The following is a 110,496-nucleotide window of genomic DNA, read 5'->3' as shown; positions in this document are numbered from 1 at the left end:
CATAGTCGCAGCTTCGCTGGCCGCCTTTCTTGGTGAAGAAGGGCACGATCCGGCCGGGCTCCGGATTGATCACCCGGGGATTGTCGAGTTCGAGCCGTGGCTCCGGACTGACGGTTTCGAGTTGACCGGCCGGAGCAAGGTCTTCCGCGAAGCCGTGCACCGGGGTGAGCATGGCGACCGCGATACCGGCCGCCATCAGCCAGCGCGCGCCGCGCCTGGCATATGACAGGGGTTTCATGATCGTCTCCATGACGGTTGAGTGGTTTTGCGCGAACGGGGAGAGTGCGAGATTGTTCATCTTCCCCTCCTCAACGTTCGCAGCTGACGGCTGGGGTGCGGAGCGGCAAGGTCATCTTGCAGCAAGGGTAGTAGCCACCCTTGTCCTTGTCGGACTTCCTGTAGAAGCATAGTCCAACATCCACTCTGTCGCCCGGATAGTGGCCGGTGATGCCGATCGTGTAAGGCGTGCCGGGCGCATGCGACATGGGTGAGGTCACCGCGACGCCTGGCGTCCTGGACTGGGCCTTGATCGAATCGCCGCCGAAGCCGGCATGGTCATGGAGATAGAGATCGGCCTCGAGGCCCGAAGGCGTGCAGTAATACTGGACGTCCTCGACATCGAGACAGGGAGGCAGGTTGCCGGGCGGTGGGAAGTCCGGCGGGTAGAAGGGTGGCAGATAGCCGCCCGGGATTTCTTCATAATAGCCGGCGCGGCCCTCGCAGGGGTGCCAGACGGCGACGTCGCCGACATGGCCTTCCACCTCGGGATCTTCGAAATAGCCGTCGAAATCGACGAACCAGGAACCGAAGGGCGGCACGTTGGCCGGCTTGACCAGGTCCTTGGGCGTGATCTGCACGCCATGCACGGCGAGCGGCCCGCCGGCTGAGAGCTGCTCGGCAAGCGTCGGATTGTCGCGCAATTTGTCGCCGGTGTTGACCAGCGTCTGCGTGCACACCGAGGTGTCGAGATTGCCGTCGGCGTCATAGCCATATTGCAGGTCGAGGCCGCCGGCCGACTGCCGGTTGCCTTGCGGGAAGCCGACCGCATATTCCTGCGGCACTTCCACCCAGACCGATTCCGTTGCCGGATCGTCCGGATTCTCGTGCCAGTAGCGGATGACCTCGCCTTTGCCGGAATCGGCGAACTGGCTGTAATCATAGCGGTTTTCGACCGGGCCGCGCTGGGCGAGATACATGAAGCCGCTGTTGTCGAAGGCGATATCGGTGACGGCGTAGTCCTTGTCGGCCTTGACCGTCAGTTCCCAGCGCGGGTCGCCGGCAAAGCCGCCGTCGCGGGCAATGCCCACCGACCAGATTTCCGACTTTTCGCCGACCGAATAGTAGAGCCGGCCGCCATGGTAGGAGACGGCCCAGACGCGGCGCTCGTCCTGGGTGTAGCCCCAGGTCTCGGGGTCTTCCGTGTCGAAGGCGGCACCCTGAATGTCCATCACCGCGGCATCGTCGGCGACGGGAGCCAGGCCATGCGCCGGGCGCCCGGCGACGCCATGATCGAACGTGTCGATCAATCTGCCGGTGGCGTCGATGCGATGGATCAGGCCGGTGTCGAGATCCGAGGCGAAGAACTGGCGGTGGTTGGGATCGAAGGTGAGATTGCCGATGCCGGGACCGCTGTCGGTGTCGATGTCGGCGAATTTGGCGACCTGGCCGGTGATGCCGTCGATCTTCCAGATGGTGCCCGGGCCGCCGCCGTTTTCGGTGCCGAACTGGCCATCCATGAAAGTGGCGCCTGCCGTGCCGCGGCGCTGCCGCTCCGGCCTGCCGTCACTGTCGGCGTCCGGCGTGACGATACGGATGCCGTGCAGCGAGGTTGCGGCGGCGTAAAGATTGGGAACGCCCGACGGAACCCCGTCGCGCACGCCGTCATCATAGGTGAGGCCGAAAACCTGGCCGATCTGGCCGGCCGTCACCTCGAAGGGCGGCGGCGTGAAGACGAGCTGGCCCGAGGCCGGCCCGCCGAGATGCGAAACGTCGAAAACGCGCAAGGTGGCGCGCGTGGTGTCGATGAAGGTTTCGTCGACCGGATCGACGCCGGGCGGCAGGCCTTCGTCGAAGTTCGGAATGACGGTGCCGGAAAATCCGGTGACCGCCATCGAGCCGGGATAGATGATCTGGGTGTCCTGCGCCCGGGCGACGCCGCCAAGCCAAAGGCCGGCGGTCAGGGCAATCGCAAGAAGTCCGCCGGTTGCCTTGATCAGGCGGTGCAAACGGCTGGCGCGAGAAGACACGAACGGGCCGTGATCGCAAGACATGGAACTCCCCCCGAAGTCTGCGGGAGGAGCCTCCGGCTGTGCCGCGCGAACCAGGGCAAGGCGCGGCGGTCCGGCTCGTTCTTCCCTGCTCGAATTGTCTGCTTTCCTCATTGTCACGATACGCCTGCTCTTACGCAGGGTCAACGGAATCAGCAGGAAGCCCAGCGCATCGACCCCGTCCCGAAGGCGGTGGTCGCGCCGAGTTCCTGTCGTTCCCGGAGACCTGGGAGTCTCTGGGTTGCTGGTCATGGGGGCTTCCTTTCCGGGCCGCACCATGCGGCACCTTGACCTCTGTCGCGGACGGAGGTGGAAAGGTTCATGGAAGCCTTGCGCAGAATGCTTGCGCCCGCTGTCGCGTGTTCTTATATACGCGCCAAGCCGTCCGACGCCGGAACTCCGGTGGCCGGACGGGATTTCTTGTGAACAGGGGCTTTCGTCGGAACGCCTTCACGGGTCCTGAAAGCCTGCTTAGCGGAGAGACTAGAAAAATGGCAAAAGTAATCGGTATCGATCTCGGAACCACCAATTCCTGCATCGCCATCATGGATGGCAAGGAGCCCAAGGTTATCGAGAATGCGGAAGGCGCGCGCACGACGCCTTCCATCGTCGCCATCTCGGGCGACGGCGAACGTCTGGTCGGCCAGCCGGCCAAGCGCCAGGCGGTCACCAATCCTGAAAACACCATCTTCGCGGTCAAGCGCCTGATCGGCCGCCGCTATGACGATCCGGTGACGGAAAAGGACAAGAAGCTTGTCCCCTACAAGATCGTCAAGGGCGACAATGGCGATGCCTGGGTCGAAGCCGGCGGCAAGAAGCAGTCGCCCAGCCAGATCTCGGCCATGATCCTGCAGAAGATGAAGGAAACGGCGGAAGCCTATCTCGGCGAGAAGGTCGAGAAGGCGGTCATCACCGTTCCGGCCTATTTCAACGACGCCCAGCGCCAGGCCACCAAGGACGCCGGCAAGATCGCCGGCCTCGAAGTGCTGCGCATCATCAACGAGCCGACGGCCGCCGCGCTCGCCTACGGCCTCGACAAGAAGGATGGCAAGACCATTGCCGTCTATGACCTTGGCGGCGGCACGTTCGACATTTCGGTGCTCGAAATCGGCGACGGCGTGTTCGAGGTGAAGTCGACCAATGGCGACACCTTCCTCGGCGGCGAGGATTTCGACATGCGCCTGGTCGAGTATCTGGCGGCCGAGTTCAAGAAGGAACAGGGCATCGACCTGAAGAACGACAAGCTCGCCTTGCAGCGCCTCAAGGAGGCGGCTGAAAAGGCCAAGATCGAGCTGTCGTCCACCACGCAGACCGAAATCAACCTGCCCTTCATCACCGCCGACGCGACCGGGCCCAAGCACCTGACGCTGAAGCTGACGCGCGCCAAGTTCGAAAGCCTGGTCGAGGATCTCGTCCAGCGCACCATCGACCCGTGCAAGGCAGCACTCAAGGATGCCGGCCTGAAGGCTGGCGAGATCGACGAAGTGGTCCTGGTCGGCGGCATGACCCGCATGCCCAAGATCCAGGAGATCGTGAAGCAGTTCTTCGGCAAGGAGCCGCACAAGGGCGTCAACCCGGATGAGGTCGTTGCTCTCGGCGCCGCCATCCAGGCCGGCGTGCTGCAGGGCGACGTCAAGGACGTGCTGTTGCTCGACGTGACGCCGCTGTCGCTCGGCATCGAGACGCTGGGCGGCGTGTTCACCCGGCTGATCGAGCGCAACACGACGATCCCGACCAAGAAGAGCCAGGTGTTCTCGACCGCTGAAGATTCGCAGTCGGCCGTGACCATCCGCGTCTTCCAGGGCGAGCGTGAAATGGCCGCCGACAACAAGGCGCTCGGCCAGTTCGACCTGGTCGGCATTCCGCCGGCGCCGCGCGGCGTGCCGCAGATCGAGGTCACCTTCGACATCGACGCCAACGGCATCGTCAACGTTTCGGCCAAGGACAAGGGCACCGGCAAGGAGCACCAGATCCGCATCCAGGCCTCGGGTGGCCTTTCGGACGCCGACATCGAGAAGATGGTGAAGGACGCCGAAGCCAATGCCGAGACCGACAAGAAGCGGCGCGCCGTGGTCGAGGCCCGTAACCAGGCCGAGGCGCTGGTGCATTCGTCCGAGAAGTCGCTGAAGGAATATGGCGACAAGGTCTCGGAAGCCGAGCGCACGGCGATTTCCGATGCCATCGCGGCACTGAAGACCGCCGCCGAGGGCGACGACGCGGCCGACATCGAGGCCAAGAGCCAGGCGCTCGCCGAAGCTTCGATGAAGCTCGGCCAGGCCATGTACGAGGCCTCGCAGAAGGAAGCGGCGGAAGCCGACGCCAAGGCGGATAGCGCCAAGGACTCCGACGTGGTCGATGCCGATTTCGAGGAAATCGACGAGGACGACGACAAGAAGAAGTCGGCCTGAGCCGCTTGACGGCAAGATAAAGCGGAAAGCCCGGCGTAAAGCCGGGCTTTTTTGCAACCCTCGCTGAAAAAAGTGCGGGGCCTGCCGAAAAAATCACTGAAAACCACGGACAAGTTCGCGCCGGCCCTAGCATCGGGGCAGCACCGCTCCTAAATCGAGGCGACGTGCCGGCAAACGACGCAACAATGCATCAAGACGTTGAGCATCCGGACAGCGGGAAAAAATGAAAGCTGATTTCTACGAAACGCTGGGCGTACAAAAGGGCGCCGACGAGAAGGAGCTCAAGAGCGCTTTCCGCAAGCTCGCCATGCAGTTCCATCCTGACCGCAACCCCGGCGATCACTCCTGCGAGCACAAGTTCAAGGAAATCAACGAAGCCTACGAGACGCTGAAGGACCCGCAGAAACGCGCGGCCTATGACCGTTTCGGCCACGCCGCCTTCGAACAGGGCGGCATGAATGGCGGGGCGCAAGGCTTTGGCGCCGGCGGTTTCGCCGACATCTTCGAGGATATTTTCGGCGACATGATGGGTGGGCGCCAGCGCCGCTCGTCGGGCGGCCGCGAGCGCGGCGCCGACCTGCGCTACAACATGGAAATCTCGCTGGAAGAGGCTTTCGCGGGAAAGACCGCGCAGATCCGTGTGCCGGCCTCGATCTCGTGCTCGGAATGCTCCGGCAGCGGCGCCAAGCCCGGCACCCAGCCGGTCACCTGCTCGATGTGCCATGGCCATGGCAAGGTGCGGGCGACGCAAGGCTTCTTCTCGATCGAGCGCACCTGCCCGCAATGCCAGGGCCGCGGCCAGACGATCAAGGATCCGTGCCCGAAATGCGCCGGCCAGGGCCGCGTCACCGAGGAGCGTTCGCTGTCGGTCAACATTCCGGCCGGCATCGAGGACGGCACTCGCATCCGCCTTGCCAATGAGGGCGAGGCCGGCCTGCGCGGCGGGCCCTCGGGCGATCTCTATATTTTCCTGGCGGTGAAGCCGCACGAATTCTTCCAGCGCGATGGTGCCGATCTCTATTGCAAGGTGCCGATCTCGATGACGACGGCGGCCCTTGGCGGCTCCTTCGAGGTGACGACGCTGGACGGAACCCAGACCAAGGTGAAAGTGCCCGAAGGCACGCAGAACGGCCGCCAGTTCCGCCTCAAGGGCAAGGGCATGCCGGTGCTGCGCCAGCCCAATGTCGGCGACCTCTATATCCAGACCGCTGTCGAGACGCCGCAGAACCTGTCGCGCCGCCAGCGTGAGTTGCTGGAGGAGTTCGAGCAGCTGTCCTCGCAGGACAATTCGCCCCAATCGAGCGGGTTTTTCGCCCGCATGAAGGATTTCTTCGAATCCTTCAGCGAACGTTGATGGTGCAAGAACGGCGCGGGAATCGATGAAACGCGCCGTGTTTTGAGACGCGACGAAATCTATCTTATCCACGACATGCGTCTCGCAACGCCTTGCCTTGCGTCAACCAGGTGTTAAGTAGCTTTGCGGGGGAGCCTTGAGGAGAGCTTGCATGACACGTGGTCACGGACTGCGGAAGGCGCTTGCCGAGAAGTTCGACGACGAACTCAAATTCTTCAAGGGCTGGATCGACAAGCCGAAGACGGTCGGTTCGATCGTGCCGACCAGTTCGATCACCGCGCGCAAGATGGCCTCGATCGTCAACCCCAGGTCCGGCCTGCCGGTGCTTGAAGTTGGTCCCGGCACCGGTGTCATTACCCGTGCCATCCTCGCCCAGGGCGTGCGGCCCGAAAATCTCTATGCCGTCGAATACAGCACGGATTTCGTGCGCCATCTGCGCCAGCTCTATCCCGGCGTCAACGTCATCGAGGGCGATGCCTTCAACCTCAACGCCACGCTTGGCGAGAGGAGCGGGATGATTTTCGATTCCGTCGTGTCCGGCGTGCCGCTGCTCAATTTTCCGGTCGCCCAGCGCATCGCCTATATAGAGAGCCTGCTCGACCGCATTCCGGCGGGCCGTCCGATCGTGCAGCTGACCTATGGCCCGATGTCGCCGATCCCGGCCGGTCGCGGCGACTATACGGTCAAGCATTTCGATTTCATCTTCCGCAACATCCCGCCGACGCAGCTGTGGATCTACCGCCGCGAAGCGCATTAAGTGAGAGGGGAGTAAGGGAGTAGGAAATGACGATTCAATTTCCGGACTGTTGCATGCTGACCTACTGCCTTACCGCCTTACTCCCTTATTCACCGACCCAGCCGTTGATTTGAGCTGCCTCTGGCTGTACCTGTCCGGGAACAAGGGTGGCCAATGGCAGTGATCCCGAAAATCCTCGTCTTCGCCGGCTCGGTGCGCAGCGGCGCCTATAGCGGCAGGACCGCCGATGTGGCGCAGAAGGAACTTGCGGTGCAAGGCGCCGAGGTGACCCGCATTTCGCTCGCCGATTATCCCTTGCCGATCCTCGACGAGGATCTCGAGAAGGAAAAAGGCGTTCCCGAAAGCGCCGTCAAACTCGGCCGTCTGATATCAGCCCATGACGGACTGCTGATCGCCACGCCCGAATATAACGGCTCGATCCCGCCGCTGCTCAAGAACACGATCGACTGGGTGAGCCGGGTGCGCCGCGATGGCGGCCGATCGGTGAGGCCGCTTGCCGGCAAGGTCGCCGGGCTGTGCTCGTCCTCCAACGGCCGTTTTGCCGGCATACGCTGCATCAACCATCTGCGCGCCGTGCTGGTACGCTGCCAGATGGAGGTGGTGACACCGGAATGCTCGGTGCCGGACGGCGGCGACGCCTTCGACGAAGGCGGCAATTTCCGTGACGAAAGACTGTACAAATCGATGGAGCATTTATGCCGCACGCTGATCGAAACCTCGCGCATGCTGTCGACCCGGATCGAGGCGTGACCGCCACGACCATTCAGGCCAAATCCATCCGGGCCCAGTCCATCCAGGAAAGACTGATCGTCGGCCTGGACGTGCCGACCGTGCGGGAAGCCGAGCAGGCGGTGCGCGAACTCGACGGCGTCGTCTCCTTCTACAAGATCGGCTATCAGCTGGCCTTCGCCGGCGGGCTCGACTTCGCCAGGGAACTGGCGAGCGGCGGAACCAAGATCTTCCTCGACATGAAGCTGCTCGACATCGACCATACGGTGGCCAAGGGCGTCGAGAACATCGTCAAGATGGGTATGACCATGCTGACCATCCATGCCTATCCCAAGGCGATGCATGCAGCGGTGGAAGCGGCCAGGGGCAGCGACCTTTGCCTGCTCGCCGTCAGCGTGCTGACCTCGATGGACGAGCAGGACATGATCGATGTCGGCTACGAATATGACCCGCACACGCTGGTGCTGAGGCGCTCGGAACAGGCGCTGCATGCCGGCATGGGCGGCATCGTCTGCTCGGCGGCGGAGGCAGAAGCGGTGCGCCGCATCGTCGGCCCCGACATGGCGGTGGTGACGCCCGGCATCCGGCCGGCCGGCAGCGACCATGGTGACCAGAAACGCGTGGTGACGCCGGCGCAAGCAGTCCGCAACGGCGCCAGCCATCTTGTGGTGGGCCGCCCGATCGTCGCGGCAAACGACCGCCGCGCGGCAGCGCAGGCGATCCTCGACGAAATGCGCTCTGCGTAGACAAGGGAGAGAACAATGCCGAAGGGATACTGGATCGCCCGCGTCGATGTGCGCGATGCCGAAGGCTACAAGGCCTATATCGCCGCTTCGAAGCTCGCCTTCGACCGTTTTGGCGCAAAATTCCTGGCGCGCGGCGGAGCCCATGAGCTGGCCGAAGGGCCTGGCCGCGCCCGCAACGTGATCATCGAATTCGAATCGCTTGCGATCGCGCATGACTGCTACCACTCGCCGGAATATCAGCGCGCGGTGGCCATTCGCCAGAAGGTCGCCGACGGTGAGATCGTGCTGGTCGAAGGGGCCTGAAGCCTATCGCGGCCCACAGGCTTCAGACGAAGTCCTGGAGGTTCACGTCCCGCAGCTTGGCTCCGCCAAGCAGCGCCCCGACCAGCTGGTGCTTGAGGGCAAGGCACTGCGAGCGGGAAAGTTTCACGATGCCGGGAACGTCGCTCTTTTCGCAGGCCTGCAGCAATTGCCTCTGCTGTTCGATGATCAGCGGCATGAAATCGCGCGACTTGAAGCCGAGATGAAGCGCCCGTTCCGACTGGTCGAGGATCTGGCTGAGCAGCTGTACCAGCCGCAAATTCTCGGAAAGCTCGGCAATCGCCAGGCGGAAGGCACGGTCGGCCGCGAGGAACGCAACGGGGCTGCGCAGCGTCTCCGGCTTCAGCACCTTTCTCGCCGCCAGCCTGATCTCGTCCAGCCCGCGCTCGGTAATGCCGGTGGTGGCAACCCGGAACACTTCCGGCTCGACCAGGCCGCGCACGTCGAAGATCTCGTTGACATCGCGCAGGGTCAGCGTGGTGATGACATAGCCGCGACGCGGCTCGCTCCTGACCAGCCCTTCCTGCATGAGTCGGGCAAGTGCGGAGCGGATCGTCGCCTTCTTGATGCCGTAGCGCGCCTCGATCTGTTTTTCGGTCAAGGCTTCACCGGGCGACAGGACGCAGGCGACGATGTCGCTCTTCAGCTGTTCGTAGGCCTGTTCGCTGCGCAGCACATCGGCCGTCGACAGCGCCGGCGCCCCGTGCGGGGACGCGGCCGATTTCGATGGCGTGGTTTTGGTCGGCCCCATGCTTCTCTCGCTTCGCGTCGGCCTTGACGCGCATTGGCCATCTTAGTTATGCTCGCTGAGCATCTCAGTCAGGAGCTGTGGCATGCCGCTATTGGCCGACTCCCCTCTCTACCCCGCGATCAGGGATATCGTCAACGCGGCGGCTGGCGCCAATCCCTTCGAGGACGTCAAGGCCGTGCTGAGCGACTATACCAACCGCTTCCATGCGCTCGGCGGACTGGCTCACGAGGAGGAGGACGACGAGCTCTTGCTGCATGCCAGCCCGCAGCTGACGATCTACCACATCACGCTCTCGCCCGGGGTGCAGTATCCGCCACATAACCATCTGATGGACGCCCTGATCGGCATCTATTGGGGCGGCGAGACCAATTTCATCTACCCGCTCGCCGGCCAAAAGGTCGACGAGCCTGAGCGGCAGGATTTTTCGGCGCCCGCGCTGGTGCACATGTCTTCCAGCACCATTCACTCGGTCGCCAATACCGGCAGTGCCCGGTCCGGAGCCCTGCATGTCTATCTCGGCAATCTGCCCGGCACCGACCGCCAATTGTGGAGCCTGGCCGACAACCGGCCGGAGCCGTTCGACAACGCCAGGTACATGGCCGGCGCACGGCCGATATAGGCCGAGCCTAGCCGCCGTGGCGCTCGCCGATAAATCGGCTTGCCGCCGTCTCGGCCATGACGTCGGCAAGCTCCAGGCCCCATTGCCGGCGGCAGTAGGCACGGAAATCGAAGCAGGGAAGGCCGGGGCAGACCTCGAATTCGATCAGGTGAACCGTGTCGTCGGCCTCGACGCGCAGGTCGATGGAAAACACGTCGCGCAGGCCGAGCCCGCCGATCAGCCGCCCGGCGATCGCTCTGATCCTGGCGTCGGCGACCGGCTGGACATCGGCGACGGCGACGAGCTCTGGTTCGGCATAAAATCCTGCCGCCTTCGCCGCCTCGCCGGTTTCGCCGTAGAGCGCCATACTGTCCGCCATGGTCTGGAAATCCGCGCCGGAATCGACAAAGGCGACGCCGAGCGCCTCGACACCGGTTTGCGGCGTCAGTGCGAGAAAGCTGGCGCGCACATTGCGGCCGGCGACATAGGGCTGGACGACGACATCGTCGCGATAGGCGGCGAAGACCCGCCGGCTAAGCTCCAGCGCGTGGCCGAGATCAGCCACACGTGAATCCGGCCAGATGCCGATCTTGGCGCCAAGCCGGTTGGGCTTGACGAACCAGCCGGCGGCGGAGGCCGGCGGCTCGACCAGCCATTTGCCATCACGGGCAAGGCCAGCCTGCGGCGCCGGCAGGCCGAGCGCGCCAAGCACGGCACCGGAGCGGAACTTGTCCTGGCAGAGCGCGAACAGCGAATCATCGGCGCCGATCGTCCGCAACCCCTTGAGCCGGGCCAGTGCGGGAGCCGCGCCGCCACGGAAATAGGCGACGCCGTCGGACAATGTCCAGACCAGCGTGCTCTGCGCATCCGCACCCTCCAGCGCCTCGGCGGCATCGTCGAGCGCCACCGGCGCAAAGGCGAGACCCCGCGCCTCGCAGGCGGCGGCGAGTGCGGCGAATTCGGGGGCGATGTCCGTCGACTGCGCGAGGTAGGATGAGATCTCGGTGGCGCGCTGCGATGGGAAGCCGTCGGCGATCAGACGATCGAAACAAGCCTTCTCCGGCTCGTAGACAAGGATCAGCTTCGGCTTATGCTTTGACATGATGGGGCGGATTCCAGCGGTGCGATGGCTTAGAGCGCGTCGCGTCGAAACGACATGCATTACCATCCCACGGCGCCTGCCATCGGCTTTCGCGAAACCGACCGTGCCGGGCGCTTGCGTGACAACGCCCGCGAAAACAATTACCTGCCGCGGGTGTTCAGGCGATCAGCACGCGCGGTTCGAACCGGCCGTTGACGGGGATATCGACGAGGAAGGTCATGCCCGCCTGCGGATCGAGCTTGCGCTGCTTGTCGTCCTTGCCCTTCCAGGCCGAGGTCACCGCCAGCCGGTCGGCCTTGGCGCCGATAAAGGCCGGACAGGACGCCTGCGTCGCCGGCATGGGAATTTCGCGCAACAATGTGCCATCGGGCGAATAGGCCTTCACCGCCTTGCCCCCCCAGACGGCATTCCACAGGACACCATCGCGGTCGACGACAGAGCCGTCGACGTAGCCCTTCGACGAGCGGTGGTCGACGAACACTTTCGGTTCGCCAACCGGCAGGCCAGTCGCCGGATCGCAGCCGACGCGCATCAACAGGCCGGTCGCGGTGTCGGTGTAGTAGGCGATCGTTCCGTCCTCGGAAAAGCAGATCGAGTTCGACACGGTGATGTCCGAAAACAGGCGGCGCAGTTCGCCCCTAGAGAACCAGTAGATCGAGCCCGCGCCCTTGCTCTCGTCCTTGGCCATCGTGCCGACCCAGAAGGCACCGCAGGGATGGACGCGGGAATCGTTGGAGCGGGTGAGCGGGTTATCGGCCTCGATGGGCGTGTGCAGCGTCATCGTGCCGGTCGCGACATCGCGGACAAAAAGCCCGGTCTCGGTGGCGATCAGCTGGCGCTGCTCGTCGATGATGGCAATGGCGCTGGCCATCTGGCCAAGCTCGTGGATCTTCAGGGCGCCCGTGAGCGGCTTTTCCAGAAGCTGGCCGTTGACGATGTCGAACCAGAACAGCGCACCGGTAGCGGGATCGTAGCTCGGGCCTTCGCCGAGCTGGCAGATGTGATCGGAAAAAATCGAAACCGCGCTCATCATGCTTCTCCGAACACCGCATCCCAGGCCGCAACGGCGGCGTGCGCACGGGCGGCGACGTCGTCGACGCTCATGCCCGGTTTGAACAGGCTGGAGCCCAGGCCGAAGACCGAGACGCCCACCGCCTTGTAGCCGGCAAAGTCCTTCTCCGAAACGCCGCCGACGGCGCCGACCAGGGTCTGCGCCGGCAGCACCGCCCGGATGGCGGAAATGCCTGATGCGCCGAGAGCGCTCGCCGGAAAGAATTTCAGGGCCGAAGCGCCCAGCCGGATCGCCTGAAAAGCTTCCGTCGGCGTGAACACGCCGGGCATGGTCACCATGCCGTAATGCATGGCGCGCGCCATCACCTCGGCATCGATGTTGGGGCTGACCAGCAGCCGCCCGCCGGCCTGGTGCAGGCCGTCGACGTCGGCCGCCGTCAGCACCGTGCCGGCACCGACCAGGGCGGTTTTCGGCAGCACTTGGACAATCCTGGCGATCGACGAGAATGGCTGGGGCGAGTTGAGCGGTACTTCGATCGCCTCGATGCCGGCATCGAACAGCGCCTGCCCCATGGCCATCGCCTCCGTGGGTTTCAGGCCGCGCAGGATGGCGACCAGCCCGCGCTTGAGTTTTGGAAAGACTGCGGTCTCGGTCATGCCAAGGCTCCGGTTCTGGCGATCATGCCGTTTTCGCGCGCGGCTTCGATGAGGCCGGCGCGCACCGCTTCATCGGCGTCGACGGTGCGGACGGCAAGCCCCGCAAAGCCGAGTGCGGCCTGGTAGAGCACAGCGAGCGCGCCCGAGGCAATCAGCACGACGGGCGCATCGCCGGCGCCATAGCGGAGCTTCGCCGAGGCGATCTCGCCGCCGATCAGAAGCCCGGACAGACAGGAAGCCGCATCTTCCGACTTCAGGTCCTGCAGGAGCCCGGCGGCGCGGATGGCAAACAGCTTCGAGGTGACGTCACCGCCCTCGCCGAGCGCGCGTTCGCACCACTGCCGGAAGAACGGATTGCCCGCAGCGACGGGAGCCGGATGCTCGCCCAGCGAATGTTTGAGGATGGAATGCGCTGAAAGCACCGAGAACAACTCGCCGGTCGGCCATGTGCCGAAGCCGGCAACCGCGCCGTCCTCGACCAGCACCCATTTCGAATGGGTGCCAGGCATGCAGGCGAGATGCCGCCCCTTCGGCGGCAAACCGGCGCCGGCAAGCTGTGTTTCCTCACCGCGCATGACATCGGGCGCATCGGCCAGGCGCTGGGCAAGGCCCGGCACGATGCGGATGTCGCGTTTCTGATCAGCCACGCGGGCGGCACCGCCGAGGATGGCGCCGATCGGCGCCGGCACGCTCACATAGGGCGCCTCGATCCAGCCCTGACGGGAGCCGGCCATGCCGCAGATGATGACGGGCAGTGTTTCCGGCGCGCCCAGGGCGGCCAGATGGCCTTCCAGAACGTTCGAAAAACCTTTTTCGCGCGCGGTGATCAGGCCGTCATCGCCGCGGCGCTCGGCAAGCACCTTGCCGCTGCCGTCGATCAGCCATGCGCGAAGCCGGGTCGTGCCCCAATCAAGCGCGGCTACCGCCGGCATATCGCCGGCAAATTCCGGGCTCACAGAAAACCTCCGTCGACGATCAGCATCTGCGCGGTCAGCATGCGCGAGGCATCCGAGGCCAGGAACAGCACCGTGCCGACCATGTCGTCCGGGCGCATGACCTCCTTGATGCACTGCTTGGCGACATGGGCTGCAAGCGCCCCTTCGGTCACCCAGCGTTCCTGCTGCCGCTCGGTGATCACCCAGCCGGGCGCGACGGCGTTGACGCGGATACGGTCGGGCCCGAGCTTGCCGGCCAGCCCTTTGGTGAGGCCGAGGATGCCCGCCTTGGCGGCGGTGTAGGCCGGCATGTCGGGATGGTTGATGAGGTAGGATGTCGAGGTGAAGTTGATGATCGAGCCGCCGCCGGCCCGCTTCATGCCCGGCGCCACCGCCTGCGCGGTGAAGAAATGTGGTCTGAGGTTGATCGCCTGGTTGTTGTCCCAGAACTCCACCGTCACGTCCTCGACGGCGTGGCGCTCGTCCCAGGCGGCATTGTTGATCAGCACGGTGACATCGCCATGCGCCTGTGCCGCCTTGGCCGCCGAGGCGCGCAGCGCCTCGATGTCGCGCAGATCGGTCTTGAGATAGAGCGGCCGCCGGCCGAATTCCTTCTCGATGCGGTCGGCAAGCAGCGTGCTCGGACCCTCGGCGATGTCGATGAAGGCGACATTGGCGCCCTGGCGCACGAAACCCTCGGTCAGCGCCGCGCCGATCCCGGAACCGCCGCCGGTGATCAGCACCGAGGCGCCCTTGAGGTCGGCAAAATCCGCCGATGGCATCATCTTTCTTGTCTCCCAGCGCATGACCCCGAAAATCGGATCGATTTTCGGATAGGGATCATGCGCAAATACAAGTTGCAACAGCGTCCTTTGCGCGTCCCAAGGACGCACGGCGCTGTAGGCGTGAACGGCGCGCATCCTAGCCACGCAAGTCGCGCGGGCAAGGGCGAAACGTCGGATTTGCAGGCTCATGTCGGACAAAACGACAATGCGCCGCAGTGGAAGCGCGCCGCGACATCGGCGGAATGCTGACTACGTCGAAATCGCCGGTCAGATCGCCTTGGCGCGCAGGGCGCCGCGGAAGGAATCGCGGAGATAGCCGAGCGTGGCGTCAGCATCGACCGGCTTGCCAAAGAGATAGCCCTGCCCGCCGGCGCAGCCGAACTGGACAAGGCGATCGGCCTGCGCTTCCTCTTCGATGCCTTCGGCGACCACATCCATGCCAAGCCCTTCGCACATGGCGAGAATGGCGCGGATGATGTGTTCGGACGGGCGGTCGTCGAGAATGGAGGAGACGAAGGCGCGGTCGATCTTGAGCTTGTCGAAATGGAATTCGCGCAGGCGGCCGAGCGAGGACTGGCCGGTGCCGAAATCGTCGAGCGAGACGCGGATGCCGACGCGACGCAGATCCTCGACGATCTGCGCGGCCGAGGCCGGGTCGTTCATCAGGCCGGTCTCGGTAATCTCGATCTCGAGGCGGCGCGGATCAAAGCCGGTGCGGTCGAGGATCGCCAATATGTGCAGGCCGGTGTTCTGGTCGACGAGCTGCGAGGGCGACAGGTTGAAGGACAGGAACAGGTCGCTCGGCCAGTTCCTGGCCGCCTCGGTCGCCTTGCGCAGCACGAGCTGCGACAGCGGGCCGATGATGCCGCGCTCTTCGGCGATGGGGATGAAGACGGTCGGCGGCACGGCGCCGAGGTCCCGATCGGTCCAGCGCGCCAGCGTCTCGAAGCCGATGGTGCGGCGCGTGGTGAGGTCGACGATCGGTTGGAAATGCGGCTCCACCTCGCCGGCCGAGACGGCGCGGCGCAGCGCCTGTTCGATGCGGGTGACGCGCTTGGCCGCCTCTTCCATCTCACGGGTGTAGACGACGACCCGACCACGGCCGGAGCGCTTGGCGTGGTAGAGAGCCGTTTCGGCCTTGTTGATGAGGATCTCGGTGGTCTCGTCGCCGGAATAGAACAGCGAGCAGCCGACCGAGGCCGACAGCCTGGCGGTGCGTTCGCCGACATCGTATGGCGCCGACAGGATCTCGATCAGCATGCGGGATTTTTCCGCCGCCGCTTCCTCGGAGAACACCAGCGGATAGAGGAAGGCGAATTCGTCGGCGCCGATGCGGCAGACCGTCGAATGGCCGTCCATCGAGGCGCGCAGCCGCATGGCGACCTGGATCAGGATGTCGTCGCCGGCCTTGTGGCCGAACAGATCGTTGATCGGCTTGAAGCCGTCGAGGTCGAGAATGCCGACGGTGAAAGGCGCGGGATCATCGGCGCGGTCGCTGATCAGGCGATCGACCTTGTCGAAGAAGCGGCGATGGTTGCCAAGCCCGGTCAACGGATCGGTGAAGGCCAGATCCGTGCTCTCCCTGTTTGCCTGACCGGTGCCAAACGGAGTTTGCATCGGTGTCCCTGTTTTTGACGTCGGAATTTATATCGGAGACTGGCAGCAAACCCTTTAGGAAACGTATCTCGAAAATCGATTTTTTGCGGACGGGACACGATCCGGAAAACGCAATCCGGTTTCCCCGGCGATGTTGCCGCGGCAAAGAGCCGGACGCCCAGGGAAAGCCGGCTAAGCTGAGCGTCAAACCCTTGTTTTCGCGGTGATTTTCAGCCGCCAAGCTTGACGCGATAGAGCTCAAGCAGGGGCCTGCCCGTCTCCGCCACTGGCTCCAGCCAGTCCGGCACGTCGCCGCGCGCCAGCCTGGCCAGGAATCCGTCAGGCGCCCTGCCGACGAGCAGGCGGGTTTCCGGGTTGCCACGGCAGAGCGCGACAAGCCCGACATGGTGGCTTTCGACCACCGACCTGGCATCGGCGTCCGATCCGAGGAAGGTATCGAGTGCAAGCAGGTTTCCCGCGACGTTGCGATGATACGGCCCGGCGAAAACGCGATGTCCGGAATAGGCCAGGATGGGCGAGCCGAGATTGGAAATAGCGAGCACGGTGGTGTCCGGCAGCTGGCTGAGTGCCGCGAACGAGGTCTTGCCTTGGCAGTTCCCATTGACACTGGCGCCGTTGACGGCCGCACCGGTTTCGAAGGCGCTTGACGCAGCCACGGCCGCGCACGCCCAGAGTGCGTTGACCGAGACCAGCCAGGCCGCGGCCACCCTGAGCGCGGAGCCGCGCGACGGGCTGGCTTCGGCCCGCTGCCGCCATTTGGCGATCCAGGCGCAAAGCGGGATCACCGCCAGGGCAATGGAAAAGGTCGAGCCGCGCACTTGCCAGGCACTGACCAGGAACGCCACCACCAGCAGCGCGCCAACGAGGCTGTCCTGCCGCCGCGAGCCGCCACGGCCGAGGCCAAGCGCCATCAGCAGGATCGCCACCAGTGGCGTGGCAAAACGCTCTACCACCGCGACCCGATTGTAGATGACAAGCTTGTACAGCGACTGCGCCTCTTCGATGTTATCGAGCCATAATTCCCTGAGGCGCGGATCGAGGTTCGCATAGGGGGCCGCCAGGCATTGCGGGAAAAGCGACACCACGACAGCGGCAAGCACCACGCCAAGCAGGCCGAGCGCCACGAGACGCCGGCCGAGCGTGGCGTTGGCCATATCGAGCGATGCCACGGCGGCGAGGCCGCATCCGGCGAGCGCGGCCACCACGAACTGCACTGCCGAAAAGGCATCGCATTGCGGCTGGCCCCAAGCGGATGGAGCGATGGTGGTGACGAAGACCAGCCCTGAAACGCCGGCAAAGCCAAGGCCGAAATCCCTGGCGATCCGCCCCTCGCCGCCGGGGTCGGCGACAAACAGCAAGGCAATGCACGCGCCGATGGTGGCGACGTAGGGCGCCGTTTCCATGCCGACCGCCAGCATCAGCGCCGCGCACAGGCCCGCGAGCAGCGCGGCCCAGCGCTGCACGGGTGCATCGAGCAGCAGGCTCAGGCAGGCCATGGTCAGCGTCAGCTGGACATTGTGATGATCGAGCGAGCCGGGCGAAAAGATGCCGATGAAATGCAGCGCCGCGGCGCCGATGACGACGGCCGGCAGCACGGCGGCGGCACCGGCGAAACTGCGCGCCGCGCGGGCGGTAAAGAGCAAAGCGAGGGAGAAGAGCAGTGCCGGCCAGAGCACCTCGGCGATTGTCTCGGCCCTTGCCATGCTGCCGGTCAGCGCCGAGGCTACGAGAACGATGGCGGCAAGCGGTGCGTCGACCAACCGCGACCAGTGCATGACGAAGCCGCCTTCGAGACCCATCCGGTACTGATGCAGGTCGAACCAGCCCTGGCCGGCCAGCATGTCGCGAACCTCGACCAGGCGCAGCAGATTGTCATTGTCGCCGCCGGCGTCGGTCAAGTCACGGAATCCGCTGAGAGCGCTGACGGCAACCATCACCAGCGTGGCGACGAGCACGAGCGCGAGGTCGTTATACCGTGACGGACGTGGCGTGGCCTCGGCGGAGATCATGGTCTTGGCAGGAGTCACGGACGGCCTCTGGGCGATCTTTTCGTGCCGAAAGTTATCGCGAACTCACTGCGCAAATCTTAAACCAGCCTTGCGCTTCGTCGCATCGCGCCGGCGGGGCGCCGTCGAATGCCTTCACGCGGCTCTTTGATCGTCGCGAAACACCCAGACCGACGAGAGTACATAGCTCGCGGCGCTTGCGGCGATCGTGATGATGGCTGACATGATCAGCGGCGAGGCGGAAAATATCGACACCGCGACATGGGCGGACAGGCCTGCAAACCCTGCGCAGACCAGCTGGGTGGCGAGATACCGTGGCAGAGCATGGGCGTGGTCGTGCCGTCCCTCGAACGTCCAGCCACGCTGTGCCGAATACGCCACGACAAAGGCCAGCATGTAGGCGATGACGCTTCCGACGAATGGCGGCATCCCGGCCGACACCAACGCCCATGACAGTACGAAGAGCAGCAGCGCCGCGCCAATGCCGACGATGACAAATCGGACAAGCCGTATGGCGGCGAATTTTCGTAGAAGCCGGCTCATTTTTCAGCAGGCGCGGCGGCTTCGCCTGATCCGCCGGGCTGGCCGGCTTTCAGCCGCTTGACCGGAATCTCCAGGACACCGAGCAGGAATGCCGAAAAGAAGGCCTGGAACGAAATGACGATCAGGCTCAGGCCCAGCACGACGATGCGCGGGATTTCGGAATCGGTCAGCGGGCCGAAGCCAAGATGCGCCCAGCGCAGCACCGCATAGCCGAAGAACAGGACACCGCCGGCAAAGCAGATGCCGGCATTGGCGGCAAGACGGTCGGTGCTGATGGTCCTTCTCAGCCAGTCGGACCCGCGGCTGCGCGGCAGGATGCCGGTGATCTCGGCATAGTATCGCGATATGGCGCCGAAGGTGATGAGCTGGATGCCGGTGATGATCATGAAGCAGGCGGCGACGAAGGTGTTGAGGTCGAGCGAAAGATTGTCGATCACCCGCAACGGTCCAAACACCAACAGGGCCGCGAACAGCATGCCCAGGCCGCACAGCGCCGCGCCCGGGATGAAGAACATCCAGCGCGGATTGTAGACGAGCAGGAATTTGAGATGCCGCCAGCCGTCACGCCAGGTCCTGAGATGCGGGGGGCGGCTGCGGCCGTCGGGCTTGAGCGTGGTCGGCACTTCCTCGATGCGCAGCCCGGCAAGCGCGCTGCGCACCACCATTTCGCTGGCGAATTCCATCCCGGTCGTCTGCAGGTCGAGCTTGCGGATGCTCTCGGCGTTGAAGCCGCGCAGGCCGCAGTGGAAGTCCCCGGTCTTGATGCGGAAAAACAGGCGGCCGACGAAGCTCAGCACCGGATTGCCGAGATAACGATGCAGCGGCGGCATGGCGCCGGTTTCGATGCCGCCCTGGAAGCGATTGCCCATGACCAGGTCGGCGCCGTCGCGCAGGCGCGTCATGAAGGCATCCAGCGCGCCGAAATCGTAGCTGTCGTCGGCATCGCCCATGATGATGAAGCGTCCCCTGGCGGCGGCGATGCCGCCCAGCAGCGCCGCGCCATAGCCCTTCTGCGCCACCGGAACGACACGGGCGCCGCCCTGGGCCGCGATCTCCTGCGAGCCATCGGTGCTGCCATTGTCTGATATCAGCACCTCACCCAGGATGCCGGCCTTGTCGAGGAAGGCCCTGGCCTTGCCGACACAAACGGCCAGCGTCTCGGCTTCGTTGAGGCACGGCATCAGGATGGTGAGTTCAAGCTGGTCGGTCGCGGCGGCGCGGATGGCGGTGAGCGCGTTCATGGTCGTTGTTCCATCGAGGACCCCCATCCGGCGCCTGCCGTTGGGGTATTCGAGGCTTATTCTTGTACGGCAAGGCTTAAGAAAACGATGACGCGGCCCCTTGCCTTGTCGCGATCGGGCTGGCGGGGGTTGCGTCCTGCCGTTGCCGTTCTTCAGACGTCGCGATTGGCAGAAGGCGCGGCGACCCTTATATCGCTCTCGTCGACTGCGCTGGGGACCCGCCATGAAGCTGAAAATCGCCGTCCAGATGGACCATATCTCCACCGTGTCGATCGCCGGCGACACTTCGTTCGCGCTGTCGCTGGAAGCGCAGAGGCGGGGCCATCAATTGTTCCACTACACGCCCGACCGGCTGTCGCTGCGCGACGGCAAGGTGTTTGCGCGCATCGAGGAATTGCAGGTGCGCGACGAGAAGGGCAGCCATTACTCGTTGGGCGAGAAGGTGCGCACCGATCTGTCGGAGATGGACGTGGTCCTGCTGCGCCAGGATCCGCCCTTCGACATGAACTACATCACCACCACCCATATCCTCGAGCGCATCCACCCGAAGACGCTGGTGGTCAACGACCCGGCCTGGGTGCGCAACAGCCCGGAAAAGATCTTCGTCACCCAGTTTGCCGACCTGATGCCGGACACGCTGATCACCAAGGACAGCCAAGAAGTCGCCGCCTTCCGCAAGGAGTTCGGCGACATCATCGTCAAGCCGCTCTACGGCAATGGCGGCGCCGGCATCTTCCATCTGCACGAGGCCGACCGCAACCTCGCCTCGCTGCTCGAAATGTTCGGCCAGATGTTCCGCGAGCCCTACATCGTGCAGCGCTATCTCAAGGACGTGCGCAAGGGCGACAAGCGCATCATCCTGATCGACGGCGAGCCGGTCGGCGCCATCAACCGCGTTCCGGCCGAGCACGATTCCCGCTCCAACATGCATGTCGGCGGCCGCGCCGAAAAGACCGAACTGACCGAGCGCGAGCGCGAGATCTGCGCCCGCATCGGGCCGTCGCTCAGGGAACGCGGCTTCATCCTGGTCGGCATCGACGTCATCGGCGACTACATGACCGAGATCAACGTGACCTCGCCGACCGGCGTGCGCGAGGTGCAGCGCTTTGGCGGCGCCGACATCGCCAGCCTGTTCTGGGACGCGGTCGAGGGGAAGCGGCGCAAGTAGGTCGTTTTCAGTCGTATTAACCATGTTCCGCCTTTTCAACCGGGCTCAATCCGGCTGCAACCAGAGCGATTGCCTTGTTCTCGTAATGTTCTTGATTTGACCGGCAATCTGTGATTGTCTTCTGCCGGGGCCACGTTCCAGGCCTATCGCATGGGTTGCGGCCCATATCCGGGGTGGGAAAATGGTGGCGCGGGTTCGCACGGTCGCTTTCCAGGGCATCGAGGCCGTGCCGGTCGACGTGCAGGTGATGATCGCGCCCGGCAAGGTCGGCATGCAGATCGTCGGGCTGCCCGACAAGGCGGTGGCCGAAAGCCGCGAGCGGGTGCAGGCCGCGCTCCATGCGTCCGGCCTGTCGATGCCGTCGAAGAAGGTGACGGTCAATCTGGCGCCGGCCGACCTGCCCAAGGAAGGCAGCCACTACGATTTGCCGATCGCGCTTGGCCTGATGGCCGCGCTTGGCGCCATTCCGGGCGACATGCTGGCCGGTTATGTCGTGCTTGGCGAATTGTCGCTCGACGGCACCATTGCCGCCGTCGCCGGTGCCTTGCCGGCGGCGATCGGCGCCAATGCCGAGGGCAAGGGCCTGATCTGTCCGTTCGCCTGCGGGCCGGAAGCGGCGTGGGCCGGCAAGGATTTCGACATTTTGGCACCGCGCAGCCTGATCGCCATCGCCAATCATTTCCGCGGCACGCAGGTGCTGTCGCGGCCGGAGGCCGGCATCCACGCCGCGGCGCGCGACCTGCCCGACCTTGCCGACATCAAGGGCCAGGAGACCGCCAAGCGGGCGCTGGAAGTGGCGGCGGCCGGCGGCCATAATCTTCTGATGGTCGGGCCGCCCGGATCGGGAAAGTCGATGCTGGCGCAGCGGCTGCCGTCGATCCTGCCGCCCCTGATGCCGAAGGAATTGCTCGAAGTCTCGATGATCGCCTCGGTGGCGGGCGAGCTCGGCGAAGGCAAGCTGACCGACCGGCGGCCGTTCCGCGCCCCGCACCATTCGGCCTCGATGGCGGCGATGGTCGGCGGCGGGTTGCGCGCACGACCTGGCGAAGTGTCGCTTGCCCATCACGGCGTGCTGTTCCTCGACGAGTTCCCCGAATTCACGCCGCAGACGCTGGATGCGCTGCGCCAGCCGCTGGAGACCGGCGACTGCATGATCGCGCGCGCCAACCACCGCGTCACCTATCCGGCGCGCATCCAGCTGGTGGCGGCGATGAACCCGTGCCGCTGCGGCATGGCTGGCGAGCCGGGCTATCGCTGCCTGCGCGGCGAGCGCTGCCGCACCGATTACCAGGCACGCATTTCCGGTCCGCTGCTCGACCGCATCGACCTGCGGATCGAAGTGCCTGCGGTCTCGGCCAGCGACCTGATAAGGCCGGACCGGGCGGAGAAGAGTGCTGATGTGGCGCTGCGCGTGGCACGCGCCCGCACCCTGCAGCGCGAGCGTTTCGAACGGCTCGGTGTGACCAGCGCCACCACCAACGCCCATTGCGCCCCCTCCGTCATCGAGGAGATCGCCATGCCCGACGCGTCAGGCCTGTCGCTGCTCAAGGACGCCAGCGAGAAGCTCGCCTTTTCGGCGCGGGCCTACCACCGCGTGCTGAAAGTGGCGCGCACGCTTGCCGATCTCGACGCCAGCGAAACCGTCGGCCGCATCCATCTGGCCGAGGCGATCTCCTATCGCATGAGTTCGGAGCGCGTGGCGCAGGCGGCGTAGGCGAAGGCATCGGCAGCTACGCCAGGTCCGTTTCTCCGGGCCGATCCATCTTTGCCCGGATCAGTCGGTCGCGGGGATCAACTTCTGAAGCGTCGGCGTCAGGATCATGCCGAAGGTCAAGACATCGCCATAGGCTCGCGCGGAAAGCATTGCGCCATGCACGGTCGCCATGAAGGCCTCGGCCTCAACGCGCGGCGAAGCGGAAATTGCCAGCGTGCCTTTTTCGGCACCGCGCTCGATGACGCCAGTCAGCCATCCCGAGAGAAACTGAAAATACGCCCGGACTTCAACGGCAAGCTCCGGTGGAAGGGCCGGCAGCTCGCTGGCAAGCAGTGCGCAGACGCAGAACGGCATGCTCGCATCCTCGATGCACCGGGCCCAGATGCCGGCATAGGTGCGAAGCAACTCCGGCGGCTCGGGGACATCGCGCTCGAGCCCTGCCATGCCCGTGACGGCATCCTCGAGGTAACGCTTGAGAAGGGTCTGCACGAGGTCGACCTTGCTGGGGAAATGGTGATGGATGCTGGCTTTGCGGATGCCAACCACCTCGGCGATATCGGCGTAGCTGAAGCCATTGTAGCCGCCGGCGACGATGAAGCTTCGCGCGGCGGCCAGGATCTCATCGGCGGTGTTCGAAGGCTTGCTCATGACTTGCTCCGGCGGAGGGCTCCTCTGCACTTAGAGCGGTTCGCCGTTTCATGGAAACCGGCGAACCGCTCTAACTCTTGTTTTGACGCAATTCCCAAGGGAAAGCGCTCACACTTTTCCTGGTATTATCCTAACCTGCGACCCGCGGTGACTTGCGAAGGATGTCGCCGACCGACAGCCATAGAGCGGACACGAGGAAGTAGAAGGCGCCGAACGCGGCATAGGGCGCAACATTGGCGATGCCAATGATCTCCGTGCCGCCGGCCATCTTGACGAAGAAGAGACCCGCCAGCGCCGATTGGGCGCCGCTCAGGATCATCGGCCATTGCGCACCGTTGGTTTTCCAGCGCCGCGCCGCGGTCAGGAGCTGAAACACGCCGGAGACAACGGCCCAGACGCCGTAGACCGAAAGCACCGCGTTCATGCTGTGACCGAGCGCGATGGCGACGGCAATCGTGGCGAGGATGCTGACGGCGAAGTTCAGCAACTGCGACTTGTTGCGGCCGAGCCCGCCGGTACGCTGGGCGTCGATGTAATTCGCGAGCGCGTCCCATGCAGGGTAGGCAACCAGCATGGCGGCGGCGAGCGGCGGGCTGCCTTTCGCGACGGTGAAAGCCACCGCAACCCAGGCCGCCGATACGGCAAACCGCAGATAATAATAGCTTTTGAGCCAGCCGTTCGATGTCGCGGCGCGGCTCTGATCATTCATTTGTCCAGACATGGTGGGGATCTCTCGTTTCACTTCCTACCAACTAGTAGGTAGCCCAGTGACCGTCAAGGCGCCTGGAAACGATTGCCGGTCACCTCGGCATCGCATTTGTGTGATCGGCGCTCGATCTCGTGGCGCCAGTTCGCTGTCCAACCAATTGTAGCGCCGCCCCTCATCCGCCTGCCGGCACCTTCTCCCCGTATAGTGACGGGGAGAAGGGAGCTGCTGCGCCCTCGGCGCTCTTCTTGCGACATTGGTGATTGGCGAATCGGCGATAGAAGCGTCTTTCTCCCCGTCACTACGGTGTCACTACGGGGAGAAATGCCCGGCAGGGCAATTGAGGGGCAGCGCGGACCGACGATACTTGGTCGACCCGTTGCGTCAGGCCGTTTCAACGCAAATCCGCTTGATCCTGCTTCGCCTTCAGCTCCAGCCGCCGCGCGTGCAGCACCGGCTCGGTATAGCCGTTGGGCTGGCTGGTGCCCTTGAACACCAGGTCGCAGGCGGCCTGGAAGGCGATGGAAGTGTCGAAATCCGGCGCCATCGGCCGGTAGAGCGGATCGCCGACATTCTGGCGGTCGACGATGGCCGCCATGCGCTGCAGGGAATCGCGCACCTGGATCTCCGAGCACACTTTGTGGCGCAGCCAGTTGGCGATGTGCTGCGAGGAGATGCGCAGCGTGGCGCGGTCTTCCATCAGCCCGACATCGTTGATGTCGGGCACCTTCGAGCAGCCGACGCCCTGGTCGATCCAGCGCACGACATAGCCGAGAATGCCTTGCGCATTGTTGTCGAGTTCGCGCTGGATTTCGTCCGGCGTCCAGTTCGGCCGCACGGCCACCGGCACGGACAAGATGTCGTCGAGCCTGGCCTTCGGCCGGTTCTTCAGCGCCGCCTGCACGGCGTGCACGTCGACCTTGTGATAGTGCGTGGCATGCAGCGTCGCGGCCGTCGGCGACGGCACCCAGGCGGTATTGGCGCCGGCCTTGGGATGCGCGATCTTCTGTTCCAGCATCGCCGCCATCAAATCCGGCATCGCCCACATGCCCTTGCCGATCTGGGCATGGCCGGCCAGCCCGCATTCGAGCCCGGTGTCGACATTCCACGCCTCGTAGGCGGAGATCCAGGCGGCCTGCTTCATGTCGCCCTTGCGGATCATCGGGCCGGCTTCCATCGAGGTGTGGATCTCGTCGCCGGTGCGGTCGAGGAAGCCGGTGTTGATGAACACCACGCGTTCCCGCGCGGCGCGGATCGCCTCCTTGAGGTTGACGGTGGTGCGCCGCTCCTCGTCCATGATACCCATCTTGATGGTGTTTTTCGCCATGCCGAGCAGCGCCTCGACCCGGTCGAAGATCTCGACGGCGAAGGCGACTTCCTCCGGCCCGTGCATCTTGGGCTTCACGACATACATCGAGCCGGCGCGGGAATTGGCGCGGCGGCCTTTCGGCCCGACATCGTGCAGCGCGATCAGCGCCGTCAGCGCGGCGTCCATGATGCCTTCGGGCACTTCGTTGCCGTCGCGGTCCAGGATCGCCGGATTGGTCATCAGGTGGCCGACATTCCTGACCAGCATCAGCGAGCGGCCGGGCACGGTGAGCTGGCCCCCAGCCGGCGCGGTGTAGGCGCGGTCGGGGTTGAGCTTGCGGACAAACGTCTTGCCGCCCTTGCTGATCTCCTCGGCGAGGTCGCCTTTCATCAGGCCGAGCCAGTTGCGGTAGACGACGACCTTGTCCTGCGCATCCACCGCCGCGACCGAATCCTCGCAGTCCTGGATGGTGGTCAGCGCCGATTCCAGGATGACGTCGGCAATGCCCGCCGGATCGGTGCGGCCGATCTGGTTGGCGCGGTCGATGACGATCTCGACATGCAGCCCGTTCTTCACCAGCAACACGGCATCGGGGTTGGCGGCGTCGCCGCGATAGCCGGCGAATTGCTTGGGATTGGCGAGTGTCGTGACACCGGCACCCTCGCCCAGCCGCAGCATGCCGTTGACAAACGACAGCCCGTTGACGCCGGCCCATTTGCCCGAGGTGAGCGGCGCCGACTGGTCGAGAAAATCCTTGGCCCAGGCGATGACCTTGGCGCCGCGCGCCGGATTGAAGCCCTTGCCCTTTTCGGCGCCGCCGGTCTCGGGAATGGCATCGGTGCCATAGAGCGCATCGTAGAGCGAGCCCCAGCGCGCATTGGCGGCATTGAGCGCATAACGCGCATTCATCACCGGAACGACCAGCTGCGGACCGGCGACGACGGCGATTTCGGGATCGACATTCTCCGTCGAGACGCTGAAGGCCGGCCCCTCGGGAACGAGATAACCGATCTCTTTCAGGAAGCCCCTGTAAGCCTCCATGTCGACGGGCGCGCCATTGTCGCGATACCAGCCGTCGAGCTTTTCCTGCATGGCGTCGCGTTTTTTGAGCAGCGCCCGGTTCTTGGGCGCCAGGTCGTGGACGACGGCCGAAAAACCATTCCAGAACGCATCGGCGGCGATGCCGGTGCCGGGCAGGGCCTCGCCAGCCACAAAATCATGCAGCTCGCGGGCAATCCGCAATCCGGCGATCTCGATGCGAACGGTCATCAGTTTGTCTCCAGACGAAAGGCTCGGGCGCGCCTTTGGCATGTCAGGTCTACAGGGTCAATTCGGCTTAAGGTGAAGGGGACCTTTAGGCAAGGTTGGCGAAGCAGCCGATCTCCCTCCTTGTGGGGGAGATGCCCGGCAGGGCAGAGGGGGGCGTGAAGGATCGCAACCTTTACCCTGTGATCGATTTGAGACCGGGCCAAAAGGCTTGATTGAAAACCACTGATAGGTCGGCGGGACAGCGCCCCCCTCTGGCCTGCCGGCCATCTCCCCCACAAGGGGGGAGATCGCTCTCATCCTCACACGGCGATCCTTGGCCGTCCCGAGGCCACCGCCACCACATGCGCTTCGATGAACATGCGCTGGGCTTCCACCGTGGAAACCTTGAATTCGGTCGCGACGTCGATCTCGGCATTGTCGGTGCCGGCGTCCCGGGCGCGCCCGGCGACGATGGCCCGCACATCGGCCTCGGCGGCCGCGATCGCCGCCGCCTCGTCGAGGAAATCACGCACCGTCTCACCCGAGGCAAGCCGGAACAGCCCTTCCCTTGGCTGGCTGACCCGCGCCTCGGCCGAGACCCTGACCTGGCCGACGACGGCGCCAAGCGCGTTGGCGACATCGGTGTCCTCGGGCACCACGCAGTCATTGCCGACCAGGGGCGCCAGGCCGGCATAGTGCAGCGGCGCCGAGGCGCCGAGGCCGATGACAGGGCGGTCGAGCGCGACGCTCAGCCGGGCGATGCCGGGATGGGCATCGACGGCACGCTGCACAAGCGCGTGTGCCACTGTCGCCGCGCCATCGAGCCCGTCCTCGGCGAAGGCGGTTTCGAGTATGTATTCGGCCGACCAGCGCGTCAGCGTCACCAGCACGCGCTCCGAGATTATCTCCGGCGACCCGGCAATAGGCTGGCCGCGGCCGTCGCGCTTGCGGGCGAACAGCTCGGCGCCGAGGCGCGCGGTTGCGGCATCCCAATTGGCCTGTTTACCCATCACATGCGCCGCGTCCGAGGGGGTGAAGCCTGAGATATGCACCAGGCCGCGCGAGACCAGCCGGTTCAAGGTGGCGTTTTGGGCATTCGACGTCAGCAGCCTGTCGAGGGCCAGCGGGGTCGCGCCGATCGCCTCGTAAAGCCGCGCTTCCGGAGCGGTCAGCCCGGCGGCAAGCCTGTCCGGCACGCCGGTGCGCACCGCGAAGCGGCCGTCCATGCGGCCGGGATTGGGCGAACGCAGCTGGCGTTCGAGCTCCGATTTGACGGCCTCGCCATGCGCCATGCCAGCCAGCGCCAGCGGCACCAGGCGGCGCGGCCCAAGCAGGATCTTTGGATTGAGCGCGCCGTCCTCCAGCGCCACTTCGGAATCGCCGCCAAGGCCGAAGGTGCGCATGGCGACCGCCTCGACCATGGTGCGGAAGCCGCCGACGGTGGCGCCTTCGGGATCCAGGCGCGGCCGGCCCTTGTCGAGCACGGCGACATCGGTGGTGGTGCCGCCAATGTCGGAGACCACGGCGTTGTCGAGCCCGGTCATGTGGCGGGCGCCCACCAGACTGGCAGCCGGACCGGACAATATGGTCTCGATCGGCCGCTGGCGGGCGAACGCCGCCGAGACCAGCGCGCCGTCGCCGCGCACCACCATCAGCGGGGCGGCGATGTCGCGGGCTTGCAAAAACCCTTCGGTCGCGGCCACCAGCCGGTCGATCATCGAAATCAGCCTGGCGTTGAGCAGCGTGGTCAGCGCCCGGCGCGGGCCGCCGAGCTTGGCCGACAGTTCATGGCTCGCGGTGACCGGCAGGCCGGTTCTGTCGCGGATCAGCTCGCGGGCGGCGATCTCGTGCGCCGGGTTGCGGGTGGCGAAATAGGCGCACACCGCAAAGCCGGACACCGAGGCGCCGAGTTCCGGCAAGGCCTCTTCCAGTTCTGACAGATCAAGGTTGGCGGCATTGCCGTGGACATCGTGGCCGCCCAGGCAAAACACCACCGGATCGGTGCCGAGCGCCGTCTTCAGCCCGTCGCGGGCGAGGTCGGCTTCGGAAAAGCCGATCATGACGAGCGCGACGCGGCCACCCTGGCCCTCGACCAGCGCATTGGTGGCAAGCGTCGTCGACATCGAGACCAGTTTGATCGCGGCCGGATCGGTGCCGGCCTTTTCGAGCACCGCGTCGACCGCGCCGGAAATACCAACGGCGAGATCATGCCTGGTGGTCAGCGCCTTGGCCTTGGCCAGCACCTTGCCCTTGTTCGGCCCCTGCTGCGGGCCTTCGGTCTCGGACCACAGCACGGCATCGGTATAGGTGCCGCCGGTGTCGATGCCGAGGAACAGGGGTTTTGGCTTGGTCTTGGCGGTCATTGGCAGTCCGGGCGGTGGGGAATTTTGCTTCCCCGCCCTTAGCCTATCGCGGGCGGCCGATAAAGCCACGAGCGCTGGGCCAACACGCGATGACCGCAATAGGCGCCTCGATCTGCCTTTGGGAGGAGATCGGCGGCCTTGACCGCAGTGCCAGGGACCATCTGGCGAGGATGCCGCTATTTGGCCGTGACAATGCCCTTCATCGAGCTGTGGATCGCACAATGGAATGGATGTGCGCCGGCAGCCGATACCTTGACCTTGGCGCTCTTGCCGGTGGCGAGATGGCCCGTGTCGAAGGAGCCGTCGAGCGCCGTGGCGGTGTGCGTCATCGGGTCGGCATTGGTGAAAGTGATGGTATCGCCAACGGCGGCCGAGATTTTCGCCGGGTTAAATTTCATGCCCTTGATCTGGACCGCATGATTGGCGGCATAGGCGGGCATGGCAAAGGCAAGCAGAGCAAGAACGAGCATGGTGCGCATGATGGATTTCCTCCTGAGCGCGAACCCTCATCCTGCACTAACGCTGGCGAACGGCCTTTTATCCCACGAAGCCGATCTTCTTATGCGTATTGTCACAAAACGGCTTGTTGGCCGAATGGCCGCAGCGGCAGAGGAAGGTGCGTTGCGTGCGGTCGATCGTGTGGCCGGTGCCGGTGACGATCTCGACATTGCCTTCGAGCTTGAGCGGCCCGTTGGTGGTCGGCGTCACTTTCAGCGGGCCATTGCGCGCTTCGAGCGCCGGCGCGTCCTTCAGCGCCGGTTCGCCGGTGGCGGTGAAGCCGGCCTTGCTGTGGCTGCCGTCGCAGAACGGCTTGTTTTCCGACGCGCCGCAGCGGCACAGCGTGGCGCGATAGAAGGTTTCACCGTCGAGCACGATCTCGGCATGCACGGCGAGCGGGCCGTTTTCGCGCAGCCGCACGGTGTTGACCACCGGCGGCTGTTCCTGCGGCCCGCCATCCTTCCTGACATAGGTGATGGCGCCGGACGGACAGCTTTCGGCTATGGCGACGATCTTCTCGACACCGGCCGCGTCGGGATGAATCCATTGTCCCGGCGCGTTGGGCTCGAAGACATGCGGGTCGCCGAGCACGCAATTGCGCGAGTGGATGCAGCGCTTGCCGGAAAAGCCGACGTCGATCTTCCCGCCCTCGACCGTGCCTGCCATTGCCGTGCTCCTCTTGCCTGGGCCGCCTCGCGGCTGAACAGACGCGGCGCGCTTTGGGTATCGGCACAGGCTATGGCTCCCATGGGGAAAACCGTCAAGCTGGCAAACCGGTCAGGGGACGAGATTGATCTCCTCGGTCTCGCCGCCGCTGCAGGTGTAGCAGCAATCCTCGCATTTTTCCTTGTTGCCGGGGCCGACGCCCCAATAGGTGCCCTCATCGCCATCGACCCAGGCGCCGTAGCAGATCGATTCGCCCTCGTTGCAGGAGATCGGCAGCGACTTGGTCTCGCCGTCATCGAGATAGAAGTCCTTGCCGTTGCCCGGCCAGACATAGTCGCGGTCCTGGCTGTAGAGCTCGAGGCGCATGGCGTTGGGATGGCTGTTCTTGACGGCGAAGGTGACGTCGCCGGCATGGGCGGCTGGTGCAAACAGGATGGCGAGAGAAAACGCGGCGGCAAGCCGGCGCGCTGGTATGAAAGACATGGAAACCCCCGATGAAGAATCGGCCCCCACGGCCGATGGGGTCATCATGCCATGACGGGGGCCGGTGCTAAAGGGGGATGACGACAATCCCTGAAATAATCGCAGGAGTTAAACGACGAACCGGCGCCATTGCGCCCTTCGCCTATCGTTGCCAGAAAGGCAGCTTGGCGATCTCTTCATCGACCTGCCGTCTGGTCAGGCCGATATCGTCGATCAGATGCGGGTTGACTTCCGAGATCCGCTTGAGATCCCAGCGAAAGCGTGTCTGTTGACGCCAGGCCGCGATGGTGTTGCGCAGGGTGGCAAGGCTGTAGCGCCGGCGCGATGCCTGCCCCATTCCCCGCCGCACTGCCCGATGGGGAGCCGATGCAAGAATATTGGTCATGACAACCTCCATATGGTTTGGCGCCCACAGGCTTGAGAATGGGCGGCCTTCGATCTGAACGAGGCTGAATTCTGCAGGATATGAAGGGCGCCGTAATTAAGCCCTGCCAAATAGTTCTCAAAAGTTCCAAACATGCCCTAACGCGTTGTTTTGGCGTCATTCCCTGAGAAAGGGCGGTGCGCTTTTTCCCGGTGAAACCGCCTCACACTTTTCCCGGAATTGCTCTATAGATGCGCCCTATGCAGGGATCGCGCTTTGCCTTTGGTCCGTTCGTGCTTGATCCGGGGGCGGGAACGCTGCTTCGGAACGACGATCCCGTTGCCGTCGGCTATCGCGGACTGAAATTGCTTGCCGCGCTCGTCGGACGGCCCGGCGAAATCCTTGAGAAAGCCGAGCTGATGGACGCGGCGTGGCCTGGGACGGCGGTCGAGGAAGGCAACCTCACCGTCCAGATCGCGCAGCTGCGCAAGCTGCTTGGTTCGCCCGCCGATGGCGGCGAATGGATATCGACGGTTCCGCGCGTCGGCTACCGCTTCACGGGCGCCATCGAACAGCTTGATCGCGTGAAGCGAAAACCCTTGCCGCTGCCGGACAAACCATCGATAGCGGTGCTGCCTTTCGTCAATCTCAGCAACGACCCCGAGCAGGAGGCCTTCGCCGACGGGTTGACCGAAGATTTGATCACCGACCTGTCCAGGGCCCCGGGCCTGTTCGTCATCGCGCGCAACTCGACCTTTGCCTACAAGGGCAAGGCGATGGACGTGCGCGCGATCGCCGAGGAACTTGGCGTGCGCTACCTCCTGGAAGGCAGCGCCAGACGCGCCGCGGGGCGCGTGCGCATCAACGCCCAGCTGGTCGACGCGATAAGCGGCGAGCATTTGTGGGCCGAACGCTTCGATCGCGGCCTGGACGATATCTTTGCCGTTCAGGACGAGGCCACGGCCAAGATCGTGGAGGCGCTGCTCGGACGGCTGCGGGCGCCGCCGCCACGCAACCGGCCGACAAATCTCGAGGCCTACGATCTGTGCGTGCGGGCGCGCAAGCTGATCGACGAATCACCGCAGACGGCACGGGAAGCGCATCTGTTGCTGACGCGCGCGGTGTCCCTCGATCCGGACTACGCCGAGGCCCATCGCTGGCTTGCCATGAACCACTGGATGGGATGGGTGCATTGGGGCGAGCCGGTCGAACCCAACCGTCGCATCGCCCTAGACCTGGCGCGCAAGGCGGTGGCGATCGATCCCAACGATGCCGGCTGCCGTTGGGTGCTCGGCAATCTGCTCGCGTATGAGCACAGTTTCGAAGAGTCGGATGCCGAATTCGCCAAAGCGTTCGAACTCGACCCGAACGAGGCCGACGCCTGGGCGACCTTGTCCGACATCGCGGTGCTGGCCGGAAAGGTCGAGGAAGGCCTCGAGCATATCCGCAAGGCGTTCCGGCTCAATCCCTATCCGGCAAGCTGGTACTATCTGACGCTCGGCGAGGCGCAATATGCGGCGCGCGACTACGAAGCCGCCGTCGAGACCTTGCGTCGGGAAGAGACCTACCGGACGAGCTCACGCCGCTTCCTGGCGGCGAGCCTGGCGCAACTCGGCCGGCTCGACGAGGCGCGCGCAGAAGTCGAATTATTCCTCATCGGCAACCCGCATTTCACGACCAGCTACTGGGTCTGGACGGAGCCATTCCGCGATACCGCAATGCGCGATCATTTCGTCGATGGTTTTCGCAAGGCCGGTCTTCCCTAAAGCGCTCACACTTTTCTTGGAATTGCTCCAGAGCGTTTCCGGACGGAGACCGTTTCACAATTTCCTGGAATTGCCCTGGTGATGCCCGGCCAATCACGGCACCAGATCGATCGTCTCGGTCGTGTGTTCCACGCAGATGAAGCAGCAGGTGTCGCAAGGCTGGTCGTTGTCAGGCCCGACGCCGGCCGAGATCTTGTCATTGCCGTCGACCCAGGCACCATAGCAGATGCGCTCACCCTGATTGCAGGACAGCGGCACCGATTTCTGGGAGGTCGGGTCGATCAGGAACACCTTGCCGTTGCCCGGCCAGACCGTCTCGCGGTCGCGGCTGAACAGTTCGACCGCAACCGCTTCCTTGCGCAGGTTCTTGACGAAGAAGGCCATGTCGGCGGCCTCGGCCGAATTGGCGCAGACCAGCGCCGCGAGCACGGCCACACGAAACAGCGTCACGGTCGGACCTCCCGAATCACCGCCGCAGAATCGCATGGCCGCCCATGCCTGTCGCTGGCTTTTGGAACTATTTCACGGAAGGACCTTCCGCCCTGATCTGCCGCCCCAGCCGCGCTGGCCGGCCGGCTCGACGAGGCGCGCGGCTTTGCCGCCGCGATCCGCAGGACATTGCCGGACTACCGCGCCGACGATTTCATCGGCACGTTCCGCTTCGATGCGGACGCCGAGGCGCTGTCCCGGCAAGGCGCAAGGCGCATCGGGCTCAGCTGATTTCGCGCTTGCAGCCCCGTTAACGAAGTCGGAAGGAGTTGCTTAACAGTTCGCCTCTATGTGACCCCTCGGGGGGTCCATGGCAAAGTGAGTATGATGAGCGACAGCCCCGACAAGCGCAGCAACGAATGGCGCGCCATTCTTCATATACAGGCTCGTGTCGCCGTCCTGTTCGTTCCGGTGGTGGCCAGCCTGCTGCTCATAGCCGCGCTTGCCGGCAACGAACGCAGATCCGTTCCCGATGTCGACCGGACGGTCACCGGCTCGGTGCGATAGGCGGCACAACAGCCGGCCGCGAACCCGTGTTGGGCGGACGTGCATGTCGAGGGCCGCCAACCATCCTGCGAGGCGCTCAGCGTGCGCTATTGGGCGCGTCATCCTTTGGCGCTAAGGTCATCCAATGGCAACATTGAGCGAATGGGCCCGGGCGATCAAGCGCGACGTGCATGCGCTCTACCTTGCCGCGCGCGATCCGCGAACGCCGTGGTACGCCAAGGCGCTTGCCGTGTGCGTCGCGGGCTACGCCTTGTCACCAATCGACCTGATTCCCGATTTCATCCCCGTGGTTGGATACCTCGACGATGCGATCCTGGTGCCCTTGGGCATCCTTGCCGTGGTCAAGATGATACCGCCCGAGGTCATGGCAGAACACAGGCAGGCCGCCGCCCTTGCCGTCGACAGGCCGGTGAGCCGCGGCGCGGCGCTGATCATCGCCTGTATCTGGGTTGCTTCGGTGGCGCTGGCGGGATGGCTGGGGTATCGGTACTTCGTAGGCTGATCCTGAAGCCGAGTCCCGTCGCCTGGAAACAGCCCGATCGCGTTCGCGAACGCGTCCTTGAGCAGCGCCGGCCCGGCTGCGTGGCACGGCGCCTCAATAAAAGCGCGGGATCGGACCGTTCTGCGGCGTCGTGCGGTCGCCAAGGTCGAGAAAGACCTCGTCGACATAGCACCAGCCCCAGCCTTCCGGCGGATCGTAGCCCTCGATGACGGGATGGCTGGTGGCGTGAAAATGTTTGGTTGCGTGGCGGTTGGGCGAATCGTCGCAGCAGCCGACATGGCCGCAGGTGCGGCAGAGCCGCAGATGCACCCACCACGAGCCGCTCTTCAGGCATTCCTCGCAACCGAGCGCGCTCGGCGTCACATCCTTGATCCCGGCCGCATGCCTGCATTCGTCCGCCATCGCTCTCTCCTGAACTATCTCTTCGTTGAAGCTTTTCCGAAAACCGACTTTTCGGGATCATGCTTTGAGGCGTGACGGCGGGCTGCCGTCCCGCGCGAGATAGGCATGCAAGGCGGCGACCACCTGGGCGCCCTCGCCGACGGCGGCCGCGACGCGCTTGACCGAGCCGCAACGCACATCGCCGATGGCAAATACGCCGCTGCGGCTGGTTTCCATCAGGCCATGTTGCGGTCCGAGTTCCGATCCGGTGCGGATGAAGCCCTTGGCATCCAGCGCCACATTGCATTGCGCCAGCCAGTCGGTGTTCGGGTCGGCGCCGATGAACAGGAAAAGGTGGCGGATCGGGCGTGTCGTCTCTTCGCCGCTGACGCGGTTGCGCCAGCGGACAGTGGCAAGATTGCCCTCCTCGCCCTCCAGCGCCTCGATTTCGGTCTCGGTCAGCACCTCGATGTTCGACTGCGCCTTGATGCGCTCGACCAGGTAACGCGACATCGAGGCATCGAGGCTGCCGCCGCGCGCCAGCAGCGCCACCTTGCGCGCATGGCTGGCCAGATAGACCGCCGCCTGCCCGGCCGAATTGCCGGCGCCGACCAGCGCGACCTCCTGCCCGGCGCAAAGCCGGCCTTCGATCGGCGAGGCCCAATAGTGCACGGACGTGCCCTCGAACTGCGACAAATTGGCGACGTCGAGGCGGCGATAGCGCGCGCCGCTGGCGATCACCACGCTGCGCGTGCGCACCGTTTCGCCGTCGCCGACATCGAGCAGGTAGCCGGCGCCCGAATTGTCGGTCGCCGCGCTCAAAAGCTTCGCTTCGTCGGGAATCACCATTTCGACGCCGAATTTCTGCGCCTGGTTGTAGGCGCGCGCCATCAGCGCCATGCCGGTGATGCCGGTGGGGAAGCCGAGATAGTTCTCGATACGCGAGGAGGCGCCAGCCTGCCCGCCGAAGGCCCGGCAATCGAGCACGATGGTCGACAGCCCTTCGGAGGCCGCATAGACCGCCGCCGCCAGCCCCGCCGGCCCGGCGCCGACGATGGCGACATCATACAGCGTATCGGCATCGATCGGCCTGAGCAGGCCGATGCAGCGGGCGAGGTCCTTCTCGCTCGGATTCATCAGCAGCCTGCCGTTCGGGCACAACACGACGGGCAAATGGTGCGGATCGACATCGAAGCGCTCGACCAGGGTTTTGGCGCACGGGTCGCTGCCGGAATCGAGCACGCGGTGCGGCTGGCCGCTACGGGCCAGGAAGCCCTGCAGCCGCAGCACATCGACGTTGCCGAGCGGCCCGATGATGATCGGCCCGCTGGTGGCGCTTTCCAGGAGCCCGACGCGGCGCAGGATCAGCGCCCGCATGATGCGCTCGCCGAGATTGGCCTCCTGCACCATCAGGTCGCGCACCCGCCGCGAGGGAATGACGAAGGCCTCGACCGGCTCGGCGGCCTCGGCATTGACCAACGAGGGACGGGCCGAAAGCTGCGCCAGCTCGCCGACGAAACTGCCCGGGCCATGGCTGACGATCGTCTCGCGCCGGCCAAGACCATCCTGGATGATATCCACCTTGCCCGACAGCACGACGATCAGGCCGGGCGCGACATCGCCAGCCTTGATGATGTGCTCGCCGGCCGCATAGGCGCTGGCCTCGCCGAAACGGCGCATGTGGTCGATGTCCGCCTCGCTCAGCGTGGGAAATGCCTGGTCGCGCCGGGCGCCGAAGATTGCAGTGCTGGATTGAGACATGCCGCAAGCGTAGCGAAGCCGCGACCCGGTTTGAAGTGGTTTGTTCGGCGCCTAGCCGCGAGGGCAGGTTTGGTTGACGGCCGTCGTCCCATTCGTGCCGGGATGACGACTGGAGGTTCAAGGATCGGTGCTGTCGACGGTGTCCGCGCCTGACAGCCAATTGTCAGCTGGATCGTGAGACATTGTTTGCGAATTGCCGCGAAGTCGATTCGCCGGCACGGGATTGAAGGTGAAACGAGCCAATGAAACAGATTGCCCTGTCGCTTTTCGTGATCGCGTCTTCGGGCGCCTATGTCTGGGACCAGGCAGGCAAGGGTCCTGCCGGCGACATGATCGACACGGCGGGTTCCGCCAATGCCGCCGAGGACAGTGTGGTGCAGCCCCCTGCTCCGGCCAGCCCCGTTCAAACTGATCCCACTCCAGCGCCTCCACCGCCATCGCCCGGGATCCGCCAGCAGAGTGCGCGGCTCGATCCTCCCGCGACCACGCCGACATCGGTCGGCGGCGAAACCACCGCCGCGATCTCCGCGCCCGCGCCAAGGCAGCAGCAGGCGACCAAGCCGCCGCTCTCAGCCAGCTCTCCGCAGCTTTCTCAAGCACCCGCAGCCCAGCCAGAACAGGCGCCAGCTCAACGCATCGCCGATGCCGCGCCGCGGACGGCGTCCTTCACCATAACCCCGGCCGTCTATATCCCGATTCCGCAGCCGAGGCCGGATTATCCGCAAGCACACGCCCGGGTCTTCAAGACCGCCATGAAGCTGGCTGTAAGCCCGGGCACCAAGCCGGCGGGGCACGGCTTTGCCGACGGTATCTACACCGGTCCTGCCGCCGATGCCTATTACGGCCTCATCCAGATTCAGGCTTCGATCCAGGGCGGCCGTCTGACGGCGCTCAAGGTGCTGAAATACCCGAATGACCGCCGCACCTCGATCAGCATCAACAGGCAGGCGCTGCCGATGCTGCGTGACGAGGCGATCAGTGCGCAGAGCGCCGATGTCGACATCATTTCGGGCGCCACGCTGACCAGCAAAGCCTTCATCCAGTCGCTTGGCGGCGCCTTGAAGAAGGCATCGTCCTGATCCATGCGCGATACGAGGATCTTGATGGGCATGCCCATCACCGTCGACATCGCCGGTGCCTCGGGCTCCACACTTGTCGACACGGTCTTCGATTATTTCGAGCACATCGACCGCCGCTTCAGCACCTACCGGACCGACAGCGAGATTTCGGCCATCAACCGGGGTGATCTTCCGATCCGCGACTGGAGCGCCGAAATGACGGAAGTGATGGCGCTTGCCGCACAGACGAAAAACCAGACGGACGGGTATTTCGACATCCGCAAGCCCGACGGATCGCTGGACCCGTCAGGGATCGTCAAGGGCTGGGCCATCCGCAATGCCGCCGGGATCGTTCGCCGGGCCGGCGTCGGCGATTTCTTCATCGAGGCGGGCGGCGACATCCAGTCCTGCGGCCGAAATGCTTCGGGTCTCGACTGGAGCGTCGGCATCCGCAATCCCTTCAATGCCGAAGAGGTCATCAAGATCGTCTATCCGCGAGGACACGGCGTCGCCACCTCCGGCACCTATGTGCGCGGGCAGCACATCTACAATCCGCTCGGGGCCGGCGATCCCATCACCGAAATCGTCAGCCTGACCGTCATCGGCTCGGATGTGTTCGAGGCCGACCGTTTCGCCACCGCCGCCTTCGCCATGGGCCGGCGGGGCATTCTCTTCCTCGAACAGGCGCCTGGCCTCGAAGGCTACGTCGTCGACAGCAACCGTCGGGCCACGCCGACGAGCGGCTTCGGAGCTTTTTGCCAGCCATGATCAAGACCATCGACCGGCTTCTTGACCATCAGACCATGTACCGGCTGGTCCTCTATTACCTGGTCGCCCTGCTGGGCACGGCCTTCGTGCTCGGCTTCCTCAAACTAGTGCCGCATGATCCGGTCATGCTCGCCTTCACGACGGGGCTGATGGTGGGCGCCTGCTGGATCACCAACAGGGTCTTTGCGGCCGTCTTCAAGGTTCCGGCCAACACCGAGTCGGTCTACATCACCGCCCTCATCCTGGCGCTCATCCTCGATCCGGTGGCCGCCACGGACCTCAAGGGGATATGCGCGGTGGTGTTCGCCTGCGTCTGGGCGATTTCATCCAAGTTCATCCTCGCCATCGGCGGGAAACACCTGTTCAATCCCGCGGCGCTGGGCGTGGCGCTGACCGCGCTGCTGCTCGACCAGCCGGCCAGCTGGTGGGTCGGCGGCAATTTGCCATTGCTTCCCGTCGTGCTTGTCGGCGGCCTCCTCATGGTGCGCAAGCTGCGCCGGCTCGATCTGGTCGCCACCTTCGGTGTCGTCGCGCTGACGACAATCCTGGCAACCACCGAGCCGTCGCAGTACGCCGCCGCGCTGACGGAGACGCTGGGCTCGTCGCCGCTGCTGTTCTTCGCCTTCGTGATGCTGACCGAGCCGCTGACCGCGCCGACCACACGGTGGCCGCGCATCGCCTTCGCCGCCATCGTCGGCTTCCTGTTCGCGCCAAACATCCATGTCGGCTCGTTCTATTTCACGCCGGAACTGGCGCTTCTGACCGGCAATCTGTTTGCCTACGCCGTGAGCCCAAGGGGACGCTTCGTGTTGACACTCGAGCGCATCGAGCAATCGGCGGTCGACAGCTATGATTTCATCTTCAGGTCACCGCGAAAACTTGCCTTCCAGGCTGGACAGTATCTGGAATGGACACTTGGGCTCGACCGATCGGACAATCGCGGCAACCGCCGCTATTTCACGGTGGCGTCGGCGCCCACGGAGCAATCCATACGGCTCGGGGTCAAGTTCTACCCGCAATCGAGCGCCTTCAAGCAAATGCTGGGCACAATGAAGCCGGGCAGCACGATCCACGCCTCCCAACTGGCCGGCGACTTCACCTTGCCGGCCAATCGCCAAACCAAGGTTGCCTTCCTGGCCGGCGGCATCGGCATCACGCCATTCCGCTCGATGCTGCAATATCTCATCGACAGCCGTGAAAGGCGGCCGATCGTCGTCCTCTACGGGGCCGAGACCCAGCAGGACATCGCCTATCGCGATGTGCTCGGCGCGGCGAGACGGGAACTGGGCATAAGGACGGTGCTTGCCGTGGCCCGGGGGGCCGAGCGGGGCCAGTATCCAGGCTATATCGACGCGCGCCTGGTGCGCCTGGCCATCCCCGATTATCTGGAGCGGACCTTCTACATTTCCGGCCCCCAGGCCATGGTCAAGGCGCTGCGCGACACGCTGCTGGGCATGGGCGTTCGCCGCTCGAAGATAAAGGTCGACTATTTCCCCGGCTTTGCCTGAGCGTCGATCAACCCTGCCGGGGCAGGGTGATGGTCACGACCAGGCCGGGGTCGGCGTTGGTCATCGTCAGCCGTCCGCCATAGGCTTCGACAATGTCCGCGACGATGGCCAGGCCCAGCCCGCTGCTGCCGCCCTTGCTGTCCAATTGCACCCCGCGTGACAGGGCGGATTCCCGGTCCGCGTCGGGGATACCCGGGCCGTCGTCGGCGACGGCGATGGACACGTCGCCGCCGGTTGCCCACGCCTTGACCCGGACCGAGGATCTTGCGAAGCGCGCCGCGTTCTCCACCAGATTGCCGAGGATTTCCGAAAGGTCGCCCTCGTCGACCGGCGCCATGAAATCCTCCGCGGCGTCGATCCGGAACGAGAGCTGCTTGCCGCCCGGCGTGCGCTTGATGACGGCGATGACGCCGGCCGCGGCTTCCCTGACGCGGCACGATGCCTTGCCGGAAACGCCGGGCGCCAGACGGGCGCGCGCGAGTTCGCGCTCGACATGACGTCGGATCGCTCCAGCGCTCTTCTCGATCTCGTCGGCCAGCTCGGTCTCGCCCTTGCCGCGCAGGGCCCGGATGTCGGCCGACAGCACCTGCAGTGGCGTCTTCAGGCCATGCGCCAGGTCGGTGGCGCGCGACCGGGCGCGTGCAAGGGCCTTCTCCTGCGCATCGAGGAGGCGGTTGATTTCGTCGGCGAGCGGCTGCACCTCGCTCGGCGCCGCCACGTCCAGTCGTGCCGTCCGCTGCGCGATCACGTTTCGAACGGCGTCCCGCAGGCTTTCCAGCGGCGCGAGGCCAACGGTGATCTGGACGAAGAAGGCCGCCATGAGGGCGGCGGCGAGCAGGATGAGCGCCGGGATGAGATCGCGTACATATTCGCGCACCGACACTGTGACGCTGCCATGATCTTCCGCCACGATGGCGCGAAACGACCGGCCGTCGGCATCGGTTATGGTGCGCACGACGGCTACGGTGAGTTCGTCGCCAGGCCCCTTGAGCTCCTCGATCGTTCTCAGTTCGCCGCTGGCGCCCTGGTCGGGCAATGCAAGCTTTGCGTCCCATAACGAACGCGAGCGCACCAGGCTATGGCTGGCCAGGTCTTCCACCTGCCAGTAATGACCCGACAGCGGATTGGTGAAGCGCGGGTCGGTCAGGCCCGGGGCGACCGAAAGCTGGCCGTTGGCCGCGAAGCTGGTCGCGCCGATCAGTTCATTGAGATCGGCGGTCAGTTCGCCGACGATACGCCTCTCGACATTCAGCTCGAACAGATAGCGCAGCCCGACCCCGGCAATGGCAAGGGCGACGAGGATCGAAATGGTGGCCGCCGACCAGAGCCTGAAGCGGATCGAATTGCCCATCAGGACGGCTCGTCGGGGACGAAATATCCGAACCCGCGCCGAGTCTCGATGACGTCGTTGCCGAGCTTGCGGCGCAGGCGCGCGACAATGACCTCGATTGTGTTCGGATCGCGATCATTGCCGGAATCGTAGAGATGCTCGGCGAGTTCGGTCGGCGCCACCACGCGCCCGGCATGATGCATCAGGAACGCCATCAGCCGGTATTCCAGCGGCGACAATGCGACGGCAACGCCGCGCAGCGAGATGCGCATCTGGCGCGTGTCGAGGAGCAGCGGTCCGGATTTCAGCACCGGCGCCGCCTGGCCTGTCGAACGGCGAAGGATCGCGCGCAGCCGCGCCAGCAGTTCGTCCATTTCGAACGGCTTGGGCAGGTAGTCGTCGGCGCCCGCATTGATGCCTTCGACGCGCTCGGTCCAGAGGCCCCGCGCCGTCAGGATCAGGACGGGAAAGCGGCGCGTGTTGGCCCGCCAGCGCTTCAGCACGGTCAGGCCATCGAGTTTCGGCAATCCGAGATCGAGGATCGCCGCGTCGTAATTCTCGACGTCGCCCGCGAACCAGGCGGCCTCTCCGTCGCGCACGGTATCGACGGCCATCCCCGCGGCCTTGAGCACCGCCGCGATGTCGCTGGCGATGCGCGGCTCGTCTTCGGCAAGCAGTATCTTCATCAGTCACCGCCCCTGCCGCGCATCAGCACGCCGGCGCCGGCATCGACATCAACGATCCTGCGGCGTCCGTCAGGGGCGACGACCTGGAAGCGATAGACCCAGCGGTCGCCGATCCGGATGAAATCGACGGCCACGATGTCGCCGGGTGCATCGGCGTGAACCACGCCAAGGATATTGGCCAGGCCCTTTATTTCGCCACGCTCGTAAAGGTCCCGCGCCCGGTCGTGATCGCCATCGTCATCCTCGTCCGCGCGGGCGTGGACCGGTCGAAGCAGGACAAGCCCGACCAGGCTCGCCGTCGCCAGATGTTTCAGCATCGGTTTCATCCGAGGGCCATGCAGCAGACCTTGTGTTTCAATCCGGCTCGTCACCTGGCCTTGTCTCCTGGTCCGCAAACACGGCAAAGGGCATCGCCCGCCGACGTTGCCTTGCAATCAGGGGCCAGTTGTCCCCGGCAGCATACGCTTGAGCACGTCGTCCCCGCGGATATAGTGATGCCAGAGCGCAGCCGCCGCGTGCAGACCGGCAACGATCAGGATCAGATTGGCGCAGAGGCTGTGCAATTCCCTTATGGTTCGGGCCGTGGCGCTGTCCGCGGAGACCGGAGCCGGGATGGTGAAGAGGCCGAAGAAACTCAAGGCGTCGCCCCTGTACCAGGTCACCAGGATGCCAAGAACCGGAATGGCGACAAGCAGCCCGTAAAGCACGAGATGCGCGACCTTGGCCACCCATCGTTCCAGCTCCGACATGTCCCGCGGCAGCCCCGGGGTTCCCAAGATCAGGCGCAGGCCAATGCGGATGACGACCAGCGCCAACAGCAGCATCCCGAACGAGATGTGGAACCACCAGACGAGTGCCCGGCCGGGGTCGTTGCGTGGAAAGATATCCGCGACATAAGTCAGGCCGTAAAGGCCGATAACCAGCAGAAACACGGCCCAATGAATGGCCTTCTGTGCGCTTGTGTAGGTAGGATTCATGCAAGGCTGTCCAATTTTGAATGTTTCTAAACTAGCCGCGATCATGTCAAAGCTTTGTCGGGTCGGTCCCTTCGACGGCAATCGAGGGGGCCGTGACGGTTGGCCCGACGAGAGCGGTTGTGGAACCGGGCATTGACGATCGCGACCCGGCGAGACATTGGCTGGAGGAACCTGTCAGTTCGCTGACAGTCGGGCACCGGACAACGCCGATATGCCGGACAAAGAAAAAGCCCGGACGAACCGGGCTTTTTCTTTGGGTTTCTGAACCATCGAACGGTTCGAAACGGGAATTTGGTGCCCAGAAGAGGACTCGAACCTCCACTCCTTGCGGAACACGGACCTGAACCGTGCGCGTCTACCAATTCCGCCATCTGGGCTGGTGCGGGCTCATGTAAGCGGGCAAGCGATTGCTGTCAACGCGCTTTTTGGACCATGCCGCCGAAAGCTGGAAACACGGCTTTGGCTAAAGCGCGATGTTCCAGCCGAGGCCTGGACTTCCGCTTGCCGGCTCAGCAAGCGTCAGCCCTCCAGCACTTCCTTCGACGCCACGGTCGAATCGGCGTTCAGCTGGTAGATGACCGGCACGCCGGTGCCGAGTTCCAGCTTGACGATCTCCTCGCCAGACTTGCCGTCCAGCGCCATGATCAGCGCGCGCAGCGAGTTGCCGTGCGCGGCGACCAGCACCGTGCCGCCGCGCAGCACGTGCGGCTGCAGGTCGTGCAAATAGTAAGGCCAGACTCGGGCGCCGGTGTCCTTCAGGCTTTCGCCGCCTGGCGGCGGCACGTCGTAGGAGCGGCGCCAGACATGCACCTGCTCCTCGCCCCATTTCTTGCGGGCATCGTCCTTGTTGAGGCCGGAAAGGTCGCCATAGTCGCGCTCGTTGAGCGCCTGGTCGCGGATGGTCTTGAGATCGCTCTGGCCAACGGCGTCGAGAATATGCTGGCAGGTCTTTTGCGCCCGGCTCAGCGCCGAGGTGAAAGCGATGTCGAACTTCATGCCGCGCGCCTTGAGTTTTTGCCCGGCGGCCTTGGCCTCGGCGTGACCCTGCTCGGTCAGGTCGACGTCACGCCAGCCGGTGAACAGGTTCTTCAAATTCCATTCGCTCTGGCCATGGCGCACGAGCACGAGGGTTCTCGACATGTTTGCTCCTTCAGATTGGCAAAATTGGCAGATTGGCCGCTTCAGCTCAGGCCGAGCACGTCCCGCATCGAATAGAGTCCTGGCTTCTTGCCACGGGCCCACAGCGCCGCCTTGACGGCGCCGCGCGCGAAGATGGCGCGGTCCTCGGCATGGTGGGACAGCGTGATGCGCTCGCCGGTGCCGGCGAGGATGACGCTGTGGTCGCCGACCACCGAGCCGCCGCGCAGCGTGGCGAAGCCGATGGACCCGGTTTTTCGCACGCCCGTATGGCCGTCGCGTGAACGCACGTCATTGCCGGCGAGCGCAATGCCGCGCCCGGCGGCGGCGGCCTCGCCGAGCAGCAATGCCGTGCCCGAAGGCGCGTCGACCTTGTGCTTGTGGTGCATTTCCAAAATCTCGATGTCGAAATCGTCGGCGTCGAGCGCGCGTGCCGCCTGTTCGACCAGCACCGCCAGGAGATTGACGCCGAGGCTCATATTGCCCGACTTGACGATCGTCCCGTGGCGCGCCGCGGCCGCGATCCTCGCATTGTCGTCGGCCGAACAGCCGGTGGTGCCGATGACGTGGACGATGCGCGCCTGCGCCGCGTAGCCGGCGAATTCGACCGATGAGCCCGGCGTGGTGAAGTCGAGCACGCCGTCGGCCTTGGCGAAAACCGGCAGCGGATCATCGCCGATCGGCACGTTGATGATGCCTATGCCTGCGAGCTCGCCGGCATCCTTGCCGAGATGGGGCGAATCCGCGCGCTCGACCGCGCCGATGACGCGGGCGCCCGGAATGGTGTGGATGGCGCGGATCAGCGTCTGGCCCATGCGGCCGGCTGCCCCCACCACCACAAGGCCCATATCGCCTTGATCGCTCATGTGCTCCTCACCGCCGTCTTTTTCGCACGCGTGGCCCGGACCGGAGTTTGGATCGGCTTGCTGTCATCGACAAGCCCCAGACCCTTCTTGCCCTGCACCCTGTGGAACCGTGCATAGACACTGTGCGGATCTGCCATCAGCGCGGCATGCGTGCCTTCCTCGACCACCCGGCCCTGTTCCATGACGACGATGTGGTCGGCATTGACCACCGTCGACAGGCGGTGGGCGATGACGATGGTGGTGCGTCCTTCCATGACATGGGTCAGCGCTTCCTGGACGCGGGCCTCCGCCTCGTTGTCGAGCGCCGAGGTCGCCTCGTCGAGCAGCAGGATGGGCGCCTGGCGCACGATGGCGCGGGCGATCGAGACGCGCTGGCGCTGGCCGCCGGACAGCGTCGCGCCGTTCTCGCCGACCGGAGTGTCGTAGCCTTGCGGCTGCTGGCGGATGAACTCGTCGGCCGCTGCCTGGCTTGCCGCGCGCTCGATCTCGGCGTCGGTGGCCGACATGCGGCCATAGCGGATGTTGTCGCGGATCGTGCCTTCGAACAGATAGGGCGACTGCGAGACATAGGCGATCGAGCCGCGCAGCGACTGTTTGGTCACCTTGGAAATGTCCTGGCCATCGACCTCGATGGTGCCGGACTCGACGTCGTAGAAACGCTGCAGTAGCGCCACCAGCGTCGTCTTGCCGGCGCCCGAGGCGCCGACAATGGCGGTCATCTTGCCGGCGGCGGCGACGAAGCTCAGCTCCTGCAGCACCGGCGTCTCCTCGACATAGCGGAAGGACACGTTGTTGAAGCGCACTTCACCCGACGTGAAGTGTGCCTCGACGGCATCCGGCGCGTCGCCCTGTTGCGGCTCGAGGTCGAGCAGTTCGTAGATCATGCGGGCATTGACCAGCGCGCGCTCCATGCCGACCTGCATGCGCGCCAGGCGCCGTGCCGGATCGTAGGCCAGGATCAGCGCGGTGATGAAGGAAAACACCGCGCCCGGCGGCTGGCCGAGAACGAGTGCCCGGTAGCCGGAATAGGCGATGACGGAGGTGACGGCGAGGCCGGCCAGCATGTCGGAAATCGGCGCCAGCCGCTCCGAGACGCGGGCGATCTTGTTCGACCGCTGTTCGGCCGTGTCGGCCAAGGCGCCGATGCGGCTCGCCAGCTGTTCCTCCATGGTGAAGGCCTTGACGATGGCGATGCCTTGCGTGGCTTCCTGGACAGCGCCGATCAGCCGGGAATTGATCAGCACGGATTCCCGCGTGATACGCCGCACCCGACGCGTCAGGTGGACGACCGCCCAGATCAGCGGCGGTCCGATCAGCAGCGAACTCAGCGATAGAACCGGATCCTGGTAGATCATGATGCCGACAAGGCCGACCAGGGTCACCGCGTCGCGGGTGATGGATGTCAGCGTGATCGACAAGAGGTCACGGATGCCGCCGACATTCTCGTTGACCTGCGCCGCCAGCCGGCCGGAGCGCGTATCGTTGAAGAAGCCGACGCCGAGCTTCATCAGATGGTCGAAGATGCGTTTCTGGTAGCGCGCCACCAGATTGTTGCCGATCGTGGCCAGCGCCACCGCCTGGCCGTAGCCGGCGAAGCCGCGCACCAGGAAGGCCCCCATGATCCCGGCGCAAATCCACACGACCAGGTCGCCGCGCCGTTCGTAGAAGATCTGGTTGACGATCGGGCTCATGATCCAGGCCGTGAAGGCGGTCGTGCCCGACACCAGCAGCATGCAGGAGACGGCGACGACATAGGACCAGCGATGATCGCGGCCGTTTTCGGAGAGGATGCGGCGCAGCACGGCGTTGACTTCGCCAACGCTGGCTTTCTGCTTGTTTGGAGCTTGAAGTGTCAAATCGGGAGCTTCGTGGGTTTTTCGCCTGGGACCGGGCTGCAATTCGGCACTCCTCTTAGCGCCATGCGGCCGGCTTGCCTATGCCCGCGGCTGATTAACTTCGTCGCGGGCGCCCCGACGATTCGCGCTGGGGGTTCAGGCCTGCCAGCGTCGGCCGGCCGTCTGGACGCCGAACAGCGACGGGTTCCTGGCATAGGCGGCAAGGCCGAGAAGGGCGGCCAGCGGATGGGTGATGACATAGACGGGCATGGTGCGCATCAGCGCGCTGTGCGGCGCCTTGTCCTCGAAGGCGGCACGGAAATTGCCCTCCTTCAGCGCCGGCACGATCTTCTGCGCGATGCCGCCGGTCAAAAACACGCCGCCACGGCTCATGAACACCAGGGCAAGATCGCCGGCCGTGCGCCCAAGGCAGGTGACGAAGGTCTCCAGCGCTTCCTGCGCCACCGGATCGGTCTTGGCCAGCGCCGCGCCGGTGATCTCGGCCGGCGTGGTGAAAGGCGCCGGCTTGCCGTCCGCCTTGGCGACAGCCCGGTAGACGTTGACGAGGCCGCGCCCGCACAGGATCTGTTCGCCGGAAATGCGGCCCTCGAGCTTCTCTATATGCGGAAACACCTCGAAATCGCGCGGCGTGCGCGGGCCGATGTCCATATGGCCGCCCTCGCCGGGCACCGGGATCCAGTGGTGTAGCGCATAGACCAGCCCGGCGACGCCGAGACCGGTTCCAGGCCCGAGCACGACGCGGCCGGCATTGGGCTCAGGCGTGCCGCCGCCGATCTTTTCCATATGCTCTTCGCCGAGCGCCACGACGGCCAGCGCCTGCGCCTCGAAATCGTTGAGCACGACGATGTCGCTCAAGCCGACATTGGCGAACATCTGCCTCGGCTTGACGACCCACGGGCAATTGGTGAGCTCGATCTCGTCGCCGTCGACCGGGCCGGCCACCGCCAGCACCGCCGAATTGGGGCGGACCGACGAGCGGTCGAGCACCGCCGCCTGGATTGCCTCATCGATCGTGTTGAAATTGGCGGTCTGGACGATCTGCGGCTCGGTCGGCTCGGAATTGGCGTCAAGCACGATCGAAAAGCGCGCATTGGTGCCGCCAATGTCGCCGATCAGGATCGGAAACCGCAACGACGTGTCGGTATCGCTTACGCTTGGCATGCTCTCGTCCGTCTCCGGCGCCCCCTGACGGCGTCTCGCCGTTCCTCCGTTGACTAGCGCATGGGTTTGAAAAGGGAAACGGTTTTCGAACCCGTCCGTGCGCAGAGAGGGGTTCTGCGGCCAAACGGCCACTATTTCCCGAAAACAGCTGGCTAAACCGATTGAGCCGGCCGGTGGCGCGGAGGCAATCAGTTCGCGGGCGGCCGTGGCCGTGGCACCGGCGCGCCCATCCTGGGGGTCGCGGCGAAAGCATTTGCCGCGCCTGGCAAATCGCCGCTGCCACTGGCCATGGCGGCAGGCGGCGATGGCACCTCCGGTTCGGGTGCGGCGACCGCGACCGGCACGGCGCCGCCATGATAGGTCGCCGCCTCGGCCGAATCCGGGCCCGGCGCGTCGAGCACCGCGCGGCATTCCTTGGGAAGGTTGGCCATCGTCATCACGTCACGGGCCTTCGGCGCGTCCGGGTTCTTGTTCGGCCGCCATGGTTCTTCGGTGAACCACCAGGCCAGCGGCTTGCCGCAGCCGTCATCATCCGGCGTCGCCTCCTGCGCCTTGCAGTCGGGCGAGCCCGGCTGGCAGCCGATGCGCATATGGAAATGATAGTCGTGGCCCCAGAACGGCCGGATCTTGCGCAGCCAGCCGCGGTCGCCCTTGACGGTGTCGCAGAGCTTTTTCTTGATCCCCGGATTGACCAGGATGCGTTCCACCTCGGGGTAGCTCGCCGCCCGCTTCAGAAGCGCGGTGTGCTGCGGCGTCCACAGCGCGTCCTTCACCAGATGTGTCTTCTCGTCGACCATCAAGGTGGCGCTCATCGATTCGCGCTGCGCCCTGGTCATGGCGCGGTCAGGCATTGGTGTCAGCCAGATGTCGGCATCGAGCCCGATCTGGTGCGAGGCATGGCCTGTCATCATGGGGCCGCCGCGCGGCTGCGAAATGTCTCCGATCAGAAGGCCCGGCCAGCCGTCGGCGGCGGCGTCGCGCGACAGTTTCTCGATCAGCGCGATCATTGCCGGGTGGCCCCAGCGGCGGTTGCGCGAGGGCCGCATGACCTGCCAGGTCGGGCCGTCCATGGGGATGGCGACACCACCGGCGAAGCAGCCCTTGGAGTAGAAGCCGAAGGATTGCGGGGTGGTCGCGGTCGGCAATTTTTCGGCGCCGAACAGGTCTTTTGCCCGTTCCTCGGCCGCCGCGGGCTGCGCGGCCAGAACGAACAGGCCAAGTGCTGCCGCCAGCAGTGATTTCTTGGCCACAACCGGCCGTGACGCTGTCTTCATGAAACCGGATCCCACCGCATCCCAAGGCCGAATCATAGCACGCAACGCAGCCTGCTTCGATCGCCCTAACCCTTGGCGCAATTCCTGAGGAAAAACCGTTTCACGCCTTTCCTGGAATTGCTTAGCCCTTCATCGGGCTGCGCGCTTCGCCGTCGCGCCAGTCGCCGCTTGCCCACATATGGTCGAAGGCGGCGCGGTAGTCGGGAAAGCGAAAGCGATAGCCCGTCGCCTTGATCGCCGCATTGGCGACACGCTTGTTCTCGCCATAGAAGGACCGCGCCATGGGCGAAAGTTGGGCGGTGTCGAAAGGAATTTCCGGCGGCGGCTCGACGCCCATCAGCGACGCGGCATAGGCAACGACATCCTGCGGCGGCGCCGGCTCATCATCGGTGACGTTGAAGATCCCGCCCTTGTTGCCATCGATGAGTTGCCACAACGCCCCGGCAATATCGTCGCAATGGATGCGATTGAACACCTGATCGGGCTTGACCAGCCGCCGCGCGGTGCCGTTTTCCAGATTGACCAGCGCATTGCGGCCAGGACCATAAATGCCGGACAGACGCAGGATCGCCACCGGCTTGCCGATTTCCCCGCCGAGCTTCAGCCACGCCTGCTCAGCCTCGACCCGCATGACGGAGCGTTTCGACACCGGCCGGCATGCGGCCGTTTCGTCGACCCAGGCGCCGCCATGGTCGCCATAGACGCCGACGGTCGAGAGATAGCCGATCCATTCGAGCGCCGGCATCCCCGCGATCGCCTCCCGGGCGGCATTCAAGACGGGGTCGCCGGCCTCTTCCGGGGCGACCGAAATCACCAGATGGGTTGTTTTTTGCAGCGCTTCGCCGATTTCGCCGGTCAACGCGCCATCGAACAGCAGCGGCGCGATGCCGGCCTGGCGCAGGGCCGCGAATTTTTCATTGGACCGCGTCGTGCCAAGGATCGCGGCGGCATCCCTGTTGGCGCGGGCAAAGGCCTTGCCGGAGTAACCGGCGCCGAAGATGAAGATCTGCTTTTCACTCATGCATGCGCCCCGTCTGGCCGCGCCAGGCGCCATTCCTCGCGCACCGCCGCATCGTTCTCGGTTTTCAGACCGGTCGCGGCCCGCACGGCATATTCGGCGTCAGGCACCAGCCGCGCCAGCGCCCATATTGCCGCGCCCCGCACCAGCGGCGAGGGATCGCTAAGCAGCGCGCGCACAGGGACTGCGAGCGCGGCATCGCCGGAATTGCCGGCGGCGATCAGCACGTTGCGGATGAAGCGGTCGCGGCCGATGCGCTTGATCGGCGAGCCGGAGAAGAAGGCGCGGAAGGCCGCGTCGTCCAGTTCGAGCAGGTCGGCGAGCGGCGGCTCGCGCAGATCGTTGCGCGCGGCGAGTTTTGCTTCCGACGCGGCGCGGGCGAACTTGTTCCACGGGCAGGCGGCCAGGCAATCGTCGCAGCCATAGATGCGGTTGCCGATCTTTTCGCGGAATTCGTGCGGGATCGGCCCCTTGTTCTCGATGGTGAGGTAGGAAATGCAGCGCCGCGCATCGAGCCGGTAGGGCGCCGGGAAAGCATCGGTCGGGCAGGCGTCGAGGCAGGCGCGGCAGGAGCCGCAATGGTCGATCTCGGGGCGGTCGGGGACCAATTCGGCCGTGGTGAAGATGGTGCCGAGGAACAGCCAGGAGCCGTGCTCGCGGCTGACCAGATTGGTGTGTTTTCCCTGCCAGCCGAGACCGGCGGCTTGCGCCAGTGGCTTTTCCATCACCGGCGCGGTGTCGACGAACACCTTAACGTCGCCGCCGGCGCGCGCGACGATCTTGCCGGCGATTTCCTTCAGCCGGCCTTTCATCACATCATGATAATCTCGGTTCTGCGCATAGACCGAGATTGCGCCCCGGTCATGCCTGGCCTGCAGCACACGCGGATCATGATCCGGCCCATAGTTCATCGCCAGCACGACGATCGAGCGCACGTCAGGCCAAAGCGTGGAAGGTTCGCTGCGCCTTGCAATCGTCTCGGCGATCCAGTCCATCGAACCGTGAAAGCCGTCGGCAACGAATTCGGCCAGGCGGGCCGGAGCCAGCGGGATCGCGTCGGGGGTGGTGACGGCAATGCCATCGAAGCCGGCGCGCTGCGCCTCCGCGTCGATCAGCGCGCGCAGTTTTGTGGCGTCAGAAATCGAGGTCCGCATAGTGTGACACCGGCGACAGGCCGCGCACGCGGTCGGTCAAGAGCGGCCGGAAGGAGGGCCGCGACTTCACCCGCGTGTACCATTCGCGCGCCGCGGCATGTTCGCGCCAGTCGATCTCGCCGAGATAGTCGAGCACCGACAACGTCGCGGCGGCGGCGAGATCGGCATAGGTGACCCGGCCGCCGGCCAGCCAATGGCGGGTGCCGGCCAACCAGTTGGTGTATTTCATGTGCTGGCGGATGTTGGCGCGCGCCGCACGGATCGCGCCCGAATCGGGCGAACCGCCACCGGCGGTTTCCGGCATGATCGGCTTCAGCACGCGTTCGCGCACCAGATGGCGGGTGACTTCGCTTTCGGCCTTGTTGAGGTACCAGTCGATCAGCCGGCGGATTTCGGCGCGCTGCATCGGGTCTTCGGCGAACAGCCGCTTGTCGCGCTTGAGCACACCGCGGGTCTCGTCGAGATATTCCGAGATGACCGTCGCGCCGACGATCGGCACGTCGCCTTCGGCGAGCAGGATCGGCAGCGTGCCGGCCGGGTTCAGCGCCAGAAACTCCTTGCGCCGCGTCCACGGCTTTTCCTCGATCAGCGCCAGCTCCTCGCCATACTCGCCGAAAGCAAGGCGGACGAAGCGGCAGGTGGCGAACATGGGATGATGGAAAAGCGTCAGCATGGTTCCGCGATGATAAAGCGCACTGGTGTGGTGGATTTGAAGTTCCTGCCCCCCTCAATGGCATCAGCGTTCAGGAACTTCAAATCCAAACCGCACTAGAACTTAAAGTCACAGTGTGGCTCAGAATCCGGAATTCGCGCATCGCGCTACTCCCAGGTGAGGCGAATTCCGGATTGCACACTGGCGAATCGCCGGGCGCACCGGTAAGTCTTGGCCGCCCGGTTAGCGGGCCGTCAGGGTGTTGCGACCTATAGGGGGACTTCAACGCCATGACAAGCAAGCCGTTCAGTTAGCCGTCGCGCAAAGCCGAGGTAGCCATGGAAAGCCAGACCATCGTCGAAGCCCTGCTGCTCGGCCTGCTGGAGGGCCTGACCGAGTTCATACCGGTGTCCTCGACCGGCCATATCCTGCTCGCCGGCCATTTCCTCGGCTTCAATTCAACCGGCAAGGCCTTCGAGATCCTGATCCAGCTCGGCGCCATCCTGGCGATCCTGAGCGTCTATTTCCGCCGCCTGTGGCAGATGCTGCTCGACCTGCCGCATGACCGGCTGACGCGGCATTTCGTCATCGGCATCCTGATCGCTTTCCTGCCGGCGGCGGTCATCGGCGCGCTGGCGCATGATTTCATCAAGACGGTGCTGTTCGAATCGCCGCGGCTCATCTGCATCATGCTGATCATCGGCGGCGTCGTGCTGCTGGCGGTGGACCGCATGAACCTGAAACCGGTCTATCGCGATGTGGAGCGCTTCCCGACCAGGCTTTACCTGCAGATCGGCCTGTTCCAGTGCCTGTCGCTGATCCCCGGCACGTCACGCTCGGGTTCGACCATCGTCGGCGCGCTGCTTCTGGGCGTCGACAAGCGGGCGGCGGCGGAATTTTCCTTCTTCCTGGCGATCCCGACCATGGTCGGCGCCTTCGCCTTCGACCTGTTCAAGAACCGCAACGTGCTGACCTCGGCCGACCTGCCGATCATCGCCATCGGTTTCGTCGCCGCTTTCGTCGCGGCGCTCATCGTGGTGCGCTTCCTGCTCGACTACGTCTCGCGCAACGGCTACGCGCTGTTCGGCTGGTGGCGGCTGGTGGTGGGTATCGTCGGGCTGGTCGCATTGCTGATCTGGGGGTGAGGAGTGGTCCGCGAAGCGGACGGAAAGCCAAATTGCTTGGCTTTCCGAACGACGAACGCCCTGAGCCAGCGAAGGGCGAGCAACGCTTGAGACTCGAACAACCTCCTCGACTTCGTCAGCCACGGGCGGAGCAAGGAGCGCCTCCCCTCTAATTCCGCCCATAAAACGCGTTCTCGACATGCACCGGCCAGCGCCAGGGCAGCACGGCGACCATGTCGAAGCGCATCGACAACCTGCCGTAATCCGCCTGCCGCGAGAGCCAGATGTCGGCGGCGGCCTCGATGCGGCGCTCCGATTCATGGCCGATCGCCTCCATGGCTTCCATCAGCGAACGCCGAGCCTTGACCTCGACGAACAGCACGAGATCGCCGCGCCGCGCGATCAGGTCGATCTCGCCGAAGCGGGTGCGATGGCGGCGCGCGAGGATGCGGTAGCCCTTCAGCATCAGCGCGGCAGCCGCCAGCCACTCGCCGCGATGGCCGCGCCGATAGGCTTTCCGGCGGTTGGCGCTCGGGCGCTCAGCCACCGTCGCCTTCTCCTGAGGTGTCCTTGAGTTCCAGCAGCCGCCGGTAAAGCGCCTGTTTCTGGCCGCCGGTCATCTTCGCGGCCTCCGCCGCCGCTTTGGAGGCCGGCATTTCGGCGGCGAGCGACAAAAGCAGGCGGTCAATGTCTTCGGGCTCGTCCGCCTTGGCCTCGGCGGGGCCGATGCAGACGACGATCTCGCCCTTCGGCGTGTCGGCGGCCGCATAGTGGTCGGCCAGCGCCCGCAGCGTGCCGGTGCGCATTTCCTCGAAGGTCTTGGTCAATTCGCGGCCGATTGCGGCTTTGCGCTCGCCGCCGAGCGCCTCGACCATGGCGCCGAGCGATTCAGCCAACCGGCGCGGCGATTCGAAGAAGATCAGCGTCGCCGGCACCGCCTTCAGTGCCTCCAGCCGCGTCAGCCGCTGCCCAGTCTTCACCGGCAAAAAGCCGGCGAACAGGAAAGCGTCGGACGGCAGGCCTGACGCGGTGAGCGCGGCCAGCGGCGCCGACGGACCGGGGATCGGCACGACGCGAATGCTTTGGTCGATTGCTTCGCCGACCAGCCGGTAGCCGGGATCGGAGACGAGCGGCGTGCCGGCATCGGAAATCAGCGCCACGCTCTGGCCGGCCTGAAGCGCCGCGATCAGCTTCGGCCCGGCCTCGCCGGCATTGTGCTCGTGATAGGCCGTGGTGCGGCGGCGGATGCCGTAGCGGTCGAGCAGCACGCGCGACACCCTGGTGTCCTCGCAGGCGACGATGTCGGCGGCGGCCAGCGTCTCCAGCGCGCGCAGCGTGATGTCGGCGAGATTGCCGATCGGCGTCGCCACCAGATAGAGCGCCGGCTCGAGCGGCCGGGCGGGAAATTCGGCCTGCCCGACCACATAGATGCGCTTGCCCGTCTCGTCGGTCACTGATGCCGTCTCCATTCAGCCCTGTTGGCCTGCCAAATCTTGTTTGGCATGGCTGGCGCAGGCTTGCAAAAGCTCACGCCGATGTAAGGTGATCGCCATGCCTTCGCCACAGTAGGGAACCAAACCGGCATTGGCAGATTTAGCCCCTGATTCCTAAAGGGAGGACAGGATGGACAGCCTGAAGATACAGGACGCTTTCGAGCCTTACTATGCCGGCCGCAAGCGCGTTGCCGCCGCCAGGGACAAGCGCCTGCCTGCCAAGACCGACACCAGCCTGACCGAGCGGGCGACGACCGCCCTGCCGACGAATGTCAGGCTTTCCGACAACCAACCAGACAGCACGACGGAGCACTGACCGGACGATGCCCAATCGCTTCGATATCTTCATCACCCGTCTTGAAACGAAAAGCGCCAGGGAAGGCGTGCCGCCACATCCGATGAACGACCAGCACAGCGTTCGCCGCGAAAAGGCCGACGCCAAACCGGCCCGCAACGGAGAGGCGCATGCCGAGAAGGATCGCGGCAAGCGCCGTTTCAAGCACGACGCCTGACAAGCGCGACTGGCCGAGACCGCTCTGCCTTCGTCTGGGTCACACCAGATAGCGGGAAACGCGCGCCTTCAGAAGGTCGATCAGCTCGATATCCATGAATTCATAACTATCCGGTATATCGAGGCAGATGACCCGGGCCTGCTTCAGGCTCGTCTTGAATTTCTTCTGCAGCTTGGTGCGGTGCACCTTTTCCATGACGAAGATGATGTCGGCCCAGGCGACCAACTCATGCGTCAGCGGCGTGTCGGCATCATGATTGGTGCCGGCCGACGCAACTTCGATATCCCGGCGCGTTGAAAACACCTGCTCGGCGGTCGGGCTGCGCAGGCGGTTCTGGCTGCAGACGAAGAGAACGTTTTTCACCGATTACTCATCCCAGATCTCACGCAGATTTTTGCTCATGGGGATGTACTGATCAAACGTCAGTCCATTCAAATCAAACTCTACAAAATTATCCTTGGCAATTCCTCGAAGCTTACTTCCGATATACGTTATGAAACTAAGGACAACGTTAAATTCGCTCAAGTGGGTCAATTTTAATTTGGATGTGACCTTCGTGTTTCTGATGAAGATCGCCTCAGCCTCAAAGAGATCGTCATGTTCCGGAGATCTCGATATCTCGGTTAATCCAAACTCGAACACATCGTCCGTGTTCAATGTCCGCAACGTCTCGTGGATCAGGAACTTCATGGCAGACCCATATTGGATGCGGCGCGACGCCTTCGGCTAAGCAAGCCGAACTTCTAGCATCCTTGATCGAGTGGATAAATCGTTCACCACAGTCCACCATTTGGCCTTGGCTATCGCGCCAGATCGGCCACCACTGCGTCGAGCACGATCATGCCGGCCGGCGTGGCGCGCAGGCGGGCGTTGCCGATCGGCGCCACCAGTCCCTCGCCCTGCAGCACCGACAGCCGCGCGCTCGACAGGCCGCGGCCGGAGAAGGCTTCGTAGCGCGAAAGGTCGATGCCTTCGGCCAGCCTCAGCCCCATCAGCAGGAATTCGTCGGCCTCTTCCGAACGTGTCAGGATCTCGCCGCCGGTGACGCCATGGCCCTTGGCCTCGACGAGGTTGGCCCAGGTCTCCGGCATCCGCTCGGCGATCGTCACCGTGCGTCGGCCGTTCTCGACGAAGCGGCCATGCGCGCCGGGGCCGACGCCGACATATTCGCCATAGCGCCAATAGGTCAGATTGTGCCGGCTTTCCGCGCCCGGCCGGGCGTGGTTGGAAATCTCATAGGCCGGCAGGCCGTGCGCCGTGGTGATCTCCTGCGTCAAAGCATAGAGGTCGGCGGCGTGGTCATTGTCGGGAATGGCGAATTTCTTTGCCGCATGCAGGGCGTGGAAGGGCGTGCCTTCCTCGATGGTCAGCTGGTAGAGCGACAGATGGTCGGCGGCGTGGCCGATCGCCTGTTCGAGCTCGGCCGCCCAGGCTTCCGGCGTCTGGCCCGGCCGGGCGTAGATCAGGTCGAAGGACAGGCGCGGAAAGATTTCGCGCGCGAGCCCGATGGCGTGCAGCGCCTCGTCGACATTGTGCAGCCGGCCGAGGAAGCGCAAATCCTTGTCGTTCAGGGCCTGCACGCCGAGCGAGACGCGGTTGACGCCGGCCGCGCGATAGCCGCGAAAGCGTTCGGCCTCGACCGAGGACGGGTTGGCCTCCAGCGTCACTTCGATGCCGTCAGGCACCGTCCAGTTCTTCGCCACGGCGTCCAGAACCCTGGCCACCGTCTCCGGCTTCATCAGCGAGGGCGTGCCGCCGCCGAGGAAAATGCTGGTCACCTCGCGCGGCCCGGTCCGCTCACGCATCGTCGCCAGTTCCGCCTCAAAGGCGGCGGCAAAGCGCTCCTGGTCGACCGGCTGGTGGCGGACATGGCTGTTGAAGTCGCAATAGGGGCACTTGGCCGCGCAGAACGGCCAATGGATGTAGACGCCGAAGCCGGGGCTGCGGTCGAGCGGCATGATCATGCCAGGTCCGGTCATGCCGAGCCCAATCTAGGCAGATCCAACCGTGCTTGGGCGAATTTCTGGAAGGCGCGGGCGCGATGTGAGAGCGCCGTCGGCTGGCCGGGTTTCCAGCCGTGCTTTTCCTCAGCGCTCATCTCGCCAAACGTCTTGTCGAAGCCATTGGGCAAAAACACCGGGTCGTAACCGAAGCCGAGCTCGCCGCGCGGCGGCCAGACCAGCGTGCCTTCGGCCTCGCCGCGATAATATTCGGCCGCGCCGTCGGGAAAGGCCAGGCAAATGACGGCGACGAAGCGGCCCTTGCGCCGTTCGGCCGAGGCGGCGCCGACTTCCTGCAAAGCCACTTCGGTGCGCTGCATGGCCATGGCGAAGTCCCTGCTGCCGTCAGGGGTTTCGGCCCAGTTGGCGGTGTAGACGCCGGGCGCGCCGTCGAGGGCGTCGACGCAGAGGCCGGAATCGTCCGACAGCGCCGGCAGGCCGGTCGCCTTCGCCGCGGCCAACGCCTTGATGTAGGCGTTTTCCTCGAAGGTCGTGCCGGTCTCGTCCGGTTCAGGCAGGCCGTAGTCCTTGGCCGACTTCGCCTCGAAGCCGAACGGTCCCATCAGGTCGGCGAATTCGCGCAGCTTGCCGGCATTGTGGCTGGCGACGACGATCTTCTTGCCATCAAGTGTATGCATCAAAGGCCCCAGATTCTCGGCTCGGCGAACTCGATCGAATTGCCCGAGGGGTCGCGTATATAGAGCGAACGGCCGCCTTGCGGCCATTCGAATTCGCTTTCGATGGCGATCTTCTTCGCCTCGAGATGCGCTTTCCAAGCCACAATTTCATCCGCGCTGGCGGCAAAGCAGAGATGACCTTCGCCGACCGCGCCGTGCGGCGGCACCGGCAGCCGGGCATCCGGCGCCGGCGGGATCTTGGTTGCCTCGGCGTTGAAGATGAGCAGCACGCCCGGCCCGCAGCGAAAGAAAAGATGCCTGCCGTCGACCTTGCCGAGGAACGTGAGGCCGAGGATGTCGGTGTAGAAATGCTCGGCCGCGTTGAGATCAGTCACATAGAGCGCTGATTCCAAAATTGCATTGGGTGTCACGAGGCACCCCCCTCTGCCCTACCGGGCATCTCCCCCTCAAGGGGGGAGATCAGCAGCCTCAATCTCGCCGCCCATCTTGCAACGCCGGAGATTGGCGAAGGCCGAGATGACATCCGATCTCCCCCCTTGAGGGGGAGATGGCCGGCAGGCCAGAGGGGGGTGCCTGGGCTCGGCATCAAAAACCTACACCACCGCCATTTGCTGCAAACTCACCAGCCGCGAAATGCCTTTCTTGGCCAGGCCCATCAACTCGGCGAACTGGTCTTCCGAGAAAGGCTCGCCCTCGGCCGTGCCCTGGATCTCGACGATGCCGCCCTTGCCGGTCATGACGAAATTGGCGTCGGTGCCGGCCGCGGAATCCTCGAGATAATCGAGGTCGATGACCGGCTGGCCGTCATGGATGCCGCAGGAAATCGCCGCGACATGGTCCTTCAGCACCTTCGAGACACTGGCCATCTGCCGGGCTTCCATCCAGCGCAGGCAGTCGTACAGCGCCACCCAGCCGCCGGTGATCGAGGCGGTGCGGGTGCCGCCATCGGCCTGGATGACGTCGCAATCGACGGTGATCTGCTGCTCGCCCAGCGCCTGCAAATCGACCACGGCGCGCAGCGAGCGGCCGATCAGGCGCTGGATTTCCAGCGTGCGGCCGCCCTGCTTGCCGGCGGAGGCCTCGCGGCGCATGCGCTCGCCGGTCGAGCGCGGCAGCATGCCATATTCGGCCGTCACCCAGCCCTTGCCGGAATTGCGCATCCAGCCCGGCACCTTCTCCTCGAGGCTCGCGGTGCACAGGACATGGGTGTCGCCGAACTTCACCAGGCACGAACCTTCGGCGTGCTTGGAGACGCCGCGCTCGAAGGAGATGGCGCGCATTTCGTCGAATTGGCGTTTGGAGGGGCGCATTCAGGCTTCTTTCCCAGTCATTTTTCGGAATCGTGGCCGGCTTTTAGCCGCATGGGGGGCAGCGCGCAAAGGAAAACGGACCGGGCGATCCGATACAGAGACAGGTTGCGCCCACCCTGCCGAAGTCTATATCCTGAGGACGGAGGTTTTTGGCCGAATGACCAAGGCAATCGATCCGGGTTCGCAGCCGCTCGCACTTCAATCACTCGACATGCGCTCTCGTGACATCTTCCGGCGCATCGTCGATTCCTATCTCAGGGATGGCGAGCCCGTGGGCTCGCGCAGCCTGTCGCGCATCCTGCCGTCCTCGCTGTCGCCGGCCACCATCCGCAATGTGATGAGCGACCTCGAGCATCTCGGCCTGATCTACGCGCCGCACATTTCGGCCGGACGGCTGCCGACGCAGGCCGGCCTGCGCTTCTTCGTCGATGCCTTCATGGAACTTGGCGACCTCTCCGACGAGGAGCGCCGCACCATCGAGGCGCAGGTGCGGGCCTCAGGCTCTGGCGCGACGCTGGAGCACATGCTGACCGAGGCCAGCCAGATGCTGTCGGGCATGTCGCGCGGCGCCGGCCTGGTGCTGGCCGCCAAGAACGAGGTGGCGCTGAAGCATATCGAATTCATCCAGCTCGAGCCGACCAAGGCGCTCGCCGTGCTGGTGTCGCAAAATGGCGACGTCGAGAACCGCGTCGTCGAGCTGCCGGCGGGCATCACCGTCTCGCAGTTGCACGAGGCTTCGAATTTCCTCAATGCCCATATTCGCGGCCGTACGCTGGCGGAGGCGCGCACCGAAATCGCCCGCATCAAGGAAGAGACGAGAGCGGCCCTCGACACGCTGTCGCAGGACCTCGTCGAGAAAGGCCTGGCGGTGTGGGCGGGCGCCGAAAGCGGCCTGCCGGCACGGCTTATCGTGCGTGGCCGCGCCAACCTGCTCGAAAACGTCACCGCCCAGGCCGACATCGAGCTGCTGCGGCATCTGTTCGAGGACATGGAAACGCAGGACGGGCTGATCCAGCTGCTCGACCTCGCCGAGCAGGGATCGGGCGTGCGCATCTTCATCGGGTCGGAAAACAAGCTGTTTTCGCTGTCGGGCTCGTCGCTGGTTGTCGCGCCCTATCGCGACAAGGACGCCCGCGTCGTCGGCGCGCTCGGGGTCATCGGCCCGACCCGGCTGAACTACGCCCGCATCGTGCCGATGGTCGATTATACGGCGCAGTTGATATCGCGCATGTTGCGCTAAGGTGTGGATGTTCGGGTGATGCGTACGACCAGTACGCTCCGGTTCTCGGTATCGACCATTTTCGGCTCGGCCTGACCTGAAGCTCTGCACCTTAGTGCCAAAATCGAAACGGGCAGCAAGGAGAAAAAGAATGGCGCTCGAAGAACTCAAGGCCCGGATCAGCCTGCTGCTCGAGGAAATGGTCAACCAGCCGGAAGACCAGCACGAAATCCAGGAACAATTGCGCGAGAAATTGCGGGAAATGCGCGCCATGGGCCTGCCGCTGCCGGCCGATCTCGTCGCGCTGGAAAAACGCCTCGACGACGATTTTTACGCGGCCGGGACATAAAGCCGGACTTTCGCTTCCTCATCAGGTCGAGTGAGGCGGAACCCGGAGACAAGCCGGCCGTTGGTTTCCTTCGCGACCAGATGGAGGACAAGATGATCCGATTGGCCGGACTGGTGATCCCCGCCCTCTTTCTCACAGGCGCGGCATTCGCCCAGCAGGCCGACCAGCCGGTGCTGAAGGGTGCGGCCGCCTTTGGCGACTGGCGTGCCGACAGACCGGGCGTGCGCCGCCTGATCAAGCCGGAAGACCTGCCGAAGCCTTACGTCACCAAGTCGGTGTCGAACAGCGCCGGCCTTGCCGACATGCCGACGGGCGCGAAGCCGCAATTGCCGCCGGGTTTTTCGGCCGAACTGATCGCCTCCGGCATCGAAAATCCGCGCGCCGTGCGCGTCGCACCTAATGGCGACCTGTTCGTCGCCGACAGCGAAGCCAACCAGATCCGCGTCTATCGCCTGGCCAAGGACAGCGCCAAGCCCGCCGAGGACCGCATTTTCGCCGGCAATCTCAACCAGCCCTATGGCATTGCCTTCTATCCGCCGGGCGATGATCCGCAATGGGTATATGTCGCCAACAGCGACAGCATCGTGCGCTTTGCCTACCGCGGTGGCGACCTGAAGGCATCCGGCGAACCGGAAATCATCGTCGCCAACATTCCCTCGAACCATCACTGGACCCGCGACATCGTCTTTTCGCCGGATGGCAAGACGCTCTATCTGTCGGTCGGCTCCGGTTCGAACGTCGCCGAGGACATGGGCAAGGCGCCGGATGGCGGCCTCGACGCGTGGGTGACATCGCAGCCGCTCGGCGCAAGCTGGGGCTCCGAAGAGGGGCGCGCCGACGTGCAAGCCTTCGATCCGGACGGCAAGAACGGCCGCATCGTCGCCACCGGCCTGCGCAACTGCTCGGGCATGACCATCCAGCCGGCGACCGGGGCGCTGTGGTGCGTCGTCAACGAGCGCGACGCGCTGGGCGACAATGTGCCGTTCGAATACGCCACCTCGGTCAAGGACGGCGCGTATTATGGCTGGCCCTGGTACTATATCGGCAACCACGAGGACCCGCGTCACAAGGGCGCGCGGCCCGACCTCGCCGGCAAGGCAACCATTCCCGATGTGCTGATGCAGGCGCATTCGGCGCCGCTCAACATCACCTTTTACGACCGCAAGGACCTGCCCGCCGACAGCGGTTTTCCCAAGGAATACCGGGGGGATGCCTTCGTCGCCCTGCACGGTTCGTGGAATCGCGGCAACAGGACCGGCTACAAGGTCGTCCGCCTGCTGTTCAAGGGTGGCAAGCCGACCGGCGAATATGAGGACTTCATGACCGGCTTCGTCGTCTCCAACGGCGAGGTCTGGGGCCGGCCGGTCGGCGTGGCGGTGGCCCATGACGGGGCGCTGATCATGACCGAGGACGGCAACGGTACGATCTGGCGTGTGACCTATGACGGCGGCCGTTCCTGATCCTGCTTGGACAATGCAGACCTCCTCACCCGGATTGCCAACCGAATTGCGAAGGGCAATTCGGGGCAATCCGACCTCTCCCCCCTCGGGGACAGGAGCTTGTTAGCGCCGGCGCCTTTCTCTTCTCCCCCACGGGGGTCCGAAGGACGGGCGAGGCCCGTGACTCGCCCCGGCAAAGGTGGCCGCGAAGCGGCCGGATGAGGGGGGCCTTATAGGGCGAAGACCGCGCTGTCTGGTGCAATCAAATCCAATCCTCAGGAAATTCAATTCCATTCGGATGTATGCAATATGGCCCTTCAATCTGGGACCTATCCATGACCCTCACCGGCTTCCTCGCCTACAGTGCCGCCCTCGGCATCGCCGCCGCCATTCCCGGCCCCGGCGTCACCGCGCTTGTCGCGCGGGCGCTCGGCTCCGGTTTTCGCTCGTCGCTGGCCATGTCCTTTGGCCTGATGCTGGGCGACCTCACCTATCTGACCGCCGTGGTGCTCGGCCTCGCCTTCGTGGCGCAGACCTTCGGCATGGTGTTCCTGGCTATCAAATGGGCCGGCGTTGCCTATCTGGCATTTCTGGGCTGGCGCTTCTGGACCGCCGGCATCACGCCCGAAACGGTCGAGGCCCGGAAGGGCAAGGGCGGGCTGGTGTCGAGTTTCATCGCCGGCCTCACCGTCACGCTCGGCAATCCGAAGACGATGATCTTCTACCTCGCCATCACGCCGACCATCGTCGACCTGAAGACCATTACGCTGGCCGATTACGGCATTCTCGCCGCGCTGACGGTGGTCGTGCTGTTCGTCGTGCTGGTTCCCTACCTGGCGCTCGCCGCCAAGGCGCGCTGGTTCTTGAAATCGCCGCGCGCGCTGAAGCTGCTGAACCGCACCGCCGCTGGCTTCATGGTGGGCGCGGCGGCGGCGATCGCGGCCCGCCAATAGCATGCTTTCAGCCAAAACATTCCGGGGGCAGGCTTCCCGGTGAAATGCTTTTCCGGGACATGGGCGTTTTAGACACGGGCCCCACTCGGATATTTCCGGCCAACAGCTTATGTTGCGCGGCTGAAAGCCTTATCTTGCCGGCTGCAATGCCACTTGCCTGAAATCCTGGGAGCGAAACCAATGAACAAGCCAGTCACCTCCGCCCGCGTCCCCGGCCGCGGCCGCATCTACAGTTCCATCACCGACACGATCGGCGACACGCCCCTGGTCCGGCTCGACAAACTCGCCAAGGAGAAGGGCGTCGTCGCCAATCTCGTCGCCAAGCTCGAGTTCTTCAACCCGATCGCCTCGGTCAAGGACCGCATCGGCGTGGCGATGATCGAGGCGCTCGAGGCGGCCGGCAAGATTGCGCCCGGCAAGACCACGCTGATCGAGCCGACCTCGGGCAATACCGGCATCGCGCTTGCCTTCGCCGCCGCCGCCAAGGGTTACAAGCTGATCCTGACCATGCCCGAGACGATGTCGGTCGAGCGCAGGAAGATGCTGGCGCTGCTCGGCGCCGAACTGGTGCTAACCGAAGGCCCGAAAGGCATGAAGGGCGCCATCGCCAAGGCCGACGAGCTGGCCGCGACGATCCCCAATGCCGTCATCCCGCAGCAGTTCGAAAACCCAGCCAATCCGGAAATCCACCGCAAGACGACAGCGCAGGAGATTTGGAACGACACGCAGGGCGAGGTCGACATCTTCGTCGCCGGCATCGGCACCGGCGGCACCATCACCGGCGTCGGCCAGGTGCTGAAGAAGCTCAAGCCATCCGTGCATGTCGTCGCCGTCGAGCCGGAAGCCTCGCCGGTGCTGTCGGGCGGCCAGCCCGGCCCGCACAAGATCCAGGGCATTGGCGCCGGCTTCGCGCCAAAGATCCTCGACACCACGATCTATGACGAGATCGTCAAGGTTTCCAACGAGGATTCGGTCGCCAATGCCCGCCTCGTCGCCCGCCTCGAAGGCGTGCCGGTCGGCATCTCGTCGGGTGCGGCGCTGCAGGCGGCAATCGTCGTCGGCTCGCGGCCGGAGAACAAGGGCAAGACCTTGGTCGTGGTTATCCCCGATTTCGCAGAACGCTACCTGTCGACGATCTTGTTCGAGGGGCTGGGGGCCTAGGTCAGCCCCCATCGACGGGCCGCCGTGCGTCGCTGGCCCGTTGAAAAATCCTCCCGTGGCGCCTGTGACCCGGCTTGAGCAGAACCCTGCTTCCGGGTCATATCGCGCGGTCCGCTTTGCACGGGCCAGGGGAGAATTTCATGTACAAGCTCTATACGCGTCCCGGCAGCGGCGGCTTCGTCGTCGAGGCAGCGCTGGCGCTGGCCAACGCGCCGTTCGAACAGATCGACGTGCCGAAGTCCGAGCGGCCCGATCCGGCTTTCCTCGACATCAGCCCACTGAACCAGGTGCCGGTGCTGACCTTGCCGGACGGACGCTCGATGACCGAATCGGCGGCGATCTGCATCCTGCTCGCCGAGCGCCATCCGCAGGCCCGCCTGGCGCCGGCGGTCGATGCGCCCGCCCGCGCCGATTTCCTGCGCTGGATGGCCTTCATGTCGTCGGTGCTCTACCCGGCGGTGCTGCGGTTCTACTACGCCCATCGCTACACGACCGACGCCGACGGCACGAAGGCCGTCAAGCAGGCGGCAATCGCCGAGATGGACCGCGGCTTCGCCGTTCTGGACAGCGCTCTGAAGGGGCGTGACTGGCTGGTTGGCGACCAGATGTCGCTGGCCGACATCTATCTCGTCATGCTGGTGGCCTGGCATCCCAACATCGACAGCGCGCGGGCGGCATGGCCTGATATTGAACGTCTCTGGGCCAGGCTGCGCGACCATCCGCTGCTGAAGGCGCTCAACACCTCGCATGAGATGTGGCCGGGCTGAACGTCAGTTTCGCAGCGCCGCCCTTTTGCCTTGCAGGAAGCGGCGCACCGCCGGATCGCGTTCGAGGCCGATCGCCCGGTCATAGGCCTCGGTTGCCTGCGGTACCTGGCCAAGCCTGGCCAGGAGGCCGGCCCGCGCCGCCCAATAGGGCTGATATTCATTGAGCCGCTTGTCGTCGCCCAGCACGTAAAGCGCCGCCAGCCCCGCCACGGCGCCCTCCGTCTCGGCAAGCGCCACCGCGCGGTTGATGGCCACCACCGGCGAACCGACGATCGAAAACAGCGCGTCGTAGAGCGCGCGGATCGCCGGCCAGTCGGTGCGGCCGGTGAGCCGTCGCGCCGCGTGGGCGGACTGGACGGCCGCCTCGAGCTGGTAGCGGCCGACCACACCACTCGCCGCGGCATGGGACAGAAGCATCTCCGCCTCGTCGATCAGGGCACGGTCCCACAGGTCGCAGTCCTGCTCGGCCAGCGGCACGAAGTCGCCTTCGGCACTGCGCCGGGCGGCGCGGCGGGCCTCGGCAAACAGCATGAGCGCCAGCAGGCCAAGCGCTTCCGGCTCTTGCGGCATCAGCGTCGCCACCAGGCGGCCGAGCCAGATGCCTTCGGTGGCGAGGTTGCGGCGCTGCGTCTCGGTGCCGGCCGGATCGGACCAGCCTTCGGCGAAGGCGGCGTAGATCGCCTCCAGCACCGCGCCCAGCCGTTCGCCGAGTTCGGCCCGTTCCGGCACACGGAACGGAATGCCGGTTTCGCGGATGCGCGTCTTGGCGCGCACCAGGCGCTGGCCCATCGTTGCCGGCGAGACCAGGAAGGCGGAAGCGATCGTCGCGGCATCGAAACCCAGCACGGTCTGCAGGATCAGCGGCGCCCGCACGCCCGGTTCGATCGCCGGATGCGCGCAAGCAAACATCAGCCGCAGCCGTTCGTCGGGCAGCTCTTCGTCGGTCATGCGCGCCTCCATCTCCTCGGCAATCAGCTTGAGATGATCGCGGGCCGCCTCGCGGGTGAGCCGCCGGCGAACCGCATCGACCCGCCGCCGCCGCGCCACGGCGAGCAGCCAGGCTTCCGGCTTTTCAGGCACGCCCGATTTCGGCCAGCGTTCGAGCGCGGCGGCAAAGGCGTCGGCCAGCGCATCCTCGGCCGCGGTCACGTCGCGCGTGCGCGCCGCGAGCCAGGCGACCAGCTTGCCATAGCTCTGCCGGGCGGCGGCCTCGGCGGCCGCCCGGGCGATCTCCGGGCGACTGTCCATCACATGGTCATTTCTTGGCACGTCGTCATTGCTTGGGCATGTAATCGGCCATTTCCCAGATCGGCCGCAACTCGACCGTGCCGGTGCTGGCCGCTGGACAGCGCGCCGCCCATTCGATGGCGGTATCGATGTCGGCCGCCTCGATCATGTAGAAGCCGGCAAGCTGCTCCTTGGTGTCGGCATAGGGGCCGTCGATCACGTTGGTCTTGCCGTCGGCGATCCGCACCGAGGTGGTCGCCTGGGTCGGGCGCAGCCGTTCGCCGGCCAGCCAAGCGCCGGATTGCTTCAACGCATCGGTATAGGCGTTATAGGCCGCGCTCATCTGCTGGGCCTTCTCGATCGGCATGGCCGCCATTGCGGCTTCGCTATTGTTGATCATCAGCATGTATCGCATGGGTCTTCTCCCGTGTTTCGAAGGCCGCGTCCTTGCGGGGCCAGACGTATGTCGCGCGGCGTCGACCGATTTCGACAGGGCGCAGCAAAAAACTTTCGACTTCGTCACGCGCTTTCGCAAGGACCAGGTTTCGCCAAACGGCCCGCGGCGGCTGGCAATGACGCCCCGCCGCACTATCCTTTGTGATCCAGGCACGTCACGCCAGGGATGGGAGATGAGCAATGGAACTCGTGACCCACAAGAAATTCAAAAGCGGCCGGTTGATGCCGTGGGGCAAGGGGACAGTTGTCACCGGCGCGAAGGGATTTGTCTACCTTTGTGGAAACACGGCGACTGCCGCCGACTACGATCCGGCCGGCAAGCAGGGCGGTCGTTTCGCTGGCGATGCGGCGGCGCAGTGGCTCGAGGTTCTGGGCAACATCAAAGCCGATCTGGAGGAGCTGGGCACCGCGCTTGAACACCTCGTCAAACTGACCTTCTTCGTCAGAGGACCATTTCCCGACGGCGGCGTTCTCAGCTCTGCCAATTTTCGCCTGGACGTTCTGGACGCGTTCTTTGCCGAGCATTGCCCGAAGCACTGCAGTTACAACAACCCGCCGCCCTCGGAGGTGATTGGCGTCGCCGCGCTGGCTCAAGCCGACATCGTCATTGAAATTGTCGCGATAGCGGCCTTGCCGGATTGATCTCAGCCATGGCGTGGCTGCCTCTCACCACCATGCGCACGAAGCCGGAGCACAGCACGCAGACGCCATCGAAGACGATCAGCGGATGGCTGGCATCGAAAGATGGTTCAGCCGGAGGACTGGGCTTGGCCAGACGTGATTGGGGCGGACTTGACTGGGAAAGATCGGTCACGCGGGCCTCGGCTGCCCGTGTCCTGGGACACCAGGCCAGCCGAGAGCGGGATCAAAGACGTGGCGATGTCGCACGGCGCCTGTCGCTCGGAGCCGGGCGCTCGGAACGATAAGTGGTGGCGCGGGTCGTGGTGTCCGGCCTGCAGATGCGGCTGTTGTGGCGGCTCTCGAACGTCATGGTCAGTGCGCGCCCAGCGACGTGCCGCGACGGGCGCAAGCCGGACCGGGGCCGCGCATGTAATAGCGCTCGGGCCGATAGGTCGGCGCGACGAATTCGCGGATGGCGGCGGCGTAGCCGATGAGGTGCGTTAGGAAGTTCATTTACCCTGTCCCTGTCCCGATTTTCGGATGTCCCTTCCGAATTGCGTGAAGGATAGCATCGAGGCGTGAATAGTCGGTGAACACGATGTTAATATCTGGTCGAAAACCCGTTGCTTCGTGGCCGGAATGCGGCTGATTCGGGGTGTTTCAGCGCCTTTTGTCGTCATTCCGGCCAGTGTGACTTTTGCATCACATATGTTTCGTTTGAATGTCGCCTGGGCGCGGTTCTGTTTCAACTTCCGGCTGGCCGATGGAATTTCCTTGCTCAGGCAGGAAAGGAAGGAACCGGCATATAGGGCGGACGTTGACCGTCGGGACTGGCGTGGCCGGTCCGAGATTGCCTGCAAGCCGCAGGCATGTACACCAACACCGCAAGAGCAAATGGAAAGGCTAGAACCATGGGCTTCTTTTCGAAGGACATCAAAACGCTGGACGACCTGTTCGTGCACACGTTGCGCGACATCTATTACGCGGAAAAGCAGATCGAGAAGGCGTTGACGAAGATGATCGACAAGGCCACCAACGCGCAGCTCAAGGCAGGCTTCGAAAAACATCTTGAACAGACCAAGGGCCATATCGAACGCGTCGAAGAGGTGTTCGAGCTGCATGGCGTCAAGGCCAAGGCGATCAACTGCCCGGCCATTGACGGCATCCTCGAGGAAGCTGACGAGGTGAGCGGCGACATCGCCGACAAGCAGGTCCTGGACGCCGCCCTGATCGCCTCTGCGCAAGCGGTCGAGCATTACGAAATGACCCGTTACGGCACGCTGATTGCCTGGGCCAAGCAACTCGGCCGCAGCGATTGCGCCAACGTACTCGCGAAGAATCTCAAGGAAGAGCAAGCGACCGATCGCAAGCTCACCGAGATGGCGGAAAGCAAGATCAATCTCCAGGCTGCCGAATAGGTGAGATGGCAGGCTAGGTCGGCGCGGCAACGGCGCCGACTTGCCTTGTCGCGCGGTCGGAACCGGAATGGGCTTTGCCCCGTTCTGGATTGAACCCGTTGCAAGGAGTTTGTCATGGCGCCGCGTCCAGCCTGGAAAGGCTATCTGAAGCTGTCGCTGGTGACCTGCGCGGTCGAACTGACCAATGTCGTCACCCACACCGAAAGGGTGTCGTTTCGCATCCTCAACCGCAAGACCGGCAACACGGTGAAGCGCATCTATGTCGACGCCGAAACCAGCAAGCCCTTGGACGATGGCGACGAGATCAAGGGTTATGAATTGGACGACGGCGATTTCGTCCATATCGAGGAAGACGAGATCGAGGCGGTGCAGATCGAATCCTCGCACACGATGAGCCTCGACGGTTTCGTCGACAAGGCCTCGATCCAGCAGATCTATCTCGACACGCCCTATTATGTCGCGCCGGCCGACAAGGTGTCGGAAGAGGCATTCGCCGTCATCCGCGATGCTATGGCGGGCAAGAAGATGGCCGGGCTGGCGCGGATCGTGCTTTATCAACGCGAACGGCCCGTGGTCATCGAACCGCTCGGCAAGGGCATGGTGCTAACGACGCTTCGCTACGACAATACGGTGCGCCAGCCGGACAGCGTGTTCGGCGAGATCAAGGCGGTGAAGACCGACCAGGAAATGACCGATCTCGCCGAACTGATCATCGACAAGAAGAAGGCCAAGTTCGATCCGTCGAAATTCGACGACAAATATGAGGACGCGCTGCTCGAGCTGATCCGCGCCAAGAAGGCGGGGCATAAGGCGCCGAAGGCCAAGGCGGCGCCGAAGCCCTCCAATGTCGTCAATCTGTTCGACGCGCTGAAGAAGAGCCTATCGTCGGATTCCGGTTCGCCGAAACCATCATCGGCGAAAGCCAAGCCGGCGGCCAAACGCGCCAGGCCGAAAGCGGCGCCCAAGCGCAAATCGGCCTGAGGAGACCAAGCAATGGCCGGCCTCGAACAATATCACGCCAAGCGCGATTTCAAGAAAACGTCGGAGCCGGCGGGCAAGGTCGCACGCACGAAAAAGAGCGAAGCGGGCGGCATCTTCGTCATCCACAAGCACGCGGCGACCAGGCTGCATTACGACCTTCGCCTCGAGCATGGCGGCGTGCTGTGGAGCTGGGCGGTGACGCGGGGGCCTAGCCTCGATCCGCATGAGAAGCGGCTCGCCGTTCATGTCGAGGACCATCCGATCGACTATGCGCCGTTCGAGGGCACGATCCCGAAGGGCGAGTATGGCGGCGGCTCGGTGATCGTCTGGGACGAGGGAACGTGGGTGCCGGAGACCGACCCGGCCAAGGCGATGAAGAAGGGGCATCTCAGTTTCGAGCTCAACGGCCATAAGCTGCATGGGCTGTGGCATCTGGTGCGGCTGAAGCCGCGCGCGGGTGAAAAGCGCGACAACTGGCTCTTGATCAAGTCGGACGACGCCGCGGCGCGCCCGGGCGAGGACATTTTGAAGGAGAAGCCGGAATCAGTGAAGTCGGGCCTGACGATCGAAGAGGTCGGCGAGGGCAAGACCGCCAAGGGCAAGAAGCCCGAGGTCTGGCATTCGAACAAGCCGGCCGCCGGCAAGGCGAAGGCAGCGGCGCGCAAACTCGACTTCATCGAACCGCAGCTGGCGACACTGGAGCGGGATGCACCGCCGGGCAGGGACTGGCTGCATGAAGTCAAATTCGACGGCTATCGCATGCAGGCGCAGATCGCCGGCACGGAAGTGCGGCTCTTGACCCGCACCGGCCTCGACTGGACCGACAAGTTTGGAAGCGAGATCATCGCGGAGCTGGCCGCGCTGAAATGCAGCGACGCTATCGTCGACGGCGAGATCGTCGTGCTGGCCGACAGCGGCGTCTCATCCTTCGCACTGCTGCAGCAGGACCTGTCGGCGAAGCGGACACACCGCTTCATCTACTACGTGTTCGACCTGATGCGGCTCGACGGCAAGGATTTGCGTCGCGAGCCGCTGGTCGAGCGCAAGCAGGCCTTGCAGGAGCTGCTCGGCGAGCAGGCTGAGAACGCGGCGGTGCGTTTCTCCGACCATTTTTCCGAGCCCGGCAAGATCATGCTGGAACATGCCTGCCGCATGGGACTGGAAGGCGTCGTCTCCAAACGCGCCGATGCGCCCTATCGCAGCGGGCGCGGTCCGACCTGGGTGAAGTCGAAATGCACGGCCCGGCAGGAATTCGTCATCGGCGGTTATCTGCCGTCGGACAAGACCGGGCGCGGGCTGCGCTCGCTGCTGGTCGGCTATTACGAGGGCGGTAAACTGCAGTATGCCGGCCGTATCGGCACCGGGTTTTCCGCCAAGGGCGCCACCGCGCTGAAGCAGAAGCTGGACGCGCTGAAGGCGACGGCTTCGCCTTTCGACAAGGCCGTACCGAAAGGCAAAGGCCTGGTCTGGGTCAAGCCGGAGCTTGTCGGCGAAGTGGAGTTTCGCAGCTGGACGTCGGACCGTATAATACGCCATGCCTCGTTCCAGGGGCTGCGCGAGGACAAGCCGGCGGAGGACGTTGTGCAGGAAAAGCCCAAGGCAGCGACAGGCAAGGCCAAGCCGGCCTCGAGCGGCACCGCCGCCGGGACGATGACGACCAGCGTAAAACTCTCCCATCCCGACAAGCTGCTATGGCCCGACGAAAAGATCTCCAAGCAGGGGCTGCTCGACCATTACGCCGAGGTTTGGCCGCGCATGCAGCAATTCGTCGTCAACCGGCCGCTCAGCCTTGTGCGGGCGCCGGACGGCGTCGGCGGCCCGCGCTTCTTCCAGAAACATGCCTCGGCCGGCATGAGCGACAGAATAGCCCGGATGAAGGACCCGACGGATGGCGAGGAAATCCTGTTCGTGCGGGATTTCGACGGTGTCGCGGCGCTCGTCCAGTACGGTGTGGTCGAGATCCACATCTGGGGCTGCACGATCGACAAGCTTGAACAGCCGGACCAGATCATCTTCGATCTCGACCCCGATGAAGGCGTCGATGTGAAAGCGGTGCGCGAGGCGGCGCTCGATATAAGGGGCAAGCTCGACGAGCTGTCGCTGCCGAACTTCGTCAAGACATCGGGCGGCAAGGGCTACCATGTGCTGGTGCCGCTGAAGCCATCGGCCGACTGGGAGGCGGTGAAGACCTTCGCGCATGATTTCGCCAAGGCGCTCGAACAGGGTGCCCCCGACCGCTACACGGCCACACTGTCGAAGAAGGCGCGGACCGGGAGAATCTTCGTCGACTATCTGCGCAATGGCAGGGGCTCGACGACGGTCGCGCCCTATTCCTCGCGCGCCAAGAAAGGAGCCACCGTGTCGATGCCGGTGACCTGGGCCGAGATCGAGGACGGCCTGGCGCCGAACGCGTTCCCAATCGGCGACAAGACGACGCTGAAGCAGCTGGCGGAAGCCGATCCGTGGATGGATTTCTTCAAGCAGGCCAAGGCGTTGAAGCGGGGGTGAGCCTACCCGACTTCGTCATCCTAGGGCGAAGCAAGGAGCGAAGCGACGCGGCGCAGACCCTAGGATCCATGCCGGGACGCCAAGGAAAAACACGGCGGCACAGGATCCAGCGATCTTCCTCGCCGTGCTGGCAGCAAGGTTCTGCACCGTTGCGGCGCTCTGAGATCGCGGCATGGATCCTAGGGTCTCCGCGACGCCGCTTTGCGGCTGCTCCGCCCTAGGATGACGAAGGTTGAGGAGCCGGCAAACTAAGCCAAAAACACCTTCTCGAAGGCCTGCTTGCCGGGCGGCGAGAAAATCACCGCGCGGCTGTCCTTTTCGCGGCGCGCCCATTTTTCAAGAAGGATCTTGTCGAGGATGGCGGCGCCCAGCGTGCCGGCGAGGTGCGAGCGGCGCACGCTCCAGTCCAGGCAGGCGCGGCAGACCGGGCGGCGCGGCTTGGCGTCGACATCGATGCCAATGGCCGCAAAATGCGATGGCGCCGACGGTCCGAGCCTGATCTCCCTGTCATCGCGCAGCAATATGTCCTTCTCGACAAGGCGGTCGAGCATCGCCACCGCCTGCTCGCCGGCGAGATGGTCGTAGCAGACGCGGGCGACGCGCATGGCGCCGTCGCGCGGACCCGGCCGCACGCGCTTCGGGCCGACAGCCTCGGCGACACCGGTGATGGCCTCGATCATGCCGGCCACCTGCGGGCCGGCGAGGCCGTAATAGCGGTGGCGGCCCTGGCTGGCCAAGGTCAGCAGCCCGCCCTCCATCAGTTTCGACAGATGCGACGAGGCGGTCGGCAGCGACACGCCGGCTTCCAGCGCCAGTTCGCTCGCCGTCAGCGCCGTGCCGCCCATCAGCGCGTTCAGCATGTTGGCGCGGGCCGGGTCGCCGACCAGGCTGGCGATGCGGGCGATGTCAGGTCCTTCACGCATAGTTCGTTCCTTATCGAAGCATTCTTGTCAGATAGCCATTATTCTCCGGTCAGATCAAGGCGCCGGCGACGCAAGGGACAATGGCTCCTGACAGGAAATGCCTAGCACATCGATGCGTGTGACGTTTCGACCGCGCTCGAAGCGTCGATGCAGGAACCCAAGGAGACGACCATGACCATCACCTGCTTCATCCGCTATGAGATCGACCCGTTCGGCAAGGCCGCCTTCGAGGAATATGCCCGCAACTGGGGCCAGGCCATTCCGCGCTGCGGCGCCGATCTGATCGGCTACTATGCTCCGCATGAAGGCTCGGCGACGACGGCCTACGCCGCCTACAACATTGAAAGCCTGGCGGCCTATGAAGCCTATCGCGCCCGGCTTGCCGCCGATCCCGCCGGCAAGGCAAACTACGAGTTCGCCAAGCGAGAACGATTCATCCTCAAGGAGGACCGCATGTTCCTGAAACACGTCTCCGGGCCGCACGCCAAGCTGGTGCTGCCGTGATCGCCGTCATTTTCGAGGTGCAGCCTGCCGAGGGCAAGCGCGATGCGTATCTCGCCATCGCCGCCAATCTGCGTCCCTTGCTCGACGGCAGTGATGGCTTCATCTCGATCGAACGTTTTCAGAGCCTCGCCGATCCGAACCGCATCCTGTCGCTGTCGTTCTGGCGTGACGAGGACGCGGTGAAGGCCTGGCGCAACACCGAAGAACACAGGCAGGCGCAGCAAGCCGGCCGCGGCGGAATCTTTGCCGGCTATCGACTGCGGATCGCGCATGTAGTGAGGGATTATGGGCTGACCGAAAGGGAGGAGGCGCCGGCGGACAGCCGGGCGGTGAATGGGTAAGCCTTCTTCCTTCCCCCCTTGTGGCCCCTGTGGGGCAAGGGAGAACCGCCCTCACGCGTTGCCGATCAGCACGCCGGCCGCGAACACCAGCGCGCCGCCCAGCACCACCTGGAAGGCGGCGCGCAGGAACGGGGTCTGCATGTAGCGGTTCTGGACGAAGGCGATGGCCCAGAGTTCGAAGAACACCACCACGGCGGCGACGGCCGTCGCCGTCCAGAAATGCGGAATGAGATAGGGCAAGGCGTGGCCGAGGCCGCCGGCCGATGTCATGACGCCGGTGGTGATGCCGCGTTTTATCGGCGAGCCGCGACCTGAGAGCTTGCCGTCGTCGGAAGCGACTTCCGTAAAACCCATGGAGATGCCGGCGCCGATCGACGCGGCAAGCCCGACCAGGAAGGTCTGCCAGGTGTCATGCGTGGCGAAGGCTGCGGCGAAGATCGGTGCCAGCGTCGACACCGAACCGTCCATCAGGCCGGCCAGGCCCGGCTGCACGTAAGTCAGGATGAACTGGCGCTGCTCGGCGGCGGCCTCTTCATCCTTCACCTCGCCGGGCACGTGCTTCTGCTCCAGCCGCTGCGCCAGCGTCTCGTGGCCCTGTTCGGCTATCGCCAGGTCATTGAGAAGTTTTCGCGTCGAGGCATCTGTCGTGCGCTTTGCCGCTTCGACGTAGAACAGGTAGGCCTGCCGCTCCATGGCCTCGGCCTGGCTGCGCACATGCTCGATGCCGAGCGGCCTCACCAGCCAGTCGGGCTTGCGCTCATAATAGCCCTTCACATGTTCGCGCCGGATCAGCGGGATGCGCTCGCCGAAGCGCTTGCGGAAGAGCTCGATCAGCGAGTCGCGATGGCCGTCCTCTTCCTCGGCCATCTCCTCGAACACTTTCGCCGATTGCGGAAAACTTTCCGCCAGCCCGTCGGCGTAGGCCCGGTAGATGCGCCCGTCATCTTCCTCGGATGAAATGGCCAGCGCCAGGATTTCCTGTTCGGAGAGCGATTCGAAGGGGCGGCGGCCGAAGCCGAAAACACGGGAAAGCATGAGGAAAAGACCCTAGTTTAGAATTGTTCTAAACTATGGCCTGCCCTGCTCCGGGTCAATCGCGCTGAGGGTCACGGGTTCAAGAATTGTTGAAGCGTGCGAGCGGCCCCGCTTCTTCCTTATTGGCAAAGATTCCCCTATATAGCTGAACCTAAGACAAGAACGAGGATCCCCGCATGACGAAGCCGCACCCCCAGCATTTCGACCCGAAACCCGTTCTCGATCTCATCGCCAGCATCGAGGCCGATCTGCAGCGCCTGAAGGGCCTGGTCGAGCAGCAGATCGAGAAATTCGACCCCGCCAACCCACACAACAAGGCCCCCGACGGCAAGCTGACCGAGGAAGGGGTGGAGTGCTGCTACCGCATGTTCGACGAAGGCAAGTCGCGCTATTCGGTCGCCCAGCAGATGAAGATCTCCTTTGCCGCCGCCACCCACCGCTTCAACAATTGGCGCAAGCTGGGCGGGACCAAGAGGCAGCGGACGTTGCTTGGGTGAAACCGGCGAGATTTCGGCGGGGCATCGCGGCGACGGCGGAGACAGTCCACCAACTTTGTAACGGTCACATTTTTTCGATGGTGCGCCACGGCCGTTTGCGGGCATCATGAGAAGAGACTGCCTCTTTTTTGCTGGACTTCGCATGACCACCCCTCCCGGCATTGCCGACATCCACGCCGCCGCGGCGCGGCTTTCCGGCCTGATCGTCGAAACCCCCTTGATCGAATCGGCCGAGCTGAACAGGCGCTTCGGCGGCCGCATCCTGTTCAAGCCGGAGACGTTGCAGCGCACCGGCTCGTTCAAGTTCCGCGGCGCCTACAACAAGCTGTCGTCGCTGAGCGAGGAAGAGCGCCGCCGTGGCGTCGTCGCCTTCTCCTCGGGCAATCATGCGCAAGGGGTCGCCGCTTCGGCGGCCATGTTCGGCGTCAAGGCGGTCATCGCCATGCCGGCGGACGCGCCGGCGATGAAAATCGGCAATGTCCGCAGGATGGGGGCGGAAGTGGTGCCGTTCGACCGGTTTCGCGATGACCGCATGAGCGTCGTTCGCCCCTATATCGACAAGGGCATGGTGCTGGTGCCGCCCTTCGACGATCCGGCCATCATTGCCGGGCAAGGCACGATCGGCCTCGAACTCATGCGGCAGGCCAAGGCGCTTGGCGTCAGCCTCGACGCCGTCGTCATCCCCTGCGGGGGCGGCGGCCTGTCGAGCGGCATTTCGGTGGCGGTCAAGGATGCCTCGCCGGGCACCGCGGTCTGGGCGGTCGAGCCCGAGCATTTCGACGACACGCGCCGCTCGCTCGCCGCCGGCGCCCGGGTTTCGAACGAACCGGGCCATAGCTCGATCTGCGACGCGATCCTGACCGCCGAGCCGGGCGCCATCACTTTCGAAATCAACCGCAAAAACCTTGCCGGCGCCATCGCCGTCTCCGACAAGGCGACCGCACAGGCGATGCGCGATGCCATGGCCTATCTCAAGCTGGTGGTCGAGCCGGGCGGCTGCGTGGCGCTCGCGGCCCTGTCATCGGGCGAGATCGACCTTGCAGGCAGATGCGTAGCGGTGGTGCTTTCCGGCGGCAACGTCGATTTCGGCACCTATGCCGGGATCATGGCCGCGGCATAGAGGCTCTTCGTCCCTGCATACTTGCGCTCCACGTCGATTTCGTTACGTTTTTTCCATCGATTGGTCACCGCCGGGAGAAGCTGTTGCGAGGTTACCTCCCATTTGTCTTGGGCGCGGCGCTTGGGCTGCTCGTTGCGCTTCTGCTCGACGGAGCGCTTGGCATCGGCGGAACTGCCCAGTTGTTACTTTTTGGGTTGTTGCCTGCCATCGGCGGCGCCATCGGCGAGCGCATAACCGGCCGCAACTGATCTTGGCGTCGAACTTCCTGCGCCACCTGACCTAGTCCAGCGTGCGCCTGAACCGCAAGAGCGCGGTGCCCGCGAACACCAGCACGAACACGGCCAGCCAGCCGATCTCGGTGGCGATGGCATGGAAGTCGGCGCCCTTCAGCATCACCGCGCGGGTGATGCGCAGGAAATGCGTCAGCGGGAAGATTTCGCCCAGCGCCTGGGCCCAGCCCGGCATGCCGCGATAGGGGAACATGAAGCCGGACAACAGCAGCGACGGCAGGAAGAAAAAGAAGGTGAGCTGCATGGCCTGCATCTGCGAGCGGGCCATGGTCGAGATGGTGTAGCCGAGCAGCACCAGCGACAGCACGAAGACAAGTACCGACGACAACAGCAGCGTCAGGCTGCCGACGAACGGGATATCGAACAGAAGCTTCGCCGCCACCAGCACCACCGCGACCTGCACCGCGCCGACGACAAGGAAGGGCAGCACCTTGCCCAGCATGATCTCGGCCGGACTGGACGGCATGGCGAGCAGGTTTTCCATCGTGCCGCGCTCGGTTTCGCGCGTCAGCGCCATGGCCGTCATCATCACCATGGTCATCTGCAGGATGACGCCGAGCAGGCCGGGCACGATATTGTATTGCGAAATGCCTTCGGGATTGTAGCGATGGTGCACCACCACCTGCAGCTGCTGCCTGGCATTCTCGGCGGCGGCCGCCTGCATGCCTTGCGCGCGCAGCAGTGCCTGGCTCGCCACCGTGCTCAGCGTGGAAATGGCGCCGCTCGCGGCCGAGGGATCGGTTGCGTCGGCCTCGATCAGGATCTGCGGATTGTCGCCGCGCTCGACCCGGCTGGCGAAGTCGGCCGGGATGGTGACGACGAAGGAAACGTCGCCGCGCGCCATCAGGAACTCCGCCTCTTCGGCGCTCTCGGTGACATGGTCGAAATGGTAGTAGCCCGTCACTTGCAGCGCCGAGACCATGGCGCGCGTATACTGGTCGTTGCTCATCGCCACCAGCGCCGTCGGCAAGCCCTTGGGATCGTTGTTGATGGCGAAGCCGAACAGAATGAGCTGCAGCAGCGGCACGCCGAGCATCATGGCGAAGGTGATGCGGTCGCGCCGCATCTGGATGAACTCCTTGATCAGCAGCGCGCCGAGCCGGGCGAAGGAGAAGACGCTGTTCATGCCATATTGTCTCATGCCATATTGTCCTTCGACCCCGACATGAACTGGATGAAGACGTCCTCCAGGCTGGTTTCGCCTGGCACCACGGTCACGCCCTTGTGCTCCTTCTCGACATCGGCAAGGGCTGCCTCGAGCTTCTTCCTGTCGGAACCGACGACATGCAGCGTGGCGCCGAACGGCGCCACCTGGTCGACACCGCGGCGGCCCTGCAGCTCTTCGGCCACCTTGGCGAGCTGTGGACCCTGCACCACGAACGTCGTCAGGCCGGCGTTTTTCACCACCTCCTCAACGGTGCCGGTGGCCAGCATCTTGCCATAGGAGATGTAGCTGATGCGGTGGCAGCGCTCGGCCTCGTCCATGTAGTGGGTCGAGACCAGCACGGTCAGCCCGCCGCTGGCGAGGCGATGGATCTCGTCCCAGAATTCGCGCCGCGCCTTCGGGTCGACGCCGGCCGTCGGCTCGTCGAGCAGCAGCAATTTCGGCTTGTGCATGATGCAGGCGGCGAGCGCCAGCCGCTGCTTCCAGCCGCCGGACAGCGTGCCGGCCAGCTGGTCGCGGCGCGAGGCGAGGCCGAGTTCATCAAGCGTCCTGGCGACATAGTCCTCGACCGGTTTCAGCTGGTAGAGCCGCGCCACGAATTCGAGATTCTCGCCGATCGTCAGATCCTCGTAGAACGAGAATTTCTGCGTCATGTAGCCGACTTCGCGCTTGATGCTGAGCGAGTCGGTGCGGATGTTGAAACCCAGCACCGTGCCTTCGCCTTCGTCGGGCGTCAGCAGGCCGCACATGATGCGGATGGTGGTGGTCTTGCCCGAACCGTTGGGGCCGAGGAAGCCGACGATCTCGCCCTCGGCGACCGACATCGTCACATGGTCGACGACGGTCTTGTCGCCGAACCGCTTGACCAGGCCGTGAACGTCGATGGCGTTCATTTGGCCGTTTCCGCAAGGTCGACATCGACGATCTGGCCGGGCTGCAGCGGGCCGGCGTCGCCCTCCGGCCGCGCCTCGACCAGATAGACCAGCTTCTGCCGGTTCTCGAGCGAATAGATCACCGGCGGGGTGAATTCGGGATCGGGCGAGACATAGCTGACGCGCGCCTTCACATCGGGGCCGCAGCCGTCGCAATGGACGCTGAGCAGGCTGCCGATCCTGACCGAGGCGAAGGCGGCCTCCGGTATGTAGACGCTGAGCTTCACCGCGCCGTCAGGCAGCATCGAGATGACCGGCGCGGTCGGGCCGGCGGTGTCGCCGGGATTGCGGATGACGTCGTTGACGCGGCCGGGCGAAGGGGCGGCGAGCGTGCGCTTGGACAGCCGCCACTCGGCCTGCCGCAGGGTTGCCTGCGCCTGCTTGACCTGATTGTCGGCGGCCTTGATCGTCTCGGGCCGCGCCGGCAGGCCGCCGACGGCGAGATTGGCCTGCGCCTGGCCGACCTGGGCGTTGGCGGTCTCCAGCGTCGCCGAGGCGGTGTCGTAGTCGGCCTGGGTGCCGGTGCCGCGCTTGAACAGATCGGCGGCGCGGTCGTATTTGCGCTTGGCGTCGTCGGCCTGCGCCTTGGCCATGTCGACCTGCGCCTTAAGTGCGGCGATCTCTTCCGGCCGCTTGCCGACCTGCAGATCGGCGAGCTGCGCCTGCGCCTGCGCGAGGCTTGCCTCGGCCTGCGCCACCGCGATCCTGGCGTCGGCGCTTTCCAGCGTCACCACCGTCGCCCCCGGCGTGACGCGATCGCCGCGCTTGACGGCGACGGTCTCGACCTGCGCCACCTCGATCGGCGCCAGCAGCACATAGTCGCCCTCGACATAGCCGACGGCGAGCGGAGCGGCGGGCGCACAGGCGCCAAAGAGTTGAGCGGCAAGCGGCAAGGAGCAGAGGAAACTCATTGTTTTGATCCAATTGGGGGTTTTGATCCCATTTGGGGTTTTGATCCCATTCGGGCGGCCAGCATGGCGCTGAGATTGTCCGTCGTGACGGCCGCGACCTTGGCGGCCTCGGCGGCGCCGATGTCGTGCCAGCCCATGCGGCGCTTCACCGCCTCGCGGCCGATGCGAAAATAGACGACCTGGCCGATCAGCGTGAACACGGTGAGCCGGGTCCGCTCGCTTTCGGCCGGCTCGCCGGTCGCCTGCTCCCAGAGATGACATAGCCGGCGATGCGCCGGCTCGAACACGCCGTCATAGATGCGGTCGAGCGCAGCGGTGGGATGCTGCAGTTCGCGCAGCAAGAATTGCACGATCTCGCCGGCGCGCGGCTGCGCCACGACGAAGCCGACGATCCCCTCTATCGCCGCGAAAAGCTGCGCGCGCGCCGCCTCCGCATCGCCCGCCGGCGCGGCACGGCCACCGGCTGGCGCCTGACCGGCTGCCAGTGCCTGGGAGGCGACCGCCTGGATAGTCTCGACGATATAGTCGGCGACGGCGGCGCGGAGGCCTTCCTTGCCGCCGAAATGATAGGCGATGGAGCCGATATTGGCCTGCGCCGCGGCCGCGATCTCCCGGGTCGAGGTGCCATCGAAACCCTGCCGGCCGAACAGTTTCAGCGCCGCCTGCACGAGCGCGGCCCGGGTAGGCTCCGCCGGAGATGTCTCGCGGCGGGAATTTTTGGCGTCGGGCAATTTGATCATGACAGTACTTTAATCAATCGATTGATTAAAGTCAACTTCTGTTCGGAGTTGTCTTGCCATCGCCCGCGCCAAACGCTTTAGTGCGCGGCCATGGGCAAGGAAGTCGAGCGCAAGTTCCTGGTCTCCAGCACCGCATGGCGGGAGCTGGCCGAGGCGGATATCGGCATCCTCCAGTTCTATCTCGCCACGGCGCCCGGGCGAACCGTCCGCATCCGCATCAGCGACGGCGCTTCCGCCAAGCTGACGCTCAAATTCGGCAGTGGCGCTCGCGAGCGCGACGAGTACGAATATCCGATCCCTCTGGCGGATGCCCTGGAGATGCTGGACTTCGCCATCGGACGTGTCATCGAGAAGACACGTCACCATGTTAGGCATCGCGGCTATCTCTATGAAGTCGATGTCTTTGGCGGTGCACTCGCGGGACTTGTGGTGGCCGAACTCGAGACTCCGGAAGATGTGCCGGACGAAATGCTGCCTGACTGGCTCGGCCGTGAAGTGACCGGCGAGCAGAAATTCTACAACGCGTCGCTCGCCCTCGGGGGGATACCGGAGATCGCCGCATGAGCTTTCGCATCGACCCGCGCCTGCCGCTGACCGGCGAGGTCAGACGCATCCTTGCCGCGGAGATCGGCAAGGCGCTCCAGCATCTGGATGCGGCGCGCAGCCGGCCGGAACAGGGGCTGCACAAATGCCGCAAGCGGCTGAAGAGCGCGCGTGCCTTGCTGCGGCTGGTTCATTCCGGCGCCGAAACATTCTGCACGACAGAGAACCAATGCTATCGCAACGTGGCGGCGCTGCTTGCCGCTCCGCGCGAGGCAACGGCGCTGATCGAGACCCTCGACCGGCTGGCGGCGGCTTTTCCCAAGGAGAGCGCCGATGGCGGGCTCGACGCCGTGCGCGACAGGCTGGTCGCCCGTCAGCACGATTTGCATGAAGGCGCCGGCCTCGAAGCAGCGATCGGCGCGGCGACCGCTGCCTGCGAAGACGGCATCAAGCGGATCGAAAGCCTCGCCTTGCCCGACCAGCCGGAACAGGCGGCCGACGTGCTTGCCGAAGGTGCACGCGTCACTCTGCGCCGCGCCAAAAAGGCGCTCGACAAGGCCGGCGCGCGCGGCGAAGCCAATGATTTCCATGATTTGCGCAAGGCCGCCAAAACGCATGGCATGCACCTGTCCCTGCTGGGCCGGCTGTGGCCGACGCCGATCAAGGCGCGGCGCAAGGCGGTCGATGAACTGGGCGAGCGGCTCGGCGAACTGCATGACCTGTTCGTCATGCGCGCCCTGCTCGAGGCGGACGACGAGCCGCTGGGGCCGCACCAGGACACAAAGCTTCTCGGCAAGCTCTTGAAGCGTTCGGAGAAGCGCCTGAGGAAATCCTGCCTTGCCGAGGCGGCTGAGCTGTTCGGCGACAGCCCCAAGCGCTCGACACGCAAACTGGCCCGCAAGGCGCGCGACGACCTGGCCAGCCCGACGCCGCATGACGAGACGAGCGCTTCCGCCGGCTGACCAAACGCCGGCGCGCTGGCACTCCCCCGCCGGGCCGTGCTAGTCACGCTCTACCATGACCGAGCCTGGCGACACGCTTCTGGATCGACTTGGCCGCTGGCTTGCCGGCCGGCTGCAGCAAGAATCCTCCGGCTATGAGCCCTATACGCCATCCGACGCCGAGACGCTGCGCCGCACGCTGGAGCCGGGCGACATCCTGCTGATCGAAGGCAACCAGAAGATTTCGGCGGCGATCAAATACCTCACCCAGTCGACATGGTCGCATGCGGCCTTCTATGTCGGCGACGCGCTGGCCGAACCGGAGGACGGAACCGAGCGGCGGCGGCTGATCGAGGTGACGCTCGGCGAAGGCTGCGTGGCGGTACCCCTGTCGCGCTATCGCACCTACAACACCCGCATCTGCCGGGCGAGCGGGCTCACTCCGGAGGACCGCGATCATGTCGTCGCCTTCATGATCGGCAAGCTTGGCCTGAGATACGACCTCAAGAACATTTTCGACATGTTGCGCTACTTCTTCCCGACGCCGCCGGTGCCGGTGCGCTGGCGCCGCCGCATGCTGGCCTTCGGCTCCGGCAATCCGACGCGGGCCATCTGCTCCTCGCTCATCGCCGAGGCCTATGGCGAGATCCACTACCCGATCCTGCCCGAGATCACCCGTGCGCCGGGCCGCGCGTCGGCGCAGTCGAGCTATATGCGCAAGGAGATCCTGCATATTCGCCACCACTCGCTCTACACGCCGCGCGACTTCGACCTGTCGCCGTTTTTCCGCATCGTCAAGCCGACGCTGGAATATGGTTTCGACTACCGGCAGATGGTCTGGGACGACAAGGCAAGCACAGACGCCGAAGCCGCAAGGCTGGAGCAATCGTCCCAGACACGTGATGGCTTCGGCCTAGAGCAGTTCACCGTTTCACGGAAACGGCAACCCGCTCTAACTCTTTGTTTTAACGCAATTCCGGACGGAAAACCGTTTCACACTTTTCCTGGAATTGCTCTAGGTCAGGACATGCCCCTGTAGCGCGGCCTATCCGGCCGAGGTGGAGGCGTTTCACATGGCGGCCTGCATCATGCCGAGACCGCGACAGTGCCCTGGCTTTCAGCTCTGCGTTCGACCCAGACATGGACCGGTTCGTCGCGGCCGCGGATGCTCACCGGCCCATGATCGCGCGCATTCAACCGTGCCGTGGGCGATTCCGCCTTCGCGGCCTCAATCAGTCGTGACCCAAAGCAAATATTCGCCTGAAGCTCACGGCAGAGCGACTGCAAACGGCTGGCGACGTTGACGGTGTCGCCCACCACGGCGAAGGACAGATTGCGCTCGCTGCCGACCGCGCCGATGACGACTGCGCCATATTGTGCACCGATCCGAACGTCCAGCGGCGGATATCCCCTGGACACCCGCTGCACATTCCAGTCTTCGAGAGCGGCGACCATCGCCTCAGCGCATTGGATGGCGCGAGTGGCGTCGTCATGGCTGGCTTGCGGAACCCCGAATGTCGCCATGATGCAATCGCCGATATAGTTATCGACGGTGCCATTGTGGTCGAAAACGACCTGCTCCATGCGACGGTGGAACTGACGCAGAAGTTCGAACACTGCTTCGGCCGGATGATCCTCGGAATAGTGTGTGAAGCCGACAATGTCGGCGAACAGCACCGCGATATCCTGCCGGCGGACCGGGCCGAAGGGCTCGTCATCCGTGGCGAGCTGGTCGACGACGTTGGGCGAAAAATGCCGGGCGAGATTGGCGCGGGCGCGCTCTGCCTTGACATAGTCTTCCGACAGACGTCGGGAACGAGAGACGACCAGCGCCATGATCGCGCCGATAATCAGCACGACCAACACGTTGGTCGCCTGCGCGAATGTATCGACGAAATTGGGGTTGAGATAGAGGTTCAGTCGCTCTTTCACCGGCAGCGAATAGAGGTTCGTCGCCGGAATGACGGTTCCCGGATAAGAAATCACCCATCCCACCCCGATCGCCCACGTCAAGGCCGCGAGCGCGCCGAGATAGAGCGCCAATCGTGTCGAAAGGGTCAGCGCGCCAAGGCATACGAAAATCAGCAGGAATTTGAAGCTGCCCTCGCGCAGTTGCATCGCGGCTGGCGCGGCCTCCTGGGAAAACGGGTTGGGCGTTACCAGCAGAACGGTCAACAGAATGATGTCCAGCGTACCGACGAGGTAACCGATCCACCATCGCGCCGTGCGACGGCGCGCAAAGAGAAACTGGATCAGGCCGACGAGCTGGAACAGCACGAGGCCCGCCAGCACGAAGAGCAGCGAAGCATCCCAGCGGCTGATCAATGAAAAGAAGCAGGAGATCACGGCGAGCGATGCCGTACGCGCCCAGAACTGCAATGCAGCACCGTGGCGTTCTGCGCGCGCCCGCAAATTTTTCAGGCGCGAATAGCGGCGAAGTTCAAGTGTTGGTGCGGTCGGCATAGGATCACTTCGATTTCACGGGGGCGTGTCACGCATTCGGCAAGCCGTCCTCTACAGTCTGGCAAATCGGTGCGCGAATCCTATCACGAATGTTGGTGCCGGATCTGTTCTATCCGAGCGCGCCCTATGGGCGCGGTCGGCATCGCTGGTCGCATGGCTCGTCCGGTCGGCGGGCTGCCGGCGAATGGTGGCAGTCGGCGCCGCCGGAGCGGGCGCGACATGCTCAGCCGCCAGATGCAATCCTGCTTGGGATGATTGTTCAGGCCGGCAATGGACGGCGTCCCTTTGCAGGAGCGGCGGGCTGGGCGCCGGCGTCGCGCGGGTGCGGGCCGATCGGCATGATCGCGGGAAACGGCGTCGCGCCGAAGGCAAAGGTGAATTTGTAGCCGGTGAGCCCGTCCTCGGGCGTCGTATGCTGGTCGTGATGGGCGAGCAGCTTGGCGCGCTCGGCCAGTTCCTCGGCCTCGCGCCGCACCATCTCCGCCGTTTCCGGCCGCATGCGCCTGGAGAAGCTGACGAAGGTCGCCTCCTTGTCGATATGGGTGATGGCCCAGCCGATGAAATTCTTGTTGGTCATCTCGAACAGCGGCCTCAGCGGCCCTTCGAAATTCCACTGGATCGGCGTCTCGACCAATAGTCTTGCCGTGAGACCCCGGCCGAGCGCGATCAGGCCGAGTTCTTCCAGATCGCGCAGATAGAGGAACATCGAGGCCTCGCTCAGGCCTTGTGAACGCATGATGCCTTCAGGCGTGAACTTCTCCGACAGCATGACGAAGATGAACAGCAGCGCCGGCCGGCCGGCGAGCCGACGCTCGATCTCGGGTGCGATGTGGTTGACCGGTCCCGGCCCGCGGTTCATCGAGCCTAGCACGTTTTCCAGCTCGACGCCGGCGGCCGTGCAGATCTCCACCAGCCGGTCGAGCTTGCAGTTGCGCTCGTGGAAGATGCGCTTCACTGTCGGCTCTGAAACGCCCATGCGTTCGGCAAGCTCGCGATAGGTGACGCCCTTGGCCTTCAGCGTCCGCTTCAGCGCCTCGAAGATCAGACCGTTCATGGGATGCACCTCTTGCCAGCGGTTTCGTATCGATATTTGATACTAGCGGCAATTAGGCTTTCCGAAAAGTATCGAAAATCCTAGGTCTGGCCTGTCATCACAGGAGAACAGCCATGAACCGCCTCTCAGCCTTTGTCGTCGCCATCGGTATCGCCGCCGCACCAGCCGCCCAGGCCGGTGAGCTCTGGCGCGCCACGGGCCTCGAACAGCCGGAATCGGCGCTGTTCGACGCCGCCAACAACCGCATCATCGTCTCCAACATCGTAGGCAATCCCGGCGCTGCCGACGGCAATGGCTATCTCTCGGTGCTGTCCCTCGACGGCAAGACGATCACCCAGCACTGGACCGACGGCATGGACGCGCCCAAGGGCATGGCGATATCGGGCGGCAAGCTCTATGTCGCCGACATCACCAAGGTCCGCGTCGTCGATCTGGCCAGCGGCAGGCTGATCGCCAGCATCGTGGTGCCGAATGCCGTCTTCCTCAACGACATGACCTCGGACCACACGGGCAAGGTCTATGTCAGCGACATGCTGGCCGACACGATCTACCGCGTCGATGGCGACCGGCCGGAGCTGTTCGTCAGCGATGCGCTGCTGGCTTCGCCCAACGGCGTCTTCGCCGACGGCGACAGGCTGATCGTCGCCTCCTGGGGCAAGGGCATCAAGCCCGACTTCAGCACGGCGGAGCCGGGCGGGCTGCTCGCCATCGATCTCGCCAGCAAGGCGATTTCGCCGCTGCCCGGCGCGCAGAAATTCGCCGACCTCGACGGCGTCATCGCTGTTGGCGACACCATTTATGCCACCGCCTACATGACCGGCACGCTCTACCGCTACAAGGCCGGCAGCGCGCCGGAAGCGGTGGCGCATTTCAAGCCGGGCAGCGCCGACATCGGCACCGACGGCAAGTCGATCCTCTACGTGCCGCTGATGAACGAGGGCGAAATCGCGGCACTGAAGCTCGACTGAGGGCTCAGGGCCGATCCGCGCGACCTCTCGCTAACGGCCGTGGGATGGACCGTGCTACGACGGTCCATCCCACGATGATGGTCAAGGAGGATTGCGATGGAAGACATTGCCATGGAGGACTGGGACATCCCCACGGCTCTGGATCGTCACTGGGCTGCCTCCGATGCCGGCGACTTCGAGGCGGAGCATGAGATCTACCGGGAGGATGCGGTGCTCGACTATCCGCAATCGGGCGAGCGCATGCCGTGAGCCATGGGGAAGATCATCCGCCGATCGCCCGTTCGGAGCTGCCTAGCGAGACGGTCGCGCTCGCCCGCTTCCTCATCGGCAAGCTGGTGGTGCGCGATTTGCCAGAGGGCATGGTCAGCGGCCGCATCGTCGAGACCGAGGCCTATGTCGTGGGCGACGCCGCCGGGCATGGCTTCAGGGGGATGACCCCGCGCAACCGCTCGCTGTTCCTCGAGCGCGGCCACGCCTATGTCTATCTCGCCTATGGCGTCTCCATGATGCTGAATGTCTCAAGCGAGGCGGAAGGTACCGGAACCGGCGTCCTGATCCGGGCGCTCGAGCCGCTCGAGGGCATCGCCATCATGCGTCAGAATCGCGGCGTCGAGCGCTTGCGCGACCTGGCGCGCGGGCCGGGCAGGCTGGCGGCGGCGCTGCGGATCGACCGGTCGCTCGACGGGCTCGACCTTTGCCGGAAAGGGCCCCTATGGCTGGCGAAGGACGGCCAAAAAGCCGGCGACATCGGGCAGGGCATCAGGATCGGCATCACCAAGGATGCGGACAGGCTGCTACGGTTCTATGTCAGGGGAAGCCCGTTCGTCAGCGGTCCGAGCTCGCTCAACCCATGACGGCCGGCAGCCCTCCTCCCTTGAGGCACGCTGGCTGCGACGGGGCTGCCTCTCTCATTTCTCCGCCAGTTGCGTCCGTGCATCGCTGATCGAGGCGGCATAGATCACCAGCGGTCGCTTGACGCCGTGGTTGATCAGGGTGCGCCGTATTTGCGCAGAGGCCCCCGGCAGGTGGTAGCCTTCGCGCCAGACCGTCACCAGCTTGGCGTGAACAATTCGGCAAATGTCGGGCTTGTCGACCCGTGGGCCCACCCCACGAGCCGACTTATGGGTCGGTTGATGCACTGCCTGCCGTGTCTGATCCATGGACTGCCTTCCGCACATGAAGGCGGCGGAACCGTCGGCAGGAATGTCGGCGGTCGCCGTCGCGACTTATGCCGGCTCAGCCCTGCGATCTGGCGGCACGGCGGGTTTGAGGCGCACGCCCCTGCCGCCGCGTTCGCTGGCCTGGTTCTCGCCGATCAACTCCACCCCGGCCTCGTCGAGCGCCTGGATGACCTTCATCAGCGTATCGACCACGCCCCGGACCACGCCATCGCTCGCTTCCATGCGCTGGATGGTCGGAAGCGAAACGCCTGCGCGTTCGGCGAGCGTCTTCTGGTCGATGCCGGCCAAGGCCCTTGCGGCACGCATCTGCGCGGCAGTGATCATCGGCCGGACCTCATGTCTGAGTCTGCAGGAATAATGTGTAATGCCATTGTCATGATGTTTCAAGCATCAATATAAACGTTTGACGCGTAAGCGCCTTCGCCTGATTGTCCATTTTTTCCCGATACTTCCCGAGGATTGCAGGCTAGGGTGTTGCCCATCTGGGCAGGGGTAACGCGGTTGAATATTTTCAAGACCTTGATGACATCGGCATGCCTGCTTTCGATGGTTCTGGTTCTGGCAGGCTGTGGTGGACACCTCATCAACCGATTGATCTGAGCGCAAGCCCGAGGGTGCAGTCAGGCGCCGTCGGCATCGTCGCCCACCACCTTGCGGCGCTGCAACACCCGCGCCACCAGCCAGCACAGCATCGCCCAGGCGAAGCCCGCGCACCAGCCGGCCAGCACATCCGACGGCCAGTGGACGCCGAGATAGATGCGGCTGACGCCGACCAGCACCGTCGTCAGCACGGCCAGCGACAAGACGTAGATCTTCGTCGCCCTGCCATGCAGGAAGCGCGCCGCGAGCGAACCGAGCGTGAGATAGGTCACCGCCGACAGCATGGCGTGGCTGCTCGGGAAGGAAAGCGACGTCTCGCTGACCAGATGCGAAACGAGCTCGGGCCGCGGCCGGTCGACGCCGACCTTCAGCAGGCTCGACAGCACCTGGCCGCCGGCCACGGCGACGAAGATGAGAAGGGCCGTCCCCGGCCGGCGGATCAACAGCAGATAGAGGATCGTTGCCGAAGTGATCAGCACCAGCACGCTGGCGCTGCCGAGGCTGGTGATGTCGCGCATGGCGCCTTCCAGCCACGATGGGCCGATCGGGATTGCCGGTTGGCCAACCTGGCGGAAGGCAAGCAGGATTTCGGTGTCGAAGGCGTGCGGCGCGGTTGCCCGCGCCACCTCCATCAGTTCCACGAAGCCCCAAAGGCCGCCGGCGATGACCAGGCCGGCCAGCAGCACCGGGAATTCGATGCGGTTGAGCAGGGTGCTTGCGGTGTCTTTCATCGGGCCGGTGTCGCAATCTTCATCTCGATCAACTCCCCTGCAGATAGGGCCCGAGCGTGATCAGCGCCACGGCGGCGATCGCCAGCACGATGCCGGTGGCCTGCAGCGCGTTGACGCGCTCGCCGAAGAACACCAGCGCCACGACGTTGACCGAGACCAGCTGGATGACCGCCGAGAGGCTGAACGACACCGACATGCCGAATTCGCGGATCAGCCGCAGCATGATCAGATTGCCCAGCGAGTAGAGCGCGAGCGTCAACAGGATCTTGCCCAGGCTCGGCGCCAGTCCCCATTGCTTGGCGGCGGTTGCCGCCAAAAGGAAGATCACCGTCGAAAAGCCAAGCTGCAGCAGTCCCGAAAAACTCAACGTCCCATCCCCCTCGAAGCGGCTGCCGCCGCATGTGCCGCGGACCTTGTTTCCCAAGCGCCTCGACACGTCAAGCGAGCTCGTTCTAACGAAGGTCTTGCTAACGAGGGTCTTGGCAACGGCAAGACTGAGGCTCAATGTGCCGATATCGTCCAGCTTGTTCGATCCAAGGGCGATCAGGGACTCATGATTCGTATTCTGCAGAATTTGGCGCGGCGCTGGAGCGAGCTTTCCCTTGCCCTGCAATTCCTCGTTGCCGGCGGCTTTGGCCTGCTGGCCGTCATGCTGGTGGTGGGTGCCTGGGTGACGTCGCAGATCCGGGACGGCGTCACCCGCAATTCGGCCGCCACGACGGCGCTCTATGTCGACAGCGTGATCGCGCCGCTGCTGCCGGACCTGCGCAAGAGCGAGGAGCTCAGCGAGTCCGTCAAGCAGGCGCTCGACGAGACGCTCGGCCAGGGCGCGCTCGGCAAGCGCCTGGTCTCGTTCAGGCTCTGGCGCCGAGACGGCACCGTGCTCTACGCGAAAGATGCAACTTTGATCGGCCGCCGCTTTGATCTGACCGACGATCTGCGGTCCGCCTTCCAGGGCAACGTCACCGCCCAATTCGATGCGTTCGACGAAACCGAAAGCAAGGAGCAGGCCGTGGGCGTGCCGTTGCTGGAGATTTACAATCCGGTGCGCGAACCCTGGTCGGGCGAGGTGGTGGCCGTCACCGAATTCTTCGAGGTCGCCACCGATTTCAAGGCCACGCTGGCCTCTGCCCTGCTGTCGAGCTGGCTGATCGTGGCCGGTACCACCCTGACGGCTTTTCTGCTGCTGTCGAGCATCGTGCTGCGCGCCAGCCGCACCATCGACGATCAGCGCGGAGCGCTGCGCCGCCAGGTGTCGGAGTTGCAAGGCCTGGTGACGCAAAACAGCGCCTTGCGGCAGCGTGTGCAGCGGGCGTCGCGCCGCGCCACCGCGCTCAACGAACGATATTTGCGCCGGATCGGCGCCGACCTGCATGACGGACCGGCGCAGCTCGTGGCCCTGGCGGCGCTGCGCATGGACAGCCCGGTATTTTCCGGCGACGGCCATTGGGGCGAAAACCGCGCGACCGAGGTCGCGATGATCCGCAAGACGCTGGAGGATGCGATGCGCGAAATTCGCGGTATCTGCACCGGTCTCGTCTTGCCGCAGATCGAAACGGCCGCGGCAACGGACATATTGCGGATGGCGGTCGACGAACATCAGCACCGGACGGGAACGTCCGTGTTGCTCACGCTGCCCAGGCATTTGCCTGATCTTGGCACTTCCGAAAAGATCAGCATCTATCGTTTCGTGCAGGAAGGGCTGAACAATGCCTATCGCCACGGGCGGGCCAAGGATCAGACGGTGCGGGCCGGGATGAAGAATGGCAGGCTTTTTGTCGAAGTGTCGGATAGCGGGCCGGGTTTCGATCCGGCGCGGGTCGACGGGTTGGGTCTCGCCGGCCTCAGGGAGCGGGTCGAAAGCATTGGCGGCCAGTTCGAGACCTTGACCGGAGCGCAAGGCACGCGATTGGTGATCAGTCTTTCGATCGAGGAGCAAACATGATTGGCGCTATCCGCATCGCTATTGTCGACGATCATCCGCTGTTTCGTGAAGGCGTGACGCGCAGCCTGTCGGAGATCGGAGGTTTCGAGATCGTCGGCGAAGGCGCGACAGCGCAGGATGCCGAACGCATCGCCTCGACGGTGCAGCCTGACATTTTGCTGCTCGACATCTCCATGCCGGGCGGCGGCCTGTCCGCGGTTGCCAGCATCCTTGCCGACCACCCCGCCCAGAAGATCGTCATGCTGACGGTGTCGGAGACCAATGCCGATGTAACCACGGCGCTGAACGCAGGCGTGCAGGGCTATATCCTCAAGGGCGTCGGATCGCGCGCGCTCGCCGACATCCTGCGCAATGTGGCAGCCGGCGAGGGTTACCTTACGCCGACGCTGTCGGCACGGCTGCTTTCCGATCTGCAGTCCCCGCAATCCGCCGACGGCGTGGCGGACCGGTTGCGGCAACTGACCGAACGGCAGGCGGAAATCCTGCGGCTGGTGGCGGAGGGGCTCAGCAACAAGGAGGTTGCCTTGCGCCTGGAGCTGCAGGAGAAGACGGTCAAGCACCACATGACCGGGGTGCTGTCCAAACTCAATGTGCGAAACCGCACTGAAGCGGCTCTCATGGTGCGTGAGTTCCGCGACCGGGACAGAAGTCGCTCTTAGAGCAATTCCAGGAAAAGTGTGAAACGGTTTTCCCGGGCAAAGCGCTGGCCGTTGCCTGCTGGCCAGTTTCACAAGGCTTTCAGACGGCTGACATCGGCCGGCGTGGCCCGGCGGTCGATGATCGTACGACCCAGCGCATCCTTCATTTTGAAACGGCCGTTTTCGATCTTTTCGGTGATGCCGTCGGGATGTGTCACCGTGATCTTGTTGCCGCTCACCTCGACCTTGTCACCGGTCGTGCCGTTGACATGGCTGGCGCCTTTGGTGCTCTGACCCTTGCCGGAGGCCGAGTTGTCACCGCTGCCATCCGTTGCGGAATTGCCGCCGTTTGCATTTCCGTTGCCGCTGCCGTTACCGCCACTACCGCCGCTGCTGTTACCGCCGCTGTTGCCGCCGTTACTGCCGCCGTTACTGCCGCCGCTGTTGCCGCCACTACCACCACCTTTGCCGGCCTGTGCTGATGCGGCGTCGATTCCGGGGGCGGAGCCGTGCAGGGCAATTCGATAGGGAACGATGGTCAGCGCCAGAGCCGCCGCCGAAACGAGCGTCAGCCGGCGGCACCGGGCCGTGATCGATCCGTGCATCCTGATCTCCGTCGATTGAGCCGGCGCGCCCACCCCAACGTTGCAACCAGCAACTTCGCCGAAAGATGTATTGGCCGGAAGCGACCTCCGACCGTTGCGTTTGTCCTCCAGGACTTTTGCAAGCGCAAGATTGGACCAAAGTCCGAGGTCCGCGCGAGCAAGTCGCCTCGCCCCGAGCCTTCGGGCCTGTATGATGTCACGAAAATGTGATCGACCCGGCGTAGGAGTCGAACAGGCAACAAGCTCCAGCCACTCCAAAGCCAGAGGCCTTTCGTGACCGAACATCGCTCCCCTGACGCCCGATTCCGCACCAGCCTGCTCGAGGAAAACGAAGGACCGGCCACCAATCCCACCGACAACCGCACCATGGGTGAGATCATCGCCGCGCGCTTCTCGCGCCGGGGATTCCTGAAGGGATCGCTCGCCGTCTCGGCGATCGCCGCGACGGTCGGCCCGCTGGCCATGATCGCAGCCGACGATGCCCGCGCTGCGGAAGGCTCCGCCTTCACATTCGACGAGCTCGAGGCCGGCATCGACGACAGGCATCATGTCGCGCCGGGCTACGACGCCGACGTGCTGTTGCGCTGGGGCGATCCGCTGTTTGCGGATTCGCCGGAGTTCGACCCGACGAAACAGTCGGCCGAGGCGCAGGCCAGGCAGTTCGGCTACAACAACGACTATGTCGGCTACATCGCGATCGACGGCTCGGCCGAACACGGCCTGCTCGTCGTCAACCACGAATACACCAACCCGCATCTGATGTTTCCGGGCATCGTTGCGATCGTCGAGAAGGACGGGAAGAAGAAGGCCGAGGTGGCGCCGCTCGCGAAGGAGCAGGTCGATGTCGAGATGGCGGCGCATGGCGGCACCATCGTCGAGATCCGCAAGGAGGGCGGCAAATGGCAAGTGGTGCGCGACGGCAAGCTCAACCGCCGCATCACCGCCACCACGGAGATGGCGCTGTCGGGCCCGGTCGCCGGCCATGACCGCGTCAAGACCAATGCCGACCCGTCCGGCACGAAAGTGTTCGGCACTTTCAACAACTGCGCCGGCGGCGTCACCCCTTGGGGCACCTATGTGATGGCCGAGGAGAACATCCACGGCTATTTCTCCGGCGAATTGCCCGAGGGCCACAAGGAAGCCGCCAACTACAAGCGGCTCGGCATTCCGGAAGGCGCCTATGAGTGGGGCGCGCATTACGACCGCTTCAACCTCGCCAAGGAGCCGAACGAACCCAATCGCTTCGGCTGGATCGTCGAGGTCGACGTCAACGATCCGGCATCGACGCCGAGGAAGCGCACCGCCATGGGCCGCTTCAAGCATGAGGGCGGCGAATCCATCGTCGCCAAGGACGGCCGCGTCGTCTTCTATCTCGGCGACGACGAGCGCTTCGACTATGTCTACAAATTCGTCACCAAGGGCACGTTCAGCGCCAACGACCATGCCGCCAACAAGAACCTGCTCGACGAGGGCACGCTGCATGTCGCCAAATTCGCCGAGGACGGCACGGTGGACTGGCTGCCGATCGTCTTCGGCCAAGGGCCGCTGACCGCCGAGAACGGCTTCGCCGGCCAGGCCGACGTGCTGATCGAGACACGGCGCGCCGCCGATCTGCTCGGCGCCACCAAGATGGACCGGCCAGAGGACATCCAGCCCAATGGTGTCAACGGCAAGGTCTATGTCATGCTGACCAACAATTCGAAGCGCAAGCCCGATCAGGTCGATGCCGCCAATCCGCGTGCCGAGAATGCCTTCGGCCACATTATAGAGATCACCGAGACCGATGGCGATTTCACGGCCGCCAAGGGCAAATGGGAAGTGCTTTTGAAATGCGGCGATCCGTCGGTTGCCGATGTCGGCGCCACCTTCTCGACGGCGACGACGACCCATGGCTGGTTCGGCATGCCCGACAATTGCGCGGTCGATTCGGCCGGGCGCCTGTGGGTCGCTACCGACGGCCAGGGCCCGAAGGTCACCGGCCGCACCGATGGCCTGTGGGCGGTCGACACGGAGGGGGCCGCGCGGGCAACCTCGAAACTGTTCTTCCGCGTGCCGATCGGCGCGGAAATGTGCGGCCCGCTGTTTGCGCCTGACGACCAGACCGCCTTCGTCGCCGTCCAGCATCCGGGCGATGGCGGCGAGGATTGGGAAGGTTTTGGCCGGCCGTCCTACTATGAGGATCCGTCGACGCGCTGGCCGGACTTCAAGCCCGAAATGCCGGTGCGGCCGTCGGTCGTCGCCATCACCAGGCAAGGCGGCGGCAAAATCGCGGTGTGATATCAGGCCCGCGAACCTCGAGGGAGGGCTTCGGTTTGCCACCGCCCCTCCTTCGGCGTGAATCTATTCAAGCTCCGGGAAAGATTGGCAATTTACTGATGGCGCCCTAGGTCGTTCCCAGGAGATCACCGCCATGTCGAAGTCAGTCTATGATCGCGGCCTGCTCAAGCCCGGCGACATCGCCAAGCTGCAGCGCGTCTTTGACGAAGCCTGCCTGCGGCGCGAAGCACGACCCGATTCGCCGGAAGCGCGCGAGATCGCCCTCAACCTGCTCGCACTCCACAATGCCGGCATGGTCGACGAGGAGATGCTGGTGCAAGCCGTCGGTTTCCGCAGGCTGGAGCCGAAATCGGCGTGAGGCGCCAAGTCGCCAGAGACCTTTGTTTTGACGCAATTCCCGAGGGAACGCGCTCACACTTTTCCTGGAATTGCTCTAGCGGCTGGCTCCGGCGATCCGCCTGGCGATCGCCTTGCCCAAAATGGCGGCATTGGCGAAGCAGCCACGAATGCTCGGCCGCATGCCGGTGAACCACAGGCCGGGCAGTTTCGGGTCGGCTTCATCGCCATTGAAGAGCGGGACACCCTTGGCGTCGAGCACGCCGAGAGTGCCGACCATGCGTTCCAGGCCGGTGCGGTAGCCCGTCGCGGCAATGACGATATCGGGATCGACCAGGCGGCCATTGGCCAGGATCACCCCGTCGCGGGTGAATTCGCGTATCGCCGGCACCACGGTGATCTTGCCCGACTTGATGGCGTCGACGGCGCCGTCGTCCGCGGCGATCGCCGTGTAATCCGAGGCCAGGCGGCTGGCGCCGCCCGACGGCGCGGGCGGCATGCCGAATTTGGTGAGATCGCCGAAAACCAGGCGCTGCGTCGCGGCCATCACCGCATCGGCGACGCGCAGCGGCAAGCGCGCCATGAGCGGCGAAAGCCGGTGCACGGCGATCTTGCCGATCCGCTTGGGCAGAAGCGCGGGGCCATTGCGGGCCGATAGCCAGAGAGAAGCCGTATCCACGCCGGCCAGATGATTGAGGGCATCGAAGCCCGAATTGCCGGCGCCGACGACCAGCACCTTCTTGCCGGCATAGGACTTGGCGTCGCCAAAATCCGCCGAATGGATGATCCGGCCCGCAAAGGCCTGCATGCCCATCCACTGCGGCGTGAAGGGCTCCTTGTCACGGCCGGTGGCGACGATGACATGACGCGCCAGACGCGAGCCGGCGCTGGTGCGCACCACCCAATGGTCGCCCCCGAACACGAGTGTCTCGACGGCGACGCCGAACTCCACCGGCAACTGGTTCGCCTCGCGGAAATCGTTCATATGGCGGATGACGACATTCCTGGGTGGAAAGGCTGGCGTCCCTCCCGGAAAGGAGAGGCCGGGCAGCGCCGAGAGATCGCGATGGGTGTTGAGATGCAGCTGCTGGTGCCGCCGATGCCAGGGTTCGGCCAGCCGGCTCTCCTGTTCCAGGATCGCCACCGGCACGCCAGCCTTCATCAGGGCCTGCGCGACAGCCAGTCCGGCGGCGCCGGCGCCGATGACAATCGCCGGCTCGACCACCGCCACCTGCTCCACCTTCGGTCTGCTTGTCGTATCAGCCATTCGCTCTCAAAATCCATTCAACCGCCGCATCCTACACGCTCGCAGAACGCTGTAACCGTTTGATCGCGCGCAAACCCAAACAGCGGATCGGTGCGCTCGAGTGCCTTGCGGCGCCAGGGCGCAAACAACTCCCATCGCGCAAATGCGACTAAACCAACGACATGGAACCGAATGCCCCGCTTCCGTCCGAAACCATGCAGCCCTATATGGCATATCAGCGGCATCGGCGATAATCAGGTCGCGGCAATGTGATTGATTCGAGTTCCGAGGGGCTGGCGGATCTCGTTACCGACGCAGGAATTCGAAACCGCAGCGATTTCGGCTTCCCGTGAAAAATCAAGGCGCCGTGGCGCGTCTGGCGTGCCGAAAGGCACGCCGCGCCACAGACGGCACGCGGAATCCGGACCATGCCCTCCTTGCGGATCTATTTCGACAAAATCCTCGAGGGTGCCTCGCCCAAGGTCGAGCGCCAGGCGTTGACGCATGTCGAACGCCTGGCGATGGTCCGCCGCCATGGCGACTTCTCGCTCGCCTATTCGACTGCCGTACAGCGCAAGCTTTCCTATTTTGGCGACGCCGACGGCTACATCGCCTTCGGCACCAAGATGAAGCATCATTTCGCGCTTGGCGACCCGGTGGCGGCGCCGGCCCGGCGGCCCGACTATATCAGGCGCTTCGTCGAGACCGCCGGCGACCCGTGGTTCGTGCAGATTGGCGAGGAGACCGCGCACGTGCTGGCCGGGCTCGGCTACAAGGTCAACCGGCTGGGCATCGACACCCGCCTCGCGCTGCCCCAACACGACTTTTCAGGCAAGCGCAACGAGACCGTGCGCTATTCCGAGCGCTGGCTCTTGAAGAAGGGCTTTTCGTTCGAGGAAGACACGCGGACGGTATTCCTCGACGAAATCGCCCGGCTGTCCGAGAACTGGCGCGGCGACCGCATCGTCAAGCGCTGGGAGATGGGTTTTCTCAACCGCCCATTCTACGATCAGCTCGGCACCGACATGCGCCGCTTCGTCCTGCATGGCCCCGATGGCGAACTCGTCGCGCTGCTCGATTTCGATCCGTTGTTTCGCGACGGGAAGGTCATCGGCTACACCACCGCCTTCAAGCGCAAGCACATCGATGCCTCGCCGCACGCCGAGATCGGCCTGACCAAATTCGCCGTCGACCGGTTTCGCGAAGAGGGCATTTCGGTGGTCACGCTCGGCCTGTCGCCGCTTCTCGACGTCACCCCCAGCGGTTTTGCCGAAAGCGATTTCTGGCGCAACACTTTTCAGCGCGCCTATTCTTCGCCATGGGTCAACCGCCGCAGGTTCAACCTGCAGGGCCAGGCGGCATTCAAGCGCCGCTTCCATGGCATGGAAGAGCCGGTCTACATCGCTTTCCGCAAGGGGACCTATGTCGAGATGCTGGGCCTGCTGCGGCTGGTGAAAGCAATCTAGGGACCGGCGCGGTCCTGGCCAAAGCCTTTTCATTCGTCATCCATGCGCGGCGTCGCTCGCTCCTTGCCTCGCCCTCGAATGACGAATGCCGGGTTGCCGTGGAAGATATTTCCGCACCACGGCGCCAACTCGCAAAATCATTCCTCTACTAAATTTATAGAACTACCTAGCCTTGCCGCTCATCCAACCGGCGAGGACGTTTTCCCGGCGCCGATCCGCAGCGAAGGAGAGGGATCATGTTCAATCTGACCGAGCGCTTCAATCTGACGAGACGCGTTTTCGGCATCGGCCTGCTCGCCGCTACCGTCGGTCTGTCGTTCGGCGCCGCCGCGCAGGAGCTGAAGCAGTTCAACATCGGCTATCAAAAGACCGGCCTGCCGGTGATCGCCCGGCAGCAGCAGGTGATCGAGAAGGCGCTCGCCGACAAGGGCGTCACCGTCAAGTGGGTAGAATTCACCGCCGGCCCGCCACTGGTCGAGGCGCTCAATGTCGGCGCCATCGACGTCGGCTGGACCGGCGACGCACCGCCGATCTTCGGCCAGTCGGCCGGCGCCAACATCGTCTATGCGGCGGCACTGCCGTCCAATGGCGATGGCGAAGCGATCTTCGTCAAGCCGGCCTCGCCGGTCCAGTCCGTCGCCGACCTCAAGGGCAAGCGCGTCGGCGTCGGCAAGGGCACCTCTGCGCATAATCTGCTCGTCGCCGCGCTGGAAAAAGCCGGCGTTCCCTTGGACCAGATCACGCCGGTTTACCTCAGCCCCGCCGATGCGGCCGCCGCCTTCGCCAGCGACCAGATCGACGCCTGGGCGGTCTGGGATCCGTTCTTCGCCATTGCCGAAACACGCTACCAGCCGCGCGTGCTGGCCCGCTCCAGCGAGGTGCTCAAGGTCAACACCTATTTCCTCGCCAACAAGGATTTCGCCAAGGCGCATCCCGAAATCATCACCACCACCATCGCCGCTCTCGGCGAAGCGGCGAAATGGGCGGACCAGAACCTCGACAAGGTGGCCGCGGCGCTGCATGAGGTGACCGGTGTGCCGCTCGACGCCCAGACCATCGCCGCCAACCGCAGCAAATTCGGCATCTTTCCGATCACCGACGAGATCACCGCCGGCCAGCAGGCGACCGCCGACCGCTTCTACAAGCTCGGCCTGATCCCGAAAGCGGTCCGCATCTCGGACGCCGTCTGGACCGCGCCGGGCAACTGATCTTTCTCGTGCGGCGCCGGGCGGAAACGTCCGGCGCCTTTGCCGTTTGTGCCTGTAATCTCCAGGAGATCTGTCCGTGACCGCGCCAGACATGACCACGCCAGCCAGCCCGCTCGATTTCTTCTGGTTCATCCCGACGCATGGCGACGGCTCCTATCTCGGTTCCGAGGAGCAGCAGCGGCCGCCGGAGTTCGGCTATTTCAAGGAGATCGCGCAGGCGGTCGACAGGCTCGGTTTCCCCGGCGTGCTGCTGCCGACCGGGCAGAATTGCGAGGATTCCTGGATCACCGCGACAGGCCTTGCGACGCTGACCGAAAAGCTGAAGTTCCTCGTCGCGCTGCGGCCCGGCGTGACGCTGCCGACTTTCGCCGCGCGCCAGACCGCGGCACTCGACCGGCTGAGCAATGGCCGCCTGCTGCTCAATGTCGTGGTCGGCGGCAATCCGACCGAGCTCGCCGGCGACGGCGTCTTCCTGCCGCATGATGAGCGCTATGCCCAGGCGCATGAATTCCTGACCATCTGGCGTGGCCTCGTCTCGGGCGAGCGCGTCAATTTCGACGGCAAATATTATCGCGTCGAAAACGGCCGCCTCGACCTTCTGCCGCTGCAGGAGCGGCCGCCGCTCTATTTCGGTGGATCGTCCGACGCCGGCCAGGATCTCGCCGCCGACCTCGTCGACATGTATCTGACCTGGGGCGAGCCGCCGGCGCAGGTGGCCGAGAAGCTCGCTTCGGCGCGCAAAAAGGCGGCGCTGCGCGGCAGGAAACTGCGCTTCGGCATCCGGCTGCATTTCATCGTGCGCGAAACCGAGGACGAAGCCTGGCGCGCCGCCGACCGGCTGATCCGCCATGTCACCGATGCCCAGATCGAGAATGCGCAGGCCCGCTTCCTCAACCAGATGGATTCGGTCGGCCAGCGCCGCATGGCCGAGCTGCATGGCGGCCGTCGCGACAGGCTCGTCGTTTCGCCCAATCTGTGGGCCGGCGTCGGCCTGGTGCGCGGCGGCGCCGGCACCGCGCTGGTCGGCACGCCGGAGCAGGTCACGCAGCGCGTCCGCGAATACCAGGCGATCGGCATCGACACCATCATCGGCTCGGGCTACCCGCATCTCGAGGAAGCCTACCGCGTCGCCGAGCTCTTGTTCCCGCGCCTCGGGCTCGGCACCAGGCGGCAGCGGGCGCATCGCGACATCGCCAACGAATTCTCGGTCGGCTTCCATGGCGCCGCCCGCCTGCAGACCTCCTCATGAGCTTTTCCGCGCGCCTCCACGCAAATGCCATCGGCTGGGTGCTGCCGGTCCTGGTGATCGCCGGCTGGGAAGCCGCATCGCGCGCGGGCGTCGTGCCGGCCAATGTGCTGCCGGCGCCAAGTGCTGTCGCCGAGGCCTTCTGGCGGCTGACGCTTTCGGGTGAACTGATCCGCAACATCGCTGTTTCGACGGCGCGCGCGCTTGCCGGCTTTGCCATAGGCGGTTCGATCGGCTTCGCGCTCGGCCTTGCCAACGGCCTGTCGCGGCTCAGTCGCGGCCTGACCGACACCACGCTCCAGATGATCCGCAACATCCCGCATCTGGCGCTGATCCCGCTCGTCATCCTGTGGTTCGGCATCGACGAGGAAGCAAAGCTGTTCCTGGTGGCGCTCGGCGTGTTCTTTCCGATCTACGTCAACACGCTGCTCGGCATACAGAGCATCGATCCGCAGCTGGTCGAGATGGGCCGCGTCTACGGCATGGACCGGCGCGCCCTGTTCTTCCGCGTCATCCTGCCCGGCGCGCTGCCGGCGATCTTCGTCGGCCTGCGCTATGCGCTCGGCATCATGTGGCTGACGCTGATCGTCGCCGAGACCATCTCGGCCAGTTCCGGCCTCGGCTACATGGCCATGCAGGCGCGCGAATTCCTGCTGATCGATGTCGTTGTGCTGTCGATCCTGATCTACGCGCTGCTCGGCAAGCTCGCCGACAGCCTCGCCCGCCTGCTCGAGCGGCTGTCGCTCGGCTGGCATCCCGCCTTCCAGAACGGATGAGGTTTCGATGCCAGCCGCCAGCCTGACCTCCGTCCGTTCCTTCGTCGCCGCGCCAGCGCCGGCGCGCCCGGCGATTTCTGTCGAAGGCCGGCGCGCCTTCGCCTTCAACGGCGTGGAAAAACGCTTCGGCGACAAGATCGTGCTCGACGGCATCGACCTTGACGTGCCGGCCGGGCAGTTCGTCGCCGTCATCGGCAAGAGCGGCTGCGGCAAGAGCACGCTGCTCAGGCTGCTGGCCGGGCTCGACCGGCCGACATCGGGATCGCTGACGCTGGGCGCCGAGGAAGCGGGCCACAGCCGCACGCGCTTCATGTTCCAGGAGCCGCGCCTGCTGCCCTGGGCGAGTGTGGTGAAAAATGTCGAGGTCGGGCTGACCGGCATCGCTGCCGGCCAGGACGCAAGGCAACGCGCGCTCGACATTCTGGGCGAGGTTGGCCTGGCCGACCGCGCCGACGAATGGCCCTCGGTGCTGTCCGGCGGCCAGAAGCAGCGGGTGGCGCTGGCCCGCGCGCTGGTCGGCCAGCCGCAGATCCTGGCGCTCGACGAGCCGCTCGGCGCGCTCGACGCGCTGACCCGCATCGAGATGCAGCAATTGCTGGAGCGCATCTGGCTCGCCCAGAAATTCACCGCCGTGCTGGTCACGCATGATGTCGCCGAGGCGGTCGCGCTCGCCGACCGGGTGGTGGTGATCAGCGCCGGCAGGATCGCGCTCGACCTGGAGGTGCCGGCGGCCAGGCCGCGCCGGCGCGGCTCGGCCGAGCTCGCCCGCCTCGAAGGCACGATCCTGGACCGGCTGTTCGGCTAGAGCGTTTCACCGTTTCATGGAAACGGCGAACCGCTCTAACTCTTTGTTTTGACGCAATTCCGGACGGAAAACCGCTCACACTTTTCCTGGAATTGCTCTAGGGCTGTCGGCTGCGGCGCCATCGACGAGCGGCTTCCCCAGCTCCGTCGAGCTTATGCAAGCTCACGCCTTTCCTCTCCCCCGTCGATCGGGGGAGAGGTGGCTCGGCGAAGCCGAGACGGAGTGGGGGTCGACCTGGCTCCGCCGTTGTCATCTCAAGCCGGGCGATGCCTCGTCCTGATTGAAAACTCTGCGGTGAATTGCTGGCGGCGGCGCATTTGAAAACCGGCTTCCCCCACTCCGTCGCTGCTTCGCAGCGCCACCTCTCCCCCCTCCGGAGGAAGAGGAAGGGCGCCAACCTTGTCGACCTCTCACCGAAGCCCTACCGGTTCGCCCATACCAGCCCGGCCAGGCCGAGCAGCATGGCGACGAGGCCGATGTAAAGCCATTGCGGCTGGCCGGTCATGAAGCTGCCGCCGATCACGCCGATGCCTTGCAGCGCCCACACCGCACCGATAGCCAGCACAATCAAGGCCAGCAGATTTTTGGTCAGTCTCATTGACGGATCTCGCTTTTCAAGTCGATCGTTCGCGGCGCCATGACCGTGATGAAAGAGCCAAAGGAATGAGCCCAATCATACCGGATTCTACTTGGATATTAATCCGATATCTTGTCAAAGCGATCTCTCATATCGGGCCGAAGATCGTCGAAAATGAATCAAATCGCGCCGGAAAACCCCTGACAGACTGTTACCTTCCGACTCCAAACGTGTGATCTCGCCACGGAACGGACAGATGCTTGCCGCATTTCCTGCCTTATTCGGCACCTAACGGCTGGGGTCTGTCAAAAACGGAGCCATCCCTCAAATATGAAGACCCTAAACCAGACCGCGCTTGTCGCGGTAACGATCGCTGCTGGCCTGATGGTCGGTGCTTCGGCCACTTCGGCAACCGCCGCCGCCGGCCAGTGTGGCCGTGCTTCCTGGTACGCGCTGCACTCGCGCACCGCATCGGGGGAGCGCATGAACCCATCGGCATTGACCGCCGCCCACCGCACGCTGCCTTTCGGCACCAAATTGCGGGTCACCAACCAGAACAATGGCCGCAGCGTCATCGTGCGCATCAACGATCGCGGCCCGTTCATCCGGGGTCGCGTGCTCGACCTGTCGAAGGGCGCCGCCGGCCAGCTCGGCTTCATCGGTTCCGGCCATACGGCGGTCTGCATGGCGCGCGTGTAAAAATTGCCTGTGTCCGGCGGCAGGGCCGGACACATTTCCTACACATTTCGGCAATGCACATTGAGCCGGCTCGGCCGTTCCAGGCGGATTTGCAACGCTTTGGACGAAAGAACCATTGGTCACGCCACGTGACGTATTGCATCGCAGCAATTAGTTGTTAACCTCGCCACGAGACATTTGAGGCTCGGCGCTGCTCGTCGTCCCTTCGGTCGCAGCAGCAGCGGGGTTGTCGATGTTCTACCATCTCTACGAATTGAACCATGCGGCGCTGCAGCCGGCCCGGCTCTATGCCGATGCGGTGCGGATGTTCTATTCCAACCCGCTGAACCCGGTCTCGCACACGCACTGGGGCCGTTCGGTCGCGGCGGGCGCCGAGCTGTTCGAGCGCAGCACGCGCCGCTACGGCAAGCCCGCTTTCGGCCTCGACAAGACCGTCGTCGACTGGAAGAGCGTCGAGGTCACCGAAAAGACCGTCTGGTCGAAGCCGTTCTGCAACCTCGTCCGCTTCGAGCGCGCCGTGCCCGCCGGCCGCAAGCCGGATCCGAAGCTTCTGATCGTGGCGCCGATGTCGGGCCACTATGCGACGCTGCTGCGCGGCACGGTGGAAGCCATGCTGCCGCATGCCGATGTCCACATCACCGACTGGGTCGACGCCCGCATGGTGCCGCTGGCCGACGGCAGCTTCGATCTCGACGACTATATCGACTATATCATCGAGATGTTCCATGCGCTGGGGCCTGATACCCATGTGATGGCGGTGTGCCAGCCTTCCGTGCCGGTTCTGGCGGCGGTGGCGCTGATGGAGGCGAAGGGCGATCCCTTCGTGCCCTCGACCATGACGCTGATGGGCGGCCCGATCGACACGCGCCGCAACCCGACCGCGGTCAATCTCCTGGCCGAGGAAAAGGGCATCGACTGGTTCCGCGACAATGTCGTCATGCGCGCGCCCTGGCCGGTGCCCGGCTTCGGCCGCGAGGTCTATCCGGGCTTCCTGCAGCTGTCCGGCTTCATGAGCATGAACCTCGACCGCCACATCATCGCCCACAAGGACTTCTTCATGCACCTTGTGAAGCATGACGGCGACAATGCCGAGAAGCACCGCGACTTCTATGACGAATACCTGGCCGTCATGGACCTGACGGCGGAATTCTACCTGCAGACCGTCGACACCGTGTTCGTGCGCCATGCCCTGCCCAAGGGCGAGATGATGCATCGCGGCACCAGGATCGATCCGTCTGATATCCGCAACGTCGCCTTGTTCACGGTCGAGGGTGAGAACGACGACATATCGGGCCTCGGCCAGACCAAGGCGGCGCAGGATCTGTGCGTCAACATTCCGGCCGACAAGAAGGCGCATTACATGCAGCCGGCGGTCGGCCATTACGGCGTCTTCAACGGCTCGCGCTTCCGCTCCGAAATCGTGCCGCGCATCGTCGACTTCATCACCAGCTATGGCCGCCAGAACCGCGTCGCGGTGAAGCCGAAACTGGTCCGCACCGCCAAACGGTAGGCCGTTCCGGGACAAAATCGGCCGCAGGGCCGATCCTGTTGCACAATGGACGCTGTCCCTCCCCGCGGGTAACCATGCCGCAAATCAGTCCGTCGTCGTAATTGACACGGACTGTCAATCGCCCTTAACGTTTCGTTAACAACAGGGTGAGCGGGGACAATGAATTCCTCAACAATGGCGAGAAGGCTGCGTTTGTGCGTGGCTGCGGCCGGTCTGGCAGCAACGGGAAGCTGGCCGGCCTTGGCTGCCGAAGCGATGGCGACCGGGGGCATCACCTCGCAGCCGATCGGCCACTATGATTTCTGCAAGCAGCACCCCGGCGAATGCTCGATCCGTCCGAGCAACCTGGCGCCGGCAAAAATGACCAATGGGCTGATGCGCAAGCTCGCCGGCATCACCGCCAGGGTCAACGCCGCCGTCGAGCCGATGAGCGACATGGACATTTACGGCAAGGACGAGGTCTGGGCCTATCCCGACAAGGGCGTCGGCGATTGCGAGGACTATGTTCTGGAAAAGCGCCGCCGGCTGTCCCGCATGGGCATCTCGCTTGCCGATCTGCTCATCACCGTGGTGCGCAAGCCCGACGGCGAAGGCCATTCCGTGCTGACTGTGCGCACCGACAAGGGCGACTACGTGCTCGACAATCTGACCGACAAGGTCAAGGCCTGGGACCAGACCGGCTACCACTTCCTCAAGCGCCAGGCGATCGACAATACCGGCCGCTGGGTTTCCATACGCGGCGGCCAGCAGGTGCTGGTCGGGTCGGTGGAGTAGCGGCTGCGGCTGCCTGGTTGGGCTGCGCATCCCCAGCGCTTCGTCATCCTAGGGCGGAGCAAGGAGCGCAGCGACGCGGCGCAGACCCTAGGATCCATGCCGTGACACCAACATAGAACACGGCGGCCCAGGAACAGGCGTCGGCCATCTTCATGGAGCCATCGCCACATTCTGCGCCGTTGCGGCGTCCGCAGGTCGCGGCATGGATCCTCGGGTCTCCGCGACGCCGCTGCGCGGCTGCTCCGCCCGTGGATGACGAAGGCGTGGAGGTCCACCACGCATCCCTCCGGAAAATTTCCATCCCTCTCCATGAACCATTTCCGTTCGCCCGGCGACACACGGCCGTGAACGACAGAAACCCAACCATGGAGACTTCAAATGACTGCTTTGCTGCGTAACACCCTTCTCGCCGTCGCTGCCGTGTCGGCCCTGGGCGGATCCGCGAAGGCCGACCAGACGGTCAGCTGCGTCCACACCAACCTCAATGATCTCTGGGCCGGCCGTTGTTGCGGCACTGCCGGCGCGTCGGACTGCCTGGGCGGCGACCACAATGGCCACGACCATGGCAACCCGGGCACCAAGGGCGGCAACCCCAATGGCAGCACGGCCGGCAAGCCCTGATCCCGCAACAGTGGCCCGCCGGCTGCCGTCGGCGGGCCCTGTTTCGCGCTCCGGCAGGCCGTCGCGAACTTCAGGTAAAACCAGTTACTTCAGCCGGCCAAGCGCGGCGCGGATCGAGGCGGTGATGCGGCGCAGTTCCGCTTCGTCGAGCTTCTCGATGTTCTCGGCCAGCAGGTTGGCGAGCTCGGTGGCGGCGGGATTGAGGCCCGACGTATCGAGCCGCACACGCGGATGCGAGGCTTCGGCCAGCCGCGCCAGCTCCTCGGCATCGTCCCAGATGATGTTGAAATAGCCGATGATCTTCTGGATCAGCGTCCAGGTCGGCGCACCGCGCCTGCCATGCTCAAGCGCCGAGAGATAGGCGGTACTGACGCCGATCGCCGCGGCCATGTCCTTCTGGCTGACGCCGCGCTCGCGCCTGAGCGCCCGCAGCCTTTCGCCGAACGGCGTCATGCGCCCGGCCTCCCGATCCTCATGAGCGCGCCCGCCGCAGCCTGATATAGAGCGCGCCGGCGCCGCCATGGTTGCGGGCGGCATGGTCGTGGCTGGAGACCAGCGGCCGGAAGGCCGGCGTCGACAGCCAGGCCGGCACCGCGCGCCGCAGCACGCCGTCGCCGCCGGAGGACGACCCCTTGCCGGTGATGACCAGCACATAGCGGATGCCGCCGGCATGCGCCCGGTGCAGGAACGAGAACAGCAGCGAATAGGCCTCGTCCTGCGTCATGCCGTGCAGGTCGACACGGCCCTCGATCGGCAGCCGGCCCTTCGACAGTTTGTCCAGCGTCGGCTCGTCGAGCCGGTGCGTGACATGCTGGACTTTCGGCTTCGCCGCGCCCGGCGCACTGGCGGCGGGCTGGGCCGGCTGCGGCGCCGCCGGCTTGGCCTCGATGGCCATGTCGGGAATGTCGAGAGAGGTTTTTCCCTTGAGCGGCTTGGCCGTGCGCGCCACCAGGTTCCACAGCACCCGGTCGTCCTCGCTCAGCCTGTCCGAACGCTTGCTCATTTGGCGCCCCCGGCCAGCGCGCGCGGCACCAGCGCATAGAAATCGGCGGCGTTGCGCACCACGCCGGCGATCTCGCCGGCGGCATCGCCCGAGCCGGCGAAGAGGTCGCCGCGCGCCGGTCCGGTGATGGCCGAGCCGGTGTCCTGCGCGATCATCAGCCGGCGGAACGGTCTTGCGTCGAAGGCGGTGAGCGTCGGCGCGTCGATGTAGAAGGGCGTGCCGAATGTGTGCAGAAGCCGGTCGACCGCGACCGAGCGGCCCGGCGTCAGCGGCACCTTGGCGGCGGCGATCGGGCCGAGCGCGGCATCTTCCACCTCGGCCTCGCGGAAGAAGATGTAGGAGCGGTTTCGCCACAGGATCTCGTTGATGCGCCGCGGATGCGCCTTGAACCAGGCGCGGATCGATTGCATCGTCACCTCGGCCAGCGGGATTTCGCCAAGCTCGCTCAAGACCTTGCCGGGTCCGGTGAAGCGCTGGCCCGACTTGGCGGCGTAGGTGACGCGGCGCAGCCGGCCGTCGGTCATGGCGAGCCGTGCGGCCCCTTGCACATGGATGAAGAAGGCATCGACCTTGTCGGCCAGCCAGGCGATCTCAAGCCCTTGGCGCTCAAGCGCGCCGCGCTCGATCGCGCCACGGTCGAAATACTCGGCCAGTCCGTCCGCCGTGCGGCGCGCGAAGGCGAGGTAGGGATCCATCCCGTCGGGCCGATTGGCGTCGTCGACATCGACGAGATCGGCCGGCCGCGACAGCAATGGCACGACGAAACGCTCCGTGCGCACCGGCGAGGCCTCGACCTGCGGCTCGTAGAAGCCGGTGACGAGGCCGGCGCCGCTTTCGGCGCGGACCAGCATCGGGACAAAATGGCGCTCGAAGAAAGTTCGCGCCTCCGTCCGGTTCGCGGGCGCCGCGATGCGCGCTTGCGCATAGGCCGCGGCGAAGGCGCCGAAATCGACGCCGAGCGCGCCGCTGCGATAGGGTTTTACCGGCACATGGAAGGCGGAGCGGCGAAAAGCCTCGAAGGCCGGCACAAGGTCGTCATCGCCCCAGCCGGGCAAGTCGTCAAAGGATTTTTCGATGAAGAGAGGCGATAGCGACACCGGAGCCCCGTCGCCTTAAAGCGCGTCGTGTTTGAAGAGTGTCATGCGACGCGCTGCGGCTCTGGGTTTTGCTGCAAGTCGTTGTCCCAAAACCGCTTCGCACTTTTGGGCGACATGCATCGGGGCTCAGTCTTCTTCTTCGGTGGCGACGAGCTTCCAGTTCGGATCGCGCGAGCGCGTGTCGCGGGCGAAGGTCCAGACATCCTTGACCTCGGCCACGGTCTCCGGATCGCCGTCGATCACCGTGCCGGCCTTGTCGCGCGTCGCCGAAATCAGCTCGCTGATGATGCGCAGCGTGACATGCGCCTCGCCGCCCTTCATCTCGGCCGAGACGATGTCGGCCTTGTCGATGCCGACGAAGGAGGACTGGATCTTTTCCGACTTGGCCTCGCGCTCGCCGATCGCCGCGACGAAGCCGTCGAACACTTCGCGCGACAGGAGGTTCTTCAGCGTTTTGCGGTCGCCGTCGGCATAGGCCATGACGATCATCTCATAGGCCATCTTGGCGCCGTCGATAAAACCCTTCGGGTCGAAGGACGGGTCATTGTCCTTGATCGCGCGCAGGCCCTTGTTGAGATCGGTGTCGGGCTTGGCGAAGGCGTCGATCGCCGTATAGGCGTCGGCCGGCGCCGGCTCGCCGGGCAGGCGCTTGCGCGGCAGCGAAACGACATTTTCAGGCTTCTGCGTGGCATCCTTCTCGGTGCGCGCCGCCGAGTAGGGGTCGAAGGGCGGCCGCTCGCTCCCGGTCCGACGGCCCAGCACGTTGCGCAGCTGGAAGAAGATCACCACCGCCGCGATCAGGAAGAAAATCGTGCCGAAGTCGAAGAAACCCATATCTTCCGCCAATCAATCCCTGCCTCTAGGCCGGACCATCCGGCCGACAGGCCGCGGTCGCATAGCGTTCAACATTCAAAGCATATAGAACGCAAGGTGCAATCATTCAAATTAAAGGCAGGCATACCTATCTAACGGCCTCAGGGCCAGCGGCGATTGGCCGCCAAGGGCCAAAACAATCGAAACGACCAACGACCGGAAGGCTGGCAAGACTTGCGCATTTCGCTGCTTCCCCTGTTTCTTCTCGCTCTGCCGCTGCTGGAAATCGCCGGTTTCGTCATCGTCGGCCGTGAGGTCGGCGCGCTGGCGACCGTCGGCCTGGTGCTGGCCTCGAGCATCGCCGGCGTGCTTCTGCTCAGGCACCAGGGTTTCGGCGTCATGGCGCGGGTGCGCGCCGAGATGGATGCCGGCCATGATCCCAGCCGCCATCTTGCCCACGGCGCCATGATCGTCGTCGCCGCGATCCTTCTGATCATCCCCGGCTTCATATCAGACATTATCGGCCTGCTCTTGTTCCTGCCGCCGGTGCGCGACCTTGCCTGGCGCCGGTTCAAGGGCCGCATCGTCGTCGCCACCGATTTCTCGGCCGGCGGCTTTCGCCGGTCGCGCGACAGGGTCATCGACCTCGACGACGGTGACTATTCGCGCGAGGACGATTTCAAGCGCGGCCCGGATCACAATTCGCCGTGGCGGCGTCTCAAGGACGATTAGGTCGCGGGTGCGGCGTTCTGATCTGTTCCGAGAGGCCAGCGCCGCTCCAGCCAGGCTCCTTTCCTCTCCCTCCGAAGGGGGGAGAGGTGGCTCGGCGAAGCCGAGACGGAGTGGGGGAACCACCTGGCAGGCGCCGCGACCGGATATTGAAAAGGGACCAAGGCGCAGGCATTGCGTCGCCTTGCGCCGAAGGGTCGACCCCCACTCCGTCGAGCTTCGCTCGACACCCTCCCCCGATCGACGGGGGAGAGGAAGGGCGCCGCCCTTCTGCAACGGCTGCGGAGGACGGGCAACCTGATGAGGGGCAGCGCCGACCTCGAATTGATTTCTCCAACGCAAAGTCGCGGCCAACACAAGCCGCAGGCGATTGCCCCGAGCCCCAAGGCGGCAAACCTTGTCTTGTCATGCCGACCATGGTAGCGAACGCCCGATTTCAATTCGGTCAGCACGGCTGCCCAGGGGAAAAGGATATAAGGCTCATGGCCAGCAATGATGACGCGCCGACCGGCGCAGCCAACGGCAACGGCAACGCGACGCAGCCGTCGCTCAACGTGCTCGCCCAGTATGTGAAGGACCTGTCCTTCGAAAGCCCCGGCGCGCCGAACTCGCTGCGCGGCCGCGACAAGGCCCCCGGCATCGCCATCAACGTCAATGTCAACGCCAACCCACTTTCCGACAAGCAGTTCGACGTCAATCTGACGCTGAACGCCAAGGCCTCCTTCGACCAGGAAGTGCTGTTCAATGTCGAGCTGGTCTATGGCGGCGTCTTCGCCATTTCGGGCTTTCCGCAGGAGCACATGCTGCCGATCCTGTTCATCGAATGCCCGCGGCTTTTGTTCCCCTTCGCCCGCCAGATCATCGCCGAGGCGACCCGCAATGGCGGCTTCCCGCCGCTGATGCTCGACCCGATCGACTTCGCGCAGATGTTCCAGCAGAAGATCGCCGAGGACCAGGCCGCGTCGAAGGTTCAGGTGAGCTGAGGTTTATCTACAGAATGACCCGAAAAACCCGGCCTTGAGCCGGGTTTTTTGTTGCCCTGGTGACCTTTGGCAACGCTGGTGGGACAGCACCCATAGGCGTCACCTTAACGGTGCTGGTCGATTGAAATACAACGATCGAGCCATGGGTCGACCCCCACTCCGTCGAGCTTCGCTCGACACC

General features: G+C 64.7%; 116 protein-coding genes, 1 tRNA gene and 2 pseudogenes (1 of these 119 only partly in view). 54 read left to right on the top strand and 65 right to left on the bottom strand.

What is annotated here, in order from left to right; genetic code table 11:
• A protein-coding gene (locus tag FJV83_RS15830) for a hypothetical protein (RefSeq protein WP_142885865.1) crosses the window boundary here: on the bottom strand, positions 1-298 show its start. It extends 3,560 nt beyond the left edge of the window; 298 of the gene's 3,858 nt are visible here — the first part of the coding sequence; it begins with the start codon at positions 296-298; the stop codon falls past the left edge of the window.
• Between the two features lie 10 nt (positions 299-308).
• Positions 309-2,546 (bottom strand): hypothetical protein, encoded by a 2,238-nt coding sequence (locus tag FJV83_RS15825; protein WP_185973371.1) that lies wholly within the window; start codon positions 2,544-2,546, stop codon positions 309-311.
• 212 nt (positions 2,547-2,758) lie between these two features.
• Between FJV83_RS15825 and dnaK the strand changes: the two genes are divergently transcribed.
• From dnaK to FJV83_RS15795, 6 genes are all read left to right on the top strand, one after another.
• A complete protein-coding gene (gene dnaK / locus FJV83_RS15820) occupies positions 2,759-4,675 on the top strand; it encodes a molecular chaperone DnaK (protein ID WP_142885867.1) in 1,917 nt (638 codons plus the stop codon).
• A gap of 223 nt (positions 4,676-4,898) precedes the next feature.
• On the top strand, positions 4,899-6,029 hold the full coding sequence (gene dnaJ / locus FJV83_RS15815; RefSeq protein ID WP_095788586.1) for a molecular chaperone DnaJ: 1,131 nt from the start codon (positions 4,899-4,901) through the stop codon (positions 6,027-6,029).
• A 151-nt stretch (positions 6,030-6,180) separates the two neighbouring features.
• A complete protein-coding gene (gene pmtA, locus FJV83_RS15810; protein WP_095788587.1) occupies positions 6,181-6,786 on the top strand; it encodes a phospholipid N-methyltransferase PmtA in 606 nt (201 codons plus the stop codon).
• Between the two features lie 153 nt (positions 6,787-6,939).
• Positions 6,940-7,536, top strand: a complete 597-nt coding sequence (locus tag FJV83_RS15805) for an NADPH-dependent FMN reductase (protein WP_142885868.1) — start codon at positions 6,940-6,942, stop codon at positions 7,534-7,536.
• Between the two features lie 11 nt (positions 7,537-7,547).
• On the top strand, positions 7,548-8,261 hold the full coding sequence (gene pyrF, locus FJV83_RS15800; RefSeq protein ID WP_179295957.1) for an orotidine-5'-phosphate decarboxylase: 714 nt from the start codon (positions 7,548-7,550) through the stop codon (positions 8,259-8,261).
• A gap of 15 nt (positions 8,262-8,276) precedes the next feature.
• Positions 8,277-8,564 (top strand): DUF1330 domain-containing protein, encoded by a 288-nt coding sequence (locus FJV83_RS15795; protein ID WP_095773354.1) that lies wholly within the window; start codon positions 8,277-8,279, stop codon positions 8,562-8,564.
• 22 nt (positions 8,565-8,586) lie between these two features.
• Here FJV83_RS15795 and FJV83_RS15790 read toward each other — a convergent pair whose 3' ends face one another.
• Positions 8,587-9,333 carry a GntR family transcriptional regulator gene (locus FJV83_RS15790; protein ID WP_142885869.1) on the bottom strand — a complete coding sequence of 249 codons (747 nt, stop codon included), beginning with the start codon at positions 9,331-9,333 and terminating at the stop codon, positions 8,587-8,589.
• An 82-nt stretch (positions 9,334-9,415) separates the two neighbouring features.
• Between FJV83_RS15790 and FJV83_RS15785 the strand changes: the two genes are divergently transcribed.
• Complete coding sequence (locus FJV83_RS15785; protein WP_142885870.1) at positions 9,416-9,952, top strand: autotransporter; 537 nt, start codon at positions 9,416-9,418, stop codon at positions 9,950-9,952.
• A 7-nt stretch (positions 9,953-9,959) separates the two neighbouring features.
• Here FJV83_RS15785 and FJV83_RS15780 read toward each other — a convergent pair whose 3' ends face one another.
• The 5 genes from FJV83_RS15780 to FJV83_RS15760 form a co-directional block, all read right to left on the bottom strand.
• On the bottom strand, positions 9,960-11,033 hold the full coding sequence (locus FJV83_RS15780) for a D-alanine:D-lactate ligase-like protein (protein WP_095773357.1): 1,074 nt from the start codon (positions 11,031-11,033) through the stop codon (positions 9,960-9,962).
• Between the two features lie 157 nt (positions 11,034-11,190).
• Positions 11,191-12,066, bottom strand: a complete 876-nt coding sequence (locus FJV83_RS15775; RefSeq protein WP_142885871.1) for an SMP-30/gluconolactonase/LRE family protein — start codon at positions 12,064-12,066, stop codon at positions 11,191-11,193.
• Positions 12,063-12,701, bottom strand: a complete 639-nt coding sequence (locus tag FJV83_RS15770) for a 2-dehydro-3-deoxy-6-phosphogalactonate aldolase (RefSeq protein WP_142877237.1) — start codon at positions 12,699-12,701, stop codon at positions 12,063-12,065. Before FJV83_RS15770 ends, FJV83_RS15775 begins: the two co-directional genes overlap by 4 nt.
• Positions 12,698-13,657 carry a 2-dehydro-3-deoxygalactonokinase gene (locus FJV83_RS15765; RefSeq protein ID WP_179296446.1) on the bottom strand — a complete coding sequence of 320 codons (960 nt, stop codon included), beginning with the start codon at positions 13,655-13,657 and terminating at the stop codon, positions 12,698-12,700. Before FJV83_RS15765 ends, FJV83_RS15770 begins: the two co-directional genes overlap by 4 nt.
• Positions 13,654-14,421: an SDR family oxidoreductase gene (locus tag FJV83_RS15760; RefSeq protein WP_095773452.1), complete on the bottom strand. Its 768-nt coding sequence runs from the start codon at positions 14,419-14,421 to the stop codon at positions 13,654-13,656. The genes FJV83_RS15765 and FJV83_RS15760 overlap by 4 nt, the downstream gene beginning before the upstream one ends.
• Before the next feature lie 57 nt (positions 14,422-14,478).
• Between FJV83_RS15760 and FJV83_RS15755 the strand changes: the two genes are divergently transcribed.
• Positions 14,479-14,670 (top strand): hypothetical protein, encoded by a 192-nt coding sequence (locus FJV83_RS15755; protein WP_142877238.1) that lies wholly within the window; start codon positions 14,479-14,481, stop codon positions 14,668-14,670.
• 18 nt (positions 14,671-14,688) lie between these two features.
• On the opposite strand, the gene FJV83_RS15750 is transcribed toward FJV83_RS15755, so the two are convergent.
• The 4 genes from FJV83_RS15750 to FJV83_RS15735 form a co-directional block, all read right to left on the bottom strand.
• Positions 14,689-16,038, bottom strand: a complete 1,350-nt coding sequence (locus FJV83_RS15750) for an EAL domain-containing protein (RefSeq protein ID WP_095773360.1) — start codon at positions 16,036-16,038, stop codon at positions 14,689-14,691.
• 209 nt (positions 16,039-16,247) lie between these two features.
• Positions 16,248-18,065: a GtrA family protein gene (locus FJV83_RS15745; protein ID WP_142885872.1), complete on the bottom strand. Its 1,818-nt coding sequence runs from the start codon at positions 18,063-18,065 to the stop codon at positions 16,248-16,250.
• A 114-nt stretch (positions 18,066-18,179) separates the two neighbouring features.
• Positions 18,180-18,587 carry a GtrA family protein gene (locus FJV83_RS15740; protein WP_095788595.1) on the bottom strand — a complete coding sequence of 136 codons (408 nt, stop codon included), beginning with the start codon at positions 18,585-18,587 and terminating at the stop codon, positions 18,180-18,182.
• On the bottom strand, positions 18,584-19,828 hold the full coding sequence (locus FJV83_RS15735) for a glycosyltransferase family 2 protein (RefSeq protein ID WP_142885873.1): 1,245 nt from the start codon (positions 19,826-19,828) through the stop codon (positions 18,584-18,586). Before FJV83_RS15735 ends, FJV83_RS15740 begins: the two co-directional genes overlap by 4 nt.
• A gap of 223 nt (positions 19,829-20,051) precedes the next feature.
• Here FJV83_RS15735 and gshB point away from each other — a divergent pair, with 223 nt between their 5' ends.
• The gene (gshB, locus tag FJV83_RS15730; protein WP_142885874.1) at positions 20,052-20,996 is read left to right on the top strand and encodes a glutathione synthase; all 945 of its coding nucleotides are present in this window, start codon (positions 20,052-20,054) and stop codon (positions 20,994-20,996) included.
• Positions 20,997-21,177: 181 nt separating this feature from the next.
• Complete coding sequence (locus FJV83_RS15725; protein ID WP_142885875.1) at positions 21,178-22,710, top strand: YifB family Mg chelatase-like AAA ATPase; 1,533 nt, start codon at positions 21,178-21,180, stop codon at positions 22,708-22,710.
• 60 nt (positions 22,711-22,770) lie between these two features.
• On the opposite strand, the gene FJV83_RS15720 is transcribed toward FJV83_RS15725, so the two are convergent.
• The 8 genes from FJV83_RS15720 to FJV83_RS15675 all read right to left on the bottom strand — a co-directional run bounded on the left by FJV83_RS15720 (position 22,771) and on the right by FJV83_RS15675 (position 31,016).
• Positions 22,771-23,358, bottom strand: a complete 588-nt coding sequence (locus tag FJV83_RS15720) for a TetR/AcrR family transcriptional regulator (protein ID WP_142885876.1) — start codon at positions 23,356-23,358, stop codon at positions 22,771-22,773.
• 130 nt (positions 23,359-23,488) lie between these two features.
• The gene (locus FJV83_RS15715) at positions 23,489-24,079 is read right to left on the bottom strand and encodes a DUF308 domain-containing protein (protein WP_095773368.1); all 591 of its coding nucleotides are present in this window, start codon (positions 24,077-24,079) and stop codon (positions 23,489-23,491) included.
• A 379-nt stretch (positions 24,080-24,458) separates the two neighbouring features.
• Entirely contained in the window at positions 24,459-26,642 is a 2,184-nt protein-coding gene (locus FJV83_RS15705) for a malate synthase G (RefSeq protein ID WP_095773369.1), read from the bottom strand.
• A gap of 299 nt (positions 26,643-26,941) precedes the next feature.
• Positions 26,942-28,984 (bottom strand): hydantoinase/oxoprolinase family protein, encoded by a 2,043-nt coding sequence (locus FJV83_RS15695; protein WP_142885877.1) that lies wholly within the window; start codon positions 28,982-28,984, stop codon positions 26,942-26,944.
• 176 nt (positions 28,985-29,160) lie between these two features.
• The gene (locus FJV83_RS15690; RefSeq protein ID WP_095773371.1) at positions 29,161-29,463 is read right to left on the bottom strand and encodes a cupredoxin family copper-binding protein; all 303 of its coding nucleotides are present in this window, start codon (positions 29,461-29,463) and stop codon (positions 29,161-29,163) included.
• A 58-nt stretch (positions 29,464-29,521) separates the two neighbouring features.
• Positions 29,522-30,148: a CDGSH iron-sulfur domain-containing protein gene (locus FJV83_RS15685; protein ID WP_142885878.1), complete on the bottom strand. Its 627-nt coding sequence runs from the start codon at positions 30,146-30,148 to the stop codon at positions 29,522-29,524.
• Positions 30,149-30,259: 111 nt separating this feature from the next.
• On the bottom strand, positions 30,260-30,631 hold the full coding sequence (locus FJV83_RS15680; protein ID WP_095773373.1) for a hypothetical protein: 372 nt from the start codon (positions 30,629-30,631) through the stop codon (positions 30,260-30,262).
• A gap of 142 nt (positions 30,632-30,773) precedes the next feature.
• On the bottom strand, positions 30,774-31,016 hold the full coding sequence (locus FJV83_RS15675; protein WP_245318143.1) for a DUF1127 domain-containing protein: 243 nt from the start codon (positions 31,014-31,016) through the stop codon (positions 30,774-30,776).
• A 230-nt stretch (positions 31,017-31,246) separates the two neighbouring features.
• On the opposite strand from FJV83_RS15675, the gene FJV83_RS15670 reads away from it, so the two are divergent.
• Positions 31,247-32,761, top strand: a complete 1,515-nt coding sequence (locus FJV83_RS15670; RefSeq protein ID WP_179295947.1) for a winged helix-turn-helix domain-containing protein — start codon at positions 31,247-31,249, stop codon at positions 32,759-32,761.
• Positions 32,762-32,854: 93 nt separating this feature from the next.
• Here the strand turns inward: FJV83_RS15670 and FJV83_RS15665 are convergent, their stop codons facing one another.
• Positions 32,855-33,211, bottom strand: a complete 357-nt coding sequence (locus FJV83_RS15665) for a hypothetical protein (RefSeq protein WP_142885879.1) — start codon at positions 33,209-33,211, stop codon at positions 32,855-32,857.
• 366 nt (positions 33,212-33,577) lie between these two features.
• Between FJV83_RS15665 and FJV83_RS15660 the strand changes: the two genes are divergently transcribed.
• Complete coding sequence (locus FJV83_RS15660; RefSeq protein ID WP_179295948.1) at positions 33,578-33,757, top strand: hypothetical protein; 180 nt, start codon at positions 33,578-33,580, stop codon at positions 33,755-33,757.
• Between the two features lie 124 nt (positions 33,758-33,881).
• Positions 33,882-34,259: a YkvA family protein gene (locus FJV83_RS15655; protein WP_142885880.1), complete on the top strand. Its 378-nt coding sequence runs from the start codon at positions 33,882-33,884 to the stop codon at positions 34,257-34,259.
• A 93-nt stretch (positions 34,260-34,352) separates the two neighbouring features.
• Here the strand turns inward: FJV83_RS15655 and FJV83_RS15650 are convergent, their stop codons facing one another.
• Both FJV83_RS15650 and FJV83_RS15645 read right to left on the bottom strand, forming a co-directional pair.
• Positions 34,353-34,661 carry a UBP-type zinc finger domain-containing protein gene (locus tag FJV83_RS15650; protein WP_095773379.1) on the bottom strand — a complete coding sequence of 103 codons (309 nt, stop codon included), beginning with the start codon at positions 34,659-34,661 and terminating at the stop codon, positions 34,353-34,355.
• 57 nt (positions 34,662-34,718) lie between these two features.
• Positions 34,719-36,401: a cyclic nucleotide-binding domain-containing thioredoxin-disulfide reductase gene (locus FJV83_RS15645; RefSeq protein WP_142885881.1), complete on the bottom strand. Its 1,683-nt coding sequence runs from the start codon at positions 36,399-36,401 to the stop codon at positions 34,719-34,721.
• Positions 36,402-36,643: 242 nt separating this feature from the next.
• Between FJV83_RS15645 and FJV83_RS15640 the strand changes: the two genes are divergently transcribed.
• Genes FJV83_RS15640 through FJV83_RS15630 form a run of 3 tightly spaced genes read left to right on the top strand, consistent with a single transcriptional unit; the run spans position 36,644 to position 39,735 of the window.
• Positions 36,644-37,480 carry an FMN-binding protein gene (locus FJV83_RS15640; protein WP_142885882.1) on the top strand — a complete coding sequence of 279 codons (837 nt, stop codon included), beginning with the start codon at positions 36,644-36,646 and terminating at the stop codon, positions 37,478-37,480.
• Between the two features lie 24 nt (positions 37,481-37,504).
• On the top strand, positions 37,505-38,227 hold the full coding sequence (locus FJV83_RS15635) for an FAD:protein FMN transferase (RefSeq protein ID WP_246691871.1): 723 nt from the start codon (positions 37,505-37,507) through the stop codon (positions 38,225-38,227).
• The gene (locus FJV83_RS15630) at positions 38,224-39,735 is read left to right on the top strand and encodes an RnfABCDGE type electron transport complex subunit D (protein WP_142885884.1); all 1,512 of its coding nucleotides are present in this window, start codon (positions 38,224-38,226) and stop codon (positions 39,733-39,735) included. The genes FJV83_RS15635 and FJV83_RS15630 overlap by 4 nt, the downstream gene beginning before the upstream one ends.
• A gap of 7 nt (positions 39,736-39,742) precedes the next feature.
• On the opposite strand, the gene FJV83_RS15625 is transcribed toward FJV83_RS15630, so the two are convergent.
• From FJV83_RS15625 to FJV83_RS15565, 13 genes are all read right to left on the bottom strand, one after another.
• Positions 39,743-41,086: a HAMP domain-containing sensor histidine kinase gene (locus FJV83_RS15625; protein WP_142885885.1), complete on the bottom strand. Its 1,344-nt coding sequence runs from the start codon at positions 41,084-41,086 to the stop codon at positions 39,743-39,745.
• Positions 41,086-41,751 carry a response regulator transcription factor gene (locus tag FJV83_RS15620; RefSeq protein ID WP_095773385.1) on the bottom strand — a complete coding sequence of 222 codons (666 nt, stop codon included), beginning with the start codon at positions 41,749-41,751 and terminating at the stop codon, positions 41,086-41,088. Before FJV83_RS15620 ends, FJV83_RS15625 begins: the two co-directional genes overlap by 1 nt.
• On the bottom strand, positions 41,751-42,068 hold the full coding sequence (locus FJV83_RS15615) for a hypothetical protein (RefSeq protein ID WP_245318145.1): 318 nt from the start codon (positions 42,066-42,068) through the stop codon (positions 41,751-41,753). Before FJV83_RS15615 ends, FJV83_RS15620 begins: the two co-directional genes overlap by 1 nt.
• A gap of 117 nt (positions 42,069-42,185) precedes the next feature.
• Positions 42,186-42,728, bottom strand: coding sequence for a cytochrome b (locus FJV83_RS15610; RefSeq protein ID WP_095773387.1), 543 nt, complete (start codon positions 42,726-42,728; stop codon positions 42,186-42,188).
• 292 nt (positions 42,729-43,020) lie between these two features.
• Positions 43,021-43,105, bottom strand: a tRNA-Leu gene (locus FJV83_RS15605).
• Positions 43,106-43,247: 142 nt separating this feature from the next.
• Complete coding sequence (locus tag FJV83_RS15600) at positions 43,248-43,868, bottom strand: 2,3-bisphosphoglycerate-dependent phosphoglycerate mutase (protein ID WP_095773388.1); 621 nt, start codon at positions 43,866-43,868, stop codon at positions 43,248-43,250.
• 41 nt (positions 43,869-43,909) lie between these two features.
• Positions 43,910-44,731, bottom strand: coding sequence for a 4-hydroxy-tetrahydrodipicolinate reductase (gene dapB / locus FJV83_RS15595; RefSeq protein ID WP_142885886.1), 822 nt, complete (start codon positions 44,729-44,731; stop codon positions 43,910-43,912).
• Positions 44,728-46,587 carry an ABC transporter ATP-binding protein gene (locus FJV83_RS15590; RefSeq protein ID WP_142885887.1) on the bottom strand — a complete coding sequence of 620 codons (1,860 nt, stop codon included), beginning with the start codon at positions 46,585-46,587 and terminating at the stop codon, positions 44,728-44,730. Before FJV83_RS15590 ends, dapB begins: the two co-directional genes overlap by 4 nt.
• Before the next feature lie 135 nt (positions 46,588-46,722).
• The gene (locus tag FJV83_RS15585; RefSeq protein ID WP_095773391.1) at positions 46,723-47,748 is read right to left on the bottom strand and encodes a glucokinase; all 1,026 of its coding nucleotides are present in this window, start codon (positions 47,746-47,748) and stop codon (positions 46,723-46,725) included.
• A gap of 188 nt (positions 47,749-47,936) precedes the next feature.
• Positions 47,937-49,022, bottom strand: a complete 1,086-nt coding sequence (gene mepA / locus FJV83_RS15580; RefSeq protein WP_142885888.1) for a penicillin-insensitive murein endopeptidase — start codon at positions 49,020-49,022, stop codon at positions 47,937-47,939.
• Between the two features lie 121 nt (positions 49,023-49,143).
• On the bottom strand, positions 49,144-50,043 hold the full coding sequence (locus FJV83_RS15575) for an SDR family oxidoreductase (RefSeq protein WP_142885889.1): 900 nt from the start codon (positions 50,041-50,043) through the stop codon (positions 49,144-49,146).
• Entirely contained in the window at positions 50,040-51,194 is a 1,155-nt protein-coding gene (gene queG / locus FJV83_RS15570) for a tRNA epoxyqueuosine(34) reductase QueG (RefSeq protein WP_142885890.1), read from the bottom strand. Before queG ends, FJV83_RS15575 begins: the two co-directional genes overlap by 4 nt.
• Positions 51,175-51,867, bottom strand: coding sequence for a glutathione S-transferase family protein (locus tag FJV83_RS15565; RefSeq protein ID WP_010912586.1), 693 nt, complete (start codon positions 51,865-51,867; stop codon positions 51,175-51,177). The genes queG and FJV83_RS15565 overlap by 20 nt, the downstream gene beginning before the upstream one ends.
• 317 nt (positions 51,868-52,184) lie before the next feature.
• On the opposite strand from FJV83_RS15565, the gene FJV83_RS15560 reads away from it, so the two are divergent.
• Entirely contained in the window at positions 52,185-52,991 is an 807-nt protein-coding gene (locus FJV83_RS15560; protein WP_095773395.1) for an undecaprenyl-diphosphate phosphatase, read from the top strand.
• Between the two features lie 148 nt (positions 52,992-53,139).
• Here the strand turns inward: FJV83_RS15560 and FJV83_RS15555 are convergent, their stop codons facing one another.
• Both FJV83_RS15555 and rsmI read right to left on the bottom strand, forming a co-directional pair.
• Positions 53,140-53,517, bottom strand: a complete 378-nt coding sequence (locus FJV83_RS15555) for a YraN family protein (RefSeq protein WP_095773396.1) — start codon at positions 53,515-53,517, stop codon at positions 53,140-53,142.
• Positions 53,510-54,439, bottom strand: coding sequence for a 16S rRNA (cytidine(1402)-2'-O)-methyltransferase (rsmI, locus tag FJV83_RS15550; RefSeq protein ID WP_095773397.1), 930 nt, complete (start codon positions 54,437-54,439; stop codon positions 53,510-53,512). The genes FJV83_RS15555 and rsmI overlap by 8 nt, the downstream gene beginning before the upstream one ends.
• A gap of 154 nt (positions 54,440-54,593) precedes the next feature.
• Between rsmI and FJV83_RS15545 the strand changes: the two genes are divergently transcribed.
• Both FJV83_RS15545 and FJV83_RS15540 read left to right on the top strand, forming a co-directional pair.
• Positions 54,594-54,779 carry a hypothetical protein gene (locus tag FJV83_RS15545; RefSeq protein ID WP_095773398.1) on the top strand — a complete coding sequence of 62 codons (186 nt, stop codon included), beginning with the start codon at positions 54,594-54,596 and terminating at the stop codon, positions 54,777-54,779.
• A 7-nt stretch (positions 54,780-54,786) separates the two neighbouring features.
• Positions 54,787-54,975: a hypothetical protein gene (locus FJV83_RS15540; protein ID WP_038650961.1), complete on the top strand. Its 189-nt coding sequence runs from the start codon at positions 54,787-54,789 to the stop codon at positions 54,973-54,975.
• 39 nt (positions 54,976-55,014) lie between these two features.
• Here the strand turns inward: FJV83_RS15540 and FJV83_RS15535 are convergent, their stop codons facing one another.
• The 5 genes from FJV83_RS15535 to rph form a co-directional block, all read right to left on the bottom strand.
• Positions 55,015-55,338, bottom strand: coding sequence for a low molecular weight protein tyrosine phosphatase family protein (locus tag FJV83_RS15535; RefSeq protein WP_142885891.1), 324 nt, complete (start codon positions 55,336-55,338; stop codon positions 55,015-55,017).
• Positions 55,339-55,775: 437 nt separating this feature from the next.
• Positions 55,776-56,954: a radical SAM family heme chaperone HemW gene (gene hemW, locus FJV83_RS15530; protein WP_179295949.1), complete on the bottom strand. Its 1,179-nt coding sequence runs from the start codon at positions 56,952-56,954 to the stop codon at positions 55,776-55,778.
• A complete protein-coding gene (gene rdgB, locus FJV83_RS15525; protein ID WP_095788617.1) occupies positions 56,951-57,613 on the bottom strand; it encodes an RdgB/HAM1 family non-canonical purine NTP pyrophosphatase in 663 nt (220 codons plus the stop codon). The genes hemW and rdgB overlap by 4 nt, the downstream gene beginning before the upstream one ends.
• On the bottom strand, positions 57,613-58,023 hold the full coding sequence (locus FJV83_RS15520) for a VOC family protein (protein ID WP_095788618.1): 411 nt from the start codon (positions 58,021-58,023) through the stop codon (positions 57,613-57,615). Before FJV83_RS15520 ends, rdgB begins: the two co-directional genes overlap by 1 nt.
• Positions 58,024-58,206: 183 nt before the next feature.
• Positions 58,207-58,923, bottom strand: a complete 717-nt coding sequence (rph, locus tag FJV83_RS15510) for a ribonuclease PH (protein ID WP_142885892.1) — start codon at positions 58,921-58,923, stop codon at positions 58,207-58,209.
• Positions 58,924-59,080: 157 nt separating this feature from the next.
• Between rph and hrcA the strand changes: the two genes are divergently transcribed.
• The 6 genes from hrcA (at position 59,081) to FJV83_RS15480 (ending at position 64,811) form a co-directional block, all read left to right on the top strand.
• Complete coding sequence (gene hrcA / locus FJV83_RS15505) at positions 59,081-60,163, top strand: heat-inducible transcriptional repressor HrcA (protein WP_010912575.1); 1,083 nt, start codon at positions 59,081-59,083, stop codon at positions 60,161-60,163.
• A 130-nt stretch (positions 60,164-60,293) separates the two neighbouring features.
• A complete protein-coding gene (locus FJV83_RS15500; protein WP_010912574.1) occupies positions 60,294-60,491 on the top strand; it encodes a hypothetical protein in 198 nt (65 codons plus the stop codon).
• Between the two features lie 92 nt (positions 60,492-60,583).
• Positions 60,584-61,951 (top strand): sorbosone dehydrogenase family protein, encoded by a 1,368-nt coding sequence (locus FJV83_RS15495; RefSeq protein WP_142885893.1) that lies wholly within the window; start codon positions 60,584-60,586, stop codon positions 61,949-61,951.
• A 314-nt stretch (positions 61,952-62,265) separates the two neighbouring features.
• The gene (locus FJV83_RS15490) at positions 62,266-62,883 is read left to right on the top strand and encodes a LysE family translocator (protein WP_095773406.1); all 618 of its coding nucleotides are present in this window, start codon (positions 62,266-62,268) and stop codon (positions 62,881-62,883) included.
• Positions 62,884-63,063: 180 nt separating this feature from the next.
• Positions 63,064-64,044, top strand: a complete 981-nt coding sequence (gene cysK, locus FJV83_RS15485; protein WP_095792390.1) for a cysteine synthase A — start codon at positions 63,064-63,066, stop codon at positions 64,042-64,044.
• A 140-nt stretch (positions 64,045-64,184) separates the two neighbouring features.
• On the top strand, positions 64,185-64,811 hold the full coding sequence (locus FJV83_RS15480; RefSeq protein WP_095792389.1) for a glutathione S-transferase family protein: 627 nt from the start codon (positions 64,185-64,187) through the stop codon (positions 64,809-64,811).
• A gap of 3 nt (positions 64,812-64,814) precedes the next feature.
• Here the strand turns inward: FJV83_RS15480 and FJV83_RS15475 are convergent, their stop codons facing one another.
• A complete protein-coding gene (locus FJV83_RS15475) occupies positions 64,815-66,059 on the bottom strand; it encodes an RNA polymerase sigma factor (RefSeq protein WP_095792388.1) in 1,245 nt (414 codons plus the stop codon).
• A gap of 25 nt (positions 66,060-66,084) precedes the next feature.
• Positions 66,085-66,453 carry a YciI family protein gene (locus FJV83_RS15470; RefSeq protein WP_095788622.1) on the bottom strand — a complete coding sequence of 123 codons (369 nt, stop codon included), beginning with the start codon at positions 66,451-66,453 and terminating at the stop codon, positions 66,085-66,087.
• A gap of 221 nt (positions 66,454-66,674) precedes the next feature.
• Here FJV83_RS15470 and FJV83_RS15465 point away from each other — a divergent pair, with 221 nt between their 5' ends.
• Positions 66,675-67,136, top strand: coding sequence for a RidA family protein (locus FJV83_RS15465; protein WP_095773411.1), 462 nt, complete (start codon positions 66,675-66,677; stop codon positions 67,134-67,136).
• A gap of 351 nt (positions 67,137-67,487) precedes the next feature.
• Here FJV83_RS15465 and FJV83_RS15455 read toward each other — a convergent pair whose 3' ends face one another.
• Positions 67,488-67,628, bottom strand: coding sequence for a hypothetical protein (locus tag FJV83_RS15455; protein ID WP_013892047.1), 141 nt, complete (start codon positions 67,626-67,628; stop codon positions 67,488-67,490).
• 398 nt (positions 67,629-68,026) lie between these two features.
• On the opposite strand from FJV83_RS15455, the gene FJV83_RS15450 reads away from it, so the two are divergent.
• The 3 genes from FJV83_RS15450 (at position 68,027) to ligD (ending at position 72,022) form a co-directional block, all read left to right on the top strand.
• Positions 68,027-68,533, top strand: coding sequence for a ferritin-like domain-containing protein (locus FJV83_RS15450; RefSeq protein ID WP_095773412.1), 507 nt, complete (start codon positions 68,027-68,029; stop codon positions 68,531-68,533).
• 114 nt (positions 68,534-68,647) lie between these two features.
• The gene (locus tag FJV83_RS15445; RefSeq protein WP_142885894.1) at positions 68,648-69,514 is read left to right on the top strand and encodes a Ku protein; all 867 of its coding nucleotides are present in this window, start codon (positions 68,648-68,650) and stop codon (positions 69,512-69,514) included.
• Positions 69,515-69,526: 12 nt separating this feature from the next.
• Positions 69,527-72,022 carry a DNA ligase D gene (gene ligD / locus FJV83_RS15440; protein WP_142885895.1) on the top strand — a complete coding sequence of 832 codons (2,496 nt, stop codon included), beginning with the start codon at positions 69,527-69,529 and terminating at the stop codon, positions 72,020-72,022.
• A 248-nt stretch (positions 72,023-72,270) separates the two neighbouring features.
• Here ligD and FJV83_RS15430 read toward each other — a convergent pair whose 3' ends face one another.
• On the bottom strand, positions 72,271-72,945 hold the full coding sequence (locus FJV83_RS15430) for a winged helix-turn-helix domain-containing protein (RefSeq protein WP_095792386.1): 675 nt from the start codon (positions 72,943-72,945) through the stop codon (positions 72,271-72,273).
• A gap of 171 nt (positions 72,946-73,116) precedes the next feature.
• On the opposite strand from FJV83_RS15430, the gene FJV83_RS15425 reads away from it, so the two are divergent.
• Together FJV83_RS15425 and FJV83_RS15420 are read left to right on the top strand one after the other, a co-directional pair.
• Positions 73,117-73,449, top strand: coding sequence for an NIPSNAP family protein (locus FJV83_RS15425; protein WP_095776169.1), 333 nt, complete (start codon positions 73,117-73,119; stop codon positions 73,447-73,449).
• Entirely contained in the window at positions 73,446-73,790 is a 345-nt protein-coding gene (locus FJV83_RS15420) for an antibiotic biosynthesis monooxygenase (RefSeq protein WP_095776149.1), read from the top strand. Before FJV83_RS15425 ends, FJV83_RS15420 begins: the two co-directional genes overlap by 4 nt.
• Positions 73,791-73,841: 51 nt before the next feature.
• Here the strand turns inward: FJV83_RS15420 and mbfA are convergent, their stop codons facing one another.
• Entirely contained in the window at positions 73,842-74,825 is a 984-nt protein-coding gene (gene mbfA / locus FJV83_RS15415) for an iron exporter MbfA (protein WP_095776150.1), read from the bottom strand.
• Positions 74,826-75,001: 176 nt separating this feature from the next.
• Between mbfA and FJV83_RS15410 the strand changes: the two genes are divergently transcribed.
• Together FJV83_RS15410 and FJV83_RS15405 are read left to right on the top strand one after the other, a co-directional pair.
• Positions 75,002-75,322, top strand: coding sequence for a hypothetical protein (locus FJV83_RS15410; protein ID WP_019862259.1), 321 nt, complete (start codon positions 75,002-75,004; stop codon positions 75,320-75,322).
• Positions 75,323-75,464: 142 nt separating this feature from the next.
• A complete protein-coding gene (locus FJV83_RS15405; protein ID WP_142885897.1) occupies positions 75,465-76,442 on the top strand; it encodes a threonine/serine dehydratase in 978 nt (325 codons plus the stop codon).
• A 279-nt stretch (positions 76,443-76,721) separates the two neighbouring features.
• Here FJV83_RS15405 and FJV83_RS15400 read toward each other — a convergent pair whose 3' ends face one another.
• Genes FJV83_RS15400 through FJV83_RS15385 form a run of 4 tightly spaced genes read right to left on the bottom strand, consistent with a single transcriptional unit; the run spans position 76,722 to position 80,480 of the window.
• Positions 76,722-77,858: an ABC transporter permease gene (locus tag FJV83_RS15400; protein WP_032932402.1), complete on the bottom strand. Its 1,137-nt coding sequence runs from the start codon at positions 77,856-77,858 to the stop codon at positions 76,722-76,724.
• An 11-nt stretch (positions 77,859-77,869) separates the two neighbouring features.
• Positions 77,870-78,790, bottom strand: coding sequence for an ABC transporter ATP-binding protein (locus FJV83_RS15395; RefSeq protein ID WP_095776152.1), 921 nt, complete (start codon positions 78,788-78,790; stop codon positions 77,870-77,872).
• Complete coding sequence (locus FJV83_RS15390) at positions 78,787-79,740, bottom strand: HlyD family efflux transporter periplasmic adaptor subunit (protein ID WP_095792383.1); 954 nt, start codon at positions 79,738-79,740, stop codon at positions 78,787-78,789. Before FJV83_RS15390 ends, FJV83_RS15395 begins: the two co-directional genes overlap by 4 nt.
• The gene (locus tag FJV83_RS15385; RefSeq protein WP_142885898.1) at positions 79,737-80,480 is read right to left on the bottom strand and encodes a DUF1956 domain-containing protein; all 744 of its coding nucleotides are present in this window, start codon (positions 80,478-80,480) and stop codon (positions 79,737-79,739) included. Before FJV83_RS15385 ends, FJV83_RS15390 begins: the two co-directional genes overlap by 4 nt.
• Positions 80,481-80,570: 90 nt before the next feature.
• Here FJV83_RS15385 and FJV83_RS15380 point away from each other — a divergent pair, with 90 nt between their 5' ends.
• From FJV83_RS15380 to FJV83_RS15370, 3 genes and pseudogenes are all read left to right on the top strand, one after another.
• Positions 80,571-81,044: a CYTH domain-containing protein gene (locus FJV83_RS15380; RefSeq protein ID WP_095788631.1), complete on the top strand. Its 474-nt coding sequence runs from the start codon at positions 80,571-80,573 to the stop codon at positions 81,042-81,044.
• Positions 81,041-81,985: a CHAD domain-containing protein gene (locus FJV83_RS15375; protein WP_095792381.1), complete on the top strand. Its 945-nt coding sequence runs from the start codon at positions 81,041-81,043 to the stop codon at positions 81,983-81,985. Before FJV83_RS15380 ends, FJV83_RS15375 begins: the two co-directional genes overlap by 4 nt.
• 55 nt (positions 81,986-82,040) lie before the next feature.
• Positions 82,041-82,820: pseudogene (locus FJV83_RS15370) on the top strand (lipo-like protein); the annotation flags it as partial.
• A 230-nt stretch (positions 82,821-83,050) separates the two neighbouring features.
• Here the strand turns inward: FJV83_RS15370 and FJV83_RS15365 are convergent.
• Complete coding sequence (locus FJV83_RS15365) at positions 83,051-84,427, bottom strand: adenylate/guanylate cyclase domain-containing protein (protein WP_095792379.1); 1,377 nt, start codon at positions 84,425-84,427, stop codon at positions 83,051-83,053.
• Positions 84,428-84,686: 259 nt separating this feature from the next.
• Positions 84,687-85,481: a helix-turn-helix transcriptional regulator gene (locus tag FJV83_RS15360; protein ID WP_142877275.1), complete on the bottom strand. Its 795-nt coding sequence runs from the start codon at positions 85,479-85,481 to the stop codon at positions 84,687-84,689.
• 113 nt (positions 85,482-85,594) lie between these two features.
• Between FJV83_RS15360 and FJV83_RS15355 the strand changes: the two genes are divergently transcribed.
• From FJV83_RS15355 to FJV83_RS15345, 3 genes and pseudogenes are all read left to right on the top strand, one after another.
• The gene (locus tag FJV83_RS15355) at positions 85,595-86,449 is read left to right on the top strand and encodes a PQQ-binding-like beta-propeller repeat protein (protein WP_142885899.1); all 855 of its coding nucleotides are present in this window, start codon (positions 85,595-85,597) and stop codon (positions 86,447-86,449) included.
• A 111-nt stretch (positions 86,450-86,560) separates the two neighbouring features.
• Positions 86,561-86,692, top strand: a pseudogene (locus tag FJV83_RS15350) (nuclear transport factor 2 family protein); the annotation flags it as partial.
• On the top strand, positions 86,677-87,303 hold the full coding sequence (locus FJV83_RS15345; RefSeq protein WP_185973376.1) for a DNA-3-methyladenine glycosylase: 627 nt from the start codon (positions 86,677-86,679) through the stop codon (positions 87,301-87,303). The pseudogene FJV83_RS15350 and the gene FJV83_RS15345, both read left to right, overlap by 16 nt.
• 54 nt (positions 87,304-87,357) lie before the next feature.
• Here the strand turns inward: FJV83_RS15345 and FJV83_RS36430 are convergent, their stop codons facing one another.
• The 4 genes from FJV83_RS36430 to FJV83_RS15330 form a co-directional block, all read right to left on the bottom strand.
• The gene (locus FJV83_RS36430; protein WP_185973378.1) at positions 87,358-87,609 is read right to left on the bottom strand and encodes a hypothetical protein; all 252 of its coding nucleotides are present in this window, start codon (positions 87,607-87,609) and stop codon (positions 87,358-87,360) included.
• A gap of 66 nt (positions 87,610-87,675) precedes the next feature.
• Entirely contained in the window at positions 87,676-87,954 is a 279-nt protein-coding gene (locus tag FJV83_RS15340) for a helix-turn-helix transcriptional regulator (protein WP_095788637.1), read from the bottom strand.
• A 296-nt stretch (positions 87,955-88,250) separates the two neighbouring features.
• Positions 88,251-88,961, bottom strand: a complete 711-nt coding sequence (locus FJV83_RS15335; protein WP_095788638.1) for a phosphatase PAP2 family protein — start codon at positions 88,959-88,961, stop codon at positions 88,251-88,253.
• Between the two features lie 28 nt (positions 88,962-88,989).
• Positions 88,990-89,328 (bottom strand): hypothetical protein, encoded by a 339-nt coding sequence (locus tag FJV83_RS15330; RefSeq protein ID WP_095788639.1) that lies wholly within the window; start codon positions 89,326-89,328, stop codon positions 88,990-88,992.
• Between the two features lie 186 nt (positions 89,329-89,514).
• Here FJV83_RS15330 and FJV83_RS15325 point away from each other — a divergent pair, with 186 nt between their 5' ends.
• Together FJV83_RS15325 and FJV83_RS15320 are read left to right on the top strand one after the other, a co-directional pair.
• Positions 89,515-90,906 (top strand): sensor histidine kinase, encoded by a 1,392-nt coding sequence (locus FJV83_RS15325; protein ID WP_142885920.1) that lies wholly within the window; start codon positions 89,515-89,517, stop codon positions 90,904-90,906.
• Positions 90,903-91,565, top strand: a complete 663-nt coding sequence (locus FJV83_RS15320) for a response regulator transcription factor (RefSeq protein ID WP_095788641.1) — start codon at positions 90,903-90,905, stop codon at positions 91,563-91,565. The genes FJV83_RS15325 and FJV83_RS15320 overlap by 4 nt, the downstream gene beginning before the upstream one ends.
• A 68-nt stretch (positions 91,566-91,633) precedes the next feature.
• Here the strand turns inward: FJV83_RS15320 and FJV83_RS15315 are convergent, their stop codons facing one another.
• Complete coding sequence (locus tag FJV83_RS15315; RefSeq protein ID WP_185973373.1) at positions 91,634-92,149, bottom strand: hypothetical protein; 516 nt, start codon at positions 92,147-92,149, stop codon at positions 91,634-91,636.
• A 273-nt stretch (positions 92,150-92,422) separates the two neighbouring features.
• On the opposite strand from FJV83_RS15315, the gene FJV83_RS15310 reads away from it, so the two are divergent.
• Positions 92,423-94,426: a PhoX family phosphatase gene (locus FJV83_RS15310; RefSeq protein WP_142885901.1), complete on the top strand. Its 2,004-nt coding sequence runs from the start codon at positions 92,423-92,425 to the stop codon at positions 94,424-94,426.
• 133 nt (positions 94,427-94,559) lie between these two features.
• Positions 94,560-94,784 (top strand): hypothetical protein, encoded by a 225-nt coding sequence (locus tag FJV83_RS15305; RefSeq protein WP_095775657.1) that lies wholly within the window; start codon positions 94,560-94,562, stop codon positions 94,782-94,784.
• Between the two features lie 75 nt (positions 94,785-94,859).
• Here FJV83_RS15305 and FJV83_RS15300 read toward each other — a convergent pair whose 3' ends face one another.
• On the bottom strand, positions 94,860-96,029 hold the full coding sequence (locus FJV83_RS15300) for an NAD(P)/FAD-dependent oxidoreductase (protein WP_095788645.1): 1,170 nt from the start codon (positions 96,027-96,029) through the stop codon (positions 94,860-94,862).
• A 407-nt stretch (positions 96,030-96,436) separates the two neighbouring features.
• Between FJV83_RS15300 and FJV83_RS15295 the strand changes: the two genes are divergently transcribed.
• The 5 genes from FJV83_RS15295 to FJV83_RS15275 all read left to right on the top strand — a co-directional run bounded on the left by FJV83_RS15295 (position 96,437) and on the right by FJV83_RS15275 (position 101,509).
• Positions 96,437-97,474 carry a phosphatidylglycerol lysyltransferase domain-containing protein gene (locus tag FJV83_RS15295; protein ID WP_095788646.1) on the top strand — a complete coding sequence of 346 codons (1,038 nt, stop codon included), beginning with the start codon at positions 96,437-96,439 and terminating at the stop codon, positions 97,472-97,474.
• 236 nt (positions 97,475-97,710) lie between these two features.
• A complete protein-coding gene (locus FJV83_RS15290; RefSeq protein ID WP_095788647.1) occupies positions 97,711-98,682 on the top strand; it encodes a sulfonate ABC transporter substrate-binding protein in 972 nt (323 codons plus the stop codon).
• Between the two features lie 91 nt (positions 98,683-98,773).
• Positions 98,774-99,931: an FMNH2-dependent alkanesulfonate monooxygenase gene (gene ssuD, locus FJV83_RS15285; protein ID WP_185973377.1), complete on the top strand. Its 1,158-nt coding sequence runs from the start codon at positions 98,774-98,776 to the stop codon at positions 99,929-99,931.
• Positions 99,928-100,704, top strand: a complete 777-nt coding sequence (locus FJV83_RS15280) for an ABC transporter permease subunit (RefSeq protein WP_095775652.1) — start codon at positions 99,928-99,930, stop codon at positions 100,702-100,704. Before ssuD ends, FJV83_RS15280 begins: the two co-directional genes overlap by 4 nt.
• Before the next feature lie 7 nt (positions 100,705-100,711).
• On the top strand, positions 100,712-101,509 hold the full coding sequence (locus FJV83_RS15275) for an ATP-binding cassette domain-containing protein (protein ID WP_095775651.1): 798 nt from the start codon (positions 100,712-100,714) through the stop codon (positions 101,507-101,509).
• Between the two features lie 421 nt (positions 101,510-101,930).
• Here the strand turns inward: FJV83_RS15275 and FJV83_RS36425 are convergent, their stop codons facing one another.
• The gene (locus tag FJV83_RS36425; RefSeq protein ID WP_179295950.1) at positions 101,931-102,107 is read right to left on the bottom strand and encodes a hypothetical protein; all 177 of its coding nucleotides are present in this window, start codon (positions 102,105-102,107) and stop codon (positions 101,931-101,933) included.
• 309 nt (positions 102,108-102,416) lie between these two features.
• Here FJV83_RS36425 and FJV83_RS15260 point away from each other — a divergent pair, with 309 nt between their 5' ends.
• From FJV83_RS15260 to FJV83_RS15245, 4 genes are all read left to right on the top strand, one after another.
• Positions 102,417-102,785: a septal ring lytic transglycosylase RlpA family protein gene (locus FJV83_RS15260; protein ID WP_095775650.1), complete on the top strand. Its 369-nt coding sequence runs from the start codon at positions 102,417-102,419 to the stop codon at positions 102,783-102,785.
• A gap of 232 nt (positions 102,786-103,017) precedes the next feature.
• Entirely contained in the window at positions 103,018-104,295 is a 1,278-nt protein-coding gene (locus tag FJV83_RS15255) for a polyhydroxyalkanoate depolymerase (RefSeq protein WP_142877284.1), read from the top strand.
• A gap of 159 nt (positions 104,296-104,454) precedes the next feature.
• The gene (locus tag FJV83_RS15250) at positions 104,455-105,069 is read left to right on the top strand and encodes a transglutaminase-like cysteine peptidase (RefSeq protein WP_142885903.1); all 615 of its coding nucleotides are present in this window, start codon (positions 104,455-104,457) and stop codon (positions 105,067-105,069) included.
• 378 nt (positions 105,070-105,447) lie between these two features.
• Positions 105,448-105,690 (top strand): hypothetical protein, encoded by a 243-nt coding sequence (locus tag FJV83_RS15245; RefSeq protein WP_095775647.1) that lies wholly within the window; start codon positions 105,448-105,450, stop codon positions 105,688-105,690.
• An 84-nt stretch (positions 105,691-105,774) separates the two neighbouring features.
• Here FJV83_RS15245 and FJV83_RS15240 read toward each other — a convergent pair whose 3' ends face one another.
• The 4 genes from FJV83_RS15240 to FJV83_RS15225 form a co-directional block, all read right to left on the bottom strand.
• Positions 105,775-106,143 (bottom strand): helix-turn-helix domain-containing protein, encoded by a 369-nt coding sequence (locus FJV83_RS15240; RefSeq protein ID WP_142885904.1) that lies wholly within the window; start codon positions 106,141-106,143, stop codon positions 105,775-105,777.
• A 19-nt stretch (positions 106,144-106,162) separates the two neighbouring features.
• Positions 106,163-106,693: a Smr/MutS family protein gene (locus tag FJV83_RS15235; RefSeq protein WP_142885905.1), complete on the bottom strand. Its 531-nt coding sequence runs from the start codon at positions 106,691-106,693 to the stop codon at positions 106,163-106,165.
• Entirely contained in the window at positions 106,690-107,790 is a 1,101-nt protein-coding gene (locus FJV83_RS15230; protein WP_142885906.1) for a murein transglycosylase A, read from the bottom strand. Before FJV83_RS15230 ends, FJV83_RS15235 begins: the two co-directional genes overlap by 4 nt.
• Before the next feature lie 126 nt (positions 107,791-107,916).
• Positions 107,917-108,624: a Tim44/TimA family putative adaptor protein gene (locus tag FJV83_RS15225; protein ID WP_095775644.1), complete on the bottom strand. Its 708-nt coding sequence runs from the start codon at positions 108,622-108,624 to the stop codon at positions 107,917-107,919.
• A 213-nt stretch (positions 108,625-108,837) separates the two neighbouring features.
• Here FJV83_RS15225 and FJV83_RS15220 point away from each other — a divergent pair, with 213 nt between their 5' ends.
• Both FJV83_RS15220 and secB read left to right on the top strand, forming a co-directional pair.
• Complete coding sequence (locus FJV83_RS15220; protein ID WP_095775643.1) at positions 108,838-109,335, top strand: FxsA family protein; 498 nt, start codon at positions 108,838-108,840, stop codon at positions 109,333-109,335.
• Between the two features lie 479 nt (positions 109,336-109,814).
• Positions 109,815-110,315, top strand: coding sequence for a protein-export chaperone SecB (secB, locus tag FJV83_RS15215; protein ID WP_095775642.1), 501 nt, complete (start codon positions 109,815-109,817; stop codon positions 110,313-110,315).
• Positions 110,316-110,496 lie beyond the last annotated feature (181 nt).

Origin of the sequence: Mesorhizobium sp. WSM4307, assembly GCF_007003945.1 — a bacterium.
GTDB lineage: Bacteria > Pseudomonadota > Alphaproteobacteria > Rhizobiales > Rhizobiaceae > Mesorhizobium.
Note: the sequence above shows the minus strand (reverse complement) of the source record. Positions and strands in the feature narration are given on the sequence as shown.

Bases quoted from the DNA above. Each gene is read 5' to 3' on its own strand.
- FJV83_RS15825 (WP_185973371.1), bottom strand. From the start codon at position 2,546: ATGGTGCGGCCCGGAAAGGAAGCCCCCATGACCAGCAACCCAGAGACT.
- dnaK (WP_142885867.1), top strand. From the start codon at position 2,759: ATGGCAAAAGTAATCGGTATCGATCTCGGAACCACCAATTCCTGCATC.
- dnaJ (WP_095788586.1), top strand. From the start codon at position 4,899: ATGAAAGCTGATTTCTACGAAACGCTGGGCGTACAAAAGGGCGCCGAC.
- pmtA (WP_095788587.1), top strand. From the start codon at position 6,181: ATGACACGTGGTCACGGACTGCGGAAGGCGCTTGCCGAGAAGTTCGAC.
- FJV83_RS15805 (WP_142885868.1), top strand. From the start codon at position 6,940: ATGGCAGTGATCCCGAAAATCCTCGTCTTCGCCGGCTCGGTGCGCAGC.
- FJV83_RS15795 (WP_095773354.1), top strand. From the start codon at position 8,277: ATGCCGAAGGGATACTGGATCGCCCGCGTCGATGTGCGCGATGCCGAA.
- FJV83_RS15790 (WP_142885869.1), bottom strand. From the start codon at position 9,333: ATGGGGCCGACCAAAACCACGCCATCGAAATCGGCCGCGTCCCCGCAC.
- FJV83_RS15785 (WP_142885870.1), top strand. From the start codon at position 9,416: ATGCCGCTATTGGCCGACTCCCCTCTCTACCCCGCGATCAGGGATATC.
- FJV83_RS15780 (WP_095773357.1), bottom strand. From the start codon at position 11,033: ATGTCAAAGCATAAGCCGAAGCTGATCCTTGTCTACGAGCCGGAGAAG.
- FJV83_RS15775 (WP_142885871.1), bottom strand. From the start codon at position 12,066: ATGATGAGCGCGGTTTCGATTTTTTCCGATCACATCTGCCAGCTCGGC.
- FJV83_RS15770 (WP_142877237.1), bottom strand. From the start codon at position 12,701: ATGACCGAGACCGCAGTCTTTCCAAAACTCAAGCGCGGGCTGGTCGCC.
- FJV83_RS15760 (WP_095773452.1), bottom strand. From the start codon at position 14,421: ATGATGCCATCGGCGGATTTTGCCGACCTCAAGGGCGCCTCGGTGCTG.
- FJV83_RS15755 (WP_142877238.1), top strand. From the start codon at position 14,479: ATGCGCAAATACAAGTTGCAACAGCGTCCTTTGCGCGTCCCAAGGACG.
- FJV83_RS15750 (WP_095773360.1), bottom strand. From the start codon at position 16,038: ATGCAAACTCCGTTTGGCACCGGTCAGGCAAACAGGGAGAGCACGGAT.
- FJV83_RS15740 (WP_095788595.1), bottom strand. From the start codon at position 18,587: ATGAGCCGGCTTCTACGAAAATTCGCCGCCATACGGCTTGTCCGATTT.
- FJV83_RS15735 (WP_142885873.1), bottom strand. From the start codon at position 19,828: ATGAACGCGCTCACCGCCATCCGCGCCGCCGCGACCGACCAGCTTGAA.
- gshB (WP_142885874.1), top strand. From the start codon at position 20,052: ATGAAGCTGAAAATCGCCGTCCAGATGGACCATATCTCCACCGTGTCG.
- FJV83_RS15725 (WP_142885875.1), top strand. From the start codon at position 21,178: ATGGTGGCGCGGGTTCGCACGGTCGCTTTCCAGGGCATCGAGGCCGTG.
- FJV83_RS15720 (WP_142885876.1), bottom strand. From the start codon at position 23,358: ATGAGCAAGCCTTCGAACACCGCCGATGAGATCCTGGCCGCCGCGCGA.
- FJV83_RS15715 (WP_095773368.1), bottom strand. From the start codon at position 24,079: ATGTCTGGACAAATGAATGATCAGAGCCGCGCCGCGACATCGAACGGC.
- FJV83_RS15705 (WP_095773369.1), bottom strand. From the start codon at position 26,642: ATGACCGTTCGCATCGAGATCGCCGGATTGCGGATTGCCCGCGAGCTG.
- FJV83_RS15695 (WP_142885877.1), bottom strand. From the start codon at position 28,984: ATGACCGCCAAGACCAAGCCAAAACCCCTGTTCCTCGGCATCGACACC.
- FJV83_RS15690 (WP_095773371.1), bottom strand. From the start codon at position 29,463: ATGCGCACCATGCTCGTTCTTGCTCTGCTTGCCTTTGCCATGCCCGCC.
- FJV83_RS15685 (WP_142885878.1), bottom strand. From the start codon at position 30,148: ATGGCAGGCACGGTCGAGGGCGGGAAGATCGACGTCGGCTTTTCCGGC.
- FJV83_RS15680 (WP_095773373.1), bottom strand. From the start codon at position 30,631: ATGTCTTTCATACCAGCGCGCCGGCTTGCCGCCGCGTTTTCTCTCGCC.
- FJV83_RS15675 (WP_245318143.1), bottom strand. From the start codon at position 31,016: ATGACCAATATTCTTGCATCGGCTCCCCATCGGGCAGTGCGGCGGGGA.
- FJV83_RS15670 (WP_179295947.1), top strand. From the start codon at position 31,247: ATGCGCCCTATGCAGGGATCGCGCTTTGCCTTTGGTCCGTTCGTGCTT.
- FJV83_RS15660 (WP_179295948.1), top strand. From the start codon at position 33,578: ATGAGCGACAGCCCCGACAAGCGCAGCAACGAATGGCGCGCCATTCTT.
- FJV83_RS15655 (WP_142885880.1), top strand. From the start codon at position 33,882: ATGGCAACATTGAGCGAATGGGCCCGGGCGATCAAGCGCGACGTGCAT.
- FJV83_RS15650 (WP_095773379.1), bottom strand. From the start codon at position 34,661: ATGGCGGACGAATGCAGGCATGCGGCCGGGATCAAGGATGTGACGCCG.
- FJV83_RS15645 (WP_142885881.1), bottom strand. From the start codon at position 36,401: ATGTCTCAATCCAGCACTGCAATCTTCGGCGCCCGGCGCGACCAGGCA.
- FJV83_RS15640 (WP_142885882.1), top strand. From the start codon at position 36,644: ATGAAACAGATTGCCCTGTCGCTTTTCGTGATCGCGTCTTCGGGCGCC.
- FJV83_RS15635 (WP_246691871.1), top strand. From the start codon at position 37,505: ATGGGCATGCCCATCACCGTCGACATCGCCGGTGCCTCGGGCTCCACA.
- FJV83_RS15630 (WP_142885884.1), top strand. From the start codon at position 38,224: ATGATCAAGACCATCGACCGGCTTCTTGACCATCAGACCATGTACCGG.
- FJV83_RS15625 (WP_142885885.1), bottom strand. From the start codon at position 41,086: ATGGGCAATTCGATCCGCTTCAGGCTCTGGTCGGCGGCCACCATTTCG.
- FJV83_RS15620 (WP_095773385.1), bottom strand. From the start codon at position 41,751: ATGAAGATACTGCTTGCCGAAGACGAGCCGCGCATCGCCAGCGACATC.
- FJV83_RS15615 (WP_245318145.1), bottom strand. From the start codon at position 42,068: ATGCTGAAACATCTGGCGACGGCGAGCCTGGTCGGGCTTGTCCTGCTT.
- FJV83_RS15610 (WP_095773387.1), bottom strand. From the start codon at position 42,728: ATGAATCCTACCTACACAAGCGCACAGAAGGCCATTCATTGGGCCGTG.
- FJV83_RS15600 (WP_095773388.1), bottom strand. From the start codon at position 43,868: ATGTCGAGAACCCTCGTGCTCGTGCGCCATGGCCAGAGCGAATGGAAT.
- dapB (WP_142885886.1), bottom strand. From the start codon at position 44,731: ATGAGCGATCAAGGCGATATGGGCCTTGTGGTGGTGGGGGCAGCCGGC.
- FJV83_RS15585 (WP_095773391.1), bottom strand. From the start codon at position 47,748: ATGCCAAGCGTAAGCGATACCGACACGTCGTTGCGGTTTCCGATCCTG.
- mepA (WP_142885888.1), bottom strand. From the start codon at position 49,022: ATGAAGACAGCGTCACGGCCGGTTGTGGCCAAGAAATCACTGCTGGCG.
- FJV83_RS15575 (WP_142885889.1), bottom strand. From the start codon at position 50,043: ATGAGTGAAAAGCAGATCTTCATCTTCGGCGCCGGTTACTCCGGCAAG.
- queG (WP_142885890.1), bottom strand. From the start codon at position 51,194: ATGCGGACCTCGATTTCTGACGCCACAAAACTGCGCGCGCTGATCGAC.
- FJV83_RS15565 (WP_010912586.1), bottom strand. From the start codon at position 51,867: ATGCTGACGCTTTTCCATCATCCCATGTTCGCCACCTGCCGCTTCGTC.
- FJV83_RS15560 (WP_095773395.1), top strand. From the start codon at position 52,185: ATGGAAAGCCAGACCATCGTCGAAGCCCTGCTGCTCGGCCTGCTGGAG.
- rsmI (WP_095773397.1), bottom strand. From the start codon at position 54,439: ATGGAGACGGCATCAGTGACCGACGAGACGGGCAAGCGCATCTATGTG.
- FJV83_RS15545 (WP_095773398.1), top strand. From the start codon at position 54,594: ATGGACAGCCTGAAGATACAGGACGCTTTCGAGCCTTACTATGCCGGC.
- FJV83_RS15540 (WP_038650961.1), top strand. From the start codon at position 54,787: ATGCCCAATCGCTTCGATATCTTCATCACCCGTCTTGAAACGAAAAGC.
- hemW (WP_179295949.1), bottom strand. From the start codon at position 56,954: ATGACCGGACCTGGCATGATCATGCCGCTCGACCGCAGCCCCGGCTTC.
- rdgB (WP_095788617.1), bottom strand. From the start codon at position 57,613: ATGCATACACTTGATGGCAAGAAGATCGTCGTCGCCAGCCACAATGCC.
- rph (WP_142885892.1), bottom strand. From the start codon at position 58,923: ATGCGCCCCTCCAAACGCCAATTCGACGAAATGCGCGCCATCTCCTTC.
- hrcA (WP_010912575.1), top strand. From the start codon at position 59,081: ATGACCAAGGCAATCGATCCGGGTTCGCAGCCGCTCGCACTTCAATCA.
- FJV83_RS15500 (WP_010912574.1), top strand. From the start codon at position 60,294: ATGGCGCTCGAAGAACTCAAGGCCCGGATCAGCCTGCTGCTCGAGGAA.
- FJV83_RS15495 (WP_142885893.1), top strand. From the start codon at position 60,584: ATGATCCGATTGGCCGGACTGGTGATCCCCGCCCTCTTTCTCACAGGC.
- FJV83_RS15490 (WP_095773406.1), top strand. From the start codon at position 62,266: ATGACCCTCACCGGCTTCCTCGCCTACAGTGCCGCCCTCGGCATCGCC.
- cysK (WP_095792390.1), top strand. From the start codon at position 63,064: ATGAACAAGCCAGTCACCTCCGCCCGCGTCCCCGGCCGCGGCCGCATC.
- FJV83_RS15480 (WP_095792389.1), top strand. From the start codon at position 64,185: ATGTACAAGCTCTATACGCGTCCCGGCAGCGGCGGCTTCGTCGTCGAG.
- FJV83_RS15475 (WP_095792388.1), bottom strand. From the start codon at position 66,059: ATGGACAGTCGCCCGGAGATCGCCCGGGCGGCCGCCGAGGCCGCCGCC.
- FJV83_RS15470 (WP_095788622.1), bottom strand. From the start codon at position 66,453: ATGCGATACATGCTGATGATCAACAATAGCGAAGCCGCAATGGCGGCC.
- FJV83_RS15465 (WP_095773411.1), top strand. From the start codon at position 66,675: ATGGAACTCGTGACCCACAAGAAATTCAAAAGCGGCCGGTTGATGCCG.
- FJV83_RS15455 (WP_013892047.1), bottom strand. From the start codon at position 67,628: ATGAACTTCCTAACGCACCTCATCGGCTACGCCGCCGCCATCCGCGAA.
- FJV83_RS15450 (WP_095773412.1), top strand. From the start codon at position 68,027: ATGGGCTTCTTTTCGAAGGACATCAAAACGCTGGACGACCTGTTCGTG.
- FJV83_RS15445 (WP_142885894.1), top strand. From the start codon at position 68,648: ATGGCGCCGCGTCCAGCCTGGAAAGGCTATCTGAAGCTGTCGCTGGTG.
- ligD (WP_142885895.1), top strand. From the start codon at position 69,527: ATGGCCGGCCTCGAACAATATCACGCCAAGCGCGATTTCAAGAAAACG.
- FJV83_RS15430 (WP_095792386.1), bottom strand. From the start codon at position 72,945: ATGCGTGAAGGACCTGACATCGCCCGCATCGCCAGCCTGGTCGGCGAC.
- FJV83_RS15425 (WP_095776169.1), top strand. From the start codon at position 73,117: ATGACCATCACCTGCTTCATCCGCTATGAGATCGACCCGTTCGGCAAG.
- mbfA (WP_095776150.1), bottom strand. From the start codon at position 74,825: ATGCTTTCCCGTGTTTTCGGCTTCGGCCGCCGCCCCTTCGAATCGCTC.
- FJV83_RS15410 (WP_019862259.1), top strand. From the start codon at position 75,002: ATGACGAAGCCGCACCCCCAGCATTTCGACCCGAAACCCGTTCTCGAT.
- FJV83_RS15405 (WP_142885897.1), top strand. From the start codon at position 75,465: ATGACCACCCCTCCCGGCATTGCCGACATCCACGCCGCCGCGGCGCGG.
- FJV83_RS15400 (WP_032932402.1), bottom strand. From the start codon at position 77,858: ATGAACAGCGTCTTCTCCTTCGCCCGGCTCGGCGCGCTGCTGATCAAG.
- FJV83_RS15395 (WP_095776152.1), bottom strand. From the start codon at position 78,790: ATGAACGCCATCGACGTTCACGGCCTGGTCAAGCGGTTCGGCGACAAG.
- FJV83_RS15390 (WP_095792383.1), bottom strand. From the start codon at position 79,740: ATGAGTTTCCTCTGCTCCTTGCCGCTTGCCGCTCAACTCTTTGGCGCC.
- FJV83_RS15385 (WP_142885898.1), bottom strand. From the start codon at position 80,480: ATGATCAAATTGCCCGACGCCAAAAATTCCCGCCGCGAGACATCTCCG.
- FJV83_RS15380 (WP_095788631.1), top strand. From the start codon at position 80,571: ATGGGCAAGGAAGTCGAGCGCAAGTTCCTGGTCTCCAGCACCGCATGG.
- FJV83_RS15375 (WP_095792381.1), top strand. From the start codon at position 81,041: ATGAGCTTTCGCATCGACCCGCGCCTGCCGCTGACCGGCGAGGTCAGA.
- FJV83_RS15365 (WP_095792379.1), bottom strand. From the start codon at position 84,427: ATGCCGACCGCACCAACACTTGAACTTCGCCGCTATTCGCGCCTGAAA.
- FJV83_RS15360 (WP_142877275.1), bottom strand. From the start codon at position 85,481: ATGAACGGTCTGATCTTCGAGGCGCTGAAGCGGACGCTGAAGGCCAAG.
- FJV83_RS15355 (WP_142885899.1), top strand. From the start codon at position 85,595: ATGAACCGCCTCTCAGCCTTTGTCGTCGCCATCGGTATCGCCGCCGCA.
- FJV83_RS36430 (WP_185973378.1), bottom strand. From the start codon at position 87,609: ATGGATCAGACACGGCAGGCAGTGCATCAACCGACCCATAAGTCGGCT.
- FJV83_RS15340 (WP_095788637.1), bottom strand. From the start codon at position 87,954: ATGATCACTGCCGCGCAGATGCGTGCCGCAAGGGCCTTGGCCGGCATC.
- FJV83_RS15335 (WP_095788638.1), bottom strand. From the start codon at position 88,961: ATGAAAGACACCGCAAGCACCCTGCTCAACCGCATCGAATTCCCGGTG.
- FJV83_RS15325 (WP_142885920.1), top strand. From the start codon at position 89,515: ATGATTCGTATTCTGCAGAATTTGGCGCGGCGCTGGAGCGAGCTTTCC.
- FJV83_RS15320 (WP_095788641.1), top strand. From the start codon at position 90,903: ATGATTGGCGCTATCCGCATCGCTATTGTCGACGATCATCCGCTGTTT.
- FJV83_RS15315 (WP_185973373.1), bottom strand. From the start codon at position 92,149: ATGCACGGATCGATCACGGCCCGGTGCCGCCGGCTGACGCTCGTTTCG.
- FJV83_RS15305 (WP_095775657.1), top strand. From the start codon at position 94,560: ATGTCGAAGTCAGTCTATGATCGCGGCCTGCTCAAGCCCGGCGACATC.
- FJV83_RS15300 (WP_095788645.1), bottom strand. From the start codon at position 96,029: ATGGCTGATACGACAAGCAGACCGAAGGTGGAGCAGGTGGCGGTGGTC.
- FJV83_RS15295 (WP_095788646.1), top strand. From the start codon at position 96,437: ATGCCCTCCTTGCGGATCTATTTCGACAAAATCCTCGAGGGTGCCTCG.
- FJV83_RS15290 (WP_095788647.1), top strand. From the start codon at position 97,711: ATGTTCAATCTGACCGAGCGCTTCAATCTGACGAGACGCGTTTTCGGC.
- ssuD (WP_185973377.1), top strand. From the start codon at position 98,774: ATGACCACGCCAGCCAGCCCGCTCGATTTCTTCTGGTTCATCCCGACG.
- FJV83_RS15280 (WP_095775652.1), top strand. From the start codon at position 99,928: ATGAGCTTTTCCGCGCGCCTCCACGCAAATGCCATCGGCTGGGTGCTG.
- FJV83_RS15275 (WP_095775651.1), top strand. From the start codon at position 100,712: ATGCCAGCCGCCAGCCTGACCTCCGTCCGTTCCTTCGTCGCCGCGCCA.
- FJV83_RS36425 (WP_179295950.1), bottom strand. From the start codon at position 102,107: ATGAGACTGACCAAAAATCTGCTGGCCTTGATTGTGCTGGCTATCGGT.
- FJV83_RS15260 (WP_095775650.1), top strand. From the start codon at position 102,417: ATGAAGACCCTAAACCAGACCGCGCTTGTCGCGGTAACGATCGCTGCT.
- FJV83_RS15255 (WP_142877284.1), top strand. From the start codon at position 103,018: ATGTTCTACCATCTCTACGAATTGAACCATGCGGCGCTGCAGCCGGCC.
- FJV83_RS15250 (WP_142885903.1), top strand. From the start codon at position 104,455: ATGAATTCCTCAACAATGGCGAGAAGGCTGCGTTTGTGCGTGGCTGCG.
- FJV83_RS15245 (WP_095775647.1), top strand. From the start codon at position 105,448: ATGACTGCTTTGCTGCGTAACACCCTTCTCGCCGTCGCTGCCGTGTCG.
- FJV83_RS15240 (WP_142885904.1), bottom strand. From the start codon at position 106,143: ATGACGCCGTTCGGCGAAAGGCTGCGGGCGCTCAGGCGCGAGCGCGGC.
- FJV83_RS15235 (WP_142885905.1), bottom strand. From the start codon at position 106,693: ATGAGCAAGCGTTCGGACAGGCTGAGCGAGGACGACCGGGTGCTGTGG.
- FJV83_RS15225 (WP_095775644.1), bottom strand. From the start codon at position 108,624: ATGGGTTTCTTCGACTTCGGCACGATTTTCTTCCTGATCGCGGCGGTG.
- secB (WP_095775642.1), top strand. From the start codon at position 109,815: ATGGCCAGCAATGATGACGCGCCGACCGGCGCAGCCAACGGCAACGGC.